Raw genomic sequence first — 111,027 nt, forward strand, 5'->3', positions numbered from 1 at the left:
CGCCCGGTTACATTCCGAACCCGGAAGCTAAGCCTTACAGCGCCGATGGTACTGCAGGGGGGACCCTGTGGGAGAGTAGGACGCCGCCGAACAATTATCGAGGGGGAGGCCCCGCACCACAGGTGCGGGGCCTTTCCGCGTTGTAGGCGAGTTCGCATTCCCGGACCATTCACTCCGCGCGGATCCTGTTGTGCGCCGGCCTTGTCGGGCACCTGGAGGAGTCGGGCACCTGGAGGATGGGAAGAGGCTCGCGCCCGACCTAGTGCTGTGAGATGGGGAGATCCGCTCCGGGCCAGCGGGCGCGGGCCTGTTCGGCGGAGCGGAGGAGGGCCAGGGTGGGCAGCCCTTGATCCTGGCCCGTCGCCAGCAGCTCCGGGAGGCTGGGGAGCGGGGCCACGGCCGCCACATCGTCCAGGACGAGAGTGAATGGTGGGTCGAGCCGACCGGCGGATGACCGTGCGGCCATGCGGCGGCCGTGCTCGACCACGTCTGACGCCAGCGCTGTGAGCAGTGGCATCGCTCCGGGGTGGGCCTTGGGATCCTCTATGGGTTCACCCACCAGATAAAGGCTTCCCCCTTCGTTTATGAATGATTCCAAGGTGAGGGCATCATTTCGGTTGGGGGTGCAAGCCTCGCGGATATGGATCGAGGAGAGGGACGACAGAGCGCGGGCCACCAGTTGCTGGGCGATCTCGCGGCGCTCCGGGTGGGCGGTGAGGGCGGATTCGAGCAGGCCGGCGAGGCCGGACGCGGCCTTGGGGTGCGTACGGAGAATCCGTACGGCCTCCGGGACGCCGATGCCCTGGGCCCAGCGGTGGACTTGCTTGAACGGGCGGCCGTCCACCGCCGCCGCGTGGAGCCAGCAGCGCAGAAGCGTGTCGGCGGTGTCGGCCATGGCCGCGTCGAGGAGTGCGCGGGGGCGTACGGGCGCGAGAAGGGAGCCCGCACGGGCCGTGGCGGTCTCCGTGTTCTCGCAGCCGGCCGTGGGGGACCAGTGGAGGCGGCCGGGTGTGTCGCACAGGTGGCCCGGATCGTAGACGAGTACGGGGCCCAGTTTGGCGCGGGCGTCCTTGGTCTCCGCCCACACCGTGGGGTCGGAGGTCACGATGAGCGCGGGGCCGGCGGCGTCCCGTACGGCCTGGAGCGTGGTGGGGCGGCGGGTGGCCGGGTCACCGAAGAGGAGACGGGGTGCGTGGGGGGACGGAACGGGGGCGTCCCATCCGGTGGCCCCCTGCCGCGCCGGAGGCCGGGAGCGCTGCGGAGGCGCGGACCCAGGACGTGCGGCGCCAGGACGTGCGGCGCCGGGGCCCGCGGATCCGGGAACCGGCTGGGGCGGCGGCGAGTCGTCGGCCGGATCCGGGGCGGAACTCGCGCTTCCTGCGGGGGGCTGTGCCGCCCGGCCGGTACGGGAGAAGGCTCCCGAGTGCGGTGACGGCCGGTGCGGGGAAGACGGATGGTCGGATTCCCAGGGGGCGCCGTGGAGAGGCCGGCGCCACTCGGTGGCTTGTGCGTCCTCGTCCTCGGCCGTGTCCGCCCTGTTCCACTCGTGCGTCCCGGCGTCTTTCCGGGGGGCGGCCGGTCTCCGTCTGCCGGGCTCTCTCCCGTACTCCCTGATCTGTTCTCTGCGCGCCGCGCGGACCGCCTTCCAGCGGGCCAGGGTGCCCAGAAGGAAGACCGCCAGGACGGCCAGGACGAGCAGCATGCCGATGGCGAGGCCCCAGAACAGTCCGTAGCCCGAGAGTTCGGCCGCCGGTGTCGTCGGCCAGGCCGCGGGGAGGTCCTGGGGGGAGCCGGCGAGGGAGCGCACGGCCTGGGGGGCGTTTCCCAGGGTGACGTCCCTCGGCCAGGAGCCGTGGGCGAGGAGGCCCGCCAGTCCCGTGGCGGCCCACGCCAGCAGCAGCAGGCTCAGAAAGAAGCCGAGCAGACCCACCAGCAGGCCGTCCGGGACGCCTCCGCCTCCCGTTCTCTCCTGATGCCGCTCGCGCATGTCATGCCACCGTCGACTCGGAGGAATCGTCGAATTGTTGCTGCTGCCGTTCCATCAGGGCGGCGCGCTGCTCGGCCTCCCACTCCGCCGCTTCGATGTCCTCCGGGAGTGCGGGGCGTGAGGATTCCGTCATGGCCCGGTCGGTGAAGACGAGTGGCCTCTCCGCCTCGGTGACCAGGTGTTTGACGACCTGGACATTGCCGTTGACGTCCCAGACGGCGATACCGGGGGTGAGGGTCGGGATGATCTCGACGGCCCAGCGCGGCAGTCCGAGCACCCGGCCGGTCGCCCGTGCCTCGTCGGCTTTCTGGGCGTAGATCGTCCGGGTGGAGGCCATCTTCAGGATGGCCGCCGCTTCCCGGGCCGCCGCGCCGTCCACGACGTCGGAGAGGTGGTGGACCACGGCGACGAAGGAGAGGCCGAGACGGCGGCCGAACTTGAGCAGGCGCTGGAACAGCTGGGCGACGAAGGGGCTGTTGATGATGTGCCATGCCTCCTCGACCAGGAAGATGCGTTTCTTCCGGTCGGGGCGGATCCAGGTGTGCTCCAGCCAGACGCCGACGATCGCCATCAGGATCGGCATCGCGATCGAGTTGCGGTCGATGTGGGAGAGGTCGAAGACGATCAGCGGCGCGTCGAGGTCGATGCCGACGGTCGTCGGGCCGTCGAACATGCCGCGGAGGTCGCCGTCGACCAGCCGGTCCAGTACGAGGGCGACGTCCAGGCCCCAGGCCCGTACGTCCTCTATGTCGACGTTCATCGCCTGAGCGGACTCGGCCTCGGGGTGGCGCAGTTGCTCGACGATGTCGGTGAGGACGGGCTGGCGGTCGGTGATGGTCTCGTTGACGTAGGCGTGGGCGACCTTGAGGGCGAAGCCGGAGCGTTCGTCGAGGCCGTGGCCCATCGCGACCTCGATGATCGTGCGGAGCAGGGCCAGCTGGCCCGTCGAGGTGATCGAGGGGTCGAGCGGGTTGAGGCGGATGCCGACGTCGAGCGCGGTCATCGGGTCGAGCCGGATGGGAGTTATTCCCAGTTCCTGCGCGATGAGGTTCCATTCGCCGACGCCGTCCTCGCCCTGGGCGTCGAGGACGACGACCTGACGGTCGCGGAAGCGGAGCTGGCGCAGGACGTAGGTCTTCTCCAGCGCCGACTTGCCGTTGCCGGATTCGCCGAGGACGAGCCAGTGGGGGGCCGGGAGCTGCTGGCCGTACAGCTGGAACGGGTCGTAGATATAGCCCTTTCCGCTGTAGACCTCACGGCCGATGATCACGCCCGAATCGCCGAGGCCGGGTGCCGCGGTGGGCAGATAGACGGCCTGTGCCTGTCCGGTGGAGGTGCGGACCGGCAGGCGGGTCGTCTCCACCTTGCCGAAGAGGAAGGACGTGAACGCCTCGGTGAGGACGGACAGCGGATCTCGCATCAGGGCCCCTAACGGCGGATGCCGGTCGCGAACGGCAAGGTGTTCACAAAGGCCCGGTGGTGCTCGCGGTCGCACCACTCCAGCTTCAGATACGACTTGCCGGCCGAGGCGCGGATCGTCCGCTTGTCCCTGGCCAGTGCTTCGGGCGAACGGGATGACACAGTGATGTACCCGACGAGATTGACGCCCGCCGCACCGCTGGCGAGATCTTCACCCCTCTGGTCGAGCCGTCCGTGGGCGGCGATGTCGCGGGGGTCGACCGTGCGGTTCATCTTGGCGGCGCGGCTCGCGTCGGCGTCGTCGTTGGTCTTCTCGGTGAGCATGCGCTCGATGGCGACTTCGGTGGGTTCGAGGTCCATGGTGACCGCGACCGTACGGATCACATCGGGCGTGTGGACGAGCAGCGGGGCGAGGAAGTTGACGCCGACGGGGGTCATCGGCCACTCCTTCACCCAGGCCGTGGAGTGGCACCACGGGGCGCGGGTGGAGGATTCGCGGGTCTTGGCCTGGAGGTAGGTGGGCTCTATGGCGTCGAGTTCGGCGGGCCAGGCGTTGCGCTTGGTCATCGCCTGGATGTGGTCGATGGGGTGGTCGGGGTCGTACATGGAGTGCACGAGGGAGGCGAGCCGGCCCTGGCCGAGGGGCTGGCGGACCCGGATGTCGGCCTCCGCGAGACGGGCGCAGATGTCGGTGAGCTCGCGGGCCATGACGACGGCGAGGCCGGCGTCCTTGTCGAGTCTGCGGGACTTCGCACCGGAGCCGCCGGTGTGGCGGGTGGCGCGGGCCATGGCGTTGGCCTCGGCCGCCAGTTCGCGGGTGTAGTGCATACAGGCCACGAGGTAGGCGCGGTGCTGCTCGCTGGAGGTGGAGACCATCGACTGGAGCTGGTCGTACGATTCCCGCAGCCAGTTCGGGGCCTGGTGGTCACCGCGCTGGGCGACGTCCTTGGCGTGGGCGTCGGGGTCGGCGGGGAGGGTACGGGCCAGGATCTGGAGGCGGGTCACGAAGCCGTCACCGTTGGCGACATGCTTGAGGAGGGTGCCGAAGCGCTCGACGAGGGCCTCCTGGTCCTCGCTGTCGCGCAGGCCGACGCCGGGGCCCTCGATCTCGATGGCGGCGGTGACGGTGCGCCGGTCGGCGTGCAGGAGTACGGCGATCTCGTCGGGGCCGAAGGGGGCGGCGAGCCAGTTGATCCGGCCGATGCCGGGGGGCGGTCCGATCTCGACCTCGCGGCCGTCGATGCGGGTGCCGGCCTCGGAGGCGGCGGAGCGGTAGACGGTGCCGCCGCGCAGGGTGCGCTTGAAACTGCGGTTGATCTCGAACCACTTGTAGAGGGTGCGGTGCTTGTACGGGACGTACACGGCGGCGAGCGCGAGCAGCGGGAAGCCCATCAGGAGCACGATCCGCGGGGCGAGGTAGGGGACGAGCAGTCCGCTCATCATGCCGAGGAACGCGCCGGCGATGATCAGGGCGATCTCGCCGGTCTCGCGGTTCTTGCCGACGATCGCGTTCGGCCGGGCCCGGCCGATGAGGTACGTACGGCGGGGCGCGATGGGATGGGACTGGGTCGTCAACGTCCTCCACCTCCTGTGCTCTTGCGGTTGCTGTGCGGGGTGCCGCCGGTTCCGCTGTTACGGGGCGGTGGGGCGGCGGACGAGGGGCCGGGCCCGGTGGGACGGCTGCTGTGGGCGGCCATGCCGCCGCCCAGGGAGTTGGCGGGGCGGGGGGCGGAGCCGCTGTTCCCGTCGCCGGAGTTGCCGCGGGCGCTGTGCGTCTTGATGCCCTGGGAGACGAGCGCGGCGGGGGAACTGATCACGGCGGCGGCGGCGTTCTCGGCCCCGCTCTGGAGGCGGTTGTTGCGGGAGTTGGCGATCTCGTCGCCGAAGCCGGGGACGAAGCGGTAGATCATCGCGGAGGCGAAGATGGCCAGGATGATGATCGCGAGTCCGGAGACGACGGCGGAGAAGGAGTCGGGGCCCTTGTCGGCGGAGAGGGCGCCCGCCAGGCCGAGGACGATGACGATGACGGGCTTGACGAGGATGATCGCGATCATGATGCCGGCCCAGCGGCGGACGTGGCCCCACATGTTCTTGTCGACCAGTCCGGCGTAGACGACGACGCCGAGGAGGGCGCCGACGTAGAGGAGCACGGCCCGGATGAACAGTTCGAGGTAGAGCACCCCGGCGGCCAGGATGGTGACGAGGGAGACGACGATCAGCATGATCGGGCCGCCGCCGATGTCCGTGCCCTTCTTGAGCGCCGCGGAGAAGTTCCCGAAGAACATGTCGGTCTGGCCGCTGGTGCCGCCCGAGATGACCTCGGTGACGCCGTCGGTCGCGGAGACGAGGGTGTAGAGGATGAGCGGGGTGAAGGCGGAGGCGAGGACCGTCAGCCAGAGGAAGCCGATGGCTTCGGAGACGGCGGTCATCAGCGGGACGCCGCGGATGGCTCGTTTGGCGACGGCGAGGAGCCAGAGGAGCAGGGTGAGGATGGTGGCCGCGGCGAAGACGATGGCGTACTGGGAGAGGAAGGTGGTGTTGGTGAAGTCGACGGTGGCCGTGGACTTCACGGCCTTGGAGAGGGTGTCGACGGTCCAGGACGCGGCGTCGGCGCAGCCGCGGGCGAGGGCGGCCAGCGGGTCGAGGCTGTCGGCGGGGGTGTTGCGGGTGGAGCCGCCGCCGGTGTCGCCGTTTTCGCACAAGTCCTGTGCTGGGCCGCGGATCAGGCCGCAGGAGCTGTTGCTCGGGCTCGGCGTGGGGGTCGGTGTGGGCGTCGGGGCCGCGGCGGCACGGGTCGCCGCGAGCACCGCCGTCGCCTGAAGTCCGGCGAGCACGGCGGTGAGGCTCAGCGCACGGCGTCGGCTGGTGCCGCGAGGCGTAGCGGGCCGGTGAACGTTTCCGGTTACAGCACTAGCGGGCATAGGTGAACCCTCCGAACTGCTGGACGGCATCGGCCATCTCCTTGGAGCCGGATGCGACCTGGTCGCGGCCGACCGGTACGGGGCCGTCCTTCTGGGTGAGGTCGGTGACCTTCCAGTCCCCGTCGATCCACGTCAGCTGGAAGGTGTTGGTGTACCAGCTCTCGGTGACCGGGTTCTTGGAGTCCTCTCCGGCCAGCCCGAAGAGCGCGGAGTACCAGACGGAGACGCTCGCGGTGTTCTCGTCGAAGCTCTCCACCTTCGCCCCCATGGGGTTGAAGCGCGAGACGAACATCGTGCCGTCCGGCGCCTTCCCGTCCGCGTCCAGCCCGATACCGGTCAGGACCTTCTCGTCGGAGTACGCCCTGTCCAGCTCGTCCCCGCGGGCCTGGGCCACGGCGGGCGCGTACACGGTGTTCACGATCCCGGGGCGGCGCTCCTCGTCGTACATGCCGTCGGATCCCAGGGCCACCGTGTAGTTCGCCGCCGCGCTCTGCGCTCCCTGCCGGTCCCTCGCGTACCCGGTCGGGATCCCGTCGTCGGACTTCCCCTTCACGGGCTTCACCCCCGTCGCCGCCGTCGCCTCCGGGCCCGCGCCCTTCGACGGGCCGTCCGCCGCGTCGCCGTCTCCGCCGCTCTGGTTCGCGAACGCGATGGCCGCGATGAGCAGGACGACGATGCCGACGACGGTGATGAGGGAGCGGGAGCCGCGGGCAGGGCGGCGGGCGCCGCCGTAGACGTCGGTGTCCAAGGAGCCGGGCAGCCGCGTGCGAGTCTGCCCGGTGCCGCCGAATCCCTCGTCCGCGCGCCCGCTGCCCGGGTCTCCGCGGTAGCCGTGTTCGTCACCGAGGCTCATGCGTGTACTTCCCCTCGCTCGAGTACGTCCCCTCGTTAGACGTCGTGCGGCACAAAACCGTGCCGCACGACGACGGTGGTCCCGCTGCTTTCCGCGCGGGCGCGGTGTGGTGACTCGACATCAGGGACATCAGGGAACGCAACCTCTGAGGGTGGACCGGCACGCGGGGGAAAGAGGAGAGCGAGAGCACGGAACGGGGGCCGGGACCGAACCGGGATGGGACCGGAACGAGGCCGTGGGAGCGCGGATGGTGCGGGGTCGTACGGGTGGGGTCAGACGGCCATCCCGTACACGATGGTGAACAGGGTCCCCAGTGACCCGATGATGAAGACTCCGGTCAGTCCGGCGACGATCAGTCCCTTGCCCTGTTCGGCGCTGAAGGTGTCGCGCAGTGCGGTCGCTCCGATGCGCTGCTTGGCAGCGCCCCAGATCGCGATGCCGAGGCAGAGCAGGATGGCGATCGCCATCACCACCTCGATCATCACCCGGGCCTCGTTGCCCAGGCTCCCGAAAGGCCCCCAGTTCGGGGCGATGCCGCCGATGATGGTGTTGATGTCGCCCTTTTCGGCTGCAAGGATCATGTGTAACTCACCGCCCCTGTCGGGTTGTTCGCCGCCCGTGCCCTCCGGCACGGGCCATCGCTCTATCTTCGCTGATGAAACCGCCCGCGGATGCCGACTTGGCGGGTCTCTTTACCCGATCTCCGCACGTATGACCGAGAGCCACCGCCCTGACCTGCGGAGAAGTGGATCAGAGCCACCATGAGGAGCCAGTACCGTCACTCTGTGTATCACGCTGCGTGACTTCGGGCAATGACTGTCGTTGTTCCACCTTTGGGGCGCACCTCACGTTTCGGGCGCGGCGTGACCGCTTTGCGCCCGGATGCGTCCCGCCCGCCGTGCCGCGCTCCCGCCGGGCGGCGCGCGAGCGGGCGCCGAAGAGCCGGAGGCCAGGGTGCGTACACGCGTACGGGCGTACGGACATGTATGCGTACGGCGTCGGGCCTCGGAGGCATGTACGGCGCAGAGTCGCGGTGCCGGGGCACGTCCGGACCGGCCGGGGCACGAAGGGCGCACGGGCTGCCGCGGCCGGGGCACGCCGAGGCGCCCGCCGCCCCGGCGGGCACCTCCTGAATCGTCCCGGCCCCACCTACACTGACGCAGTGGCGGACTTCCAGGGGGTGGAGGGGGGTTGACGGTGCGTAAGGCGTGGCTGATCGCCGGCGTGTCCATCGGGGGCTGCCTGGCGTTCGTCGCCCTGCTCGTCGTGGGGACCTACTCGGCCGCCTCCGGGCTCTTCGGGGCCGGCGCCTCCGGCCGGAGTGGGCCCGTGGCGCTCGCCAAGGGGGCCGTGCCCGCGAAGTATCAGGCGCTGGTGCAGAAATGGGGCAACCTCTGTCCGGCGATCAATCCGGCGCTGCTCGCGGCCCAGCTCTACCAGGAGAGCGGCTGGAACCCCAGGGCGCAGAGCCACGCCGCCGCGCAGGGCATCGCCCAGTTCATTCCGGGGACCTGGGCCGCGCACGGAATCGACGGGGACAACGACGGGGACCGGGACGTCTGGGATCCGGTCGACGCCATTCCGTCGGCCGCCACCTACGACTGCAAGCTGGCCGGATATGTGAAGAAGGCCCCCGGCGACCCGACGAACAACATGCTCGCCGCGTACAACGCGGGCGCGTACGCGGTGATCAAGTACGGCGGGGTGCCCCCGTACAACGAGACGCAGAACTATGTGAAGGTCATCCGGACCCTGGAGAAGAGCTTCGCGCGGCCTGTCGGGCGGGTGGATCCCTCGCGTCAGGCGGCGGGGGCGATCAACTTCGCGCAGGAGCAACTCGGGACGAAGTATCTGTGGGGCGGGAACGGCACACCGGAGCAGAACGGCCGGTTCGACTGCTCGGGACTGACCCAGGCCGCGTTCCGGACGGTCGGGATCGAGCTGCCGCGCGTGGCGAACGACCAGTACAACGCCGGACCGCATCCCCCGCGGGAGGAACTGCTGCCGGGCGATCTCGTCTTCTTCTCGGACGACCTCACCAATTCACGGGCCATCAGACACGTCGGCATCTATGTCGGTGGCGGGTACATGATCAACGCGCCGAAGCCCGGTGCGGTGATCCGGTTCGACAAGATCGACACCGCGGACTACTTCGGGGCGACCCGGGTCACGGCGGATGGCGCGAAATCGCTTCCCACTCCGCCGCCCAGTGCCTGATGGGGCGTCGGGTGTGGCCGGAAACACTGCTTGCGCCACGGCTCTGAGCTGCGGTTCTCGGCCGCGGTGATGTGTTTCTCTTCGATAACGTACTGGTGATCGTTCGGTAGAGAGTGGAACGTACACGGCATGCAGGCCGTTCCCTGGACAGTGCAGCCAGGATGACCATGCAGACCTCACGATGACCATGCAGCAGTCGCCGAACGCTGACCACGGGGGTTGGTAGAGGGCGGTGCGTGCGGATGCGCCGCTCATGGACTCAGGGCAAATCAAGGCAAGGGGCCGTATCAGATGGCTGGACTCACGACGGGGTTCTCCCCGGGGGAGTCAGAGGTGGAGTTCTCCCTGGCGGATTCGAGAGGGGCGGCGGGTCCCGACCTCGGCCTGCTCCAAGACATCAACGGCCTCGCCAAGGCCGCCCCGCCCTGGTTCGACCGGATCATGGGGTTCGTCGGCGAGTACGGGATCATGCTCGGGCTCGTCGGCGTCGCGCTGTGGTGCTGGTGGGGTGTGCGGCGGCGGGAGAGCCTCGACGAGTCGGTCGCGGGCCTCGCCGGGCTCGTCTGGGCCCCGCTCGCCGCGGCCGTCGCCCTGCTGATCAACATACCCATCCGCGGGTTCGTCGAGAGACCTCGGCCGTTCGTGGACCACAAGGACCTCGAAGTCCTCGTCTCCGGCAAGACCGATTACTCCTTCGTCAGCGACCATTCCACGATGGCGATGGCGATAGCCGTCGGGATCTTCCTCGTCCACCGGAAGTTCGGGTTCGCCGCGCTCGGGCTCGCCTTCGCCGAGGGCTTCCTCCGCGTCTACATGGGCGTGCACTATCCGACCGATGTGATCGGAGGATTCGCGCTCGGTACCGCCGTCACCCTGCTGCTCGCGCCGCTCGCCCTGACGCTGCTGACGCCGCTGGTGTCGGCGGTCGCCGGATCCGCGCGGGCCGGCCGGCTCGTACGGTCGAAGCGAACGGACGCCGGGCCGGGCGGCGGCAGGCCGGAGCCGCTCGGCATTCCCGAGCCGAAGTCGGACGGTACGGGGGAGAAGGACCTCGCGGCCTGAGTCGGCCCGTCCGGCCGGTCGGGGTCGTCCGGACGGCCGTGGGGGTCTCAGCGGCGCTTCCGGTTGCGGCGCTGATGGCGGCGCACGATCAGTACGGTGCTGACCGCGGCCACCAGGCCGGTCCCGGCGACGGAGAGCGAACTCTCGATCGGGCCGTCGGGCTTGGCCGCGCTGGGGGCCGGGGCGGGGACGGCGACGGGCCCTTCGCCGCCACCGCCACCGCCACCGCCAGCACCGGCACCGGCACGGGAATCGCTCACAGGATCTGAACCGGAACCGGAACCGGAACCTTCGATCGAGCCGGAGACGGCCCCGGACGGCGAACGGGAGAGCGAAGCGGAAGCGGTGCTGCTCAGCGGGAGCGTCAGGGCGAGCGCCGTGGTCGCCGTCAGGGCGGCTATGCGTCCGCGCTTGCCCATGGACCGTGCGATGGACCAGTCCGGGGTGCGGACCTCGGCACGGACTTCGGTACGGACCTCGTCACGGCTCGCGCCGCCGGCACGGGTGACGGACAGGTCGGCGGTACGGACGCGAACGGGGGAGGGTGTCTTCGTGCACGGGGATCGGGTCATGGGGGGCTTCCTCGGAACGGAGGGGCAGGGGTCTCTGCATCAAGGGCACCCGTCCTGCCCCGTACCGGCCATTCAGACGCCTCCGTCGGAGCTACCGGCCGACCCCGGTCCGGGCCACCCGGCCGGCCGCGCCGCCGCCTACTGAGCTGGGGAAACGTCTCAGGCGGCCGGGATCCCGCTCTCGGCGACCGCCGCGGAGGCGGAGGCATGGGACGCGGCGTCCTGGCGCGCCCGTTCGCGGGAGCGCCGGGCGGGGCCGGTCCAGCCGCAGGCGCAGCGGGCCAGGGCGAAGGAGCCGCGTTCGACGGTGGTGGTGTGGTGCGTGGGGGGAGGCGCGGGGCTGTCGTCCGTGGAGGCTTGCGAAGGCACGTCTCCACGGTACTGGGGCCGCCCGCCTGTGTTGACCCCGCGTGACGACGGACACCGGTGGTCGTTATGCGGAACGGGTGGGGTTCTCTGACGGATCAGCGGTTCCGGTGTTGGGGGTTGGCAGGCGATGGTGGTGCAGCGGCATCGGCGCGGAGGCGGGACGTCAGCCGTCACCGCCGCCGTACTCCTGGGGACGATGACGATCGGCGCCTGCTTCGGTGGCGCGGTCCCCGACGGTCTGGGCGGCGGTGCGGTGACCGACGGGCGGCCGGGGGCCGCGTCCGTGCGGGAGGACGCCGTGCACTCGGCGGCGGACGGGCTGATCGAGGCGGGCACCGCGAGTGCGCGCACCTGGATGGAGACGGTCACCGGTGGTACGAGGGTGACGATCCAGGGGGAGGGCGGCTATGACTTCGAGCGCGGGATGGGCTGGTTAACCGTCGTACTGCCGACGGACGCCACCGGGGTGGACGAGCGCAGTCCCGTCACCGAACTGATGACGCCCGGTGCCCTGTACATGAAGAACCGGGGTGCGGGGGTGCCCGCCGACAAGTGGGTGCGGGTGGACACCACCACGCTGGAGGACGGGAATCTGGTCACCGGGGGCGCGACCGATCCGCTCGCCGCGGCGGAACTGCTGCGCGGCGCGAGGGCGGTGACCTATGTCGGGGACGGACGGGTCCTCGGTGCGAAGGTGCGCCATTTCCGGGGCGAGACGGACATCGCGCTTGCGGCGCGGTTGGCCCGGCCGTACGCGCGCGCGTCACTGGCCGCGGCGGCGAAGGGGTTTGCCGAGGACACCGTGCCGTTCGACGCGTATCTCGACGAGGAGGGGCGGCTGCGGAAGGTGCGGCACCGCTTCAGCTTCACCCATGGGAGCGGGACGGTGGCGGTGATCTCGACCACGGTGCTGTACGACTTCGGGGCCTCCGTGGCCGTACGGCTGCCCGATCGGCGCGACATTTACACCGGAAGGATCAGGGCCTAAATGGTCCGGACGTGCCATGTGCTGTCCGTGTGTCACTGCCTACGCTAGGAAATCGACACCGGAGGAAGAGGTGAATGCACGTGGCTCCGCCCAGTATGACGTTGGTCCAGGACCACGTGGCCCTCGCCGAGATCGAACTGTGTGGTGAGTTGATCATCGCGGCGTCGGCCGCGGACGGGGAGAGGCTGAGCCCGGCCCGTATCGACGAGGTGCTGAAGGTGGCGGCGGAGCGGTCCGTGCTCGCGCCGCAGGACTGACGGAGAAATCGTCAGGGCAGGGGCAACGGCGCCCCTGCCTTGTTCGCACGTGCCTGCCCGGTTCGTACGCCCGCGGGCGCACGCCCTTGTCCGCACCACTGTGGTCCCGCACCACTGTGGTCCGTACCGCCCTGGCCCCGCGCCCGAGCCCGCCGCTCCGGGGCCGCGCGTACGGTACGGCAGCGCGCCGCCTGCGGGGCTCGGGCCGCCGGGGCGGATGATCAGGTGCGCATCATGCGGGCGATCGCCTTGGTCGCTTCCTCGACCTTCGCGTCGATCTCGTCGCCGCCCTTGACGGCCGCGTCGGCGACACAGTGGCGCAGATGCTCTTCCAGGAGCTGGAGGGCGAAGGACTGGAGCGCCTTGGTGGACGCCGAGACCTGCGTGAGTATGTCGATGCAGTAGACGTCCTCGTCGACCATCCGCTGAAGGCCGCGGATCTGGCCCTCGATCCGGCGCAGCCGCTTGAGGTGCTCGTCCTTCTGCTTGTGGTAGCCGTGGATGCCGTGGTCGTGGTCGGCGACGGCAACGTCCGCGATCGGGTTGTCGGTGACCGGGGGGCCGGCCGCCTCGGTGGTCGTCATCGGGTCCTCCCGTTGTCCTGGCAACTGTCTGGCTGGCGGTCTGTCTGTCCTGCTGCCGGGTCCGCTGTGCTGACCGGCTCTGTTCTGTGTGGCGTTCTGTGCGGTGTTCTGTGCGGCGTGGAAACCGGGGCGACAGCCCCGGTCGTATACCCCTCCTGGGTATATGGTACCGAATCGCGTCGGCCAACGGGGGACAGAGCGGTGCGGAACGGGAGCCGGGGTCCCATGATGATCGCACTGCTCCATGGGCGACACTGAGGAAGGCCGGTTGGTCTTGGCCGGAAGAATGTGCCTAGCATCGGCCTGTCCGCATCCAAGCACTCTGAGGACCCCACGTGCGATTTCGTCTGACCCCCAGGGAGACGAGCTTCTACGACATGTTCGCCGCGTCCGCGGACAACATTGTCACCGGCTCCAAGCTCCTGATGGAACTGCTCGGGGCCGATGCTTCTTCCCGGGGCGAGATCGCGGAGCGGATGCGGGCCGCGGAGCACGCGGGCGACGACGCCACCCATGCCATCTTCCACCAGCTGAACTCCTCGTTCATCACGCCGTTCGACCGTGAGGACATCTACAAGCTCGCGTCGTCCCTCGACGACATCATGGACTTCATGGAGGAGGCCGTCGACCTGGTCGTCCTCTACAAGGTCGAACGGCTGCCCAAGGGAGTCGAGCAGCAGATCGAGGTCCTCGCGCGGGCGGCGGAGCTGACGGCGGAGGCCATGCCGAATCTGCGGACCCTGGACCATCTCACCGAGTACTGGATCGAGGTGAACCGCCTGGAGAACCAGGCGGACCAGATCCACCGCAAGCTTCTGGCCACCCTCTTCAACGGCAAGTACGACGCCATCGAAGTCCTCAAGCTCAAGCAGATCGTGGATGTGCTGGAAGAGGCCGCCGACGCGTTCGAGCATGTCGCGAACACCGTGGAGACCATCGCGGTCAAGGAGTCCTGAAGCTCGTGGACACGTTCGCCCTGGTCGTGACCATCGGTGTCGCGCTCGGATTCACGTACACCAATGGCTTCCACGACTCCGCGAACGCGATCGCGACCTCCGTCTCCACCCGTGCGCTGACCCCGCGGGTGGCGCTGGCGATGGCCGCGGTGATGAACCTCGCGGGCGCGTTCCTCGGACAGGGCGTCGCGAAGACCGTCAGCGAAGGGCTCATCGAGACGCCGCACGGCAGCAAGGGGATGGGCATCCTCTTCGCCGCGCTGCTCGGCGCGATCGTCTGGAACCTCGTCACCTGGTATTTCGGCCTGCCGTCCTCCTCGTCCCACGCGCTCTTCGGCGGCATGGTGGGCGCGGCGCTCGCGGGCGGCACGGAGGTCATCTGGTCCGGGGTCCTGGAGAAGGTCATCGTCCCGATGTTCGTGTCGCCCCTGGTCGGGCTGGTGGCGGGCTATCTGGTGATGGTCGCGATCATGTGGATTTTCCGCAGGGCCAACCCGCACAAGGCGAAGCGCGGCTTCCGCATAGCCCAGACCGTCTCGGCCGCGGCCATGGCACTCGGCCACGGCCTCCAGGACGCCCAGAAGACCATGGGCATCGTGGTCATGGCCCTCGTCATCGCCGACGTCGAGCAGCAGGGCGACGCCATCCCCATCTGGGTCAAGATCGTCTGCGCGGTCATGCTCTCCCTCGGCACGTACGCCGGCGGCTGGCGGATCATGCGCACCCTCGGCCGTAAGATCATCGAACTCGACCCGCCCCAGGGCTTCGCCGCCGAGACGACCGGCGCCTCGATCATGTTCGGCTCCGCCTTCCTCTTCCACGCGCCGATCTCGACGACCCATGTGATCACCTCGGCGATCATGGGCGCCGGCGCGACGAAGCGGGTGAACGCGGTCCGCTGGGGTGTCGCCAAGAACATCATCCTCGGCTGGTTCATCACGATGCCCGCGGCGGCGGCGGTGGCGGCGATGAGCTACGGAATCGTTTACCTGGCCTTCGGCTGACCGCCCTCTTCGCCCTTCGGCCGTCCCCTTCGGTTGACCGCCCCCGCGAAACCGCCCCCGCGCTCCCTTCGGCCGGGGCCGCTACCCGGCCCTCGCGCCAGGGCTGCCAGGGCCGCCAGCGCTGCCGCGGACCGGCCGACACCGGCCGGGGCTCCGCGGCGGCACGCCGTTCCGCGGTGAAACGCGAGTGGGCCCGCCCCCGGATCGGGGGCGGGCCCTTCGTCTCGCGGTGGCACCGCCATGCAGCACCGCAGGACGTCTTGGGGCGCGGGCCGTACGCGGGCCGTACGCGGGACGGCGCTCAGCCGAAGCGGCCCGAGATGTAGTCCTCGGTCGCCTGGACGGACGGGTTGGCGAAGATGCGCTCCGTGTCGTCTATCTCGATCAGCTTGCCGGGCTGGCCGACCGCCGCCAGATTGAAGAAGGCGGTGCGGTCGGAGACCCGGGCCGCCTGCTGCATGTTGTGGGTGACGATGACGATCGTGAAGCGCTCCTTCAGCTCCCCGATCAGGTCCTCGATCGCGAGGGTGGAGATCGGGTCCAGCGCCGAGCAGGGCTCGTCCATCAGCAGGACGTCCGGCTCGACCGCGATCGCGCGGGCGATGCACAGGCGCTGCTGCTGACCGCCGGAGAGGCCGGAACCGGGCTTGTTGAGGCGGTCCTTGACCTCGTTCCAGAGGTTCGCGCCCCTGAGTGACTTCTCCACCACGTCGGCGAGCTGGTTCTTCTTGTACGAGCCGTTCAGCCGCAGGCCCGCCGCGACGTTGTCGAAGATCGACATGGTCGGGAACGGGTTGGGGCGCTGGAAGACCATGCCGACCGTACGGCGTACGGCGACGGGGTCGATGTTGGAGGCGTACAGATTCTCGTCGTCCAGCAGCACCTTGCCCTCGACGCGGCCACCGGGGGTGACCTCGTGCATTCGGTTCAGGGTGCGCAGGAAGGTGGACTTGCCGCAGCCGGACGGGCCGATGAAGGCGGTCACGGAGCGGGGCTCCACGGTCATCGAGATGTCCTCGATGGCCTTGTGGGAGCCGTAGTAGGCGGTCAGGCCGCTGACGTCGATTCGCTTGGCCATGGTTCGGATCACTTCCCGGTCGCCGCGCGTCAGCGGCTGGTCTTCGGGGCCTTCCAGCGGGCGATGCCGCGGGCCACCAGATTGAGGATCATGACGAAGGCGATCAGAACCAGGGCGGCGGCCCAGGCGCGGTCGTACGACGCCTCGCTGCCGACCCGGTACTGCTCCCAGATGTAGAACGGGAGCGAGGACTGGGCGCCTTCGAACGGGTTGGTGTTGATGAGCTGGCTGCCGAAGACCAGCAGCATGATCGGCGCGGTCTCACCGGCGATCCGCGCGATCGCGAGCATCACACCCGTGGTGATGCCACCGAGCGCGGTCGGGATGACCACCTTCAGGATCGTGCGCCACTTCGGTACGCCCAGGGCGAGGGAAGCCTCCCGCAGCTCGTTCGGGACGAGCTTGAGCATCTCCTCCGTGGAGCGCACCACGACCGGCAGCATCAGGATCGCCAGCGCCAGCGCGCCCATCAGCCCGGACGGGCTCAGCTCGAACATCAGCATGATCGAGAGAAGGAAGAGGCCCGCGACGATCGACGGGATGCCGGTCATGACGTCGACGAAGAAGGTCACGGCCTTGGCGAGCGCGCCCTTGCCGTACTCGACGAGATAGACCGCGGTCAGCAGGCCGATCGGCACCGAGACCAGTGTGGCGAGACCGACCTGCTCCAGCGTGCCGATGATCGCGTGGTAGACGCCGCCGCCCTGCTCGAAGCCGGGGACGCCCGCCATCGAGTGGGTCAGGAAGTAGCCGTCGAGGACCTTCACACCGCGGCTGACGGTCACCCAGATGAGGGAGAGCAGAGGGATGACGGCGAGGATGAAGCAGACCCAGACGATGCTGGTGGCCAGCCGGTCCTTCGCCTGCCGCTGGTTCTCGACCACCGTGGTCGCGACGTACGAGATCACCATGAAGAACAGGGCCGAGAGCAGGCCCCATTGCGTCCTGCTCTCCCAGCCGGCGATCGCGCCGAGGCCGCAGCCCAGCGCGATTCCGCCGACGGCGAAGGCCGCGGGGGCCCAGCGGGGGAGGGACCGGCCGCTGAGCCGGCTCCGCGGGCCCGGCCGGGCCGGGGCGGGCTTGTCCTGTACTGCCGACTGGATCATGCGTTGGCCCCCGAGTACTCCTTGCGGCGGGCGATGATCAGGCGGGCCGCGCCGTTGACCAGCAGGGTGAGGATGAACAGCACGAGTCCGGAGGCGATCAGGGCGTCGCGCCCCAGCTCATTGGCCTCGTCGAACTTCGCGGCGATGTTCTGGGCGAAGGTGCCGCCGCCCGGATTGAGCAGATGCGCGGAGATGAGGAAGCTCGGGGAGAGCACCGTGGCGACGGCCATCGTCTCGCCGAGCGCGCGGCCGAGGCCCAGCATCGAGGCGGAGATGACACCCGAACGGCCGAAGGGGAGCACCGACATGCGGATGACCTCCCACCGGGTCGCGCCGAGCGCCAGGGCGGCTTCTTCATTCATACGGGGGACCTGGAGGAACACCTCGCGGCTGACGCTCGTCACGATCGGCAGGATCATGATCGCCAGCAGGATGCCCACGGTGAACAGTGAACGGGCGACGCCGACTTCGGTCTTCTCGAAGATGTACGTCCAGGCGAAGGCGTCGTCCAGCCAGAGGTTGAGGCCCTCCAGATACGGGACGAGGAAGAGCGCGCCCCAGATGCCGTAGATGATCGACGGCACGGCGGCCAGCAGATCGACGACGTACGCGATGGGGGCGGCGAGCCTGCGCGGCGCGTAGTGCGAGATGAAGAGCGCGATGCCGACCGCGATCGGGACCGCGATGACCATCGCGATCACCGAGCTGACGATCGTGCCGAAGAGAAGGACCGCGATGCCGAACACGGGCGGATCGCCCGCGGGGTTCCAGTCGAAGGTGGTGAGGAAGTTGCCCTCGTCCTTCGAGATGGCGATCGCGGCCCGGTAGGTGAGGAAGGCGGCGATCGACGCCATGATCACCAGGAGCAGAATGCCCGAGCCGCGGGACAGACCAAGAAAGATCTTGTCGCCCGCGCGGCCGGTGGAACCACTCTTCCTGGCGACCGGCGGACCCGCCGTCGCTGGGGGAGGGGAATCTATGGGTGTCGTGGAAGCCATCGTCTTTCCGGTCTGTGTGGGGGAGCGGTGGGCTCCCCTGGCGGCGGTGCACCGGATGGGGGTGGGCGGGAGACGGGCGGAGCGCGGTGGGGGCCCGGCCGTGGGGGGTGGGCCGGGAGGGGCCGTGCGGACTCGGACTCGGACCGGTGGTCGGTGGCCGGTGGCCGTTGGTCGAACCGGTGGCCCGCGGGCCGACGGCCCGGACCGTCGGTCCCCGGCCTTCGGCTCGCGGCCGGGTACGGAGGGCATGACGCGCTCCGCCCGTCTCCCCGTTTCTTCTGCTGCTACTTCTTCTACCGCTTCTTCACGGCCGCTTCTGTTGGGGCTGCGGCGGCCGTGTTGTCGCGGTGCGTCAGCTCAGACCCGCGACCGTCTCGCGGACCTTCGCGTTGATCTCGGCCGGGATCGGGGCGTAGCCGGCGTCCGAGAGAACCTTCTGGCCCTCGTCGCTCGCGGTGTAGGTCAGGAAGGACTTGACCGTGCCCAGCGTGTCGGCCTTGTTGCCGGTATCGCAGACGACCTCGTACGTCACCAGGACGATCGGGTACGCGCCGTCGGCCTTGGTGGCGTAGTCCAGCTCAAGGGCGAGGTCCTTGCCGGTGCCCTTGACCTTGGCGGCGGCGATCGCCTTGGAGGCGTTCTCCGAGGTCGCCTTCACCGGAGCGGCGGCGCCGGTGTTGATGGCGACGGTGGGGATGGACTGCGAGGTCGCGTAGGACAGCTCGAAGTAGCCGATCGCACCGTCGACCTGCTTGACCTGCGCGGCGACACCGGAGGAGCCGGAGGCGGCCTGGCCGCCGGGGGCGGGCCACTTCTTCTCGGCCTCGTACGGCCAGTCGGCGGCGGCGGTCTTGCCGAGGTACTTGCCGAGGTTCTGCGTGGTGCCCGAGTCCTCGGAGCGGTGGAACGCCTGGATCGCCTTGTCCGGGAGCGACTTGCCCTCGTTCAGCTTGGCGATCGCCGGGTCGTTCCACTTGGTGATCTTGCTGTTGAAGATCTTGGCGATCGTCGGCGCGTCCAGGGTCAGGTCGTCGACGCCGGCGAGGTTGTAGCCGATCGCGACCGGGCCGCCGACCATGGGCAGGTTGATGCCCTGGCCGGTCTTGCAGATCTTCTTGGACTCGGCGACCTCGTCCTCCTTGAGCGCGGAGTCGGAACCCGCGAAGCCCACGGTGCCCTGGTTGAAGGCGACGATGCCCTCGCCGGAGGAGGAGGACTTGTAGTTGATCTCCACGCCGGAGCAGGCGGCCATGTAGTTCTTGACCCACAGGTCCATGGCGTTCTTCTGAGCGCTGGAACCCGAGGCGAGGAGCTTGCCCTGGGCGCCGTCGCACTTGATGTTCGACGCGGCGCTGGTCTTGTCGCTGGTGCTGTCCGTGCCGCCGGCGTTGTCGTCCGAACCACACGCCGTGAGGACCAGGGCGCCGGTGACAGCGAGGGCGCCGAGCGCGGTGGCGCGAAGCCCGTTCTTGCGCTGAAGCTTCACTTTCGGGTGTTCCTTCCAGGAGCCGCCTGGACGCTGACCGTTGTCGGAGACGTTGGTGGCGGCATACGTCGGTGGTGAGGTGCCGGCCCGTTGCCGGTTACCGCGTAAGGCTGAAATTAGGCAGATGAGATGAAGTGGCCCGAGGGGGAGAGTGAACGGAAGGTGAACCGTGTCGGGCGGCTGGGTGCTTGACTGCATGTACCACCTGATGATCCGGCTCCACCCCTGTGGCCTGGGATGTTCCCTGGACCGAGAGAGAGCTGCGGTAGAGCTGCGGTCGGATTGTCGGGGTTCTGTACGGGCTCCTTGCCGCAGGGCTGTGCGGGGCTGCGGTGAGCGGCGGGCGGGGTGGTCGACGGTCGGTCCTGCGGGGGCACGGTCCGCGCATGGTGGGCGGGGTGGGGCGGGCGGGGCAGGGGCACGCGGTGGTGTGGTGGTCCGTGCGTTCCGGCCGTGTCCCGTGCGTCCGCGCTCGCCCGGAGCGGCGGCCCCGGACCGTCCCGTACAACCCCACGGGCTTGGGAAGCCCTCACCGTACCGCCGTCGGCGCACCCGGCCGGACGCCGTGCGCCTCCGGCGGGGAGAGCGGGTGGGGGGTTGCCTTCGGGGTGGGAGTGCCCGTCGCCTGGCGGTACGCGCTCAGTCCCTCGCGCGGCCGGAGTCCGTCGGGTGGAGCGTGCTGAGGAACGCGGTGACCAGGTCCCGGTCGCGGGGCTGGGTCAGCCGGTTGCGGGCCGCCGTCGGCGGGAGCCAGAGGACGCGGTCGACCTCGTGGTTGGCCGCGAAGACCCCGGACGTCGCCTCGGCGGCCCAGTAGCGGACCTCCTTGGGGCGGCCCTCCACGGGATAGCGGACCGTGGGCAGGGCCGGGCCGAGGGCGCAGGCCATGCCCGTCTCCTCGAGGACCTCGCGGAGAGCGCCGTCGCGCGGGTCCTCGTCCCGCTTGAGCTTGCCTTTGGGGTGCGAGAAATCGTCGTACTTAGGACGGTGTACGAGGCAGATCTCCAGGCCCTCGTCCCCGTACGGCGAGCGCCGCCACAGGACACAGCCCGCGGCCAGGATCGCGGCCTCGCTCATCACACCCTCGCCTTCACCGCGATGGAACCGGGCCAGATCTCCTGGAAGGCGAACCGGGCGGCCTCGACCTCGTGCCGCTGGTCGGCGTGGAGCACTCCGAGGGCGTACGCGGTCGCCGGGGCGATCCTCGGGGTACGGGCGGCGGCAGCGGCGGCCTCCGCCGCCTCGGCCGCGTCGCGGTGACGGTCGAGCAGGCCGCCCGCGCGGGCGAGGACCGCCGTCGAGGCGTTCGGCCGGAGGAGCTCCAGTACCTCCAGGGCGTACCGGTGCAGCCGCAGCAGCTGCCGGACCTGGTGCCAGGGCGCGTCCTGGGACTCCTCCGCGTGCGCGGGAGCGAGGCCGTGGACGAGCGCCTCCGCGTTGTAGGGGTGGCCCGCCCTGCTCAGGGGCAGCGCGGTCACCGCCTCCAGCAGCCGCCTCTCCGCCACCTCGGCGGACGGGAACAGCACATCGCGGGCGGGCGAGGCCGCCACCGGCCCGAGCGGCAGATCGGACGCGAGTACGGCGACGGCGTCCGCGACCGCGTGGAAGCGGGAGGAGCCGAGCGCCTGGAGCGCGGCGGAGTGCGCGCGGGTGCGGGCGAGCGTCAGCTGCCGCTCCAGCAGGGCGCCGGCGCGCGCGGCCCCGACCGTGACCGTGCCGGCCGGGGCGTTCGCCGTCGCAACCGGCGCAACCGGTCCCGCGGGCTCCCGTTCCGCCGGGGCCTCGCCCCGTACCACCGGCGGCGGAGACGACCCCGACAGCCGGGACAGCGCCTCCAGCAGCCGGTTCAGCCGGGACGTACAGGCGTGCTCCTGCGCCAGGGTCGTGGTGAGCCAGGCCAGTTCCGCCCGTAGTCCGTCCGACCACACCGGGTCGAGCAGCGGGCGGAAGGTGTGCAGCGTCCCGCCGATGCGCCGGGAGGCCATCCGCAGGGAGCGGGCGGCCTCCGCCACGGCCACCGTGTCCGCCCCGCTCCCGCCGTGCAGCCGCAGACTCCGCAGGAAGTCGCCCGCGCGCGCGTGGAGGTACGCGGCGAGGGCCTCCCCGGCACTGCCCGCGGCGTCCGCGTCCACGTCTGCACCGGCGTCCGCGTCTGCACTGGCGTCCGCGTCTGCACCGGCGTCTGCGTCGGTGCCGGGACCGGCACCGGCCATGACCGCGCCGGAAACCGCAGCCGGCGCCGACACTGATACCGACGTTGATACCGACACCGGCGACGGCGACCGCACAGGCACAGGCACGGGCACAGGCGCCGGAATCGGGTTCGGAACCGGAGCCTCTGCGCTCTGCTGCGGGACGAGGGACGACAGATCAGGGTTGGGCACGCCTGCGCCTCCGGGCGTCGATGAGCATCTCCTGGACATTCCGCAGCGGCTGGCCGTCCGCGTCCGTCGAATGCCGGGTCCAGGCCCCGTCCGGACCCAGATGCCAGGACGACGTGGTGTCGGACATGCCCGTCTCCAGCAGACGGGTGAGCGCCGCGCGGTGGGCCGGGTCGGTGACCCGTACCAGCGCCTCGATACGGCGGTCGAGGTTCCGGTGCATCATGTCGGCGCTGCCGAACCACACCTCGGGCTCGCCGCCGTTGCCGAAGGCGAAGACCCGCGAGTGCTCAAGGAAGCGGCCGAGGACCGACCGTACCCGGATGTTCTCGGAGAGACCGGTGACTCCGGGCCGGATCGCGCAGATCCCGCGCACCCAGATGTCCACCGGCACACCGGTCATCGCCGCCCGGTAGCACGCGTCGATGATCGCCTCGTCCACCATCGAGTTGACCTTGATGCGGACATAGGCGGGCCGCCCGGCGCGGTGGTGCGCGGCCTCCTTGTTTATCCGCGAGATCAGGCCGTCGCGCAGCGACTTGGGCGCGACGAGCAGCCGCCGGTAGGTCTCCCGCCGCGAGTAGCCGGAGAGCCGGTTGAACAGGTCGGACAGATCCGCGCCCACCTGCGGGTCGGTGGTCAGCAGCCCCAGGTCCTCGTACAGCCGCGCGGTCTTCGGGTGGTAGTTGCCCGTGCCGACGTGCGAGTAGCGGCGGAGGATCTCGCCCTCCTGCCGTACCACCAGGGAGAGCTTGCAGTGGGTCTTCAGGCCGACCAGCCCGTAGACGACATGGCAGCCCGCCTCCTCCAGCTTCCGCGCCCACTTGATGTTGGCCTGCTCGTCGAAACGGGCCTTGATCTCGACCAGGACGAGCACCTGCTTGCCCGACTCGGCCGCGTCGATGAGCGCGTCCACTATCGGCGAGTCGCCGGAGGTCCGGTACAGCGTCTGCTTGATCGCCAGGACGTCCGGGTCGGCCGCGGCCTGTTCGAGGAACGCCTGCACGGAGGTGGAGAAGCTGTCGTACGGGTGGTGCAGCAGCACGTCCCGCTCGCGCATCGCCATGAAGATGTCCGGCGCGGACGCCGACTCGACCTCCGAGAGGTCCCGGTGCGTGCCCGCGATGAACTTCTGGTACTTCAGCTCGGGCCGGTCCAGCCCCGCTATGCCGAAGAGGCCGGTGAGGTCGAGAGGGCCGGGCAGCGGATAGACCTCGGCGTCGGAGACCTTCAGCTCGCGCACCAGCAGATCGAGGACGTACGGGTCGATCGACTCCTCGACCTCCAGCCGGACGGGGGGCCCGAAGCGCCGCCGCATCAGCTCCTTCTCCAGCGCCTGGAGCAGATTCTCGGCGTCGTCCTCCTCGACCTCCAGATCCTCGTTCCTGGTCACCCGGAACATGTGGTGCGCCAGCACTTCCATACCGGGGAACAGCTCCTCGAGGTGCGCCGCGATGACGTCCTCCAGCGGTACGTACCGCTGCGGCGACGCTTCGAGGAACCGGGAGAGCAGCGGCGGGACCTTGACGCGGGCGAAGTGACGGTGGCCGCTGACCGGGTTGCGCACGACGACCGCGAGGTTCAGGGAGAGCCCGGAGATGTACGGGAACGGATGCGCCGGGTCCACGGCCAGCGGTGTCAGGACGGGGAAGATCTGCTGCCGGAACAGCGTGAACAGCCGCGCCTGCTCCTTCTCCGTGAGATCCGGCCAGCGGATGAGATGGATGCCCTCCTCGGCGAGCGCGGGGGACACGTCCTGCTGGAAGCAGGCGGCGTGCCGGGCCATGAGTTCGCGCGAGCGCGTCCAGATCAGGTCCAGTACCTCGCGCGGCTGGAGACCGGACGCGGACCGGGTGGCGACGCCGGTGGCTATACGGCGCTTGAGACCGGCGACGCGGACCATGAAGAACTCGTCCAGGTTCGACGCGAAGATCGCGAGGAAGTTGGCCCGTTCGAGTAGCGGGGTCGCGGGGTCCTCGGCCAGCTCCAGCACTCGCTCGTTGAACGCGAGCCAGCTGCGCTCCCTGTCCAGGAAACGCCCCTGGGGCAGCTCGGTGCCGGCGCCGCTGCGGTCGTCCTCTTCATACGCGTCGAGATCCCCGTCGAGATCCGGCTCCAGGTCCGACACCGTGGCGGCGACGGTGTGCGGCCGGTGCGCGGCTATGGAACCGACGGACGGCTGGGGGTGCTGGACCGATGCCTCGGCAGGCTGCTGACTCATGAACCCATTCTTCCGCGTGGAGGGGGTGACAGGCGCGTCGGAGAGGGCCGGGAGGAGAGGAAATTTCCCGTTTGGAGCCTCGTTCCGGAGCAGGGGTACGGAGTCGGGCAGAGCTGGCTGCATTGAGTGAGGGTCGCAAAGCCGTCTGAATGGCCGGTGACGACGACATGACGTACGGGGGCTGGACGGAGCACGGGCAGCGCGGGGCAGCACGCGGGAGCGCTGGGGAGCGTGACCGGTGGTGCGGCGGAATCCTCTCACTCACCGTGCGTGAGGGGAAAGATCACCTGTGCGATGCACGCGGGGAGGAGACGTCCGGGGCCGTTTCCGGCGCGCGCCGGAGACGCCTCTTCTGGGGTTGCTCGCCTTTTCGGGGTCGCTCTCTCCGGCCCTCGCCCTCGCCCTCCCGCTTCCGTCTCCTTCCGCTTCTGTGTCCTTCCGTTTCCGTGTTCTTCCGGCGCGTCTCTCAGGACTCGGTGCGGTACATCAGATCCACCTCGTGCGTGGTGAAGCCCAGCCGCTCGTACACCGTGACGGCGGCGGTGTTGTCGGCGTCGACGTAGAGCATCGCCGTCGGCAGCCCCTGTGCGGCCAGATGGCGCAGTCCGGTCGCGGTGAGCGCCTTGCCGAGTCCGCCGCCCTGGGCGTCGGGCCGGATGCCGACGACGTACACCTCGCCGAGCTGCTCGGCGGCGTGCTCCTTCGTCCAGTGGAAGCCGATGATCTCCCCGGCGCGCTCGGCGAGGAAGAACCCCTTGGGGTCGAACCACGGCTCGCCCTTGCGGTCGTCCAGATCCCGCTGGGTGAGCGAGCCCTGCTCCGGGTGGTGGGCGAAGGCGGCGGCGTTCACCGCGAGCCACGCGGCGTCGTCCTGGCCGGGGACGAAGGTGCGTACGGTGACGCCGGGCGGGTACACCGGCTCCGCGATGTCCAGCGGGCTCAGGGGGCGACGGAGCTGCCGCAGCTCACGGAAGAGGGTCAGCCCGAGCACCTGCGCCAGATGCCGGGCGGCCGACTTGCCGCCGTGCGCCCACACCCGCAGCCGCTTTCCGGAGGCGGCGAGCAGGGCGCTCCCGAGCGCCCGGCCGTGGCCGCGCCCCCGGTGCGAGGGGTGCACGACCAGCTCGGCGGCCGGGGCCTCCACCGGATCGGTGTCCTCCAGCTGCGCGTATCCGATCAGCTCACCGCCGACGGTGAGCAGGAGGTGGCGTACGCCTTCCCGCCTGCCGCCGCGCAACTGGAGCCTGCCCTGTTCGGAGACCGCCTGCGTCCCGTCCGCCGCGGCGGCGTCGGCGAGCACGGCGAGAACGTCCTCCGCCTGCTCGGGAGTCAGCTCGTCGAGGCTCTCGATCTGCCGGCCGGGCTCCGGGAACACTGCGTCAGTCGTCATGAGAAGAGCGTACGGCGGCGGCCTCGCGGACCGGGCGTACGGGTCAGCGCGGCGGGACGACACGGGTGACGACGCTCTCCACGAGCTGGTCGAGTCCGGTGTCGGCGAGCATCTCGGGCAGGGTGAAGTGCTCCAGCAGGAGCCCGGTCATGGCGAGATAGAGGACGCGCACAGTGTCTTCGTCGCCGGGCAGGCCGGAGTCCAGGTGGAAGCGGACGCTTTCGTCGAACGATGTGCGTACGGCACGGTTCAGCTCGGCCTGGAGCGCGGGGCGGCGGGTGGCCTCCAGCCGGAGTTCCAGCAGGGCCAGATAGCCGGTGCGCTCATCGGTCATCCGGCGCATCAGCCAGTGCATCAGCTCCGTGACCAGCTCACGGGTGGGCTCCGCGCGCATGGCCTCCCCGACCTGGAGGGGGTCGGGAGTCATCCGTACATGGATGCGGCTGCCCACCTGGGTGAACAGGTCGTCCCTGTCGGCGAAGTAGTTGGACGCGGTGCCGACCGGGACTCCGGCCCGGGCGTCGACCGCGCGGAAGGTGAGGCCGCGTGCTCCCTCGTGCGCCAGCACCTCGATGGCGGCGTCGATGAGGGCGGTCCTGCGCTCGGGGTTTCTGACCATGCGTACTGCCTCCTGTTCGGGCCGGCGGCCCAGCGGCTCGCCGGTGGGCGGCGCGTCGGCCAGCATGTCTTGCTTTAACCACTACATGTGAAGCACTATAAATGAAGTGGTTGACCTTCCGGTGCGCGCCGGGAGCCTTCCAGGAGAAAAGGGGAACGCCTTGCGCAAGCTCACCTACTTCATCGCCTGCTCCATCGACGGCTTCATCGGCGACCCGGCCGGTGACGCGTCATCCATGTTCAAGTACGTGAACGAGGAGTTCCTCGACTTTCTCAAGACGGAGTACCCGGAGACGATCTCGGCCGAGGGGCGCGCGGTCCTCGGCCTCCCCGACGCCCCGAACCAGCGGTTCGACACGGTCGTCCAGGGCCGGGGCAGCTACCGGATCGCGCTGGACGCGGGTATCACCAGCCCGTACGGGCATCTGCGCGAGTACGTGGCCTCCCGGACGCTCGGCGAGTCGCCGGATCCGAACGTGGAGCTGATCTCCGGCGATCTCGTCGGCCGGATCCGCGAGCTGAAGGCGGAGGACGGCGGGCTGGGGATCTGGCTCTGCGGCGGCTCGCAGCTCGCGGGTGAACTGCTCGACGAGATCGACGAACTGGTCATCAAGACGTATCCGGAGGTCTACGGCTCCGGAATGCCGATGTTCGGCTCGGGTTTCGCGGTCACCAGGTTCGCGCTGGAGGCGGTCCGCGCGTTCGAGAACGGCGTGCTGGTGCGGACGTACAGCCGCTGCGGCTGATGGCGCGGGGGGCGGGGGTGCGGGTTGCCTGCGGGCGCGGGTGGTGCGGGCGCTTGTCGGGTGCGGGTTGCCTGCCGCTGTGGGTGGTGCGGGGCTTGTTGGGTGCGGGTCGCTTGCTGCCGCGAGGGGTGTGGGGGCTTGTTCGGTTCGGGATCGGGGGTCCTCCGGGCTCGACTCCTCGGGGTCGGCGGCATACAGGCGCTTTGATCAGGAACCCCGGACTTGCCGCCGATCCCCTGCGGGGACGACCCTGCACACCCCCTCCCAGAGGCGGACAAGAACGGCCCGCTCTCGCGGTTTTGCCGGAAACGCGAAACTCGGGCCCTCGGGGTGAGTGGCGTCACGGGTGGTGCGGGGGCTTTCTGATCATCTGATTGATCAGATGTGTTTCAGCCCGGCCGACCTGCGAAAAGATGTCGCCATATGGTGATCATCAAGGGCAGGATGAACCGCATGGTCGACTGCTACGAGTATCGAATCGTGACCAGCCGCGGCGATCTGACGCTGATCTGGCGGCGCGGCGAGGACGACGCACTCGACCGGCTCGCGCTCGACGACCGCGGGCGGCTGCTGACCTTCCCGGACCGGGAGAGTGCGCGGAGGTACTGCGAAGACCAGGGCAGGCGGCTCGTACGGGACGACGAGCCGCCTCTCGATCTGGTCGCCGTGGGCCGCTGGGCCGAACAGTCCGGCCCCGGCCCGTACGCGGGTCCGGACGCCGGTCCGGTGTCGGCGGGGCTGGTTCTGGACGCGTGGAACTTCTTCGAGGACCTCGCCCGCAGTCTGAAGGCCGATCCGCCCCTGCCTCCTCGCGGCCCCCTGTCGGAGAGCGCCTACGAGAAGATCTTCGGCGGCTCGGCCCTCGATCCGGACGGCGGAGCCGGAGCCTGGACGGCCGACGAGACCGAAGCCGTACGCGTGCTCCTGCGGGCGGGACTGGAACTCTGGCGACAGGCGGTGCCGGACGCGCCCCTCACCGGCCCGGCCTCCCCGTAAACCCCGGTCGGGGTGTTTCCACGATCAGCGGCAGACCCTCACGAGGTACGGCCTTGCCGATACCGCATGGGTGAACATACGTACGGTAACCGGTGCGTGGTGGTACGTGAGTGGTGCCCTGTGCCCAATGTGGTGCTGGTGGGGGACAGTTCGCCTGGTCAGCGACTCGTACGCTGGGTCAGCGTAGGGGTGCGAGGGGTGGACAGTATGGATAACTGTCCGTGACGATCAGTGTGTTGGGAGTGTGAGCCGAGGCGGATGCGCGGGGGTGTCCTGGCATGACGGACGGTACGAACGGGATCGGCGACGCGAGCCCCTGCCCCAGCGGCGGTGGCGGGGGCAGTGAACCGGAGGTCTCGGACAGCCTCAAGGCGTTCGGCGAGGTCCTCAAGGCGTTCCGGAAGCGGGCGCGTCTGACGCAGGAGCAGTTCGCCCCGCTGGTGCGGTACTCGGTTCCCACGGTTGCCTCGATCGAGCAGGGCCGCCGCTTCCCCACGACGGAGTTCGTCGAGCGCGCGGAGGAGGTCCTGGACGCGTTCGGCGCGATTCGGGGCGCGGCCCGTCATCTGTCGCGCCAGCCAGGGCTCGCAAGCTGGTTCCGGCAGTGGGGCAAGCTGGAGGAAGAGGCGGTCACTCTGTGGACGTACGAGTGCCGGGTGATCCCTGGCCTCCTGCAAACGGAGTCGTACGCACGGGCGGTGACCGAGAGCGTCCCGCCGGTCAAGGACGAGGATCAGGTGAACCAGCAGGTAGCGGCCCGCTTGGATCGCCAGCAACTCTTCCGGCGCAGGCCGCCGATCGCGTTCAGCTTCATCATCGAGCAGGCGCTGATCGAACGAGGCACCGGTGGACCGGAGGTGACACGGGAGCTGATCGACCATCTCCTGGAGCGGGCATCACAGTTCAACGTAGAGCTGCAGATCATGCCACTGCGGCAACCGGATCACGCGGGGTTCGACGGGTCTCTTCAGTTACTGGAGACACCGCAGAACCGGTGGCTCGGATACGCCGAGGGGCAGCGCGGCGGGCTGCTGATCGGCGACCCCAAGGAAGTCAGCATCACACTCCAACGCTATGCGAAACTGCGCTCACAGGCTCTTAGCCACGAGGACTCCGTGGGCCTGTTGAAGCGAATGCGAGGAGCGCTATGAGTATGTCCGAACTGGCATGGTTCAAAAGCAGCTACAGCGGCTCCGACGGCGACGACTGCGTTGAGGTGGCTCTCTGCTGGCACAAGTCCAGTTACAGCAGCGGTAGTGACGGCGATTGTGTCGAGGTCGCGTCCTGCCCTGGCGTGGTCCATGTCCGGGACTCGAAGGTGCAGGAGGGTCCGCAACTGGCCCTCGCGCCGGGGGCCTGGACCGGTTTCCTGCCGTACGCGATCCGGCTCTGATCCCGCTGAAGCGAATGCGAGGAGCGCTATGAGCACGTCCGATCTGGTCTGGTTCAAGAGCAGCTACAGCGGCTCGCAGGGCGATGACTGCGTCGAGGTGGCTCTGTTCTGGCACAAGTCGAGCTACAGCAGCGGTAGTCAAGGTGATTGTGTCGAGATCGCGTCCTGCCCCGACAGGATCCACGTTCGGGACTCGAAGGTGCAGGAGGGTCCGCAACTGGCTCTCGCGCCGGGGGCCTGGACCGGTTTCCTGTCGTACGTGGCCCAGATCTGATCCCGCTGTACGCACGCGCGCCCCGCACCGGAACCCATCCGGCGCGGGGCGCACCCGCTTGAGGGATCTTCGGCCCGCTGGGCGACGACGCCTGACGATCTATAGGTGCCTGCGGACGGCAGCGGCCCCGACGGCCGCGCCCGGGGGTTCGGCTCCCGCCCCGACCGACAGGGGGTCAGTTCCCGCCCGTGCCGCAGAACTCCGCGTTCATCACCTCGCCCATGCCCTCTCCGGTCCAGTCTCCGTTGAGGTTGTACGCGAGTGAGTGCCGGCCGTCCTCCGTCGTCACGGCGAGCGAGAGGGAGCCGATCCAGCCGCCGCTGTGGCCCCATACCTTGACGCCGCAACTGGTGTTGAAGGTCCCGATCCCCAGTCCGTAGCCCGAGGTGGGGTCGTCGGGGTCGGGGATCAGTGTCTTCATCGCCTTGAGCTGCTTCTTCGGCAGCACCTTGCCGCTCAGCAGCGCGCTGAAGAACCGGTTCAGATCGGAGGCGCTGGAGATTATGTCGCCTTCCGCCCACGTCTGGGACGCGTTCTGGAGCGTGACGTCGTAGACCTTCGTCGCGTTCGGGTCCTCGGACAGCTTCGAGTACGCCCGGCTGCTCGGTTTCGGCATGTGCGAGGTGTTCTCGGGCATCGTGGTCGCGCGCAGGCCGAGTGGCTTGATGATCCGCTGCCGGACCTCTTCCTCGTACGACCGGCCGCCGGCCTTCTCCATGATCAGCGCGGCCAGTACGTAGTTGGTGTTGGAGTAGCTGTAGCCGGTGCCGGGCGCGAACTTCGGCTGGTGGCCCAGGGCGACCTCGACGGCCGTCTGCGGGGTCCGCGTCTCGAAGCGGTGCTTCAGGAAGCCCGGCGCGAAGAGGTACTTCTGCTGGTAGTCGGGGTCGGCGAGGAAGTCGTAGACCCCGCTGCTGTGGTTGAGCAACTGCCGGACGGTGATCTTCCGGCCGTCGTTTCCGTTGCCGCGCACCAGGCCGGGCAGCCAGCGGTCCACCGTGTCGTCGAGGTCAAGCTTGCCCTCGGCCTCCATCTGGAGCAGGACGGTCGCCACGAACGTCTTGGTGATGCTGGCGATACGGAAGCGGTCGTCGCCGCCGCGCGGTGCGCCCGTCTTCCGGTTGCCGACACCCGAAGTGCCCTTCCAGACACCGTGCTTGTCGCGCACCTGGCCTATGACGCCGGGTATGCCGGCCTTCACCACGGCGTCCATCGCGCGCTGGGTCGCCTGGTGCGCGCCGCCGCTCGTATGCGCCTGGGCCGGGGCGGCGAACGCCGTCGAGGCCACCGCCGCGGCGACGAGGCCCACCGCACCCGTACGTGCCCATCGCGCCGCATTCGCACCCGCACTCGCGTCCGTACGCGCCGGTCGTCGTGCTGCCATGCACCCGCTCCTCGCTCTGTGGGGATTCATCGGGGGAAATGACCGCACACGGGGGCGTGCCGGTTGATTCCCCTACCGGCGATGGCCGAAAAGTATGCGTGACGGCAACCAGGTCTTCACGCTTGCCCCCTGTCGCGCTACGCGCGTTGACTCTAGGCTGCGGGGCGCAGCTCCCACACCGCGCCGAGCCCCGAGGGGAAAGATGGCAGCCAGCCCGCATACGACGAGACCTCACAGAAACCGACGCATTCTCGCCACGGTCGCCGGACTGGCCACAGTCGGCGCGCTGGTCGCGGCGATGCCCGCGACCACGGCGGGAGCCCAGGAGAAGGGAGGTGGCCACGGCCGGACCGTGGACGTCCAGTTGCTCTCCCTCAACGACTTCCACGGCAACCTCCAGCCGCCCTCCGGCTCGGGCGGGCGTGTCACGCACACCAACCCCGACGGCACGACCAGGACCATCGACGCGGGCGGCGTCGAGTATCTGGCGACCCATCTGCGCCAGGCCCGTGAGGGGAACCGCTACTCCATCACCGCCGCCGCCGGTGACATGATCGGCGCGACGCCGATGCTCTCCGGTCTCTTCCACGACGAGCCGACGATCGAGGCGCTGAACAAGCTCAAGCTCGATGTCTCCTCCGTCGGGAACCATGAGTTCGACGAGGGTGCCGCGGAACTCGCCCGGATCCAGAGCGGCGGCTGTCACCCCACCGAGGGCTGCTTCGAGCGCGGCAAGAAGTTCGAGGGCGCCGACTTCCCGTATCTGACCGCCAACGTCACGTACGAGAGGAGCGGACGGCCGCTGCTCGACCCGTACTTCATCTGGGAGAAGAACGGGGTCAGGATCGGTTTCATCGGGGTGACCCTGGAGGGCACACCGGACATCGTCAACGCGGCGGGCATCAAGGGCCTGAAGTTCGGCGACGAGATCGAGGCGATCAACAAGTACACGAGGATCCTGGAGCGCAAGGGCGTCAAGTCGATCGTCGCCCTGCTGCACGAAGGCGGAGCCCCGGCCTCCGCCTCGTACAACTACGACTGCGACAGCCCCGGCCCCGGCGACGGCATCTCCGGCCCGATCGTCGACATCGCGAAGAAGGTCAGCCCGCAGGTCGACGCGCTGGTCACCGGCCACACCCACCAGGCGTACGCGTGCACCATCCCCGACCCCGCGGGCAAGCCACGCACGGTCACCTCGGCGGCCTCCGCCGGACGGCTCTACACGGACACGACGCTGACGTACGACCGCCGTACGAAGGACATCGTCCGCACCTCCGTCGCGGCCGCGAACCACGTCGTCACCCGCGATGTGCCGAAGGCCACCGACATGACCCGGCTCATCGACCGCTGGAACACGCTGGCCGCGCCCGTCGCGAACCGTCCCGTCGGCCATATCTCCGCCGACATCGACAACCCGCCGGCCGAGGAACGCCCGCTGGGCAATCTGATCGCCGACGCGCAGCTCGAAGCGTTCGCACCCGCCGACAAGGGCGGAGCGCAGCTCGCGCTGATGAACCCCGGCGGGATCCGGGCACCCATGGTGCACGCGGCGTCGGGCGGTGAGGGCGATGGTGTGGTGACCTACGGCGAGGCGTTCACCGTGCAGCCGTTCACCAACATGATGAACGTCGTCGATCTGACCGGCGCTCAGTTGATCACCGCGCTCCAACAGCAGGTCAGCGGCCCGAACCAGGCGTCACCGAAGATCCTTCAGGTGTCGAAGGGCTTCACCTACACCCTGGATCTGACGAAGACGGGCGCGGACCGGATCGTGACCGGATCGGTCAGGCTCAACGGTGAGGCGATCGATCCGGCGAAGACGTACCGGGTCGCGATCAACGAGTTCCTGTCGGGCGGCGGCGACGGGTTCGCCGTACTGAAGGAGCACACGAACAAGCTCGTCGGAGCGTCCGACCTGGATGTGCTGATTGCCTACCTGGGCGCGCACTCCAGCGCGGCCTCTCCGCTCGCGCCGCCGGCCACCGGCCGGATCACGGTCGTCAGGTAGCGTTCGCCGCCCCACCCGTACGGCCGCGTGGGGCGGCGGGCTTTCGGGCCCGCCGCCCCACTGCCGTATCCGGCCGCCATCCCCGGCCGTCGTATCCGGACGCCATGCCCGGCCGGTCTTCCGGTCGCCGCTCCTGCCCGCCTCCCTGCCCGCCTCCCTGCCCGCCTCACATGTGCGCCGGGGGCGGATCGGAGGCCCCCGGCAGACGGATGACCGCCACCGTGCCGCCGCCCGCCGCGGGTTCGAGACGGATCTCGCCGCCCGCCTGCTGGAGCGTGCGCGCCACGATGGAGAGCCCGAGCCCCGAGCCCGGCAGGGCGCGGGCCGACGGCGAGCGCCAGAACCGCTCGAAGACATGAGGGAGTTCATCGGCGGGGATGCCGGGCCCGTGGTCCCGTACCGTCAGCTCGCCGCCCTTCAGGCGTACCTCGACCGCTCCGCCCGGCGGCGAGAACTTCACCGCGTTGTCCATGACGTTGACCAGCGCCCGCTCCAGCGCGGCGGGCTCGGCCCGTACGAACCAGGGTTCGAGATCGTCCACGAAGACCAGCTCGGGGCCCCGCAGCCGGGCCCGTGCCAACGCGGTCCCCACGGTGTCGTGCAGCCCGACCACCATCAGCGGCCCGCCCTGCGTGGCGTCCGGCCGGGACAGCTCCTGCAAGTCGCCGATCAGCGCGGCCAGTTCCGCCATCTGCGCCTTCACCGAGGTCATCAGGGCCAGCCGGTCGGCGGGCGGGATCGGCCGACCGGTCTGGTCGCTGCGGGCGAGGAGGTCGATGTTCGTACGCAGCGAGGTCAGCGGCGTACGCAGCTCATGACCCGCGTCCGCGATCAGCCGCGCCTGCCGGTCCCGTGAGGACGCCAGCGCCGCGGTCATCGAGTTGAACGAGCGGGAGAGCCGGGCGATCTCGTCCTCGCCGTCGGCCGGAATGCGGACGGTCAGATCCTCCGTACGCGCCACATGCTCCACGGCCTCCGTGAGCCGGTCCACCGGCGCCAGCCCGGCCCGCGCCACCCACAGCCCGGCCACGCCCGCGCCCAGCACCCCGACGCCCGCGAGCCCCATGAGCAGCAGCGCCAGCCGGTTCAGCGACGAGGAGATCTCCTCCAGCGGCCGGGACACCGACACGGCCACCGGGGTTCCCCCCTTGATGACCATCTGGGTGGTGTGGACCCGCACGGGTTCGCCGCTGTCGGTGACACTGTCGTGCAGCGTGCTCTCCAGTTTCCCGGTCGCGACGCCGATGTCGGACGGCCGCACCTTCACCGGCAGGCTGTACGGATCGACACAGCGGGTGCCGTCCACGCCGATGACCTGTGTATACGCGAACGACGAGGACTCCTGCGAGGCGCTCTGGACACCGTCGCCGCACAGCGTCACGGCGTCCTCCACGACCTTCCCCGGCGCGCGGGTGTTCTCCAGCGAGGTGTCCAGCTCCTGATTGAGCTGCGCCCGCGCCAGCAGCCAGCAGGCGGCGGCCACGGCGGCCACGGCGGCGGCCACGGCGACCGCGACCAGCAGCGCGAGCCGTGACCGCAGGGGGAGCGTACGGAACCGGCCGACCAGGCTCTTCACCCCTCACCGCCGCCCGTCCGCAGGACATACCCCACCCCGCGGACCGTGTGCACCAGCCGGGGCTCGCCGCCCGCCTCGGTCTTCCGCCGCAGATACATGACATAGACATCCAGCGAATTGGAGCTGGGCTCGAAGTCGAAGCCCCAGACCGACTTGAGGATCTGCTCGCGGGTGAGGACCTGACGGGGGTGGGTCAGCAGGAGTTCGAGCAGGGTGAACTCGGTACGGGTCAGCTCGACGGCCCGCGTACCGCGGTGGACTTCTCGGGTGGCGAGGTTCATCGCCAGATCGCCGAAGCTCAGGACGTCGTGACGGCTGTCCGCGGCCGTGCCGCCGCCCGTGGCGTACGAGCGCCGCCGCAGCAGGGCCCGTATCCGGGCGAACAGCTCGTCCAGCTCGAACGGCTTGACCAGATAGTCGTCCGCGCCCGCGTCCAGCCCGGTGACGCGGTCGCCGACGGTGTCGCGCGCGGTCAGCATCAGAATCGGCACGGTCGATCCGGAGCCGCGGAGGCGGCGGGCCGCGGTCAGCCCGTCCATGCGCGGCATCTGGATGTCGAGCACGACGAGGTCCGGGCCGTACGCCTCCGCCTTCGCGAGCGCGTCCACTCCGTCGACGGCGACCTCGGTTCCGTATCCCTCGAAGGCGAGACTCCGCTGCAGCGCCTCTCGGACGGCAGGCTCGTCGTCGACGATGAGAATGCGGTCGCCCCCATGGGAATCAGTCATGCTCTCAGCCTCGCACGCGCCGTGTCGTCTCAGGCTCCGCTTGAGGTTCCGCTGCCGGAGCGGAGATCAGCGAGCACATCCTTCACGGTGTCGATCGGGATCGCGAAGCCGAGACCGACACTGCCCGCCGCGGAGCCGCCGGCGGCGCTCGGCGAGTACATGGCGGAGTTGATCCCCACGATCTGCCCGCGCATGTTGATCAGCGCGCCGCCGGAGTTGCCGGGGTTGAGGGAGGCGTCCGTCTGGATGGCCTTGTACGTGGTCTTCGAGTCGCCCGGGTCCCCGTTGAACTGCCGCCCGCCGAACTCGAACGGCCACTGGTCGCCCTGCTGCGCCCGATCCCGGTCCGGCTCCTTCGCGACCGTGACATCCCGGTTGAGCGCGGACACGATCCCGCTGGTGACCGTGCCGGTCAGCCCCTCGGGCGACCCGATGGCGACGACTTCCTCGCCGACCTTCAGCTCGCTGGAGTTCCCGAGCGCCGCCGTTTTCAGACCGCTCGCGCCCCGGAGCTTGATCAGCGCGAGATCCTTGTCCGCCGCCGTGCCGACGACATCGGCGGTGTACGTCTTCCCGTCGCTGAGCCGCACCTTCACGGTGTCCGCGCCCGAGACGACGTGGTTGTTCGTGATGATCTCGCCGTCGGACGTGATGACCACGCCCGATCCGGTCGACTGCCCCGCGCTGATCTCCACGATGCTCGGCGACACGGCCTGCGCGACCCCGGCGACGGTTCCGTTGCTGCTCTGCGCCACATTGGTCCCGCTGATCCCACGGCTGCCACTGTTGCCGCCGTCACCCCCGCTGAACCGTTCCACGAGCGCGGAAGCCCCACCGCCGACGGCCGCGGCGGCGATCGCCACGGCCACCAGGAGCGCGACGGGCCGCTTGGCCCGCGCCCTGGGCGGCGGAGGGGGCGCGGGTTCCGCGGGCCACACGGGAGGAGGCGGGACGCTGGTGCCGTAAGGCGCCGGGGGCGGCTGGTGGCGTTCGTAGTCGGTCATGTAACGACTGTCCGCTCCGTAGATGAGAACAGTCTGAGGCCCCACTGAGAAGGCACGCAGAACCGCGTAGGAGCAACTTAAGCACCCCCCTGCGGCCCCCTCGACAAGCCCCCGCGCCCCTCGCGGCAGCGGGCACCCCGCACCGAACGCGCCCCTGCGCCCTTTACGGCAGCAGGCATCCCGCACTGAACGCGCCTCCGCGCCCTTTACGGCAGCAGGCATCCCGCACGGTACGAGCCCCCGCGCCCCTTGCGACGGCGGGCAACCCGCACTGGATCAAGTGCCCGCACCACCCGTGACGCCACTCACCCCGAGGGCCCGAGTTTCGTGTTTCCGGCAAAACCGCGAGAGCGGGCCGTTCTTGTCTCCCTGTGGGAGGGGGTGTGCAGGGTCGTCCCCGCAGGGGATCGGCGGCAAGTCCGGGGTTCCTGACCAAAGCGCCTGTATGCCGCCGACCCCGAGGAGTCGAGCCCGGAGGACCCCCGGACCCGCACCAAACAAGCGCCCGCGCCCCTTGCGGCAGCGGGCACCCCGAACCGAACGAGCCCCCGCACAACTTGCGGCGGCAGGCATCCCGCACTGTACGAGCGCCCGCACGAGGTGGGCCTGTCTCACCCCAGGGGCCCGAGTTTCGTGTTTCCGGCGAACTCCGGAGGTGGGCCGTTCTTGTCCGCCTCTGGGAGGGGGTGTGCAGGGTCGTCCCCGCAGGGGATCGGCGGCAAGTCCGGGGTTTCTGACTGTTGTGCCTGTATGCCGCCGACCCCGAGGAGTCGAGCCCGGAGGACCCCCGGACCCGAACGGGACAAGCGCCCGCGCCCCTTGCGGCAGCAGGCAACCCGCACCCCCGCCCGCAGGCAACCCGCACCCGCTCCCGTAAAACCTATCCGCACCCACAGGACCGGCGGATCACCAACCCCGACGGGAACTGCTTCACCCGCTCCCGCCGCGACCCCGCGACCCTCAGACTGTCGTCGAGGACCAGGTCCACCGCCGCGCGGGCCATCGCGGGGCGGTCGGAGGAGACGGTCGTCAGGGGCGGGTCGGTCAGATGCGCTTCCTTGACGTCGTCGAAGCCGACGACGGCCAGCTCCCCCGGCACACTGATGCGCAGCTCCCGCGCCGCGCGGAGCACCCCGATCGCCTGGTCGTCGGTGGAACAGAAGATCGCGGGCGGCCGGTCGGGTCCGGCGAGCAGCTTGAGGGCCACCTGATACGCGTCGTACCGGTTGAAGGGGGCCTGAAAGAGCCGGCCGTCCACTCCGCGCCCGGATTCGATCATCGCGCGCCGCCAGCCTTCGACATGGTCGGTCACGGGGTCGCCCACCGGCGGTGTGTCATCGGGGCCGCCCAGACAGGCGACGTACTCGTACCCGTGCTCCAGAAGATGCCGTACCGCGAGCTGCGCACCGCCGATGTCGTCGAGCACGACGGCGACGTCGTCGATCGCCTCGGGCCGCTCGTGCAGCAGCACCACGCGCGCGTCCCACGCCTCTATCTCCTGGGCCGCCTGCTCGGTGAGGCCCTGGCTGACGAGGATCAGCCCGGAGACCCGCATCCCGAGGAACGCCCGCAGATAGTGCACCTCGCGCTCGCGGCGGTAGTCGGAGTTGCCGACGAGGACCATTTTCCCGCGCTCGGCGGCGGCCTGCTCCACCGCGTGTGCCATCTCCGCGAAGAACGGCTGCCGCGCGTCCGGCACGATCATGCCTATGAGGTCGGTGCGCCGGGAGGCCATGGCCTGGGCGACCCGGTCCGGCCGGTACCCCAGTTCCTTGATCGCGGCGAGTACCCGCTCGCGTGTGGCCGGGGCGACCGGCCGGGGTCCGTTGTTGATGACATAGCTCACGACGGCGGTCGAAGTCCCCGCCAGTCGCGCCACATCGTCCCGCGTCACCTTGGCCACGCGCGGCAGTCTACGCGTGGTGACCTACCTCTGGGCAGGGCGTACGGCGGATTCCCGCAGCTCGTCCGCGCCTTCCGTTCGGGTGACGGAAGCACTCGTACGGGTGACGGCGGCCGGTTTGGCGGCCGGGCCGACGGCAGAGGCGGCCTCTCGCTCCACCTTCTCCGGCGCGACGAACCTGTAGCCGACGTTCCGTACGGTTCCGATGAGCGACTCGTGTTCCGGGCCGAGTTTCGCGCGCAGCCGCCGCACATGGACGTCGACCGTGCGCGTACCGCCGAAGTAGTCGTAGCCCCAGACCTCCTGGAGGAGCTGCGCGCGCGTGAAGACCCGTCCGGGGTGCTGCGCGAGGTACTTCAGCAGCTCGAATTCCTTGAAGGTCAGATCGAGGACCCGCCCCTTCAGCTTGGCGCTGTAGGTCGCCTCGTCCACCGACAGATCGCCGTTGCGGATCTCCATGGGGGAGTCGTCCGTGCCCAGCTGCCGACGGCCCATGGCCAGCCGCAGCCGCGCCTCCACCTCGGCGGGGCCGGCCGTGTCGAGCAGGACGTCGTCGATGCCCCAGTCCGCGGTGACGGCGGCGAGGCCGCCCTCGGTGACCACGAGGATCAGCGGAGAGCCGGGCCCGGTGGATCGCAGCAGCTGGCACAGCGACCGGACCTGCGGCAGATCCCTGCGGCCGTCGATCAGGATCACGTCGGCGCCGGGGGTGTCGACGAGAGCGGGACCCTCGGCGGGGGCCACCCGCACGTTGTGCAGCAGCAGTCCGAGGGCGGGGAGCACCTCCGTCGACGGCTGGAGTGCGTTGGTGAGGAGCAGCAGAGAGCTCATCGCGCTCCACCTGCCCGGATCATCCGGATCATTCTGCGTTCGTGCACGGTTCGCTCGCCCATAACGTCGGTTCCTCCTCGGTCCCTGCGAGGACGTTCAGCTGCGGCCCTGCTCTGTCCGATTGTGCTCTGTTCAGTGCTGCTCTGTTCGGATCGGTTCACCTGCCTGTAACAACGGACAGGAAACGCAAAAGGACCCGGGGGCTGCGTTGCCCGGATCCTCTTCCCAGCACAATAGCTCAGTTGCGTTCCGGGCCAGAGGGCCGATTTCACACTCGGGGTGTTCTCCAGATCACGTCCGGCTCTCGGCGCACGACGCTCCGGATATCCGATGGTGTCCGTATTGCGGCGATTTATCAAACCGGTGCGAACGGCCTCATGGATGGGTCCTACGGATGTGTGACCGCCCTTCGCTCATGGCTTCACCGGCGCGTTCGGCGGCGGCCGGCCTCTCGGCCCGTCCGTCCGGGGACGCTCCGCCATCCGGCTCCCGGAGCCCTGCTGGGCACAGGGGGCGCATGGAGGCACAATCGGGCGCATCGGCTGCTGTGAGTGCTCCCGAGCGCTGGTTCCACTGGCCTACGGCTCCCGCGTGCCGCCTTCGCCGAGGGGTGCTCGGCGGTGAGGGGGCGGTGGGCGGCGACCGGCCGCCCGCTCGCGTCGCGGACCGGGTCGCGCACCGGTTCAGGGATCGGACGGTCGCTGAGCATGGCCCATGATGGAGGCCGACGAGAGGAGTGGCGCCATGGCGGCGGGCACGATCCGCTACTGGGCCGCGGCCAAGGCGGCGGCCGGAGTGGAGGAGGAGCCGTATGCGGCGGGGACGCTCGCCGAGGCGCTCGACGGCGTCCGTGAACGGCACCCCGGAGAGCTGACGCGTGTGCTGAAGCGCTGCTCGTTCCTCATCGACGGCGATCCCGTCGGGACGCGTGACCATGAGACCGTACGGCTTGCGGAGGGCGGCACGGTCGAGGTCCTGCCGCCGTTCGCAGGAGGGTGAACCGGACAGCATGAGCAGCGACCAGCAGTTTCCGTACGACCTGTACGCGGAGCCGTACCAAAGACCCCAGGCACCCCAGGGACACCAGGGACACCGGGGTTCCCCTGGTGAGCCGGGCCACCAGGGGCCCCAGGGTCACGTGGGGCACCAGGGCCGGTACGACGCCCAGCAGCCGGCGTCGGCCCACCCGCAGGCACAGGCTTATCCGCCGTCGTACCAGCAGCAGTCGTACCCGCAGCCGTCGCCGGCGCATCAGGAGCGGCCCGCCCAGACGTGGGACGGGGAGACCTGGGACACCCACTACCAGCCCTCGGTCCCGCCGCTCGGGCCGTCGCCCTCCGCGCCGGGCCCGGCGGAGGAGACCGCGTACCTCCCGCCCGTACCGCCGGTGACCTCGGCTCCGGCCGGCTATGGCCCCGGTTCCGGTCCTGCCGTCGGTCCCGGTCCCGGTGCCGGTCCCGCGGAGGAGACCGCGTACCTCCCGCCCGTACCGCCGGTGTACGCGGCTCACGCCGAGGAGACCGCGTATCTGCCGCCGGTCGCCTCGGCTCCCGGTGGCCCCGGTGCGGGTGTCGGCTCCGGCCCCGGTCCTGGCCCCGGCTCTGGCCCCGGCTTCGGTTCCGGGTCCGGGACCGGTTTCGGATCCGCGGAGGAGACGGCGTACCTCCCGCCGGTTCCGCCGACCCACGACGCCTACGCGTCGACCCCGCAGGGTTCCTATCCGCTGCCGCCCGAGGTGCCTCACACGCCCGCCGCCTCCACCGAGGGCTACAGCCAGGCCACCGTCGGCGGCAACGCCCGGATCACGGACGCCCAGCGCGCCCGCGCCGAGGGCCGTTCGCCGATCATCGCGCCGGGGATTCAGCCCGCCGGGCTCACCGCCGCGCTCGGGCTGCTGCTCGCGGCCGGTGCGGCCATCGGCTCGTACGCCCTGCTCGTACCGCTGGTCCTGCTCCAGGCGGTCACTGCGGCCGGGTGGTTCCGGCTGAACGGCATGTGGCCCGCCCGGCAGGGCATCGTGCTGGCCTTCGCGGGCGGGCTGGTCGCCGACGTCGTACTGCTCGCGGTGGGCCGGGAGAACGGGCCCGCCGCGATCATCGGCACGCTCGGCGTGTGGGTGCTGATCACCCTCGTACTCCAGCTCCGCAGCCACGCGGGCGCGGACGAGAGGATGCAGGGCCTGATGGCGACGGTCGCCTCGGCCGCGCTGACGATCCTCGCGGCCGGGCATCTCGCGGCTCCGGACGATGCCGTGGTGATCGGCGGTATCGCGGTCGCGGTGGCCGTCGTGGCCCGCGCGCTGCCCGTGCCGCCCATCGGCTCCGTCGCGCTGTCGCTGCTGGCTGCCGCGGGCGCGGGTGCCGCGGCGGGCGGTATGACCGGCATCGGGGCGAAGGGCGCGCTGCTCGGCCTCGCGGCCGGGGTCCTCGCGCTGGTCGGACTGCGGGTGGCCAGTTACGACTACCCGTCGCGGTTCGTCCACTTCACGGCGGGCGTCGCCCTGCCGCTCACCGCCGCCGCACCCGCGGTGTATCTGATCGGCCGGGTCCTGGTCTGACCGACCGAGGGAGCGTGAGCCTCGCCACCTCACCGAGGCCGCGGAACCATACCCACCGTTCGTACGTCGATCAGTTCGAGGCGGTGTCGTCCCGACCGGCTCAGGCCGAGGGCGTCAAGCGACCGGACCAGCGGTCCGGCCGGCAGCCGGACCGATCAGCCGGCCATACCGGTACCGCCGGCCATACCGGTACCGGAGGCACCGGTACCGGAGGCGCCAGTACCGGGCGCGTCGGCGACCGGGCGTATCCGTGCCGGACGTGACGAACCAGACGTGACGAACCAGTGGGGGACACCGAGCAATGCGCGCGCTGCGAATATCTCTGATCATCGTCGTGGTCCTCGGCGGTCTCTTCATAGGCGCCGACCGGATAGCGGTGAACATGGCCGAGTCGGAGACCGCCGACCGGATCAGAAGCAGTCAGGGGCTGTCGTCCACACCCGACGTCTCCATCAAGGGCTTCCCCTTCCTCACCCAGGTCGCGGGCAAGCAGCTCGACGAGGTCGAGGTCAGCCTCGCGGGCATCACCGCCACCGCCGGCGGCCATACGGTCAATGTCACCGAGGTCAGGGCCGAACTGCGCGATGTGAAGGTCAACAGCAGCTACTCGTCCGCCGTCGCGGGCAGTGCCGACGGCTCGGCCCGTATCTCGTACGCGGATCTGACGCAGGCCGCCCCCGAGGGCGCGACCGTCGGTTACGCGGGCCCGGAGCGCGCGGCCAAGGGCCAGGTCAAGGTCACCGGTCCGCTGCTCGATCTGCTGAAGGGCGCGGGGGTGGACGTCCCCAGTCGGTTCGAGTCGATGCTGAAGGGCGATGTCACCACCTACAGCACGGTGGAGCTGACGGACGGCACCACGGTCCGGCTGAAGGCGGAGGCCCTGCCGAGCGTCCCGGTGCCGGGCTTCGACCGGAAGCTGCGGGAGATCGTCGACTACGACCTCAAGATCGAGGGGCTGCCCTCCAGCCTCAAGCTCGACCGTGTGACGACGACCGCGGACGGGCTGGAGTTCGTGGGCAAGGGCGCGAATGTGGCGCTGGTCGGCTGATCCCCGCCGCCGGCTCCTGCGGGGGATCAGAACCGGGCAGCGGGACCGGGCTAGATCTGGACCGGGCAGATCTGGACCGGGCAGATCAGGACCGGGGCAGGGGAGAGCGGACCTCGTAGAGCGAGATCAGCCGGGCGAGATGCCGCCCCGCGATCCGTAGCGGCTTGTCGTCGCGGAAGACCTGGGCGGCCAGTTCGGCGCCCTCCAGGGTGCTGACCACCGTGCAGGCCAGATCGGCCGCGTCCTCGTCGGGGATGCCCGCGGCGCGCAGCTTCTCGTGGACCTGGGACTGCCAGCGCTCGAAAGCAGCGGCCGCGGCCTGCTGGATGTCGGGGAAGCGTCCGGCCGTGCCGAGCGCGGTGGCCGTGACCGGGCATCCGTCGGTCCAGTCGGAGTCGCGCAGCCCGTCGGCGAGGCTCCGCGCGCAGGCCACGACGGCCTCGGCCGGATCCGGCACGCTGTCGAGGATCTCCCGCAGGATCTCGCTGAACTCCTGGTCGCCGTGGCGCACCGCCGCCGTGGCCAGCTCCCGCTTGCCGCCGGGAAAGAAGTGGTAGACGGAGCCGAGCGTGGCCCCGGACTCCTGGGAGATCTGCTTGATCCCGGTGCCGTCGTACCCTTGGCGCTGCATCAGTACGGAGGCCGCCCGGACGATCCGGTCCCGGGTGCCGGGGGTGCCGCCCCTCAGGGCGCTGTGTTGGTCCCTCGTTCTCACGCGCGCCAACCTACTGGCCGACCTAGGGGAGGGAACGTTCACTCTGGGTAGTGCGTCCACTGCAAGAGTGATGTGGGCCGGAAACCGCCCTTCCCCGATGGGCCGGATGGTGAGACGGCCCTGTCCGCAGGACAGAAGACCGACAGCGCCGGAGGCCGCCGGAGGCCGTGCGGACATCCGGAATCCCCATGCCGTATCGAATAGCGGACGATCGCGTCTCAATATATGACACAGCGGTGACATTGCGGCCGTCTCGTCCCTACGATCGGACGCATGAAGCGGCGACAGGCGGACCTCACGAAGCGGCGGGCAGTAGACCTGTGCCGCGTCGCCGCCATGCTCTGTCGCGCCGTCTGAGCGGGAGCGCGCTCCCGTATTCCCTGGCCCTTCGACCACTGATCAGGGCCGCCCCGTCCGGTGCCACGTTCTTCCGGTCTCCGGTCTCGCAGCAACAGCGCATCACCGAGTGACCGCCGCGCACCGAACCGAACCGGACTGCACCGACCCGCACCGCACCGCTCTCTCGCAGCAACCGCAGCAAACCGCCGCACACTGCCCCGGAGGAGAAAGAAATGAGCCGCAGCGACGTCCTGGTTGACGCCGACTGGGTGGAGTCCCGCATCGACGACCCGAAGGTCGCGATCGTCGAGGTCGACGAGGACACGTCCGCCTACGACAAGAACCACATCAAGAACGCGATCCGGATCGACTGGACCAAGGACCTCCAGGACCCGGTGCGCCGCGACTTCATCGACCAGGAGGGCTTCGAGAAGCTCCTGTCGGCCAAGGGCATCGCGAACGACACCACCGTCGTCCTCTACGGCGGCAACAACAACTGGTTCGCGTCGTACGCCTACTGGTACTTCAAGCTGTACGGCCACGAGAGCGTCAAGCTCCTCGACGGCGGACGCAAGAAGTGGGAGCTGGACTCCCGCGACCTGGTCGACGGCGCGCAGGTCCCCGAGCGCCCGGCCACCGAGTACAAGGCCAAGCCGCAGGACTCCTCGATCCGCGCCTTCCGCGACGAGGTCGTGGCCTCGATCGGCGCGCAGAACCTGGTCGACGTGCGTTCCCCCGACGAGTTCAGCGGCAAGCTGCTCGCCCCGGCGCACCTGCCGCAGGAGCAGTCGCAGCGCCCCGGCCACATCCCGACCTCCCGCAACATCCCGTGGTCGAAGAACGCCAACGACGACGGCACCTTCAAGTCGGACGACGACCTCAAGGCGCTCTACGCCGACGAGCAGGTCGACCTGGCGAAGGACACCATCGTCCTGTGCCGCATCGGTGAGCGCTCGGCCCTGACCTGGTTCGTCCTGCACGAGCTGCTCGGCGTCGAGAACGTCAAGAACTACGACGGCTCCTGGACCGAGTACGGCTCCCTCGTCGGCGTGCCGATCGAGCTGGGCGCCCCCAAGTAACCCCGACCCCCAGGACCGGGTCCCAGGACCGGATCTCAGTACCGGATTCCCGGAACTGATCTCCGGAACTGGTCCCGGACCGGATCCTCGTACTTTTGGAGTGACAGCATGTGTGGAGCGCAGGTCGGGGGCCCCGACGCCTCGACGATCAAGCCCGGTGAGACGACCATCCAGGGCCAGGTGACCCGCGACGGCGAGCCCGTCACCGGTTACGTCCGGCTGCTGGACTCGACCGGCGAGTTCACCGCCGAGGTCCCGACCTCGGCGACGGGACAGTTCCGTTTCTACGCGGCCGAGGGCACCTGGACCGTACGCGCGCTGGTGCCGGGCGGCACCGCGGACCGTACGGTCGTCGCGCAGACGGGCGGCCTCGCCGAGGTCGCGATCGCGGTCTGAGGACCCGTTCGAACTGGCCGAAGGGCCGCACCTCCGGGGGTTGGACGCCACTGGAACCGAGGTGCGGCCCTTCGGTCGTCCCCAGGCCCGACGACGGCCCGACGACGCCATGACTGCTTGACTGCTTGACTGCTTTACGTCTGATTCACGTCTGAGGGCGGGGCGGATTCCGCCGTACGCTGGATGTATGTACGCACGGCGTCGGCGTATCTATTTCCTGCTGATGGGCGGGTGCATCTTTCTCTTCGTCTCCGCCTGGGCGGTCGTGCGCCTTTGGTCGGTTCCCGCGGCCATCGCGATGTGCGTGGTCGCCATGATCATCCCGCCGATCGCGGCGATGGTGGCGAACCGCAGGGGCCCGGAGGACCGCTGGTGGGACGATCCTTCCGGGGACCCCGAGTCCGACAAATGGTGGGACGAACTCGACGGCAAGCGCCGGCGGTAGCGGGTCGCCGCAGGTGGGCGGTGCCAGAGCCTCAGCCTCGGTAGTACGCGAGCGAGTCCCAGCCCCAGTCCCAGCCCCAGTCCCCGAGCCTCGGCCTCAGTACACGAGCGCCTGGACGCCGTCCGCCATGGCCTCGCTGACGAAGACCTGCGCCCCCGCGATCCGTACGCCGTCGAGCACGTCCTTCTCCGTGATGTCCCGGCGCTTGGCGCACTGGGTGCAGAGCGTGATCTGCCCGGACGCGCGGATCGACTCGATGAGATCGGGCAGTGGCGCGGCGTGCGGCAGCTCGAACTCCGCCGCGCGCCCCGGCAGCGCGAACCACGCGGACTCACCGGTCAGCCACAGCGACACCTCGACTCCACTGGCGGCGGCGACGGCCGCCACGGTGAACGCCTGCGAGCACCGCTCGGGCGCGTCTGCCCCGGCGGTCACCTTGATCACGAGCTTCTTGGCCATGGCTGAACTGTAATGCGCGGCGCTACAACCCCATCCGCCCCCTGAGTGTCTGCCGTGTACAGATGAAATGACGGACCGTATACGTCAGGTCTCGTGGGGGGACCCTTGAGGAAGCAAGAAGGACAGCCGGACCCTTCGGCTGAGCAAGCGCAAGAGCAAGAACCACAGCAGGAGCGGCAAGAGCAGCAGGAACAAGAGCAACAGGAACAAGAGCAGCGGGAGCCGCAGGAGCCGCAGCAAGAGCAAGGACAACCGGAACAAGGGCATCCGGCCGGGCCTGAGCCCGGCACCGCGTCCGGGCTCGTCCCCGGCCCTCGTCCCGAACCCGCTGCCGGGCAGCCACCCGTACCCGTGCCTGTACTCGAACCCGTGCCTGCGCCCGTACCCGCACGTCGGCGCGGCGCGACGACGCTGCTCATCGCCGTCGCCGCGGTCATCGGGATCGTCGCCGGGGCCGCCGTCGGCTACGGCGTACAGGCCGAGCGCGCACCGACGCCGCTGCCCGCCCTGAGCCAGCCGGACCTCGCCTACCCGGCGAAGCCGCTCGCCGCGGACGCCCGCCCGGCTCCGCTCTCCGCCGCGGAGGACCGCCAGGTCAAGAGGAACGGCGATCTCCGCAAACTGCTGCTACCCACGCCGGCCGGCTCGCGTGTTGTCGAGGCGCCGTGGCTGAACGACGGCTGGTGCGACCTCGACACCTTTTTCAACCATGCTCTGAATGACGACATCGGATTCGAAGGCTTGATGGCGGAGGACATCCGCCGGGTCGCGTGCGCCTTCTGGGAGGGGGGTGACCGGAGGACGGATCTCAGGCTCGTCCAGTTCCGGACGGCCTCAGGGGCCCAGACGTACGCCGGAAGCCAGCGGGGCGATTCGGGGTACGACGCCATCGAAAGTGAGGGCAAGTCGCTGAAGGGCAGTGGAAACGGTCGCTACTACCTCTACCGGCCCGCTGAAGTCCAAGGAGTGGGCCGGTTCCACGGGGCACGGGCCGTCGTCCAGAGCGGCGACATCGTGATCAGCATCATGATGTTCGACCGTAAGCCCATCAGCGAGAACGACATCCGCACCATGGCCGAACGACAGTTGGAGCGCTTGTGAAGCCCGCCCTGGTCCGTACGGTGCTGCCGACCGTGCTGGTGCTCGGTGTCATCGGCAGCGGGCTGACGTACATCACCACCACCGTCGGTGACGCCGATCGCACGGTTCCGACCGTGACGTGGAGCAAGCAGGAAGGCGACGGCCCGGCCGGTGATCCCGCCGCGGATCCCAGCAAGGGCCGGGCCTCCACACCGCTCAGCAAACTGCTGCTGCCCGTCCCGGACGACTACCGTCTCGGCCCCGACCTGGAGGAGTACGGCAACGACAGCGAGCTGACCGGCAGGCAGGCCGCCGACCTGATCAAGGAGTCGGGCCGCGGTGCGCCCGGGAAGAAGCGGCGCGAGTTCGAGCGGAATGTCGACGCACTCGGTGTACGGGGAATCGCCATGCGCTCCTTTGCCTCGGCTGACAACGACCTGGTCGCCAAGATGGAGATCATCCAGATGAAGGACCGGAAGCACGTGCGGAAGATGTACGGGCTCGTGAACGAGATGTTCACCTTCATGGATATGCCCAAAGGGCCGAAGATCGAGGACCACAAGCAGTCCTCGTGTTACCTCCAGCCCTCGGACGACGCGGACGACTCGGATGCCAGCGACGTGGACGAGCCGGAGCTGAACAGGATGGTGTGTGCGGCATACGACTCCGAGCTGTTCCTGATGTTCACTGCCGTGGGGACGCAGTTCGACGAGTCGGCCGCCGCCGATCTGCTGAAGCGGCAGCTCGACCACATCGCGTCCCCGGGGGAGTACGTATGACCGAGCCCGTGACTCAGCCCGTGCCGGAGCCCGAGGCCGAGCCTGCGCCGACTCAGCCTGCACCGGAGGCCGTGCCCGCACCGGATCCCGCACCGGATCCCGCACCGGATCCTGTGCCGGAGGCCGTACCCGAGCCCGAGCCCGCCGAGCCCGAGCCCGTGGCTCAGCCCGAGCCGGAGCCCGTGCCCGTCCTCCTGGCGGACCCCGCGCCCGCACCGGACCGGCGGGTCCTGCGTGCGGTGGCCCGCTGGACGGCCGCGCTGCTGGTCTGTGCCGGGCTCGGCACGGCCACGGCCTACGGCCTCACCTCCATGGAGCGCACCGACGTGCCGGGCCTCGCCACGGAGAGCGACGGTCGCTGGGAGTACCCGCGGCTCTCGCTCCCCGCGCTCCCCGAGGGCAGCCCCCGCCCGTTCAGTGAGGGGAACACGCACGAGATCCACCATGCCGACCTGCGGAAACTCCTGCTTCCCGCACCCGAGGGAGCCAAGCCGGACAAGGAGTTGACGGGCGGCTGGACCACGGCGAAGCAGTTCGCGTCCGAGTTCTCGGAGGACGAACGGGCCGAACTGGAGCAGGCGCTCGACGACGTCGCCGTCCGGCACATCGCCGCCCGCGGCTGGACCATGCCGGACGGCACGGCCTCCCGCGTCTATCTGCTGCGCTTCGACTCGGGGACCACGGCGCACTGGTTCAGCAAGGACGACATCGGCGTGGGCGCCGACGCCGGAGCCATGCTGAAGGGCATGACGGGGTCCGAGATCGACTCGGAGTGGGACGACACGGTCGGTGGCAACGGGCCCATCAGGTACGTCTACCAGGAGACCCAGCCCATCGAGTCCGAGGCGCAGCGCCAGGCGTATGTCATCGCGGGCGACACCATCGCTCTGGTCGTCCACTCCAGAAAGGACCAAGCCGCCGTCGTCCCCTTCCACCAGACGGTCGCGCTCCAGGCCCAGCTCCTCGGCTGACCGCGACCGGCCAGGGAATCGCGACGAAAGGCCACGGGAGGCGGCGGGGACGAACCCGCGACAGCCGGCGACGGCGACCGCGGCCGACCTCACAGCGGAGTCCGGGCCCCAACCCATTAGGCTGGGGTCCGGCCCGTCTCCGTCCGCGCGCTCATCCGAGGAGCACCCCGTGCTTGAAGTATTCTTCGAGGCCCTGCTGGTTCTGGTCTGCATCGGCGTCGGCGCCTTCGCCTTCCTGACCGTGAAGAAGCTGTACCAGGGTCAGCGCTGACCGTCCTGATCCCCGCGGCCCTCCCCACAGATCGTCAGAGCTGATCATGATCGAGATTCCGTCCGACCTGAACCCGGACCTCGTCCCCCTCGCGTTCCTCCTCGGTACCTGGGAGGGAGCGGGCGTCTCGGACTTCCCCGGAGCCGAGAAGTGCAACTTCGGGCAGTCGGCCACCTTCAGCCACGACGGCCGGGACTTCGTCGAGTACGTCTCACACACCTGGGTTCTCGACGCCGAGGGCAACAAGGTCAGGCCGCTGGAGAGCGAGCACGGCTACTGGCGGATCGACAAGGACCGCAAGGTCGAGGTCGTCATGGTCCGTGACCAGGGCATCGTGGAGGTCTGGTACGGCGAACTGGCCGACCAGAAGCCGCAGATCGACCTGGTGACGGACGCGGTCGCCCGTACCGCCGCCTCCGGGCCGTACAGCGGCGGCAAGCGGCTCTACGGCTATGTGAAGAGCGATCTGATGTGGGTGGGCGAGAAGTCCACCCCGGATGTGCCCCTGCGGCCGTATATGTCGGCGCATTTGAAGAAGGTCGTCACGCCGGAGCAGGTGGCGGAGTGGGCCAAGGACCTCGGGGATCTCCCGGACGACGGAATCGCCTTCTTCAAATAGCCCGTACGGCCCGACCGGCTCAGGCGGCTCGACCAGCTCAGCCGACTCAACCACCCCGGCTCGTCATCAGACCCACGGCCGACCCGGCGAAGAGCCCGGTGGACGGTTCGGCGAAGAGCCCGGTGGACGACCCCGTGGCCGGCCCGACGGGTTCGAGCCGTTCCCGCGCTCCGAGCGGTGAAGTCGCCCCGCCTGCCTACACTGGGGTCGTGGTGAGCACCGACTGGAAGAGCGATCTGCGGCAGCGCGGCTACCGGCTGACCCCGCAGCGCCAGCTTGTCCTCGAAGCCGTCGACACGTTGGAGCACGCGACACCCGACGGCATCCTCACCGAGGTACGGAAGACCGCCTCGGGCGTGAACATCTCCACCGTCTACCGGACGCTGGAACTGCTCGAAGAGCTGGGGCTCGTCTCCCACGCCCATCTGGGGCACGGCGCGCCCACCTACCATCTCGCCGACCGGCACCACCACATCCATCTGGTCTGCCGGGACTGCGCGGACGTGATCGAGGCGGACGCCGAGGTCGCGGCCGGGTTCACCGCGCAACTGCGGGAGACCTTCGGTTTTGACACGGACATGAAGCACTTCGCGATCTTCGGCCGTTGCGAGAACTGCACGGACGGGGAGTCCGGGCCGGCCGGTGGCACGACCGGTGGCACGGTCGGCGGTGCCCGCTCAGGGGAGCCTTCCGCCGGGGCTTCGGCTACCGAGTCGTAGGCTTTTCCCATGGCCACTGTGAAGAGCCCTCTGCTGTCCCTGCCCGGCGCCGTCCCCGCCGAGGGAGCCGATGAAGGCGTCGCCGCCCACTACGGCGACATCTTCCGCGAACAGCGAGCCCTCGCGGACGGGACCGGTCTCGTCGACCTCTCGCACCGGGGCGTCGTCACCGTCACCGGCGAGGACCGGCTGAGCTGGCTGCATCTCCTGATCACGCAGCATGTGAGCGAGCTTCCGGCAGGACAGGCGACCGACGCGCTGATCCTCTCCTCCCACGGTCATATCGAGCACGCCCTCTATCTCGTCGACGACGGCGAGACCGTCTGGGCCCATGTCGAGCCGGGCACCCAGCAGTCGCTCATCGACTATCTGGAGTCGATGAAGTTCTTCTACCGGGTGGAGGTCGCCGACCGCACCGAGGACTTCGCCGTGGTCTATCTGCCCGCCGGCTCCATCGCCGAAGTGCCGGAGGGCGTGGCCGTACGGGAGACCCCGTACGGCCGGGATCTGTTCCTGCCGCGCGCCGATCTGGAGTCGTACGCGGGCGCGAACGGGCCGGTCGCCGGAGTCCTGGCGTACGAGGCCCTGCGCGTCGAGGGCCACCGTCCCCGCGTCGGCTTCGAGACCGATCACCGTACGATCCCGCACGAGCTGGGGCTGATCGGCTCGGCGGTCCACCTGCACAAGGGCTGCTACCGGGGGCAGGAGACCGTCGCGCGCGTCGAGAACCTGGGGAAGCCGCCGCGTCGGCTGGTCTTCCTCCACCTCGACGGCAGCGAGGTGCGTCTGCCGGGGCCCGGCACCCCCATCCGCCTGGCGTCGGACGGTGAGGACGGCCGCCAGCTGGGCTTCGTCACCACCTCCGCCCGCCACCACGAGCTGGGGCCGATCGCGCTGGCCCTGGTGAAGCGGAATGTGCCGGTGGACGCGGAGCTGATGGCGGGGGAGACGGCGGCGGCGCAGGAGACGGTCGTCGAGCCGTAGACGGCGGCCGTACGCCTTGTACGCGTCCGTCCGGAACCCCCGGCCAAGCTCGCCTCGTACATCTTGTGCGTTTCGTGCGCCTCGTACGCGTCCCGCCCGCCCCCGCCCGGAACATTCCGCGGGCCGCCCCGCTACACGTCGATCAGCACGGTGAACGGACCCTGGTTCGTCAGGGAGACGCGCATGCTCGCTCCGAAGCTGCCCGTCTCCACCTGTGCGCCCAGCGCCCGCAGCCGCGCCACCACCTCATCGACCAGCGGCTCGGCCACCGGCCCCGGAGCCGCCGCGTTCCAGGTGGGGCGGCGGCCCTTCCGGGCGTCCCCGTAGAGAGTGAACTGCGAAATCACCAACAAGGGCGCATTTACGTCAGAACAGGACTTTTCGCCCTCGAGGATCCTCAGAGACCAGAGCTTGCGGGCCAGCCGCTCCGCCTGCTCCGGTGTGTCCTCATGGGTCACTCCCACCAGCACACACAGCCCCTCACCGACGATCTCGCCGACGATCCGGGACCCCGACTCATCCGCCACGGCGACGCTCGCGCCGTCGACCCTCTGCACCACTGCACGCATATGGCCCAACCTATCCGGGGGCTGAACGGGTGCAGAGCGCCTGCGTCGAACCGTGCCGGAGTGGCACGATGCACAGGGGCCGTGCATCCCCTCGGTCCTCCGGACCCAGGGAGGCCCCGAGCACCGGTCGAGGGGACGGACACAGGCACATGAGCACATCTGGCAGCGGGCAGACGACCGGAAGCGCGCCGACCGGAACCGTGATGACCGGAACCGTGACGAAGGAAGCGATGGCCACCCCGGAGCAGCCCGGACGGAACGGGCAGCCGGGACCGGGCGAGGCGACCGTACAGACCGTACAGAACGGACCCGCCGCACAGAACGGACCCGCCGCCCAGCCGGAACCGTCCGGGCCGATGGGCCGGCCGGTCGCGCCGGGCCGGGCGGCGGCCGTGGGCGGCCACCCCACCCGTCCACCCCAGCAGCGCACCGCGGGCACCCCCCGTACGGCGGACTCCCTCCCCGATCACCCGCAGTACGATCTGCCCTCCCTGCGCCTGCCCGAGCTGCGCACCCTGCGCAAGGACTCGACGCGCGACGAAGCGGACCTCAGCTATCTGCGGCGGCTGCTCCAGGGCCGGATCGACATCCTGCGGGCGGAGCTGGAACGGCGTACGGACCCGGAGTCGCCGGTCGTGGACCGGCTGTCGGAGATCCTCATGGACGCGCCGTCCCGGCACCGCACCTCGGCCCGCCATGTGACCGTGTCCACACCACACGGCGAGGAGTACCGGAGGCTGGCCGACGGCATGCTCGCCGAGGTGGAGCTGTCCGATCTGGACGCCCGTACGGACGAGGAACTCCACGCGGCGATGGGGCGGCTGGTCCGCTATGAGCAGCACGTATCGCACCGCCGCCATGCGTTGCAGCGTACGGCCGACGATTGCAGCGCCGAGATCGCCCGCAGGTACCGTGAGGGCGAAGCGCAAGTAGACGACCTGCTCATCTGAGACGGCCCGAGGCGATCCTTCGCGGCCTCCCGGAGTGGGTTCCCGACCCTGGAAGCCCACACCCCGGAGGCCGCCCGCGATGAGCAGCACCCCTGCGCCCGCATCCACCGCACCTGCATCCCCCGCACCCTCGGCCCCGGCACCCTCAGCCCCCGTGCCCGAGCCCCCCGCCCCCTCGGCTTCCGAGCTGTCGGCTTCCGAGCCGTCGGCCCCTGTGCTTCCCGCCGCGCCGCCCGTTCTCGCGGAGATCGTCCGGTCCGGCTTCGTGGAGGGACATCACCGGGGCTCCCTCGTCGTCCTGGGCGCGGACGGCGGCGTCGAGCTGGCGCTCGGCGATGTGTCGGCGCCGGTCTTCCCCCGGTCCAGCAGCAAGCCTCTTCAGGCCGTCGCCGTACTGCGGGCCGGGCTGGACCTCTCCGGCGAACGGCTGGCGCTGGCCGCCGCGAGCCACTCCGGGGAGGACTTCCACCTCGATCTCGTACGGAAGATGCTCGCCGAGCACGGAGTGACCACCGCCGAGCTGCGGACCCCGCCGGATCTGCCGCTCGACCCGGTGGAGGCGGAGACGTACCTCGCGGCGGGCCGGGTCCGTGACCGGGTCACCATGAACTGCTCCGGCAAGCACGCGGCGATGCTCGCCGCCTGCGCGCTGAACGGCTGGGACCGTACGGCGTATCTCGACCCCGCCCACCCTCTTCAGCGCCTCGTCCGCGAGGTCGTCGAGGAGGCGTCGGGCGAACGGGTCGCGGCGGTCGGCACGGACGGCTGCGGCGCGCCCCTGATGGCGATCGGCCTGACCGGTCTCGCGCGGGCGTTCCGCTCCCTCGTACGCGCCGGGGCCGGGTCGCCGGAACGGCGGGTCGCGGACGCGATGCGCGCCCACCCCGCCTATGTGGCGGGCACCCGCCGAGCCGACACCTGGCTGATGAGCGAAGTGCCGGGCGCGCTCTCCAAGATGGGCGCGGAGGCGGTTCAGGCCGTCGCGCTCGCGGACGGCCGGGCGCTCGCCTTCAAGGTCGACGACGGCTCGGGCCGGGCGCTCGGGCCGGTCCTGGGGCGGGCGCTGGAACTGATGGGGGTGGACGCTCCGGTCGTGGCGAGGATCCGCCATTCGCCCCTGCTCGGAGGGGGTACGGCGGTCGGCGAAATTCGGGCGACTTTCTGACCGCGCTCTGCCTAGCTTGCTCCGTATGAGCCTCGAAACCCGCGTCATCACCGAGTCCGAGTACCCCGACTGGACGAGGGCGCTCTACGCCGGCTTTCTGCGTCCCCCGACCGTGTCGGCGGAGGAGGTGGCGGTGCGCCGGGAGGACGCCGACCTGGCCCGGGTCAGCGGGGCCTTCGACGGCGGGCGCTGTGTGGCGACGTACCGCACGTTCGCCCAGCGGCTCACGGTGGTCGGCGGCGCGGAGGTGGCGGCGAACGCCGTCACCAATGTCGCCGTCACCGCCACGCACCGCCGCCGCGGGCTGCTGAGCCGGCTGATCACCGCGGACCTGCGGGAGGCGAGGGAGCGCGGTGACGCGGTGGCGACGCTGATCGCCGCCGAGTACCCGATCTACGGGCGGTACGGATTCGGCGCGGCGACCTGGACCACCGAGTGGGCCGTCGACATCCCGCGCGCCGGTCTCGACCGCCGTCGCTCCGACCCGCTGGACGGCGGCCGTATCGATCTCGTCGACATCACGGACGTACGTGAACTGGGCCCCCGGCTGCATGCCCGGCTCGCCGCCCTCCAGCCGGGCACGGTGAGCCGGAACGACCGCTGGTGGGAGCTTCGCACGGGTGCCGTCCAGCTCGCCGGCGACCCGTGGAAGGAGCCGTTCCACGCGGTGTACCGCTCGGAGTCCGGGGAGGTCGAGGGCCTGGTCGCCTACGCGGCGGACGACAGCTGGGGCGATGCCAAGCAGCCGCAGAACACGGCGACCGTGAGCGAACTGCTGGCGCTGACGCCCGCGGCCGAGCGGGCGCTGTGGCGGTTCGTCTGCTCGATCGACTGGGTCACCACGGTCCGGTCCGGCCACCGCGCCCCGGACAGCCTCCTTCCGCTTCTCCTCCCGGACCCGCGCGCCGCGCGGGTGCTGACGCACGCGGACTTCCTGTGGGTGCGGATCCTGGACGTCGTACGCTCCCTGGAGGCCCGCGCCTACGGTGCGTCCGCCACCCTCGTCCTGGAACTCCACGACGCGCTGGGACTCTCGTCCGGCCGCTTCCGCCTGGACGCGACCCCGGACGGCGCGTCCTGCGCCCCGACCTCCGAGTCGCCTGATCTGACCCTGGACGTAAGGGAGTTGGGCTCGCTCTATCTGGGCGACGAGTCGGCCGTGCGGCTGGCCGCCCTGGGGGCGCTGGAGGAGAACCGGGCGGGGGCGGTGCTGGAGGCCGAGCGGGTGTTCCGTACGCCGCGGCGGCCCTGGTGCCCGGACATCTTCTGACCGGAGGCCGCCGGGAGGCCGCCGGTCAGCTGTCAGGGTCCGGCGGCCACGGCCGGGGCTATCAGCAGCGCGCCCCCGATGCCGGCGCAGGTGGCGTTCTCGGACTTGACTCCCAGGGCCAGCAGGGTGAAGCCCAGCGAGGCCACCACGCCGTACCGCCATTGCACGAGCTGCTCGAATCCGAGGGTCATCAGAGTCATGGTGGTTCACTCCTTCAAGGAGAAGGCGCCGGAGCTCGCACACCGTTGTGCTGCGGGGACTGCCTGCTTGACTGGGACTTTGCTCAGTTGTCCAACTGCCGTTCAAATTAGTCTGGTTGACTTGTTTGTTTACTGCCCGTTGAAGGTTGCCTGCCAAACTTGTCTGGTTGTACGGATTTCTATACGCCCTCTCCGGACCGATGTTGATGGGTTGTGCTGTTCATCTCTCCTTGGTTGACGGGTGGTTGTAGGGTTGTGGGGTGACGAGTCATGGGCCTGTCCCGAGGGAGGCCACCTACCGGTACCGGCGGGTGGCCGACAAGTTGCGCAAGGAGATCAACAGCAAGACGTACGCCCCCGGAGAGCGCCTGCCGACCCAGGAGGCCCTTGCCGGGAAGTACGAGGTCTCCCGGGCCACCGTGCTCCAGGCGCTCGATCTGCTCCGCGAGGAAGGTCTGATCGTCACCCGCCAGGGCAGCGGCACCTTCGTCTCGGGCGTTCCGGGCGCGACCCCGCAGAGCGCGGACACGGAAACGGACACGGACGATGTCTGGGCCTTCGTCTCCGAGCGGGTTCCGCCGGTCATCCTGGAGCCGTATCTGGAGGAGGCGTTCGAGGCCACGGAAGTGACGCTCGACGTCTTCTCGATGACCACCGAGTCCCTGGCCACGCGGGTGTCCGACCAGAAGGTGCGCATCATCGCCGGGAGGATCCGCCCACCGCGCAGCATCACGGCCCGGCTGATGCTCCCCGACACCTCGTCGCCCCATCTCGCGATACCGCGGCGGACGGACGGCACGGACGACCCACGGGTGGGCAGGCGGCTGCGGGGCATCCTCCAGAGCCATGCCACGCTGCTCCAGTCGTCGCTGTACGAACTGCGTGACCGCGGCTATGTGGAGGAGGTCTCGGTCCAGATCCGGCTGGTGCCCTTCTCGCCGCAGATCAAGCTCTACATCCTGAACCGCCGGCTGGCCCTCCAGGGCTTCTACCCTCCGGCCGAGGGGGCCGTCAGGCTCCCTCCGAACCATGAAATGGTGACGATCTTCGACTCCTACGGCACCGGGGCCACTCTTTTCCCCTACCGTGCCGCAGCCGACTCCACTCCGGAGCAGGCCGGAATCGTCCACGCGGCCCAGAAATTCTACGATCTGACTTGGGAGAACCTGGCCAAAGAGTCCGAAGATTAAAGCCCTGAAGGTGACGGCGTGGGGGCGGCACACCCGAGGGCGGAAATCCCGAATCCGAAAGACCGAGAAAACTCTCACATGCAACATAACTCAATCCCCCAGGCGGCTCCGGCCGCGATGCGCGCCCTGCTGTCCCGTGCCCGAGGTGTCGTCCTGGACCTCGACGGTCCCGTCGCCCGGGTCTTCGCCGGTGAACCCGCCCAGACCGCCGCACACCGCATGCTGGAGATCGCCGAGCAGGACGGCTGCGTGGTCGAGAGGCTGCGCGGCTGCACCGACCCGATCGCCGTGCTGTACGGATACACCGCGGAGATGGAGGAGCGGAACGGCCGCGACGGCTGGGACAAGGCGGTCGCGAAAATGCACGACGAACTCGACGCCTATGAGTGGCAGGCCGCCGCGTCGGCCGAGCCGACACCGGGTGCGGAGGAATTCATCAGGGCCTGCTGGGAATCGGGCAGATCCCTCTCGGTCGCGACCAACAACAATACGGACGCGGCCGTCCGTATTCTCGCGGGAATGAATGTCGTCGAACTCTTCGAAGGCCGTGTCGTCGGCCGTTCACGAGACGCCCTCCTCATGAAGCCGCATCCGTGGTCGCTGGAGCGGGCCATGGTGGAGGGGGTGCCCGCGGCCGGGCATCTGATGATCGGCGACACGGCCACGGACTACCGTGCCGCCATGACGGCGGAGATGGAGTTCTGCGGCTACCACCACGAGCGGTGGGGCCGGGAGCGGTTGGGGGCCGCGGGGGCGGAGTTGATCACCGACAGCATGCGGACTCTCGTCTCGTACGTGTGACTCGGTCTCGTGCGTGTGACTCACTCGTACCGGCGGTTCGAACTCACTCGTACCGGAGGTTCGTGTCGCCGGCCGTGCGGTCTGGTTCGCGGCAAGTGCCGTGAGCCGGACCGCGGTCGTGTCGGGGAGCTGTTCCGGGGTGCTCTGCCCGACACGTGCTTCCACGTGCGTCCGCGCCCTGATCGCCCGTCACCCCCGCGCGCCCTTCACCGTGTCCGTACCCGGAACAGCGCACCCGACAGCGCCACCGCCACCGCCAGGATGCCTCCGCACCACGCCAGCGCCGTCCAGGGCGAGGCGCCCACCGGCTCGGAGAGCAAGAGACCGCGCAGCGACTCGATCAGCGGGGTCACGGGCTGGTGGTCGGCGAAGGCGTGGAGCCAGCCGGGCATCGTGTCGATGGGGACGAACGCGCTGCTCGGGTAGGGCAGGAACGTCATGAAGAAGGTGAATCCGCCCGCCGCTTCGGGAGTACGGGCCAGCAGACCGACCGCGGCCGAGAGCCAGGAGATCGCCACCAGGAAGACGACCAGCAGGCCGAAGGCGGCGAGCCAGCCGGAGAGGGAGGCGCTCGGGCGGAAGCCGATGAGGAGGGCGACGGTGAGGACCAGGGCTGTGGAGGCGAGGTTGCGGAGGGTGCTGGCGGCGACATGGCCCGCGACGATCGCCGTGCCGCCCACGTCGAGGGAGCGGAAGCGGTCGATGATGCCGCCCTTCATGTCCTCGCTCACCCCCACCGCCGTGGTGGACGCGCCGAAGGAGGCGCAGAGGATCAGGATGCCGGGGACGACATAGGTCACGTACCGCGTGCCGGTGTCGATCGCGCCGCCGAAGAAGTAGACGAAGACCACCATCAGCATCAGCGGCAGCGCCATCGAGGTGATGAGAGCGTCGGTGTTGCGCCGGCTGACGCGGATGCCGCGGCCCGCCATCGTCGCCGTACTGCTCAGTGCGCTACGACGGAGCGCGTTCCGGCTGACTGCTCTGTGGCTCAGTGCGTTCTTCTTGCTCAGTGCGTTCCTACTCGGCGCGTTCTTGCTCAGCGCGTCAGACATGCGAGGGCTCCTTGCCGGTCAGGGCCTCCTTGCCGGTCAGGGCGAGGAAGACGTCGTCGAGCGTGGCCTGCTGGAGCGAGAAGGAGGCGATATCGCGGCGCTCCGGATCGGCGGCGTCCAGCAGGGCCCTGATCTCCGCGGCCGTGCCGTCCGTCGGAAGCCCGACCGTCAGGGTCTCGGGAGAGCGGTGGACGGCCTCCGGCAGGGACGGCAGGCGGGAGACGACCCGCAGATACGCCTCCGCGTCGGCGAGCACGAGATCGATCCGGTGGCCCGCGACCCTCGCCTTCAGCTCGGCCGCCGTGCCCTGGGCGACCAGCCGTCCGCCGTCGACCAGGGCGATCTCGTCCGCCAGCCGGTCGGCCTCCTCCAGATACTGGGTGGTGAGGAAGACGGAAGCGCCTCCCGTCGACAACTCTCGTACGACCTGCCACAACTCCGCCCGGCTGCGCGGATCGAGGCCCGTCGTCGGCTCGTCGAGGAAGACGACCTCCGGATCGCCGACCAGGCCGGCCGCGAGATCGAGACGTCGGCGCATACCGCCGGAGTAGGTGTCGGTACGGCGGCGGGCGGCCCCGGTGAGGTCGAAGCGTTCGAGGAGGTCGGCGGCGCGCCGGGCGGCGGCCTTCCGGGAGAGACCGGTCAGCCGGGCCATCATCCGCAGGTTCTCCTCCCCGGTCTGCTTCTCGTCGATGGCCGCGAACTGGCCGGTCAGGCTGATGGCCCGGCGTACGCGGGAGCGCTCGGCGACGACGTCGTGCCCGGCGACGCGGGCATGTCCGGCGTCCGCCGTGGTGAGCGTGGCGAGAATCCGGACGGTGGTCGTCTTGCCGGCGCCGTTCGGGCCGAGCAGTGCGAAGACGGCTCCCCGGTCGACGCGCAGATCGATCCCGTCGAGGACCCTGACCTCCCCGTACGCCTTGACGAGACCGGTGGCCTCGACGGCGGGTGACTGACTCATCTGGGACTCCCCCTTCTGCGTATGGCATACGCGTTATTGCGTAAGGGTTACGCATTACTAGGATGTGCGTCAAGGACCAGGTGAGGGCCGGAGGCGAAGAGGCCGGAGGTGAAGGGGCCGGAGGTCAGACGCGCGGGACGAAGAGTGAGAGGCGAAGGGTGAGAGGCGAGGGGCGAGGGGTGAACGAGGACCGCGGCCGTGACGGCAACGAGGACCGCGGCCGTGACGGCACGGGACTGCCCGCCAGCATCGAGGCGGCGTGGGGTCTGCGCGAACGCCCGTCCAAGGGGCCGAAACCCGGTCTCAGCCTGGACCGGATCGTCGGCGCGGCGGTCGCCGTGGCGGCAGCCGAGGGGCTCGGCGCGGTGTCGATGGGGCGGGTCGCCAAGGAGTTGGGCGTCTCGACGATGTCCCTCTACCGCTATGTCTCGGCCAAGGACGAGCTGTACATCCTGATGCAGGAGGCGGTCATGGGCCTGCCGCCCGCGCCGCCCCCGCCCGGAACGGGCTGGCGCGAGGCGATCACCGCCTGGGCGGCGGCGCAGCGCGCGATGATGCGCCGCAATCTCTGGTTCCTGCGCATCCCGATCTCGGGCCCGCCCGCGACCCCCAATTCGGTGGCCTGGTGGGAGCAGGGGCTGGCCGCCTTGGAGGACACCGGTCTCGGCGAAGGCGACAAGATCTCGGTCATCCTGCTGATCGGGGGTTTCGTGCGCAACGAATCGCTGCTGATGGCGGATCTGGCGCAGGCGGTCGAGTCCAGCGGGGTGGGCGCGGAGGAGGTCATGCGCCGGTACGCCACCACGCTCAGGCGGCTGGCCGACCCGGAGCGCTATCCGTCGGTGGCGCGGCTGCTGGAGTCCACGGTGATGTACGAGCCGGACGAGCCGGACGCCGAGTTCACGTTCGGGATGGACCGGATCCTGGACGGGATCGAGGCGCTGGTACAGAAGAGGCGGGCCGGTTCGTGAGCGGCGGTACGGGTACGGGTCCGGCGGGCGGCGCGGACGGCGCGGGCAGGGCGGGCGGCGTGGACAGGGCGGGCATTACGGGCGCGGACGGCGTCGAGTCCGGCGGGCTGCGCGAGCGCAAGAAGCGGCAGACCCGCCGCGCGATCTCGGACGCGGCGATCACGCTCTTCCTGCGTGAGGGATTCGACCGTGTCTCGGTCGCCGAGGTCGCCGCCGCCGCCGATGTGTCCAAGCCGACGCTCTTCCGGTACTTCCCCGCCAAGGAGGACCTGGTCCTGCACCGGTTCGGCGACCACGAGGACGAACCGGCCCGCGTCGTCGCGGGCCGGCCGCCGGGCGTCTCGCCTCTGGAGGCCCTGCGCCGGCACGTCCTCGACGGTCTGGAGCGGTCCGACCCCGTGACCGGGCTCAGCGACGCACCCGAGGTGCTCGCCTTTCACCGTCTGCTGTACGGGACGCCCGCACTGGTCGCACGGCTGTACGCGTACCAGGCGAGGTCCGAGGAGGTGCTGGCCGCGGCCCTGGGCGGCGGAGTCGGCGGGCGGCTGGCCGCCGGTCAGATCGTCGCCGTGCTGAGGATCCTCGCCGAGGAGAACTGGCGCCGGATCGCGGCCGGGGAGAGCGCCGACGAGGTACGGGAGGACGCGGTGGCCTCGGCCGGGCTGGCGTTCGACCAGCTCGGGGAGGGGCTCGGCGGGCTCGCGATGCCATGACCGGGACTCAATAGTTACTCGGTCAAGAAAATTACTCAGTTACGTTATTCTCGGTGGAATGACGGAGACCGACGCACCCGACCCTGCCTCGGCGCAGGCCCCGGCCCCACCCTCCTCAGCAGCTGATCCGGCTCTTGCCCTCGCACGGGAGCGCGCCTACCACGACCTCTGCCGCGCGGCTTTCGCCGGGATGGTCGACGACGCCACGGAACAGGTCGTCATCGGCGAGAACGCCTTCGCGTCCGGCGCGGACGCCGAAGTCCTCGGCTACCAACTCCGCAGTCGCGCCAAGGAGCTGAGAGAGGAACCGGACACCCCGCTGTTCTTCGGCCGGCTCGACTTCGCGGACGACGAGAGCGCCGGGGACCACCGGCTGCAGAGCTACCACATCGGCCGCCGCCGTATCACCGCGAGAGGTCCGGCCGCCGACCCTCTGAGCGTCGGCCATGAGACCGCTGGCACAGAGACCGCCGGTACAGGGACCGCCGGTGCAGAGACCGCCGGTACAGAGACCGCCGGTGCCGGGGTAGACGGTCCCGCCGCCGGCAGCCCCGCCGACGGGCGATCCCGGCACGGGACCGCACCGCCCCTGGTCATCGACTGGCGCGCTCCCGTCTCCCGCGCCTTCTACCAGGCGAGCCCACGCGATCCGCAGGGAGTGGCCGTACGCAGACGCTTCGGCTGGGCGCCCTTCAGCGAGGGGGACTCGGCCGATCTGACCGGTCTGGAGGACGAACACCTGGCGGGAGGGCGCGGGGACCGGGCGGAAGGGGACCCGGACCCGGCGGCGGGCCCGGACCCGGCGGCGGGCGGAGCGGGAACCAGCACGATCGTCGCCGACGAGATCGAGCGCCCGCGCGTGGGCCCGATGCGGGACATCGCGGCCACCATCCAGCCCGAGCAGGACGACCTCGTACGCGCCGGACCCGCCGAATCCCTCTGCGTCCAGGGCGCGCCCGGCACCGGCAAGACCGCCGTGGGCCTGCACCGGGCCGCTTATCTCCTCTACACCCACCCCCAGCGCGTCCAGCGCGGCGGACTGCTGGTCCTGGGGCCCAACCGCACGTTCCTCTCCTACATCTCCCGTGTGCTGCCCTCACTCGGCGAGACCGGGATCCGGCAGTCGACCGTCCACGAGGAGATCGCCCGCCACGAGGTGCGGGCCGTGGACAGTCCCGCGGCGGCGCTGGTCAAGCACGACGCCCGGATGGCCGCAGTGCTGCACCGGGCGCTGTACGCCGGGATCTCGCCGCCCGCCGAACCGGTCGCCGTGCCCGACGGTTCGTACCGCTGGCGCGTTCCGCTCGGCGAACTGGAGCGGATCGTCGACGAGGTGCGCGCGGAAGCACCCCCGTACGCCGTGGGACGCGAACGCGTCCGCACCCGCGCCGTCCGCGCGATCCAGCTCCTCGCGGAACGCCGGGCCGGACCCACAAGCAGCACCTGGGAGCAGCGGATCGGGCGGTCCCGGCCGGTGGCGGCCTTCGTGGACGCGGTGTGGCCGAAGGCGCGGCCCGAGGAGGTGCTGGCGGCGCTCCTGTGCGACCCGGCGGATCCAGGGCTCACCGCTGAGGAGCGGGACGCGATCCGCTGGCGGAATCCGCCGCGCTCGTACCGGTCCGCGCGGTGGACGGAGGCGGATCTCGTGCTTCTGGACGAACTCGCGGGCCTCGTGGAGCGTCCCGCCGGATACGGGCATGTCGTGGTCGACGAGGCCCAGGACCTCTCTCCGATGCAGTGCCGTGCGATCGCGCGCCGGGCGGGCTTCGGCTCGCTGACCGTGCTCGGCGACCTCGCGCAGGGCACCACTCCCTGGGCGGCCCGCGCCTGGCCCGCCCAACTGGCGCATCTCGGCAAGCCGGACGCGGCTGTGATCCCGCTGACGGCCGGCTTCCGTGTTCCCGCGGCGATCGTCTCCTTCGCCAATCGGCTGGTCGGCTCGCTCGGCGTCGATGTGCCGGTCGCGCGGTCCCTGCGCGGGGACGGTGAGCTGACGGTCCGCCGGGTCGGCGATCTGAGCGCGGCCACGGTCGATGCCGTACGGGCGGCGCTGACCCGCGAGGGCTCGATCGGGGTCATCGCGGCGGAGCAGGACGTCCGTCGGCTGCGTACGGCACTCGCGGACGCGGGCATCGGCACGGAAGCAGGTGCGGGAACAAGTGCGGGAACAAGCGCGGGAGCAAGCGCAGGCACAGGCCCGGACCTGGGCCCGGACGTCGGCCAAGGGGCGGAGGCGCGGGTGACCGTACTGCCCGCGACCGTCGCCAAGGGCCTGGAGTACGACCATGTCGTGGTCGTCGAACCGGCCGCCATCGTGGCGGCGGAGCCGCGCGGACTGCACCGGCTGTACGTCGTTCTCACCCGCGCCGTCTCCCGGCTGGACGTCCTCCACGAGCGCCCGCTGCCGTACGAGCTGCGGGAGGTGTGAACGCCCGGAGGCTTCAGGCGGATCCGATGAGGTGAGGGGCGAGGGGGTGAGGGGGTGAGGAGGCGTGGGGTGTGATCAGGAGCATCCGGGGCGCGCGGAAACCGACCGTGCCGTACCGGTTCGTTCCGTGGCCGACCCGGTTCTGCCGCCGTCACGACCATGACGGCGGCAGAAATCCGGGCGGAGCCGCGCTGCCGCCGTACACGGAACAGCCGGAAACGGTCCAGCGGGAAACGGTCCAGCGGTACGGAACAGCCGGATACGGGCCAGCGGGTACGGTTCAGCCGGCGACGGCGGCGGTCTGGAGGACCTGGGGCTCCCTGGCCGGCAGAAGGTTCCACCACCAGCTGATGACGGGGATGTCCAGGGGCGCGTCACTGTCGTCGGTGGGTGTGGCGCGGAAGGTGCTGGGCAGGTCGGCCGGGTTGTGCGGCGTGGTGTAGCGCAGCGAGGTGATGCCCCAGTCCTGGGCGCCGCGGATGAAGTGGGACAGGCTCGTCAGATACCGGCGCAACTGCGGGCTGGCGGTGAGCGACAGGGTCTCCTGTAGCCGCAGGAAGAGGCACATCACCCGGTCGCGCTGGGCGATGACGCTGGCCAGGGCTTCGTCGGTGGTGAGGCCCTCGTGGTGTTCGAGCACCCGCAGGGCGTTGAGGTAGTAGCCGCTGCCCGCCTTCTCCTTGTGGTGGGAGAAGATGTCGTTGTCCCACACGATGATGAAGGAGGCCATCTCACCCGCGGCGCGGGTGGCCGGATGGTCGCGCTCATGGGGCTGGAGTTCGTAGTCGTGCGCCATCTCCAGCATGGGGAGCACCACGGTGCACGCGCCGTCGTAGATGCGCATGAGGGTGTAGTCATTGAGGCTGGGAACGGTCCCCGCGCGGCGGTGGTCGGCCTCCCAGGCGACGGAGAAGAAGTACTCGCGCAGTGCGTCGACCCAGCGCGCGGACTGTCCATGAGTGCCGTACTGGGAGACACGGGCCCGCAGATCGCGCAGTCCGTTGGCCAGCGGGTCGGCCAGCAGGAACGGGCTGTCAGGGTTCTGGGCGATCCGAAGCAGGCGGTGGAGCACCCCGACGAGGTCGCCGGGACGGTAGCCCAGGTCGCTCTCCTCGCAGTAGCCGTCATCGACACCGAAGAGCCAGAGGATGAAATCGGAGAGGAGGGAGACGACCTCCTCACGGCCTTCCGGAAGGATCCTGGCCGAGAATGTACCGATGTCGTGCCGGACGAGCCGGCTGCGCAGTTCCGGGGAGCCGATGCCGAAAGCCTCCGCCCAGACCGCGGTCTGGGTGTCGATATCGGCGTGGCTCGGGTGGATCGCCGGGGATATCGGGGAGTAGATCGGGGGAACGGTCAGCTTTGGACCCACCCTTGATCACCTCTCTGCGGGAATTGACCACTATGCGTACGGACATGCGCGGGGGGTGTCTTGTGTTGATCAACTACGGCGCATAGTACTCATGGGTCACAAGCCGTCCAACAGGGGCTTCTCGCCACACCTGCGCTCGTCACCCTGCCGGACGCTCGCGGCGGCGTTGCCTTCGATGGCCGGAACCCGCCGTCGGGGTCAACGTATTACGCAGGGGTCCTGCGGCAGAAAGCCCTGATGAAACGCTACGGCTGGGGTTGGCCGGAAGGTGACACGCCAGGCCCTCAGGATGTCTGCGGGAGGGACCTGCGGGAAGGGTGCGACGACGTTACGGGGGGTGAGACTTCCGACACACTCAGCAGATGTTCGTCCTGGCCAATGGGGTAAATGCGGGCAGTTATAGTGAAAATGCACGTCCGGTCCGGTGTCGATCGAGAGAGTCGGTCGGTGTGTCGATATGACGATCCTTTGTAATGACGACATGCATTGGCCAGAAAGGGACGTTTAGTTCTCGCCGGTTCAAGGCTGCCTTTCCGGTCGAGCCGAACCGGCGTCGAGCCGCCATCACGGACCGTCAGACTCCGGCCGGTCTCCGCCGCCGTCCATGCCCGTGCCCGATCCCCGCACGCGATCCCCGCACGCGATTCCCGCGCCCGCTCCCCGCGCGCGATTCCCGCGCCCGCTCCCCGCGCTCCCTGTGCGCTGGTCGGCTCCGGTGGTCCACTCCCGCCGGTCGGATCTCACCCTCGCCGCCGTGGCCGTACGGACGCGATCGCACCGTGCCCCCTCGCTCCGCCGCCGCCCGAACCCGACTCTTCGGCGGTGCGCGGGTCTTGGGCGGGGTGCCGGGCCGGTCGCGTGACCTGGGCGAACGCGGGCGAGCCGGGAGCCGGACGCTCTCGCCCCGCCGTTCGGGCCGCGTCCGCGCCGAGTCCGGCGCGCGGCCCGACGAGACGTGCTCCCCGGTGCCTTCCGAGGGCCCGCCAACGCCCCCGACACCGCGAGCAACCGGACAACAAATCTTCCTTGACAATAAAATTTGTCGGTCATAGTCTGCGGTCATGCAGGACATCGCAGTGATCGAGGACCCGGCCGCGGCCGAGGTCTCGCTGGACCCCATCCGGGCCCGGCTGCTGGCCGAGCTGAGCGAGCCCGGCTCGGCGACCATGCTGGCCGCGAAGGTCGGCCTGCCCCGGCAGAAGGTCAACTACCACCTGAAGACGCTGGAGGCCCACGGACTCGTCGAGATGATCGAGGAGCGTCGCAAGGGCAATGTCAACGAGCGCATCATGCGGGCGACCGCGGCCTCCTATGTGATCTCCCCGACCGCGCTCGCGTCGGTCGAGCCCGACCCGGCCCGTTCCCCCGACCAGTTGTCGGCGAACTGGCTGCTGGCCGTCGCGGCCCGGCTGGTCCGCGACGTCGGCGCGCTCCTCACCGGCGCCGCCCGAGCGCGCAAGCGCGTCGCGACCTTCGCGATCGACGGCGAGGTGCGCTTCGCCTCGGCCGCCGACCGGGCCGCGTTCGCCGAGGAACTGGCCGGGGCCGTCACGACCCTGGTCGCCAAATACCACGATGAATCCGCCGAGCGCGGCCGCGACCACCGGATCGTCGTCGCCGTCCACCCGAGCATGAAGGAAGTCCGATGACGCACCCGTTCGAGCTGAGCCAGGAGATCGAGTTCGCCGCCACACCGGAGCAGGTCTGGGCCGCGATCGCGACCGGGCCGGGAGTCGACTCCTGGTTCATGGGACGCAGCGAATTCGGCACCGCCGAGGGCGAGACCACCGAGTTCACCATGATGGGCCACACCTCGCAGGGCACGATCACCGCGTACGAGCCGGGTACCCGCTTCGCGACCCGCGAGGCGGAGGCCCCCGACGGCCAGTTCATGGCGATGGAGTACCTCATCGAGGGGCGCGGCGGCGGCTCGACCGCGCTGCGGATCGTGCAGAGCGGAATGCTCGGCGACGACTGGGAGACCGAGTTCGAGGCGATGAAGACCGGCTGGCCCATCTATCTGGAGACGCTGAGGCAGTACCTCACGTACTTCACCGGCCGCACCCCGACGGTCACCACACTCTTCCGGCCCGGAGCGGGCGACCCGGAGGCCGTCTGGAAGATCGTCACCGAGTCCCTGGGTGTCACGCCCGACGTCGCGGAGGGCAGCGAGGTCCGGCTCCCGGACGGCTCCGCCGGGGTCGTGTTCCACGTGAATCCGCTCGGCAACCTGGGCGTCCGGACTGACGAGGGTCTCTACCGGTTCATCCACTCCGGCACCGAACGCGGCAACGCTCTGGTGCTGGGCCACCAGAACTTCGCGGGCCGCGAGGAGCAGGCCACCTGGGACGCCTGGGCGGCCGAGTGCTTCGGCTGACCGACCGGCCGGCCACAGCATCAGCCAGTCGGCCGTGACCACAGGCGTGACCCACCGGGTGAGCCCGACCTCAACGGCCGCAACGGGGCTCACCCGGCCCCACCCGGCCTCTTCAGCTCTCACCATCAACCCAACCCCGGAAAGGCGCTCCGACACGGCGAGCGGAGCGCCCGGAGGCTCTCCGCGAGGCCCTGCGCCCGACCACCGCGAGCGGAGGGCCCGTGTGGATCGGGCCCTCCGCCGTGGTGCGTGTACGAGATCGGCCGAGGCCGAAGGACGTGCTCTCAGCGCTTGGTGGTGCTGTTGAAGAGGGAGCGCGACCAGACGTAGCCGACCAGGGCGATACCGGCGCACCAGGCGAGCGAGATCCAGCCCGCGTCGCCGATCTCCGAGCCGGTGAGCAGGCCGCGCAGCGTCTCGGTCATCGGCGTGAACGGCTGGTGCTCGGCGAACCAGCGCAGGCCCGGGGCCATCGAGTCGGCCGGCACGAAGGCGGAGCCGAGGAACGGCAGGAACTGGACCAGCAGCGGCTTGTTGCTCGCGGACTCGACCGTCTTGGAGATCAGGCCGAGCGCCGCCGACAGCCAGGTCACCGCGAACGCGATGGCCACCAGCAGGCCGACCGCCGCCAGCCACTCGACCGCGCCGGCGTCCGGACGGAAGCCGAGTGCGAGCGCCACGGCCACGACCAGGACCAGGCTCACCATCGTCTGGATGACGCTGCCGATGACATGTCCGGTCATGAACGATGAACGCGTGATGTTCATGGTGCGGAAGCGGTTGATGATGCCCTCGGTCATGTCGGAGCAGACCGCGATCGAGGTCGACATGGCCCCGGCCGCCACCCCCATGATGATGACGCCGGGCGTCAGATACTCCAGGTAGGCGTCCCGGCCGCCGCCCATTCCGGCGCCGATCGAGTCCCCGAAGGCGTACACGAAGAGCAGCAGCATCAGGATGGGCATCATGGAGGCGCCGAGCGACACGGCCGGATAGCGGATCGCGTGCTTGAGGTTGCGCCGCAGCATCGTCATCGAGTCGTGCATGGCATAGCCGAGGGTGCTCATCGCAGGGTCTCCTTGACGTGAAGCGGGGTGCTGGTGCCGGTGCTGGTTTCGGTGCCGTTGCCGGTCAGGGCGAGGAATACGTCGTCGAGGTCGGGGGTGTGCACGGAGAAGTCGGCGGCCCGGATGCCGGCGGCGTCGAGCCGGTCGAGCAGGGCGCGCAGCGCGTCGAGGCCGCCGTCGCCCGCCACGCGCAGGGCGAGGCTCTCGTCGTCGCGGGCCGCGCCGGGGAAGGCGTCGGCCGCGCGCTCGTACTCGGCGGGTTCGGTGAACCGAAGCCGTACGTGGCTGCCGGGGATCTGCGCTTTGAGCTCGTCGGCTGTGCCCTCGGCGACGATCCGGCCGCCGTCGAGGACGGCGATCCGGTCGGCCAACTGGTCGGCCTCTTCCAGGTACTGGGTGGTGAGGAAGACGGTGGTGCCGCCCGCGACCAGCGAGCGCACCATGTCCCACATGGTGCGTCGGCTCCGTGGATCGAGCCCGGTCGTCGGCTCGTCCAGGAAGATCACCTGGGGGTTGCCGACCAGCGTCATGGCGAGGTCGAGCCGGCGTCGCATGCCACCCGAGAAGGTCGCGGCCCGTTTGTCCGCGACGTCCGCGATGTCGAACCGTCGCAGCAACTCCCTGACACGGGACCGCCCTTCACGCTTGCCGAGGCGCAGCAGGTCGGCCATGAGGAGCATGTTCTCCTCGGCGGTGAGCAGGTCGTCGAGCGCGGCGAACTGCCCGGTGACGCCGATCGCGGCGCGCACTCCGTCCGGTGACGTGGCGACGTCGTGGCCCGCGACCTGGGCCTGTCCGCCGTCGGCCGCGATGAGTGTGGACAGGATCTGGACGGTGGTGGTCTTGCCGGCGCCGTTGGGTCCGAGCAGGGCGAAGACGGAGCCGGCCGGGATGTGCAGGTCGATGCCGTCGAGCACGGTCTTGTCGCCGTACGACTTGCGCAGACCGATGGCGGAGACGGCGGCGGGCGACGGGGAACCGCCGTTCCTCCTGGGCGTGGGCATGACAGATGAAGGCATGGAGCCCTCCCGTTCGAAGGCTGAAGTGACTGGGGGAGTGGGCGAGTCGGCGGGGCCGGTGCTCAGGACCGGGCGCGGAGTACGTCGATGTTGCCGTTGCGGGTCCGGGCGCGGACCTCGACGGTGTCCTCCGTCTTGTCCGGGGCCTCGGAGGCGGTGAGCGTGTTGCGTACCTGCCCGGAGCCGGAGCTGGCGTCGATCCAGGCGGCGGTGCCCTCGCGGACGCCGACTTCGATGGAGCCGTAGGAGGTCTCCAACTGAACGGTGCCGCGGGCGACGTCGGCGACGCGCAGGGTGCCGTGGGCGGTGGTGGCGGCGACCGAGCCCTCGGCGCGCGCGATGTCGATGTCGCCGTGGGCGCCGCGCACCCGCACGTCGCCGGTAGCGGCGCCGAGGGTCGTGGTGCCATGCGAGTTCTTGAGGACGGCGAGGCCGTCGACGACGCCGACGCGCAGGCTGCCGGAGCTGGTGGAGATCTCGGCCGTGCCCTCGACCCGCTCCACGGTGATCGAGCCGTGGGACGCGGTCAGATTCAGCGGACCGGTCGTGTCGAGGCGGACGTCACCGGACGAGGTCTTCACATGGACCTGGCCGAGCCGCCCCTCGCCGAGCACCTGGGCCCAGGCGCCGGTCATGTCGACGCGCGAGCCCGTGGGCAGTTCGACCGTCACGTCGACGATGCCGGTGCGCCCGAGGAGACGCGGCTTGGGCGTCCTGACCGTCAGAACGCCGCTCCCGTACGTGACCTCGGTCTGCTCGGTCGCGCGCACGTCGTGGTCCCGCTTCGGGTCGCGGGGCCGTACCTCGACGACCGTGTCGAGACGGTCGCTTGCGGCGAAGCGGATGGAACCGGCCTCCACGTGGGCGGTGGCCTGAATCGGTTCGGGAGTGTCGAAAGAAGGCATGGCAGTACCGTCCTCATGAGTCCTGGGGGCGTCCCCGCTGGTGGGACGTGATGTGGGTGAAGCGGTGCGGGTGAAGCGGTGCGGGCGCGGGCGCGGCGTACGGCTAGCGCACCCAGCCCGTGAAGCTCTGTCCGATCGAGTGGGTCCTCTCCGTCGTACGCGGCCGGGCGCCGCCGTCGACCGCGGCCGACACGGCCCGCACCAGCCACGCGTTGACCGACAGGCCCTCGCGGCTCGCGGCCTCTTCGGCGCGCGCCTTGAGGTGGGCCGGCAGACGCAGATTGACGCGGGCGGTGCCGCCCTCGTCGCCGTCGGCGGGCGCGTGCGCCTTGAGCGGTTCGACGGGCGCGGTGGGCGCGGCGGGCGCTTCCGCGGGGCCGCCGTAGGCGGGCGGTGGCGTCACCACGAAGTCCGGGTCGAGCCCGCGCAGCCGTACGTCGACCGAGCCGGGGGCGAGTTCACGGGTGATCTCGTCCATCGCGGCGGAGAGCACGTTGAGCATGGTCAGACGGGTCGCCGACTCCAGAGGAGCGGTGAGCCGCTCGGCCAGCTCGCGAGCATCCTCCCCACCGGCTTCGGCGGCCACCGCGAGTTCGCGGCGGAGGGTGTCGACATACGGGGTGAGGTCCATAGCGCCATGATGGCATCACTCTGGCACCTCATGCAAGCCCGAGTGGTGTCTCATGGGGGACTCGCTTGGGGTCGACGCCTCTGACCTGCGTAAATGCGAAGTGAATGGCCTGGATCCTGATGGTGCCATGCACGCTCAAGCGCCCTGTTGCACGTGGAATGGCATCGGATGGCACTGGCTGGCACCACTAGCTGCGCCACCCGGTGCCATGTGATGCCATGTGATGCCGCAAGGGGACGGCATCCCCCCGCCTCGCGGTCCGAGGTCTGTCGAGGACGCCGACCCTCGTCATGCCGTGGTTCTCACCCGGCTTCCGGCGCGGCGGGCGAGAAGTCGTACACGGCCCAGTCGGTGAGCGTGCGGTAGCCGAGGCGCTGGTAGAGGGCGTTGCTGGTGGGGTTGGCCAAGTCGGCGAAGAGGACGACCTCCTTCGCGCCCGTGGCCAGCGCCGCCCGGCTCACCTCCGCCGTCACGGAGGCCGCGTAGCCGCGACCGCGCAGATGGGCGGGGGTGTAGACGACGTCCACCTGGATCTGGCCGCCGATCAGCGGGTTCATGCCCGCGACGGATACGGGGGTGCCGTCCGGGGTCTCCCAGAGCGTGTAGCGCTTGTCGGCGTAGCGGGTGTCGGCCCAGGAGTCGGCGTCGATGGAGACGTCTTCCCCGACGGCCTTGGCGAACTCGCCGCACCAGAACATGACTTGATCGAGATCCTCCTCGCCCAGAACGCGGCCCCGGCCCGCCGGCGGCGGCTCCGGCGGGGTGAGGGCGCCGAGGCGGTACAGACGGAGCCGAGTGTCGCGGAGTTCCGGCGTCGCGCCGGTGTGCCGCTGCCAGGCCGCGGCGAAAGCGGTGGCGGTGTCGTGGTCCGCGCTGACAGTCGGAATGGAGTGCCCGAGGGCGGCCAGACGGGCGGCGAGGGAGTCGGCCTGCTCGGGCGTGAGCGGGGAGAGGCCGAAACCGCGGGGCGGGAGGCGGTAGAAGGTGGCGTGGACCTCGCCCGCTCGCTCCAGCACGCCGAAGCCGGGGGCCTCGGCGCCGAACGCCTCCGCCCCACGCGCTCGCACTCTCTCGGCCCAGGTCAGCTGCATGACGTGCGGGCCGGGCCGCGAGCGCAGGAAGTCCCCGGCTCGGGCGAGGAAGTCGTCGACGTCTTCGGTGAGGTGCCAGTCATCGGGTCGCATGCTTCATGATTTCCCACGCGGTAGGTGCGCACCGTGGTTTTCCGCCGGGGCGAGGCCGCGGGGGACCGGCCGGTGATCGGCGTCCTCCCGACCGGCCGTTTCCGACTGAGTGGCGGGGCCCGTCGGTGATGTCGTGACCGGGTAGGCGGCCGGCCACTGTCCTGTTCCACGGGGAGAAATCAACTCGCGTCCGAGCGAGCCCGCGCCCTAGCCTTGCGCGCCATGGCAAAGGCACGCGTTCTCACGCCCCGGGCGGACGACTTTCCGCGCTGGTATCAGGACCTGATCGGCAAGGCCGAACTGGCCGACAACGGGCCTGTTCGCGGCACCATGGTCATCCGGCCGTACGGGTACGGCCTGTGGGAGCGGATGCAGCAGGAGATGGACGCCCGCATCAAGGAGGCGGGCGCCCAGAACGCGTACTTCCCGCTCTTCATTCCGCAGTCGTACCTGACGAAGGAGGCCGAGCACGTCGAGGGCTTCGCGCCCGAGCTGGCCGTCGTCACGCATGGTGGCGGCAGAGAGCTGGAGGAGCCCGTCGTCGTCCGGCCCACCTCCGAGACGATCGTCAACGACTACTTCTCCAAGTGGGTGCAGAGCTACCGCGATCTGCCCCTGCTGATCAATCAGTGGGCGAACGTGGTGCGTTGGGAGCTGCGCCCCCGCGTGTTCCTCCGTACGACGGAGTTCCTGTGGCAGGAGGGCCACACCGCGCACGCCACCTACGCGGACGCCCGTGACTACGCCGCGCGCATCCACCGGAACGTGTACGCCGACTTCATGGAGAACATCCTCGCCATGGACGTCGTGCCGGGACGCAAGACTGCCAGGGAACGGTTTGCCGGCGCGATCAACACGCTCACCCTGGAGGGCATGATGGGCGACGGCAAAGCCCTCCAGCTGGGCACCAGCCACGAGCTCGGCCAGAACTTCGCCAGGGCCTTCGACACGCGGTATCTGTCGAAGGACGGCCGCCAGGAGTACGTGTGGCAGACCTCCTGGGGTTCTACCACGCGTATGGTCGGCGCACTGGTGATGATGCACGGAGACGACAACGGTCTCCGCGTCCCGCCACGCCTGGCCCCGGTCCAGGTGGTCGTCGTCGCTGTCAAGGGCGACGAAGCGGTACTGGCCAAGGTCCGTGAGATCGGTGACCGCTTGAAGGCGGCGGATATCCGCATCCACGTCGATGACCGCGTCGACATGCCGTTCGGCCGTCGCGCGGTCGACTGGGAGCTCAAGGGTGTGCCTGTACGGATCGAGGTCGGACCGCGCGACGTGGAGAACGGCACCGCCGTGCTGGTCCGCCGCATCGTGGGGAGCAAGGAGTCGACGGCGGTCGAGGCACTGTCCGAGATCCTGCCCGAGGTGCTGGAGGACGACCAGGCGCTGCTGCTGGCGCAGTCCCGCAAGCGCCGCAAGGACCGCACTGTCGAGGTGACCACGATCGAGGAGGCCGCGGAAGCCGCGAGTACCGGCTGGGCACGCATCCCCTGGGCCACGCTGGGCCCGGCGGGCGAGGCGCGACTCGCCGAGCAGGGAGTGTCAGTGAGGTGCCTGGTCGCCGCGGATGGCTCGGTCCCCGAGAGCGACGACCAGCCGGGCAACGTCGCCGTCGTGGCGCGCGCTTACTGACTCTGTCGAAACGCACTGCGACAGAACGTGCTGCCTTCGACGGCGAGAGCGATGTGTGGTCGTACTTCGAGCTCGACGACGAGGAGTGGGCGCAGCCATGGCCTCCTGCGCGCGGCGGTACGGCGTCCTCGCGGAAGGCACCCTGCACGGCTGGCAAGAAGCAGACGGCGCTGTCGAAATCACTCGCCAAGAGATCGAGTCGACGTGGGCCGCCGCGCCGGAGATCCTCGACAAGGATCGCACCGAGGAGACGAGTTGATCACGGAGTACCAGCAGCGGCTGCGCGAGCGCTACATCGCCGCCGCTGTCATGCCGGCTCCCGAGCCATGGCGGCCGGTGTGGGACCGCAGAACTCCCGTCGGGGACCTTCTCGGTATCGGATTCGCCGTCCATCCGGACAGCGGCCACGACCTCGTCATGGTCGTGTCCAGCGACGGCCATGGACTCTTCGACGCGGTCACCGGCGAGAAGATCGCCCGCGACCGGGATCCTGACCTCGAAACGAGCACCCCTGACACCCACCCGGACCTTGCCTGCCCGGGGCTCGGCCCGATCGCAGGCGTCCCCGTGCGCATCGCCGGACTCTTCGGCGGCGGCCTGCACAGCACCACGCCGGACGGCTGGACCCTGGACGTCGTCAACCCGGAGTGGCCGTACGACCGCGTCATCCTCTCCGCCGACAGCGGGTCCCACAAGGGACCGGCGGGAGGGACGTGGTGGCACATCTTCCACTCCGACTACTCGGAACTCCGCGCAGCCGGGTTCTCTCCCTCCGGCCTGACCCTCGCGGTCGCCACCAGCAGCGACCTCACTCTCTGGACCCGCCCCGAACTCGGCTTCGACGACTGAGCGAACAGCGGGCCACCACGCGCGAGGAGAACAGTCGGACCGGGCGGAACCCGCCGGGTTGCCGGGCGACCAGACCACGGCCTGCGAACCCGCCAGGGCGGTGCTTCTCGACGGAGGCGACTTCGTCGTAGGGGACGGCAGTGTTCCCGGCCGGCAGCTCGCCGGCATCTCCGGGGCTCGCCTCCGACGGGCGAGGAGGCGAGGTACTGCACGGCCCGTGGAGACCGACCCCGACCTCGCTCGCATTCGGCAGGAGTTGAGCGTCACGTCGACGGCCCGGGGAGTTTGGCGGCCACGGCGTCGAGGACCCAGTCCAGGCCGGTCGCGAAGGATGTCTCGGCGTCCACGTCCGTGCCGTCGTACACGGCCTTGGCCAGCGCTGGGAAGCGGCCCGTGGCCAGCATTCTCGTCACATGCGGGCCGGAGGCGCGCTGCCAGTCGGGCTTGGACAGGCCCGTGGCCCGCTCGGCCCGCAGGTTCGTGATCTCGCGCCTGATCGCGCCGGTGTAGTAGGCGCTGACAGTCTCCACGGCGCGCATGACGGTGTCGATGTCGGCGAGGCCGTCGAGGGCGGCCAGCGTGGCCTCGGCCACGTCGAGGCCGTTCGGGCCCAGGGCTGGGCGGCGGCCGAGCAGGTCGGCCAGCCATTCGTGGCGGAGAGCGGCCTGCCGGGTGCGGTGGGCGAGGACGCGCAGTGCCTCCCGCCAGTCACCGGGCTGCTCCTCGGGGAGAATCTCGGCCTGGACCTCGTCCACCATGAGGTCGAACAGCTCCTCCTTGGTGGAGATGTATCCGTACAGCCGCATCGGGCCGGCGTTCAGCCGGGCGGCGACCTTGCGCAACGACACCGCCTCCAACCCGCCCTCGTCGGCCAGCGCGATGGCGGCGGCGACGATCCGCTCCCGGTCGAGCGGCACGGGGCGAGTCGGCGGCTCCGGGCGGTCCCACACAGTCATGGCCACATCGTACTGTTGCGATGCAGCATATCGGATGAATACAGTGTATCGACATGAGACATCGTATCGCCGTGATCGGAAGCGGTCCTGCCGGCCTCACCTTCGCCCGTGTCCTGCACCGCCATGGCCACCCTGTCACCGTCCTCGAACGCGATCCCGCCCCCGACGCCCGCCCCCCGGGCGGCACGCTGGACCTGCACGAAGGGCTAGGCCAGCTCGCGCTGGACAAGGCGGGGCTACTGGCGGAGTTCCAGGCGCTGTCCCGTCCCGAGGGGCAGGCCATGCGCATCCTGGACACGGCCGGGACCGTCCTGCGTGACTGGCGACCCCGTCCGGATGACCGGGCCAATCCCGAGATCGACCGCGGGCACCTCCGTGACCTGCTGCTCGGCCCTCTCGACGTCCAGTGGGGACGGGGCGTGACGCAGGTGGCGCCGGGGACCCGGGACGGCGTACTGGTCCATTTCGCGGACGGGCGACAGGAAACGTTCGACTTCGTGGTCGGTGCGGACGGCGCCTGGTCCCGGGTCCGCCCGGCAGTCTCGTCGGCGGCGCCGCACTACACCGGCGTCACCTCGGTCGAGACCTCCCTCGACGACGTCGACACCCGCCACCCTGACCTCGCCCGGTTAGTAGGCGACGGTTCCGTGGCTGTGTACGGCGTGAACCGAGCTCTCGTCGCCCAGCGCAACAGCGGTGGCCACGTCAAGGTGTACGCCCAGTTCCGCGCCCCGCTGGACTGGCACGCGAACCTGGACCCGCCCGACGTCGAGGCCGTGCGATCGGGTCTGCTGGCTCTGTTCGACGGCTGGGCCGCTCCCGCCCTCGACCTCCTCCGCCACGGCACCGCTTTCGTCCACCGCCCCCTCTACGTTCTGCCCGTATCCCACACCTGGACCCACGTCCCCGGGGTGACGCTCCTGGGCGACGCCGCCCATCTGATGCCTCCGTTGGGGGCGGGCGCGAACCTCGCGATGCTGGAGGGCGCCGAACTCGCCGAGTCCATCGCCACCGCCGCCGGCCCTGGGGATCTGGACGAGGCCGTCCGCGCCTTCGAGGAACAGATGTGGGCACGGGCCGGCGAGTGGGCGAAGATCACGACGGCCGGTCTGGAACGCCTCGTGAGCCCGAACCCCGCCGAAGCCCTCTCCCTCTTCGACGAAGTGCAGCCATCCTGACCGCCGAGCGCGAGGGCACCGGCACCAACAGCTCGCCACGGTTCCATGAGGTAGTACGGCACCGCCGCGGCCCCTTCCGGCACAACGGATTCGATGCTCCTCACGGGCCGGTGGGGCAGCTCGCCGCGCAGGTTGTCCGGGACTCGTTCACTTCACACCGCAAACCCGGCGGGAATCCGCAGATAGACCGGGAACGGACACCTATCGTGCTCAGGCTCAACCGGCCGGCACGTGTCGCGTGGCGCACTATTGCAAGCATCTGCTTGCAATAGTTAGCGAGAGTGGGCACCATCGAGACATGGCATCACTCAACGTCGGCAATCTCGGTGAGTACCTCCGCGAGCAGCGGCGCAGCGCGCAGCTGTCGTTGCGGCAGCTCGCCGATGCCGCCGGGGTGTCCAATCCGTATCTGAGCCAGATCGAGCGCGGGCTGCGCAAGCCGAGCGCGGAGGTGCTGCAGCAGGTCGCGAAGGCGCTGAGGATCTCCGCCGAGACGCTGTATGTGCGGGCCGGGATTCTTGACGAGCGGGGCCGGGACGAGCTGGAGACGCGTGCCGTCATCACCGCCGACCCTTCCATAAACGAGCGGCAGAAGGCCGTACTGCTCCAGATCTACGAGTCGTTCCGCAAGGAGAACGGATTCGAGGTCTCGGAGGGCCCGGATGCCGCCGCCCCCGCCGCGAAGGAGTGGGACACCACTGTTGAAGGCATCCGTACGGCCGACGGCAGTGCTGCCGGACCACCCTCGAACCAACCCTCACCCTGAATCAGCGTCCCAGGAGGATCAGCCTCATGGCCATCACCGATGACCTGCGCAAGACATTCAGCGACCCGACGCCCCTCTACTTCGCGGCCGGTACGGCCGACCTCGCCGTCCAGCAGGCCAGGAAGGTCCCAGCGCTGCTGGAGCAGCTCGCGGCCGAGGCGCCCGGCCGGATCGAGGAGCTGCGCAACGCCGACCCCAAGGTCGTGCAGGAGAAGATGACCGTCCAGGCCAGGGAGGCCCAGGCCACCGTTCAGGCCAAGGTCACCGAGGTGATCGGCGGCTTCGACGCCGATCTGAAGAAGCTGGGCGAGAGCGCCCAGGACCTGGCCCTGCGCAGTGTCGGCATGGCCGCCGAGTACGCCGTCAAGGCCCGTGAGACATACGAGCGGGTCGCGGAGCACGGCGAGCAGGCCGTGAAGCAGTGGCGTGGCGAGACCGCGGAGGAGATCGCCGAGATCGCCGTCGCCGTCGAGCCCAAGACAGAGCCCAAGACGGAGCCGAAGACCCAGCCCAGGACCCAGCCGAAGGCCACGGAGGCGAGTGCTCAGCCCAAGCCGCAGCCCAAGCCCCAGCCCAAGCCGCAGCCCAAGGCCGCCCAGTCGAAGGCTGCCCAGCCCAAGGCCGCCGAGGCGAAGAAGACCGCCCCCGCCCCCCGCCGGGCCCCCGCCGCCCGCAAGGCGGCCGCGAAGAAGACCGCCCCGCCGGCGAAGTAGGCACGCACGGCACGCACGGCGGGTGTGTGGAAACGGCGCGTACGAGGAAGAGGAAGGGGACCGGGCACCTTTGAGGGGTCCGGTCCGTTTTCCCGGTAGCCCAGGTACCTTGGCTGGCGGAGGCGCTACTCATCACTCACCTAGGCGGTGCTCATTATGTTGCGCACAGGTTTCGACCTCACGCTCATGCTGGTTGTCGAGCTGGTCTTCCTGGTCACCTCGGTGACTGCGCTGATCATGGCCGCGCTCGCCCGTGAGGACGCCTACCGCGCCGCGGACAAGAAGACGAAGAGCTTCTGGCTGATCATCCTCGGCCTCTCCGTCCTGGTGAATCTGGTCCCTCTGAATCTGCTGTTCCTGTCGATCGCCGGGCTGATCGCCTCCATCGTCTTCTTCGTCGATGTACGGCCCGCGCTCAAGCAGGTCACGGGAGGCGGCGGCCGACGCGGCGGTTCCAGCAGCGACGGCCCGTACGGCCCGTACAACGGCGGCAGGTAGAGCACGGCGCGGGCCCGCCGCTTCCCGGCCCGCCGCTTCGCCTTCACCGGTCCCGCGCCCGAGTGGGCTCGCGTGGCCGGATCTTCTCGCCCCGCCGAAAGGCTTGCGCGCCCGCCAGGGCTTCCGAGCCCGGAAGGTTCCCCTGAACCGCGCTGCGGCCCGGCCGCCGCACCGGCCCCTGCGCCGCGTCAACCCCTGCTCAGCAGCAGTACCGCCACATCGTCGGTCAGCTCTCCGCCGTTCAGCTCCCGCACCTCCGCGACCGCCGCTTCCAGCAGCGCCTCCCCGTCGAGCCCGCCCGCCAGCTGCCGGTTGATCATGTCGAGCATGCCGTCCTGGCCCAGGCGCTGCTTCTCGCCCGGCCCGATGCGCCCCTCGATCAGCCCATCGGTGTACATCATCACGCTCCACGCGCCGCCCAGCTCCACCTGGCGGCGCGGCCAGCGGGCGCGCGGCAGCACACCGAGCGCCGGGCCGCCGCTCTCGTACGGGAGGAGCTGCGCGGCCCGCCCCTTGTGGGCGATCAGCGGGGACGGGTGCCCCGCCAGGCAGAGGCCCGCCCGCCGCCCGTCCGGCGCGATGTCGACCATGCACAGGGTCGCGAAGATCTCGTCGCTCTCCCGTTCGTGCTCCAGCACCTTCTGGAGCGTGGAGAGCAGCTCGTCCCCGCACAGGCCCGCGAAGATCAGTGCCCGCCACGCTATCCGCAGCTCCACGCCGAGCGCCGCCTCGTCCGGGCCGTGGCCGCACACGTCGCCGATCATCGCGTGGACCGTGCCGTCCGGGGTGCGGACGGTGTCGTAGAAGTCCCCGCCGAGCAGTGCCCGCGAACGGCCGGGCCGGTAGCGCGCCGCGAACCGCAGATTCGAGCCCTGGAGCAGGGGCGTGGGCAGCAGCCCGCGCTCCAGCCTGGCGTTCTCCTGCGCGCGGAGCCGCGACTCGGCGAGCTTCATCTGCGCGGTGTCCGCGCGCTTGCGCTCCACCGCGTACCGGACGGTACGGCTGAGCAGCCGTTCGTCCAGCTCGTCGCGGAAGAGATGGTCCTGCGCCCCTACCCGTACGGCCTCGGCCGCGCGCTCCTGGTCGCCCGATGTGGTCAGGGCGAGTACCGCGTGCCGGGGCGCGAGACGCAGTACGTGTCTGAGGGTGGCCAGCTCGTCGTCGCCCGCGCCGGGCAGCGCGAGGTCGACGAGTATGCAGTGGACGTCGTCGGTGAGCAGCCGCTCGGCCTCGGTGAGATTGCGGGCGGTGCGGATGCGGACCCGGCTGCCGGCCGTGGCGCCGGAGGCGGACGGCTCGGGAACCGAGAACATGCCCGCCGGGTCGTCCTCGATCACCAGAAGGGTCAGATCACCGAGGGCGTCGGCACCGCCGGTCGCACCGGGTACGCCTGACATTCCGGACGTGGTTCCGGCGCCGGCCTGGGCGGTCTCCGTGATGGAGGCACTCCTCTGTCGCGGTACGGGTACGGGCATCGATCCGGTTTCCTTTCCCTCCCCCAGAGGGCGCGGCGGGACGACGAACGACATCTCGCCAGACGGGGACCATAGCGCTAGGCCCGGCCGGAGCGGAATGGCGTTTGGTGCGGGGCCGACTGCATATGCCGGTCATGGGCGGGCAGTTACGGCCGTGCCCATGACGAACATCACGCCGGAACGCACGGTCGCCCGAAGGCCCGGGGGCGGCCTTTCTGTCACCTATATGCGGAATATCGGGATGGGTGGGGTATCCGCGTCCGGCCGGTACGGCGACCGCGGCGACCGCTGGTCGGGCCCGTATCGGCGCACCGGCTGCCACAGGGTCGGCGGCTCGGGAGCCACCCGGCCGCCGCCATCGCCCCCATCGCATCGCCCCCACCGCACCGCCGTCATCGCCGTCATCGCGCCGCCGTCACTGCGCCGGCTGCCGGTCCGCCGCTGCACGCGGCCTTCGGGAGTCGCCGGGCCGCCGGTCGGCACTGTCGCCACGACCGCTCGGCCCGACGCCCGGCCGAGGGGCCCCGCGCCATCCGCCCCGACCCGCCGTGGCAACGGTGCCGCGCCGACCCGGCATGGCGATCGGGGTGCCGACCCCCATGGTGGCCGCGGTGCCGCCGATATCGCCCCCGTCGCTCGTGCCGTCCGGGTCGCCTCTGCGCCCGCCCGTCACCTGCCCGTCACCCGCCCGGTCGTACGACCCCGAGAATCTTCATCGAGCCCGCACCCGCGAGGGACACCGTCCGCCCCGGTCGCGGGGCGTGCACGATCGCGCCTTCCCCGATGTACATCCCGATATGGCTCGCGTCCGCGTTGTAGACGATCAGGTCACCGGGGCGCATGTCCTTGACCTCGACCCTCGGCAGTCGCCTCCACTGCTCCTGCGAGGTGCGCGGGATGCTCACGCCCGCCGCGCCCCACGCCTGTGAGGTCAGCCCCGAGCAGTCGTATGAACCAGGGCCTTCCGCACCCCACTCATACGGCTTGCCCACCTGCGCCGTCGCGAACTTGACCGCCTTGTCGCCCTGTTCGGTCGACGTGCCGCTGATGGCCTTCATCACGCCGGATTTGAGCCACTCCGTCTGCGCCTTGCTCGCCGCCTGCTGTTCGAGGAGAAGGAGCCGCTCCCGCTCCTCCTTCTCCAACCGGTCCTCTATGGCCTTCGCCGCCGCGATCTTGGCGGAGATCTTCTTCCTGGCCTCGGCCTGCTTGACCCGGTTGGCCTCCAGCTTCTTCCACTGGACGCCCGCGTCCTCGGCGTACGCCTTCAATTCGGCCTGGGCGGTCCGCAGCTCGCGCAGCAGGTCCCTGGTCGCCTTCTGGCCCTGCTGTACCCGGCCGGTGCCGTCGAGGAAGAGCTGAGGGTCGCTCGTCAGCATCAACTGTGCCTCGGGCGGCAGCCCACCGCCCCGGTACTGGGCGCGGGCGGAGGCTCCCGCGCGGTCCTTGAGGTCGTCGATCCGGTCCTGCGCCTTCGTCGCCTCCCGCGCCAGCTTGCCGATCTCCGCCGACTGGCGCTCCACTTCCTCCTCGGCGAGGTTGTACGCGTCGGTCGCGGACACCGCCTGGTGGTAGAGGTCCTCCAGCTCGATCCGCACCTCTTCCAGGGACTTGTCCTGGGTGGGGGAGGCGCTGCCCGGCGGAACGGGCGGTCTGGGGGCGAGGGGCGCGCCCGCGGCGCTGGGGCCATGAGGGGCGTCGGGGGCCGCGAAGGCCGTTCCCGGTGACGCCAGTACGGTGAGCGCGCAGACCAGAGCGATCGCGGCAGTGGCACAGTGGCGTCGGTTCACGACTCCCCCTCCAGTGACTCCTGTAGCTATATGATTAACCGTCAGTAACATGTGGATGCTGCGGTGATGGTGCCACGGCGTACGTCAAAGCGACAGAGTCCGTACGGCAGATCGCACCACCCCGAGTTGATCAGTCCTCACCTGTCTGTGACGAACAGCCCACGCCGTGTGTTCCCCAAAGGCCCGCGTGTCCGCGGGATCGGGGAGCACGCAGGGAGCATGAAGGGGGCGCGCTCAGCTCGACACGCGCCCACCCCCGTCCCCGTGCCCGTGCCCGTGCCCTTGTCGCGCCCGCGCCCCGCCTGAACGCCGCCCGCCTCCGGAGACGCCTGAACTCACGCCCCCGCCTCCCAAGGTCCCGATAGGTCCCGATAGGTCCCGATCTACGCTCCCCCGGAACGCGGCGCGACCGCCGCCCACTCCACCGTGACCTCGCCCTGCCGCCACCGCCGGCTGTCGTCCGCCAGAGGCCAGTCCGCGCCCAGTTCCCGTACGGCCCTGATCCAGCGCTGCCGCGCGCCCAGCGAGGCGTAGGGAGCCGCCGACGCCCACGCCCGGTCGAAGTCCCGCAGGAAGGCGTGCACCGGCTCGCCCGGCACATTGCGGTGGATCAGTGCCTTGGGGAGCCGTTCCGCCAGATCGGACGGGCGGTCGAGGGAGCCCAGCCGGGTCGCGAAGGTGACCGTCCGCGGCCCCTCGGGCCCGAGCGCGACCCAGACATGCCGCCGCCCGATCTCGTCGCAGGTCCCCTCCACCAGCAGCCCGCCCGGCGCGAGCCGCCCGCACAGCCGCGCCCATACGGCCGCGACCTCGCCCTCGTCGTACTGCCGCAGCACATTCGCCGCCCGGATCAGCTCGGGCCGGTCCGGCAGGGGGATCTCGAAGCCGCCGTGGCGGAAGCTCAGCCCCTCCTCCCCGTACGGCTTCGCCGCCGCGACCCGCTCCGGGTCGATCTCTATCCCGACGACGCGGCAGCGCGGGTCCACGGTGCGCCGCAGCCGCCGCAGCAGTTCGAGGGCGGTCCAGGGGGCGGCCCCGTACCCGAGGTCGACGGCCACCGGCGGGTCGCCGCGCCGGAGCGCGGGGCCGTGGGCGGCGGCGATCCAGCGGTCCATCCGGCGGAGCCGGTTCGGGTTGGTCGTCCCGCGCGTGACGGTGCCGACGGGGCGGGTTTTCATACAGGCGAGGGTATGCGTCACCGGCGGGGCCGCCATGGCCGCGGGCGGCCAGGACCTGTGGCCGCCGCAAGCCGGGGCCCGGGGCCGCCGTCGGCCGGGGCCTGGGGTCGAAGCCGGCCAGGCCCCCCTGCTTCGGCGAACCCGGCCCCGTTCGATCGCGGGAGCCCAGCGCCTGTGGCCGCCGACGGCGCAGCCCCCGAAGCCGCCGACGGTTCGCTCCCCGGCCACCGGAGGACCGCCCCCCTCGCCAGCCCCTGAGCCGTCAATGGTAATGATTTGGCAAAGCGCCGAGGTCCCGGAAATGGACGATGAGAATCCGCTGTTGTGCCCATTCGGAGGGCTGCCAGTGCCCGCAGTTTGCCCTGCCCGGAGCAAGGAGGACCCTCGCGTGAGCCAGTACGTCTCCCGCATCTCCAGTGGCTTCATGGGCCCCCGTCTGCGGTTTCCCGGCGGCCACCGCAAGCCGCGCAGGATCGCCATGCTCAGCGTCCACACCTCCCCCCTCCACCAGCCGGGCACAGGCGACGCGGGCGGGATGAACGTCTACATCGTCGAACTGGCCAAGCGGCTCGCCGTCCTCAACATCGAGGTCGAGATCTTCACCAGGGCGACCGCGGGCGGTCTGCCGCCGCACGTGGAACTCGCGCCCGGAGTCCTCGTACGCCATGTGGACGCGGGCCCCTACGAGGGCCTCGCCAAGGAGGACCTGCCCGGCCAGCTCTGCGCCTTCACCCATGGCGTGATGCAGGCGTGGGCGCGGCAGCGGCCGGGCCACTACGACCTCGTCCACTCCCACTACTGGCTCTCCGGCCATGTCGGCTGGCTCGCCGCCGAGCGCTGGGGCGTACCGCTCGTCCACGCCATGCACACCATGGCCAAGGTCAAGAACGCCGCGCTCGCCGACGGCGACACCCCCGAGCCGTCCTCCCGCGTCATCGGCGAGACCCAGATCGTGAACGCCGCCGACCGGCTCATCGCGAACACCGCCGAGGAAGCGGACGAACTGGTCCGCTTCTACCGCGCCGACCCCGCGAAGGTCGCCGTCGTCCACCCCGGCGTGAACCTCGAACGCTTCCGCCCCGCCGACGGCCGCTATGCCGCCCGTGCCCGGCTCGGAGTCCCGCAGGACGCGTTCGTCCCCCTCTTCGCCGGCCGCATTCAGCCCCTGAAGGCCCCTGACATCCTGCTGCGCGCGGTCGCGCGACTGCTGGAGCGCAATCCGTCCCTCCGCTCCCGGCTGTACGTGCCGGTCGTCGGCGGCCCCAGCGGCAGCGGCCTCGCCAAGCCCGAGGGGCTGCACAAGCTGGCCGCGCGCCTCGGGATCGCGGACGTCGTCCACTTCCACCCGCCGGTCGGCCAGGACCTGCTCGCGGACTGGTTCCGCGCCGCGTCCGCGTTGGTGATGCCCTCGTACAGCGAGTCCTTCGGCCTGGTCGCGATCGAGGCGCAGGCGGCGGGCACCCCGGTGGTGGCGGCGGCCGTCGGCGGCCTCCCGGTCGCGGTACGGGACGGGCTCACCGGCTTCCTCGTCTCCGGTCACGACCCGGCCGACTACGCCGACGCACTGAACCGGCTGGAAGCGGCCCCGGCCCTCGCCGCCCGAATGGGTGTGGCGGCGGCCCGGCACGCCCAGTCCTTCGGCTGGGACACGGCGGCTTCCGCGACGGCGGACGTCTACACGGCCGCCGTGCACGAACACCGGCGGCGGGTACGCTCGCACCATGTCTGAGGTACGCGAGCCCGCGAAGCGCGCCGAGCACGGCGGGACCACCGGGTCCGATGAGATCACCGGGACCCCCGGGACCACCGGGCCTGACGAGACCACCGCGATCACCGCGATCACCGGGATCATCGAGCAGACGCTGACCGACGCCGACCTCACCTGGGAGAGCCCCGCTCCCGGTTCGTACGTCGTCACGCTCCCCGGCACCCGTAAGCTGACCACGACCTGCTCCCTGCGCGTCGGCCAGCACTCCCTCTCGGTCAACGCCTTCGTCATCCGTCACCCGGACGAGAACGACGCGGGGGTGCACCGCTGGCTGCTGGAGCGGAATCTGCGCCTGTACGGGGTGGCGTACGCGATCGACCCCCTCGGCGACATCTATCTGACCGGCAGACTTCCCCTCTCCGTGGTCACTCCGGACGGGCTGGACCGCCTGCTGGGGTCGGTGCTCGAAGCGTCGGACGGCGCTTTCAACATGCTGCTGGAGCTGGGTTTCGCGAGCGCGATCCGCAAGGAGTACGCATGGCGGGTGGCGCGCGGCGAGTCGACGCGCAATCTGGACGCGTTCACGAATCTGACCGGGGGCTGAGGGGCCGTACACCGCCGTCCGCCGGATAGGTCCGTCCGATACGGGCGAGGCGCGAGCACGTGCACGAGACCCCCGCACATGCGCTCAGACGGGTGCCTTGGCCGGAGTCCCTGAAGTCCCTGGTGCCTCTGGAGCCTCACCGCCGGCCTCCACGGCCCCCGGCACGTCCACGGCCCCCGGCACGTCCGCGGGACCGGCCACCTCCGAGGGATCCTCCGCCCCCGCCGGATCCACCCCCGCCGGATTCGCCTCCTCCACCGGCAGATTCCGCATCAGCAGCCAGTACCCGAGCCCCGCCACCGTCCCCAGCAGCGCGCACAGCCCCCACAGCCACTCCGCCCCGTACCTGTCGATCACCCCACCGGCGACCAGTGGCGCGATCAGCGTCGCCACCGACCAGGTCATGGTGTACATGCCCTGGTAGCGACCGCGGCCGTGCACGGGGGAGAGCCGTACCACCAGGCCCGTCTGCGTCGGCGCGTTGACGATCTCGGCCAGCGTCCAGACGACGACGGTCAGCGCGTACATCCCGAGCGACCCGGCGAAAGCGGTCAGGCCGAAGCCGTACCCGACCAGCAGCGAGGAGAGGATCAGCAGCCGACGTGGATCGCGGTGCTCGATGTAGCGGGTGACGGGGATCTGGAGGACCACGATCAGTACGCCGTTGAGCGCCATGACCGTGCCGAACTGGGAGGGGGACAGGCCGTCCTCGCCCATCGCCAGCGGCACTCCGGTGTGGCCCTGCATAAAGATCAGCGAGATCAGGAACGACAGTCCGACGACGCCCATGAACCGTCCGTCGCGCAGCACGGTCACCATGCTGACGTCCGGCTCCGCCTCCCCCGGCACGGCGGCCGACCGCTCCGGGCGCGACTCGGGCAGCTTGATGAAGACGAGGATCGCGCAGGCCATCGTCATCACGGCCTCGCCGAGGAACCCCGCGAGATAGCTGTACTCGGCGATGAAGCCCGCCGCCATCGCGGAGATCGCGAACCCCAGGTTGATCGCCCAGTAGTTGAGCGCGAAGGCCCGCACCCGGTCCTCGGGCCGCACGATGTCCGCCATCATCGCCTGGACGGCCGGGCGGGACGCGCTGGTCGCCATGCCGACCAGACAGGCCACGGCCGCGATCGCCGCCGGGTGCTGGACGAAGCCCAGCAAGGCGACGGAGACGGCCGTCCCCGCCTGTGCGATCAGCAGGGTGGGCCGCCGCCCGAGCCGGTCCGTCAGCACGCCGGCGCCGATGGACGCGATGACGCCGCCGAGCCCGTACAGGGAGACGACGAGTCCGGCGTACGCGGCCGAGTACCCCTTCTCGGACGTCAGATAGAGCACCAGAAAGGTCGCGACGAACCCGCCGAGCCGGTTGACGAGTGTGCTCGTCCACAGCCACCAGAACGCGCGTGGGAGACCCGAGACGCTCTCCCGGACAGCGCGGCGCAGACCGGCCGCGCGCGGCCCGGCTATGGACATGCATCCCCCCGGGGACCTCGGCAGATGATCGGTACAGCGGTACGGGCGGCTTCGCCGACGCCCCGGCGATGTAAGTGGCCCTGATGGAAAACGAACGTTACATAGATCGAGGGGCGGGTGGCCAGCCGATTGACGGCGACCGTCAATCGAGACGGCTGCGAGGCCCTGGGGACCCGTCCACTAGGCTCGTACGCATGGCCGACGCACCGTACAAGCTGATCCTCCTCCGCCACGGCGAGAGCGAGTGGAACGCGAAGAATCTGTTCACCGGCTGGGTGGACGTCAACCTCACCGAGAAGGGCGAGAAGGAGGCGGTCCGCGGCGGTGAGCTGCTCAAGGACGCCGGTCTGCTCCCCGACGTGCTCCACACCTCCCTCCAGCGACGCGCCATCCGCACGGCCCAGCTCGCGCTGGACTCCGCGGACCGCCACTGGATCCCCGTCCACCGCTCCTGGCGGCTGAACGAACGGCACTACGGCGCGCTCCAGGGCAAGGACAAGGCCCAGACGCTCGCCGAGTTCGGCGAGGAGCAGTTCATGCTCTGGCGCCGCTCGTACGACACCCCGCCGCCGGCCCTTGAGGACGGCACGGAGTTCTCCCAGAGCGACGACCCCCGCTACGCCACCATCCCGCCGGAGCTGCGCCCGCGCACCGAGTGCCTGAAGGACGTCGTCGTCCGGATGCTGCCGTACTGGTACGACGGCATCGTCCCGGACCTCCTCGCGGGCCGCACGGTCCTCGTCGCCGCCCACGGCAACTCCCTGCGCGCGCTGGTCAAGCACCTCGACGGAGTCTCCGACGAGGCCATCGCGGGCCTGAACATCCCCACCGGCATCCCGCTCTTCTACGAGCTCGACGCCGACTTCAAGCCGCTCAAGCCGGGCGGCACCTACCTCGACCCCGACGCGGCGGCTGCGGCGATCGAGGCCGTGAAGAACCAGGGCAAGAAGAAGTAGTCACCGACACAGTGGGGCCCGTCCGGTCTTTCCCGGACGGGCCCCACTGTGTATATGCGGCGCCGTGAGACGGCCGAGGCGGGCATGGGACGGCCAAGGCGGACACGGCCCGCCGCGCACGCCCAGCGTGGCGGACCGGCTCAGCCCGCTCCGCCCTGCGCGGTGTCAGCCGCAGCAGCCGCCGCACTGGCACGGGGCGCCCGACTGGCAGCCGCAGCCGCAGCCCGAGCCGCAGCCGCAGGCGCCGAGGACGGGCAGGTGCACCACTTCGACGGGGGCGTCCTGCTGTGTTTCCGGGGTGGGGGAATCGGCCATGGGGTTCCTCCTGATAGGCACGAGGCACACGAGCACGAACGACGTGCGGGACATGCCGCCTCTGGCCATTTCATTCCCGGCGCGGCAGGCGCATCAACAGCGCGTGGAGGCACGGCCGACCCCCAAGGGGAGTGTGCCGACCCCCAGGAGGAGCGTTACGCGCTCTCCACCGGCGTCACGGGCTGGAGCTCGTCCGCGTGCTCGCCCGTCACCAGGTACACCACCCGCTTGGCCACCGACACCGCGTGGTCGGCGAAACGCTCGTAGTAACGGCCGAGCAGCGTCACATCGACCGCCGTCTCGATGCCGTGCTTCCAGCGGTCGTCCATCAGGTGCTGGAACAGCGTCCGGTGCAGCAGATCCATCTCGTCGTCGTCCGTCTCCAACTGGAGCGCCAGATCGACGTCCTTGGTGACGATCACCTCCGCGGCCTTCGCCATCAGCCGCTGCGCCAGCTGGCCCATCTCCAGAATCGTCGCCTGCAGATCCCGCGGCACCGGGGACTGGGGGAAGCGGAGGCGGGCCAGCTTGGCCACATGCTGGGCCAGGTCGCCCGAGCGCTCCAGATCCGCGCTCATCCGCAGCGAGGTCACCACGATCCGCAGATCCGTGGCGACCGGCTGCTGCCGGGCCAGCAGGGCGATCGCCCGTGCCTCCAGATCGTGCTGGAGATCGTCGACCTTCTGGTCTGCGGCGATAACACTTTCGGCCAGTTTCAGATCGGCGTCGAGCATGGCCGTCGTGGCGCGCCCGATCGCCGACCCGACCAGCCGGGCCATCTCGACCAGGCCCTCGCCGATCGAGTCCAGTTCCTCGTGGTACGCGTCCCGCATGGAGTTCCCTCTCTCAGTGACCGGGGTCCGGGGTGGGGCTCTCGGACCTCCACGTTCCCACGTTCTTTCGCCAAGGAGTCGCACCCCTCCTTACCAAGTGAACCGGCACTATCCCCTCGGTGAACTCTGAGCGACGAGTCGCCGGGCCGAACCCGTTGGGCCGATACCACCACCTTGACCACGCATAACCTGGATGCATGGACGTGAACGCGGCGGTCGCCGCAGCGGCAGCGATCGCCGGTCTTCTGACCGGGGTCTTCGCCGTGCTGGCGTTCCGCTGGAGCGAGCGGGAACAGCGCAGGCCAACCCGCTCCTCCCTGCACACGGACGCCGCGCTGCCACCCGGCGTCGACACGGTGCTCTCCGTGCTCCGCTCCTCCGCCGTCGTACTCGACGAGAGCGACTCCGTCGTCAAGGCCAGCTCGGCGGCGTATGCGCTCGGTCTGGTACGTGGCGGAAAACTGACGGTTGAACCCATGCTGCACATGGCTCGGGTCACTCGCCGTGACGGCGAGATCCGGCAGGTCGAGCTGGATCTGCCCCGCCGGGGCTCCGGCCGCGGCGAAGCCCTCGCCGTCTCCGCCCGCGCGGCGCCCCTCGGCTCCCGGCTCGTACTCCTGCTCGTCGAGGACCTCACCGAGGCCCGGCGCATCGAGGCGGTACGGCGCGACTTCGTCGCGAACGTCAGCCATGAGCTGAAGACCCCCGTCGGTGCGCTCTCCCTGCTCTCCGAAGCGGTCATGGACGCCTCCGACGACCCCGAGGCGGTCTCCCGCTTCGCCGGTCGCATGCAGATCGAGGCGACCCGGCTCACCAACCTCGTACAGGAGCTGATCGACCTCTCCCGGGTTCAGAACGATCATCCGCTGGCGTACGCCGAGCCGGTGCGCGTGGACGAACTCGTCGCCGAGGCCATCGACCGCTCCCGGCACCCGGCCTCCACCAAGCAGATCACCATGGCCGCCGGGGGCACCGCCGATCTGCACATCTGGGGCAACCGCGGCCAGCTCGCCGCCGCCCTCGGCAATCTCGTCGAGAACGCCGTCAACTACTCCCCGGCCCGTACGCGCGTCGGCATCTCCGCCCGCCGCGTCCCGGCGTCCGGAGGCGGGGGAACCGGAACCCCCGGCCCGTCCGCCGGCTCCGGGGGACTGATCGAGATCGCCGTCACCGACCAGGGGATAGGCATCTCGGAGAAGGACCGCGAGCGGGTCTTCGAACGGTTCTACCGGGTCGACCCCGCCCGCTCCCGCGCCACCGGAGGCACCGGCCTCGGGCTGGCGATCGTCAAGCACGTGGCCGCCTCGCACGGCGGGGAGGTCACGGTGTGGAGCTCCGAGGGTCAGGGCTCCACTTTCACCCTGCGGCTTCCCGAAGCGGGTGCCGTGCGGGACCGTTCCATCACCGGCCCGGAATCAACCACCGGCCTGCTCATCTCCCCGGATCACGCCGACGAGGCCGAAGACCGGCCCTGTGACACCGACCGGCCCGACCACACCGATCCGCACACCGACATCCCAGCCCCGGAGGTCCTTCCGTGACCCGCGTGCTCGTCGTCGAGGATGAGGAATCATTCAGCGACGCCCTGTCCTACATGCTCCGCAAGGAGGGCTTCGAGGTCGCCGTCGCGGCCACGGGGCCCGAGGGGCTCGACGAGTTCGAGCGCAATGGCGCCGACCTCGTCCTCCTCGATCTGATGCTGCCCGGTCTGCCGGGCACCGAGGTCTGCCGCCAGTTGCGCGGCCGGTCGAACGTCCCGGTCATCATGGTGACCGCCAAGGACAGCGAGATCGACAAGGTCGTCGGCCTGGAGATAGGGGCCGACGACTATGTGACCAAGCCCTTCTCCTCCCGTGAGCTGGTCGCCCGCATACGCGCGGTCCTGCGCAGGCGCGGCGAGCCCGAGGAGATCACCCCCGCGGCCCTGGAGGCCGGCCCCGTCCGTATGGACGTGGACCGCCATGTCGTCACCGTCTCGGGCGGCAAGGTCGACCTCCCCCTCAAGGAGTTCGACCTGCTGGAGATGCTGCTGCGCAACGCGGGCCGCGTGCTCACCCGTATGCAACTCATCGACCGGGTCTGGGGCGCGGACTACGTCGGCGACACCAAGACCCTGGACGTCCACGTCAAGCGACTCCGCGCCAAGATCGAGCCGGACCCGGGCGTGCCCCGCTACCTGGTCACGGTCCGCGGCCTGGGCTACAAGTTCGAGCCCTGAGCGGGCCCGGTGAGGCGCGCCTCCGTTCCGACGCCGACGCCGACGCCGACGCTGACGGCGCCTGCCGCGTGCCTCGTCTTCCGGCGGCCGGATCGGCGGCTGGATTCGCCGTAACCGCTTGAGCGGGCCCGGCCGCGCGGGCCCCTGCGCCACGCCGGCACCTGGTACGAGCGGCGGTCCGTAGGGGCTGTACGCACGAGGGCGCCCCACCGGTCTCCGGTGGGGCGCCCTCGTGCGTACAGAAGCGGGTCAGCCGTTGGCCGATGCCGACGACGAGCCCTCGGGGGCGTCGCTGCCGGGGTCGGCCGACTCGCCCTGCTCACCCGGCTGCCCCGAGGGGGAGCCGGACGGGCTCGTCGACGGGCTCGGAGTCGCGGTGGGCGGCGGCGAGGGGATGCTGCTCGGGCCGAAGCCCACGAAGTCGCGGGTCGCGGGAACGATGAACGACTTGATCTTCACATCGCCCGTGTCGCTCAGCCGGAAGACCACTTCCTGCACACCGCCGAGGTTCCTCGTCAGCGCCTCGCCGTTGTCGATCACCGCGGACGCGTTGCCCTTGCCGCCGATCACGATCGAGCCCTCGGCGGGCACGGTGACCGCGCCCGAGCCGCTCGCCGGGCTCAGCTTCACCGTGCCGGCATTGCCGGGCAGCGTGATCGAGGTGAGCGTCTGATCCGTGCGGGCCGCGTTGAAGATCGTCGCGGAGACTACGGCGGGGCCCTTGGCGCCGGTCGTGGGCTGGGTGATCACATTCGAGTTCTGGATGCTGATCGAGTCGACCGTCACCGCCGCGGTGTCCGGCTTGATGCCGAGGGACTGCGCGTTGTTGCCCGCGCCGCACGCGGTGAGGGCGGTGAACGACAGGGCGACGGCGGTCACGGCGAGGGCGCCGCGCCGAAGGCGAGGGGCGCCCCCGGACGGAGTAAGGGGGAGGCTCACGGCGGCGGCATCTCCTTGCACATACGGATCTGGCTGTTGGGCGGTTCTGCTGTTCTGCTGACGTCCCGAGGGCTCTGCCGAGTCCCGCCGGATTCTGCTGTGAGTGGCGCAATAGCGGCCGGGACCGCGTCAGTTCGCGATACCGGCCGGGACAAGCGTCAGTTCTCATCCACAGATTACAGAGCCCCTGCTGAGGGGTCGCACCCGACCCGCCCTTGGATGGGAGGGCTCTCATCCGGCCTCTGTCACGGAGTCGATCCCGCCCCGGTGCGGGTTTTCCGCCCGGCCGCCCGCGCGCCTCTGTTCCGGCCGCCCTTCCCTCGGCTCCTCGCCGGGCCCGGGCCCGATCACCCCCTGCCCTTGAGGGGCCCGAGAGCGCAGGGTGCACCGATGATGGGCCCGAGAGTGCACCGAGTGCACCGAGAGCACCGTGGGAGTCCCGAGTAGGACTTCGGCTCCTCTCCGGCACTCTCTTCCCCGACCGCCCGCCCGCTTCCCCGCGGAGTTTCGAACACGCCGATTCGCACGCCGTTCACATTCCCCGGTGATCAATTCTCCGGGCCGCCTCGCATTCATTGACGGAATGCTTACGGCGCCCGCCGATGATCAATTCGGATTCATCGGAGCCATCCATCCGTACGGGTGACCGACATCCGAACGGAGTAGGGGAAGTTCACCGCCAAGAACCAGGCAAACCGGGACGTTCGGTCACCTCGGAGCGGGTCTTCCGAGGTGTGACGTGTGCGTTTCTGTGCGTCCGCACAGCCGCTCCGACCTGCGAATACCTCGTTCCGCAAGTCGTCCGCAGCACGTCCGTGGCGCTGTTGTCAAGCCCCGAGATATGCCCTGACCTGCGAAAACGCCATTCAGAAGAAGCCGTATCCGTGTTACTCTGGATAGCCACGGAAGGGGTACCTGTCACATGACGTTCAAGGTTGGCGACACCGTGGTCTATCCCCATCACGGGGCCGCGCTGATCGAGGCCATCGAAACTCGCCAGATCAAAGGCGTGGACAAGACCTACTTGGTGCTCAAGGTCGCTCAGGGCGACCTGACGGTTCGTGTGCCGGCGGACAATGCGGAGTTCGTGGGTGTACGCGACGTGGTCGGTCAGGACGGGCTGGACCGGGTCTTCGAGGTGCTCCGCGCACCGTATGCCGAAGAGCCGACGAACTGGTCCCGTCGCTACAAGGCAAATCTCGAAAAGCTCGCCTCCGGCGATGTCATCAAGGTCGCCGAAGTGGTGCGTGACCTGTGGCGTCGTGAGCGGGAGCGTGGGCTCTCCGCAGGTGAGAAGCGGATGCTCGCCAAGGCTCGCCAGATCCTGGTGAGCGAGCTCGCTCTCGCGGAGAACACCAACGAAGACAAGGCCGAGGCTCTGCTCGACGAGGTCCTCGCGTCCTGACACACGAATGCCGCGGTGCCCGCTGGCACGACAGCTGATCGCCTTTGATCGCCGTCCTGTCGCCGGGCGCTGCGGCATGTCCGGCTCTGGCTTGTTTCCCTCCCCGCCGCAGCCTTCCCGCAGAACCACGTAAAATCACTTTTTCTGTTGTCTTTCTGGCAGCCACAGAAATAACGGACACTCCGAGACGCCCGCGTCAGCCGTGTGCATCATGTACGGACAACAGCGCGTCTGAAGCCTGTGGCGTGCCGGGCCCGGGGCGGCTGGCGCAGACCGATAGTCACGGAAGGGTCCGTCAAGGCGTCGCGCCCGGCACGCTGTGGCCATACCCATGTCGGCCGAGGAAACAAACCTGCCGGAGTGCAACCGATGTCAGACGAATCGCTCACGCCCCGCACCGCAGCGGTGATCCCGGCGGCCGGCCGGGGCGTAAGGCTCGGCCCCGGCGCCCCCAAAGCGCTCCGTACGCTGAACGGCACGCCGATGCTCGTCCATGCCGTACGGGCCATGGCCGCCTCCCGCGCGGTCTCCCTCGTCGTGGTGGTCGCCCCGCCCGATGACGCCCCCGGAGTGAAGTCCCTCCTCGCCGATCTGGTGCTGCCGGACCGGACCGATGTCGTAGTCGTCCCCGGCGGCGAGACCCGCCAGGAGTCCGTACGCCTCGGCCTGGACGCGCTCCCCGACGACATCGCCGTCGTCCTCGTCCACGACGCCGCCCGGCCGCTCGTCCCCGTCGACACCGTCGACTCGGTCATCGAGGCGGTATGGGACGGGGCGCCGGCCGTCGTGCCGGCGCTGCCGCTCGCGGACACCGTCAAGGAGGTCGAGCCGGGCGTCAAGGGCGAACCCGAGCCGGTCCTCTCCACCCCGGAGCGCGCCCGGCTGCGCGCCGTGCAGACCCCGCAGGGCTTCGACCGGGCCACCCTGATCCGCGCCCATGACACGATCGCGGCCGACGGCGAGGGCGCGACCGACTGCGCCGGTATGGTCGAGCGGCTCGGAGAACCCGTCGTCGTCGTACCGGGCCACGAAGAGGCGTTCAAGGTGACCCGACCGCTCGACCTCGTACTCGCCGAGGCCGTACTCGCCCGTAGGAGGGCCAACGATGGTTTCTGAGGCCCCCCGGACCGAATCCCCTCGGAGCGACGCTTTCCGGACCGGCATCCCCCGGATCGGCGTCGGGACCGATGTCCACGCCTTCGAGGCGGGCCGCGAGCTGTGGTGCGCGGGCCTGCTGTGGGACGGCGACGGCGACGGCGACGGGCTCGCCGGGCACTCCGACGGCGATGTCGCCGCGCACGCCGCCTGCGACGCGCTCTTCTCCGCCGCGGGCGTCGGCGACCTCGGCGCGCACTTCGGCACCTCCCGGCCCGAGTGGTCCGGCGCGTCCGGCGTCACCCTCCTCGCCGAGGCCGCGCGGATCGTGCGCGCGGAGGGCTTCGAGATCGGGAATGTCGCGATCCAGGTCATCGGCGTACGCCCGAAGATCGGCAAGCGGCGCGACGAGGCCCAGAAGACCCTGGGCGAGGCGGTCGGAGCGCCCGTCTCCGTATCGGGCACGACGACGGACGGGCTCGGGCTGACGGGCCGCGCCGAGGGCCTCGCGGCGATCGCGACGGCCCTCGTGTTCCCCCGGCACGGCTGAAGGCACGGTCGACCGGCCGCCGCGGCCCGGCCGCCGCGACCCGTCCGGCGCGGTGCGCGGCGACCGTCGCGCGCCCGCGCGAGAAATAATCCGCGGGCGTGGCACGGTTCACCGGGCGGGTGCTCGTAACATCCGAAGACCGACCGTTCACTCACCGTGACCCCAGAAAGGCGACACCATGTCTGTCCCGCTCTCGGACGCGCTCAAGGAAGTCCTCGACACCCCCGTCTTCGTGAACATCGCCACCATCCAGCCCGACGGCAGCCCCCAGGTTTCGCCGGTGTGGGTGAAGCGGGACGGCGACGACCTTCTCGTCTCGACCACGGTCGGCCGCCGCAAGGAGCTGAACCTGCGCCGCGACCCGCGGGTGACGGTCCTCGTACAGCCCTTCGACGCCCCGTACACGTACGCCGAGATCCGCGGCGTGGCCGAACTGACCACCGAGGGCGGCCAGGAGCTCATCGACGAACTGTCGCTGAAGTACTCCGGCAAGAAGTACGCCGAGTTCAACCCGGCTGCCGGAGACGACGCCGAGCGCGTGGTCGTCCGGGTCGTCCCGCGCAAGGTCGTCGGCCGCCTCTGAGCACGCCCGCCTCTGAGCACGCCGCGGGACCCCACCGGACCTCGTCCGCACCCGCGTCCCGCGCCCCAAGGGCCGCGCCCGCCTCTCGTACGGGTGCACAAAATCGCGCCCGCGGCCCGCAAGGGTCGCGGGGCAGTGCCACAGGCCCACTACCCTGGTGCCGTGACCATTCGCCTGTACGACACCAGCGCCCGGCAGATCCGTGACTTCGCCCCCCTCACACCGGGCTGCGTCTCGATCTACCTGTGCGGCGCCACCGTGCAGGCCCCCCCGCACATCGGGCACATCAGGTCGGGGCTCAACTTCGACATCATGCGCCGCTGGTTCGAGTACCGCGGCTACGACGTCACGTTCATCCGCAATGTGACCGACATCGACGACAAGATCATCCACAAGTCGGCGGAGCAGAACCGCCCGTGGTGGTCCATCGGTTACGAGAACGAGCGCGCGTTCAACGACGGTTACGAGGCGCTGGGCTGCCTGCCGCCCAGCTATGAACCGCGCGCCACCGGCCACGTCACCGAGATGATCGAGATGATGCGCGGCCTCATCGAGCGCGGCCACGCCTACGCGGCCGACGGGAACGTCTACTTCGACGTCAGGTCCTTCCCCGGCTATCTCCAGCTCTCCAACCAGGACCTGGACGAGCTGCGCCAGCCGTCCGGCGACGGCGAGACCGGCAAGCGCGACCCCCGCGACTTCGCCATGTGGAAGGCGGCCAAGCCCGGCGAGCCCGACTGGGAGACCCCGTGGGGCCGCGGGCGTCCGGGCTGGCACCTGGAGTGCTCGGCCATGGCGCACAAGTACCTGGGCTCCGAGTTCGACATCCACGGCGGCGGCCTCGACCTCGTCTTCCCGCACCACGAGAACGAGATCGCGCAGGCCAAGGCGTACGGCGACGAGTTCGCCCGCTACTGGGTGCACAACGCCTGGGTCACCCTGAGCGGCGAGAAGATGTCCAAGTCGCTCGGCAACTCCGTCCTCGTCTCGGTGATGGTCAAGCACTGGCGTCCCATCGTCCTCCGCTACTACCTCGGCACGCCCCACTACCGTTCGATGATCGAGTACAGCGACGAGGCCCTGCGCGAGGCCGAGTCCGCGTTCGCGCGCATCGAGGGCTTCATGCAGCGCGTCTGCGAGAAGGCCGGGGGACAGGTCGAGGCGTCGCCCGACGTGCCGCCCGCGTTCGCGGAGGCCATGGACGACGATCTCGGCGTGCCCCAGGCGCTCGCGGTCATCCACACCACGGTCCGCCAGGGCAACTCCGCCCTGGCCGCCGACGACAAGGAAGCCGCCGTCGCCCGCCTCGCCGAGGTGCGTGCGATGCTCGGTGTGCTGGGGCTCGACCCGTACGACCCGCACTGGGCCGGCGGCGCCGACCGGCCCGACGATCTGCACGGCGCCGTCGACACCCTCGTACGGCTGGTGCTCCAGCAGCGCGAGGCGGCCCGCGGCCGCAAGGACTGGGCCACGGCGGACGCGATCCGTGACCAGCTCCAGCAGTCCGGCCTCGTCGTCGAGGACGGCCCGGACGGCCCGCGGTGGGCGATCGGTCCCCGCTGACAGACCAGGTGAGTGTGGCGCCCGACCCCTCGGGCGGCACACTTGTGCACAGACGCGCACCACTTGTGCACTACGCATACGAGGATTCAGGAAGTAGTCATGGCCGGGAACAGCCAGCGCAGAAACCGCCGCACGTCCAACAAGAAGGGCGCGCAGATGGGCAGCGGTGGCCAGCGACGCCGCGGTCTCGAGGGCAAGGGCCCGACCCCGCCCGCGTCCGCTCGTAAGGGACACGTCAAGAACCGCATCGCCAACGCCAAGGCCAAGCAGTCCGCCCGCCGCCCGGTCGCCCGGCGCGGCGGCAAGGGCACGTCCGAGATGGTCGTCGGCCGCAACCCGGTCTTCGAGGCGCTGCGCGACGGAGTGCCCGCCACCACGCTCTACGTCCAGCAGTTCATCGACAACGACGAGCGCGTCCGCGAGGCGATCCAGCTCGCGACCGGCCGCGGCGGCCTCCACATCATGGAGGCCCCGCGCCCCGAGCTGGACCGGATGACGAACGGGCTCAACCACCAGGGGCTCGTCCTCCAGGTCCCGCCGTACGAGTACGCGCACCCCGACGACCTCACGGCGACCGCCCTCGACCACGGCGAGGACCCCCTGATCGTCGCCCTCGACGGTGTGACCGACCCCCGTAACCTGGGCGCGGTCGTCCGGTCCGTCTCCGCGTTCGGCGGCCACGGCGTCGTCGTCCCCGAGCGCCGGGCCGCCGGTATGACGGCGGGCGCGTGGAAGACCTCCGCGGGCACCGCGGCCCGTACGCCGGTGGCGCGCGCGACCAATCTGACCCGCGCGCTGGAGTCGTACCAGAAGGCCGGTCTGGCCGTCGTCGGACTCTCGGCGGACGGGGATCTGGAGGTCGGCGACCTCGAAGCGCTCGACGGTCCGGTCGTCATCGTGGTCGGCAGCGAGGGCAAGGGCCTGTCCCGGCTCGTCGGCGAGACCTGCGACTTCCTCGTACGCATTCCGATGCCGGGCGGCGCGGAGTCGCTGAACGCGGGGGTCGCGGCGGGCGTCGTGCTGTACGAGGCGGCCAGGCGGCGTTCCTGACCGTGGCAGGGCCAGGTGCCTCGCGGCGCTCGGCTGGTGTTCTGCGGCGCCCGGCCTTCGTCCCGGCGCTCTCCGATTGTCGTACGGTCGCTCGTCGGCCTTCGTGCCGTCGCCGGGCGCGGGGTCGCCCCGCTGCCCGGCGCGCCGTGCTTGCACTGATCGGAACAGTGACTTCCGGGCCTCTCACCAGGGCTTGACGGGTCTCGGACAGATAGGGCGCGTCAGGGCAGTGTCCTAACTCGATGTCACTCGGTTAGATGAGTGTGGACACCAGAACGCCCCGGTCCGGGTTCGATGATCAGCCTGCGCTGAGCATGGTCAAGGTGCACTGTGACCCCGCGCAGGTCATCGTGAACCACGCCAGCTTCCGGGTGCGGCTCGCGCCGAGCCCGAGCCCGCGCCCCGTACGAGCCGGGGCGGACACCGCCCGTGTTCCCGCCGCGGGCCGACGGCGCGCGCCCGTCGTCTGGACCGGCAGGTCCGCGCCCGGTGACGCCGGAGCGACCGGACTGCTCCAGGCCGTGCGCAACAACACCGCCCTCGCCACCGCCGAGCGGGAGTACGCCTCCGGCTACGGCGGCGGTTACGACGGCGCCGGTACGACCCAGGTCATCCCGCGTGTCGGGCTCTCCGACGACACCGAGCCGACGCCCGGTGTCACGACCGCGCCACCCGACGGCCATGACCGCCCGCTGCTGCCGCCGATAAGGCAGGCCGTCGGCGCGTACGACACCACGTACGACACCGCCGCGTACGACACCTCCTCGTACGGCCCCGGACACGACACCCTCGCGTCCGGCTCCGGGCACGGCTCCCGGAACAGCGGCTCCGGCCACGGCCCTTCGTACGGACCTTCGTACGGCCCTTCGTACGGACACGAGCCTTATGGGGACGAGCTGGAGGACACCGTCACCACGGCCGGCCGCCCCCAGCGGCACGGCAACGACGCCGTGCGGCACGCCTATTACCCCGGCCGCCGGATGAACCTGGGCGTGGTGCTGCTGCCGCTGCGGGTGTTCCTCGGCTTCATCTCGATCTACGCGGGCATGGGCAAGCTCTGCGACCCCGTCTACTTCGACGGCGGCGAGCGCGGCTCCATGGTGAAGTGGCTCAACTCCCTGAGCCCGTGGGCCCTCGCCGAGCCGCTGCGCGACTTCGCGCTCTCCCACCCGGTGGGCGCGGGCCTCACGGTCGCCTTCCTCCAGGTCGTCGTGGGCGTGCTGACCGTCCTCGGTCTGTGGCAGCGGGTCGCCGCGAGCATCGGCGCGCTGCTGTCGGCCGCGCTGATCGTCACGGTGAGCTGGCGGACGGTTCCCGCGTACGACGCGCCCGACATCATCTATCTGGCCGCCTGGTCACCGCTGATCATCGCGGGCGCTCCCGTCTACTCCGTCGACGGGCGCCTCGCGAGCGAGGCATGGCGCAAGCTCGGTCCGCGTTCGCAGCTCTGGCAGCTGCGGCAGCGGGTCCTGCGGCGCGGCGCCCTGGTCGCCACGGTCGTGGTCGGGATGACGCTGCTTCTCGGCTCGGTGCTCGGCGGGGCCGTACGCTCATCGGACATGGTCACCGTGCCCGGCCCGAACCAGGACCCGACCAACCACCTCCCCGGCTCGGCGCTGACACAGGACCGGCCGACCGGCGGCCGTACCTCCTCCGGCCCGAGCGGCGCCGAAGACCGGCCCACACCGTCCGCGAGCCGCACCGACACCCCCGAGAAGAAGAAGTCCACGCCGTCGGCGGGCACGGTCCGCGAGAGCGGCCGGATCGGCGACAGTCCGCGCGAGAGTCAGACGCGGGGCACGAACGGCGGCAGCACTCCGGACCGTTCCACCCCCGCGGGCCGGCCGTCCAGCAGCTCGGGCCCGTCGTCCAGCGGCGGCACCGGCGGCAGCGGCGCCGGCCCCTCGAACGCGAACAGCACGGGGACCGGCACCGGCAGCGGGGGCAGCGGCGGCTCCGACCAGGGCAACGGCACGAGCGGCGCGCGGGTGATCGGCGGCCTGCTGGGCTGACGCGGCCGACGCGGCCGAACGGAAGGGGCGGTCACAGCGGTGACCGCCCCTTTTCGTGTGCACGTTTTCGTATGCGCGCTCGGGGCGTTCCGCCCTGACCGCGCGTCCCGTTCCCGTACGGCCGCCTCGTTTCCGTAAGGCGACGACGCTAACCGGCCTGTGCGGCAAGCTCCTTCGCGGCCTCCGTCAGGTCCTTCGCGGTGTCGATGGCGCGCCAGTACGCGCCCTGCGGCAGCGGGAAGCCCGCCAGGCGGCGCTCACGCGCGAGACCGGGGAACGTGGTGCGCTCATGGTCGCCCTGGTCCGGCAGCAGGTCGCTGAAGGCCGCGGAGAAGACGTACACCCCGGCGTTGATGAGATACGGCGACGGCGGGGACTCGATGAAGTCCGTGATGTGGCCGAAGGCGTCCGTCTCGACGGCGCCCCAGGGAATCCGGGGCCGGGCCAGTGCGAGGGTGGCGGTGGCGGCGCGCTCGGTGTGGAAAGCGGCCATGTCGCGCAGCGAGAACCGGGTCCAGATGTCGCCGTTGGTGGCGTACCAGGGCTGGTCCGGGTGGGGCAGCCGGGCGGCGGCGTACTTGAGGCCCCCGCCCCGGCCGAGCGGCTCCGTCTCGACGACGGTGGTGATGCTCAGCGGCAGATCGGCGGTCTTCAGCCATGTCTGGAGGACTTCGGCGAGATGGCCGCAGGAGACGACGACATCGGTCACGCCCTCCGAGGCCAGCCAGGAAAGCTGATGGCCGATGATCGGGGTCCCGGTTCCCGGGATCTCGACCATCGGCTTCGGGCGGTCGTCGGTGTAGGGGCGCAGCCTCGACCCCTGGCCGCCGGCCAGGACCACGGCCTGCGTCGGATACGTGGGCGTTTGCATACCGTGAACGATATGCGGCACGGGGGCGGGCGGCGGAGAGCCGTCCAGGGGGTCCGCGTCAGCTCCCCTGGGCCCGCTGGGCGACCCCGGAGGCGAAGGAGGTGTCGCAGACGGGCTTGGAGTACGTCTGCGCGCGGGTGGGCCCGAGACGGTCGACGGCGGCGCGGCCGATGGCGCGGGCGATCGACATGCAGTGCTCCGCGAGCGACGGCCGCGCCTCCACCTCGCGCTGGAGGCTGGTGAGCACGGTGCCCGGGTCCTTCTCCTGGAGTTCGGCGACGAGCCGGTCGCGCAGGACGTCCTGCGGGGCGCGTGAGGCGGCGCGTACGGAGACGTTCTGGGACGAGGCGGAGAGCAGCTGCGACTCGGAGGTCTGTCCTGCCCACGGGACCGCGGTGACCGCGAGGGTTCCGGAGAGCACCAGGACGACGGGCAGAACGAGGGCGAGAGAGCGGCCGATTCGGCGGGCTGAGTGGGTCACGCGAGCGAGCGTAGCGGTCGGTGATGATTTGGAGACATTTAGTCACCCCGTCGGGGGATGGTTCTAAAAACCCTTTCGAATCGGGTGTTGACGAGGGGTGGCGAAATGCCGGATGTGTTGGGTTGTCCATCGACTTGTGCCGACCCGGCGCGGGGGTGGTGGTGAACGGGGTTCGGCGGTGACATGGGGGCGGCCGTGAACGGGGGCGGCGGTGAACGGGGGCGGCGGTGAACGGGGGCGGCGGTGAACGGGGGCGGCGGTGCGCGAGGGTGCCGGTGGCACGGGGTTCGGCGGTGCCACCGGGTTCTGCGTCGCGTGCGTGGGCCGGACGCGCAGTGGCCCCGCGATGTCGCTCGCGGGGCCACTTCTGTCGCGTACCGCTGCCGTACCGCCGTGACGTAGGGGCCGTGTCGAGGCGCGTGGCGTCCTGCGGCCCTGCTCTTCGTCGGTGTCGCGCGGCTCCGCGGCGGTGTGGGTCAGTCGGTGAGGCGCTCGCCCGTCGAGGTCGAGAACACGTGGATCTCACCCGGGCGCGGCACGACGTGCAGTTCGGCGCCCTTCTCCGGCACGGACCGGCCGCCGACCCGGACGACCAGGTCCTTGGCCTCGCCGCCGACGTGAGCGGTTCCGTACACGAAGCCGTCGGAGCCGAGCTCCTCCACCACGTTCACGGAGACGGCGAGCCCGGCGGGCGCGTCCTGGGTGTCCTTGCTCAGGGACTTGGCGACCGCGCCGCCCAGTTCGACTACGTCGAAGTGCTCGGGGCGGACGCCGACGGTGACGGTGGTGTCGCCCCGGTTGGCGGCGGCGGCCAGGGCGTCACGGGAGACCGGGACGACGCTGTTGCCGAACTTCACACCGCCGTCGGTGATCGGGACCTCCACGAGGTTCATCGCGGGGGAGCCGATGAAGCCGGCGACGAAGAGGTTCGCGGGCTGGTCGTACATGTTGCGCGGTGTGTCGACCTGCTGGAGCAGCCCATCCTTGAGCACGGCCACCCGGTCGCCCATGGTCAGGGCCTCGGTCTGGTCGTGGGTGACGTACACCGTGGTGATGCCGAGGCGGCGCTGGAGGGAGGCGATCTGCGTACGGGTGGAGACACGCAGCTTGGCATCCAGGTTCGACAGCGGCTCGTCCATCAGGAACACCTGCGGCTCCCGCACGATGGCCCGCCCCATCGCCACGCGCTGCCGCTGACCGCCGGAGAGTGCCTTGGGCTTGCGCCCCAGGTACTCGGTGAGGTCGAGGATCTTCGCGGCTTCCTCGACCTTTGCGCGGATCTCGCTCTTGTTGACCCCGGCGATCTTGAGCGCGAAGCCCATGTTGTCGGCGACGGTCATGTGCGGGTACAGCGCGTAGTTCTGGAACACCATCGCGATGTCCCGGTCCTTGGGCGGCAGATGGGTGACGTCGCGGTCGCCGATGCGGATGGCTCCGCCGTTGACGTCCTCAAGCCCCGCGAGCATGCGGAGCGAGGTGGACTTCCCGCATCCGGAGGGTCCGACGAGTACGAGGAACTCGCCGTCCTCGATGGCGATCTCCAGCTGGTCGACAGCGGGCTTGGTGGCGCCCGGATAGAGGCGCGTCGCCTTGTCGAACGTGACTGTGGCCATGGTGATGTGTCCCTTCACCGGCAGGAACGTGCCGGACGATCCGAGTAAAGGAGTGGTGTAGTCCACCTGAGTGAACCGTGGGTGACGTTACCTGGCGTTTTCGCTTCTGTCAGTATCCGGACGGGAACGAAAAATCTGGGCGGGGGCGGGGTGGGGGGTTGGTTACACTGCTACGGCTGCCTCCTTAGCTCAGCTGGCCAGAGCAACGCACTTGTAATGCGTAGGTCGTCGGTTCGAATCCGACAGGGGGCTCTAGCTTCTCCGCTGGTCACAGGCCAGTTGATCAGTGTCCGCCCGGGGGTGCTCGGGCGGGCGGTACGCATTTTGTACACACCACTTCGATCACTCTTCCTTGGTGAGTAGCGCACTCAGCTTGGCGAGTGCGGTCGATCGGCCGATGTCGAGCGCGTCCGCGACCTCATCGAGACGATCCGGGAACAGGTGGCCGTAGACGTCGAGGGTCATGGCCGCGGACTTGTGCCCAAGCATGAGCTGTACGACCTTCACGTCCGCGCCGGCCGCGATGGCGAGCGAGGCGGCCGTGTGCCGGAGCTTGTGCGGAGTGATGCCCAGCTCCGCCAGACCGGCCGCCTTGACCGCCTTGTCGAAGTACCGGGTCCGGAAGTTCGCGTACCGCAGCGGTCCGCCCTCGGGCGCGGTGAACACCAGTGCATCCGGCTTCCTGCCGGTCGTCAGCTCCCGCAGATCCTCCGCGAACGACCGGGGGAGCGGCACGGAGCGCTTCTCGTGGTTCTTCACCGGACCGAGGGCGAGCACCCCCTTGACGTCCGTGTAGTTCTGGACGATCCGGATGCGGCGGGTGTCGACGCTCAGTCGGCCGGCCTTGATGGCGGACGCCTCAGCCCAGCGGATGCCGCAGTACCCGAGGACGAGCACCAGGCGCCGGTAGTCCCCCGCCGCATCGGCGAGGCGCTCCAGCTGCTCGTGCGTGAGATACACGTGCTCGTCATCGTCCGTCGACCGGGGCAGATCATGACCGCGCGCGGGACTGGCCGCTATCCGGTTGGACTGCACCGCCCGCTTCATGACCATCGAGAACACCCGGTACGTCTTGGTGATCCGCGCCGGTCCGAGGGGCTTCCCGCGCTTCCCCGGCTTCACCACGAGGTCATCGACCCAGTCCGAGACGTCCTGCCACTGGATCGCCCCGACCGGCCAGTCACCCCATCGCGGGATGACGTAGTTGTCGAGCAGCTCCCGGTAGTCGTGCCGGGTGGTCCGGCCCTGCTTCCGCAGCGACTTGAACCACTCCTCGGCGACCACCTTGAACGCGGCCTTGGCCGACTGCGGATCGCGGTACGAGCCCTTGTCGAACCGCGCGGTGATCGCGTCCTTCTCCGCCTCGGCCTGGGGAAGCTTCTGGAACGTCGCGGCCTTGCCCTTGTTGTCCGGGCCGTACCAGCGCACCCGCCAACGGCCCGGGGGCTGGCGCTTGCTGCCCTTCCGCTTCGCTTCCTGCCACTTCTCCATCGCGGCCTGATAGTCCGCGTGAGTGGCCCGGTCCTCGATCCAGACGCGCGCCATCAGTCGTCTTCCTTCGGTTTCGGGCGTACGAGGATCGAGCCGTCTTCCTGCTGCTCCGCGTCGTAGCCAGCCGCTTCGAGCAGGGGTCCCATCGGGACGGACCGGGTGAACGGTCCAGGCTCGCCACCCTCGCGCTCGTACTGCTCTGCGATCAGGTCTTGGACCTTCGCACGGTCCTCGTCTTCCCACTCGACGAGCCAGTGCGGGCGGCCGTAGAGGCGGTACTCCATCGTCGCCTGATAGAGCCTCCTGCCCGAGGAAATGCCGCTCTCACCCTCCTGCCTGGTCGGCAGTTTGAGGGGGCCGCCGCCCTCCATCCAGTGCCATGCGCTGGATGCCGAAACCGGGGTACTGCCGGTGATCTCGACCTGAGCGTCCGGCTCCACGTCTACGGGGAGCAGAAGCGCGGAAGGGCTGACTCCGAGCGCCACGGCCAAGGCCACGAGGTCATCAGAGTTCACCATCCGCTCGCCTTTCTCCATCCGTGTGATTCCGGATGCCGGAATCGGGCGACCGGCGCGCTCAAGGGCTGCTGAGAGCTGCCGAGTCGTGAGTTCCTGCCGCCTGCGCAGGCGGGCGATATTGCGGGCAACGGTCATTCCGGTGGGGCCCGCAGCGATCGCGCGGCGACCCTTCTGCTCTGTCATGGGGATCAGCGTACGCAACAAGGATCTCCTTGTTGTTCGACTGAGTTCGTCTAGTATCGGGGTCATGGGTGCAGCATAGGACCATGTGGTGCTAACGTGCAACGTATGTTCCGAGAAAGGTTGGCCAGGATGGAAGCCAGTAAGGCAAAGGGCGTGCGCGAGGAACTGCTATCGCCTGCACGAGTCTGTGAGGAATACCCGATCTTCACCCCGGCCGCTCTGGCGGACCGGCGTTGGCGCGGTGACGGGCCGGACTACATCAAGACCGCGCCCGGTCGGTCCGGACGCGTCTACTACCGGCGCAGTGCGATCGAGAAGTGGCTCGACGCCCGCACCGTGCAGACCGGGGCCGCTGCGTGATGACCGACAACGAAAGCGCCCCCGGCCTGCTGGCACAGGCTCCGGGGGCAAACGACCAGCTAGCGGGCGGGTCACCCGACATCGTGCCACACGGCGCCCGCTGGGGGAACGCGCTCCGCGACGCGACCGAGGCCGTACGCCGAGGGCTTCCCGTCTTCCCGATCGGGCGGACGAAGATGCCGGCCATCCGCTCGCCGCACCGGGACGACCCTCGGGGCACCCCGAAGTGCCGCGGCGAGTGCGGTCGTCCCGGGCACGGCGTCCATGACGCCACCCTCGACTCGGCTCGGCTCGCTGAGCTGTTCGCCGCTGCTCCCCACGCGACCGGGTACGGCATCGCGTGCGGTCGCGGTGACCGGCCGCTCCTCGGGGTCGACCTGGACCGGAAGAACGGCGTCGACGGCGTCGAGTCGCTGGCTCGGCTCGCTGCCGAGAACGGGTTCACCGTGCCCGAGACCGTGGTCATCGCGACCCCGTCGGGGGGCCTGCACCTGTGGCTCACCGGCCCGGCCGCCGCCGCTGTGCAGAACAGCGCGGGCAAGCTCGGGCCTGGGATCGACGTCCGCGGCTACGGCGGATATCTCGTGGGTCCGGGGTCGTGGACGGCGAAGGGCGTGTACGCGGTCGCGGAGATGCGACCGGTCGCGGCAGCTCCCCAGGGCCTCATCAACCTGATGATCAACAAGCCCAGGCCCGTACCCGAGCGCAGACCCGTACAGATGCCCGTACGACGGCGGTCCGCAGTCCTCACCGGGCTGATCAAGTGCGTCCTCACGTCCTCCGAGGGCGAGCTGAACAACCGCCTCTACTGGGCTGCCTGCCGGGCCTTTGAGACCGGAGTCGACCCGCTCGCCGTGACCAACGCCCTGGTCGATGCCGCTGTTGCGGCCGGCCATCCGGAGTCCTCGGCCGCGCGCACGGTCGCCAGCGCCCGCAACGCACCCTCAAGGAACCGCTCGTGACCGAACGCGATGACGAGATCAACAAGAAGGCCAAGGAAATCCTCGAAGCGAACGGGATGAGCGACGAGAGCAAGGGCCGCGGCCCGTCGCAGGCATCGCAGCTCGTTGCCATCGCCCGGGAGCGGTACGACCTGTTCATGTCCGAGGACGGGCGCCCGTACGGCGTCAAACACGACGGGCCGAACATCGCCCGTCCGCTCAAGGGTGAGTCCGGGCTGCGCTCCGAGCTGTCTCTCCTCTACACCGACGCGAACGGCGGCAACGCTCCGTCTCAGTCGGCCCTCACAGACGCCGTGTTGGTCCTTCGGGGCGTGGCGATGACCGCGGAGCAGCGTGTGCCGCAGCTACGCGTAGCGCGCCACGGCGAGTCCATCGTGATTGACCTCGGAACGTCAGACGGCCGCTGCGTCATCGTCGGTCCGGACGGATGGCATCGAGCTGCACGCTCGCCGGTCCTCTTCCGCCGGTCCGGCGCGATGAAGCCGCTGCCCGAACCGCTCGCTGACGGCGATGGTCTGGCCAAGCTGCGGGACCTGGTCAACACCACCGACGAGGGGTTCCGGCTGCTCGTTGCGTGGCTGGTCTCGACGTTCATCCCGGATCTGCCACACCCGATCCTCACGTTCCGGGGCGAGCAGGGCACCGGGAAGTCGTACGCGGCGAAGATGGTGATCGGGATCATCGACCCGTCCGGCGCGCCGAAGCGGACCGCGCCCCGCGACATCAAGTCGTGGTCGGTGCAGGCGTTCAACTCCTGGGCCTTGTGCCTGGACAACGTGTCGATCATTCCGGACTGGCTGTCGGATGCTCTGTGCCGGGCGGTGACCGGTGACGGCATCGTCGACCGGGCTCTCTACAGCGATGACGATGTCGTCGTTCTGGAGTTCCGGCGTGTGCTCGCCATGACGACGATCGACGCGGGCGCGCTCGCTGGTGACCTTGCCGAGCGGCTGCTGACGATCGAGCTGAACCTGATCCCGGACCACAAGCGGCGCGAGGAAGCCGAACTCGACGCGGCCTATGCCGAGGCACACGCGTCGGTCCTGGCCTCTCTCTTCGAGTTGCTCGCCCAGGTCCTCAAGGTTCTGCCCGACATCGTCCTGACGGAGCGGCCGAGGATGGCGGACTTCGCCCGGGTCCTGGCCGCGGTCGACCAGGTGCAGGGCTGGGACACCCTCGACTCGTACAAGGCGTCCGCGCGCGATGCCGTTGCCGATGTCCTCGACGGCGAGCCGTTCGCGCAAGCCGTCGTCGCCCTGGTCGACGCGGCCGGGCCGGACGGCGTCACGGTGACCGCGCAAGAACTTCTTGACGCGGTGGCCGCGCCCGAGCGGCTGCCGAAGAAGTGGCCGAAGGATTCGACCCGGGCGGGCGGGGCGTTGAAGCGGCTCGCCCCGGCGCTGCGGACGATCGGGATCAACGTCGATGACACCCAGCGGCAGCCCAAGGGCAACCGGTCGCGCCTCTACCAACTCACGACATCCGAGAGTAGGCGCAAAACAGCACCCGCAGCCCCCACAGCACCCGCTACCGGGTCTGACCTGCAACAACGTGCGGGTGCTGTGACAAACGCCAGCACCCGCAACGGCGGTCCCAGCACCCGCAGAGCGCCCGGCGCGGGTGCTGCGGGTGCTAGGGCGGGTGCTGAGAATTCCACAGCACCCGCAGCGGACACTCTGCCTGACCTGGGAGAACACACCCCTGCGGGCGCTACGGGCGGTGCGGGTGCTGATTCGCACCAACTCTCGGATCCGGCTACCCCCTTGTGCGCTGTCTGCGGCTTCCCGATGGCGCTCATCGAGCCCGGACAGACCACCCACCCCACCTGTTGATCACATCCATGGAAAGGAAGAACATGGCACGCATCTCCGCTTCCCAAAGCGGCATCCTCGGCAAAGCACTCGACCAGATCCCCAAGTTCCGAGCACTCGAAAAAGCCGAGACGGCGATCAAGCAGCGGCAGAGTGAACTGAGGTCTCCCACTGCGCCGGCCCCAGACCTAGGAATGGATGCCCTCACTGCCCTTCTGGACGGCTCCCCTATCCCGACCGACCTTGGTCGACGCGCGTGGGAAGACACGCAGCGATCCGAGTTCGTCAAAGCCGAGCTCCAGATCTTGATCGGTATGGAGAACCGCTTGCCGAACCTGAAGGAGAACGCCCTCTACGAGGGCGCCCCGCGGACTTTCCCCGTGCTACGGGCAGCACTGGACGAACTGGTCGCCGAGGCGCGACCCATGGCGGAAATCCTCCGCAGCGTCCACGACGCGGACAGCGCCATCGAAGCAGGCCCCAAAGGTGTGGCCGCTTGGTCAGGGTTCGGCAAGCTCGTACAGCGCTACCGCGAACTGCGCCTTGCCCAAGACGTGATGACCCGCGCGGCGGCCGGCCGCGACACCATCGACTCGCGAGACGGAGGCACCGGCGGAATCCTGCTGAGCGGAGTGATTCCCGTCTGGTCGGAGATCGCCAACGTCACCGAAGTGTGGCCCGAGTACTGGCCCGCACGTCGAGACGGCGAGAACGTCCCGCCTCCCTGGCCAATCAAGTACGCCCACCGGCCGTTCGAGATCGAGCACAACCGCGAATGGCTTCTCTGGCTTCTGAACGCCCCTGGCGTCCGCCTCTGGGTACCCACCGTCAACGAACTTGCGGACGCGTTCCACCAGCAGCGTGCGGACGCTGCGGACCGGCGCGGGAAAGCGCCGAAAGACCGCAAGCGCGAGCCGCTGCGGAGCAAGCCCGAGTTCCTGGTCTCGCACGAAGGAACCGTGCGGGAGCCCGGACAGGGGACGGCGCTCCTCACTGCGCTCAGCGACCTGAACGCCAACCAGAACGGAGAGGACTAGATCATGAGCAGCCGCGAGAAGAACACCGGTCTCCAAAAAGGAGCCGCGCTGTACCACCAACTGTTCGGGAAGCCGGTCGACGCCTCGGTAGCAGCCGAGTTCGAGGCCATGAAGGACACCCCGATGAACAGGAGCAGGCTCGCGTACATCGTGAACGGCGGCGGCGACCGCGGCCGGGCCGCGGCGGAAAAGCTGGGGGAGTGGGAGGGGAACGGCCGGCCGCCCGCGGCCTGAACTACGGCTCCATAGACCACTGCGCCCCACCATCCTCCGGGAAGGCGGGGCGCAGTGCTGTAACGCTTTTACGTCTCTGACCTGCAATGACGCGAGTCCCGGCGACACGCCGAAGCGACAGACGCCCATCTCCCCGAACCAGGGTCAAAACACCCCGGAACAGGCACGAAAAGGCCCCTGCGGGCGCTCCACAAGCCCCAGAGCCCAGATTCCCCAGACCCGTACAAAGCCAGAGCCGCAGCTCCTCCCGGGGCTCGGACGGGTACCCGGGGGGAGACCCGGGCCACCCCTGGGAGAACGCTGAACAGGTCGTCCTCCTGGGAAGACGACCTGTTCGGGCGGGGGCCGGGCGGAGATCGAAACCTGAAATCAGTGCTGGTCACAGACAGGTTGGCCCGGTGTCGGTGCCGAAACCGGTTTCGGTCCGGCCCGATACCGCGCCCCCGTGCCGATACCGGCCCTCGGGCTACTGCTCGATGTCGTCCTTGGCCTCGGGGATGTCGGCGAGGCGTACGCCCTTGGCTC

The 111,027-nt window shown here is 70.1% G+C and carries 109 protein-coding genes, 1 tRNA gene and 1 rRNA gene (1 of these 111 only partly in view); 61 read left to right on the forward strand and 50 right to left on the reverse strand.

Annotation, left to right across the window (positions count from 1 at the left end; translation table 11 throughout):
* Nucleotides 1-92 (forward strand): 5S ribosomal RNA (gene rrf / locus ACWEFL_RS27495); the annotation flags it as partial.
* Between the two features lie 167 nt (nt 93-259).
* Here the strand turns inward: rrf and ACWEFL_RS27500 are convergent.
* The 6 genes from ACWEFL_RS27500 to ACWEFL_RS27525 form a co-directional block, all read right to left on the reverse strand.
* Nucleotides 260-1,987 (reverse strand): type VI secretion protein, encoded by a 1,728-nt coding sequence (locus ACWEFL_RS27500; protein ID WP_451717360.1) that lies wholly within the window; start codon nt 1,985-1,987, stop codon nt 260-262.
* 1 nt (nt 1,988) lies between these two features.
* Complete coding sequence (locus tag ACWEFL_RS27505; RefSeq protein ID WP_451717362.1) at nt 1,989-3,407, reverse strand: ATP-binding protein; 1,419 nt, start codon at nt 3,405-3,407, stop codon at nt 1,989-1,991.
* 8 nt (nt 3,408-3,415) lie between these two features.
* Nucleotides 3,416-4,981, reverse strand: a complete 1,566-nt coding sequence (locus ACWEFL_RS27510) for an SCO6880 family protein (RefSeq protein ID WP_451717363.1) — start codon at nt 4,979-4,981, stop codon at nt 3,416-3,418.
* Nucleotides 4,978-6,327 carry a hypothetical protein gene (locus ACWEFL_RS27515; RefSeq protein ID WP_451717365.1) on the reverse strand — a complete coding sequence of 450 codons (1,350 nt, stop codon included), beginning with the start codon at nt 6,325-6,327 and terminating at the stop codon, nt 4,978-4,980. The genes ACWEFL_RS27510 and ACWEFL_RS27515 overlap by 4 nt, the downstream gene beginning before the upstream one ends.
* Nucleotides 6,317-7,180 carry a hypothetical protein gene (locus ACWEFL_RS27520; protein WP_451717367.1) on the reverse strand — a complete coding sequence of 288 codons (864 nt, stop codon included), beginning with the start codon at nt 7,178-7,180 and terminating at the stop codon, nt 6,317-6,319. The genes ACWEFL_RS27515 and ACWEFL_RS27520 overlap by 11 nt, the downstream gene beginning before the upstream one ends.
* Before the next feature lie 272 nt (nt 7,181-7,452).
* A complete protein-coding gene (locus ACWEFL_RS27525; RefSeq protein ID WP_451717369.1) occupies nt 7,453-7,761 on the reverse strand; it encodes a hypothetical protein in 309 nt (102 codons plus the stop codon).
* A gap of 616 nt (nt 7,762-8,377) precedes the next feature.
* Here ACWEFL_RS27525 and ACWEFL_RS27530 point away from each other — a divergent pair.
* The gene (locus ACWEFL_RS27530) at nt 8,378-9,397 is read left to right on the forward strand and encodes a C40 family peptidase (protein ID WP_451717542.1); all 1,020 of its coding nucleotides are present in this window, start codon (nt 8,378-8,380) and stop codon (nt 9,395-9,397) included.
* 291 nt (nt 9,398-9,688) lie between these two features.
* Nucleotides 9,689-10,459: a phosphatase PAP2 family protein gene (locus ACWEFL_RS27535; RefSeq protein ID WP_451717371.1), complete on the forward strand. Its 771-nt coding sequence runs from the start codon at nt 9,689-9,691 to the stop codon at nt 10,457-10,459.
* A gap of 47 nt (nt 10,460-10,506) precedes the next feature.
* Here the strand turns inward: ACWEFL_RS27535 and ACWEFL_RS27540 are convergent, their stop codons facing one another.
* Nucleotides 10,507-11,031: a hypothetical protein gene (locus ACWEFL_RS27540; RefSeq protein ID WP_451717373.1), complete on the reverse strand. Its 525-nt coding sequence runs from the start codon at nt 11,029-11,031 to the stop codon at nt 10,507-10,509.
* Nucleotides 11,032-11,190: 159 nt separating this feature from the next.
* The gene (locus ACWEFL_RS27545; RefSeq protein WP_451717375.1) at nt 11,191-11,400 is read right to left on the reverse strand and encodes a hypothetical protein; all 210 of its coding nucleotides are present in this window, start codon (nt 11,398-11,400) and stop codon (nt 11,191-11,193) included.
* A 127-nt stretch (nt 11,401-11,527) separates the two neighbouring features.
* On the opposite strand from ACWEFL_RS27545, the gene ACWEFL_RS27550 reads away from it, so the two are divergent.
* Together ACWEFL_RS27550 and ACWEFL_RS27555 are read left to right on the forward strand one after the other, a co-directional pair.
* Nucleotides 11,528-12,388, forward strand: a complete 861-nt coding sequence (locus ACWEFL_RS27550; protein WP_451717377.1) for a hypothetical protein — start codon at nt 11,528-11,530, stop codon at nt 12,386-12,388.
* Between the two features lie 74 nt (nt 12,389-12,462).
* The gene (locus ACWEFL_RS27555) at nt 12,463-12,645 is read left to right on the forward strand and encodes a hypothetical protein (RefSeq protein WP_451717379.1); all 183 of its coding nucleotides are present in this window, start codon (nt 12,463-12,465) and stop codon (nt 12,643-12,645) included.
* Nucleotides 12,646-12,866: 221 nt separating this feature from the next.
* On the opposite strand, the gene ACWEFL_RS27560 is transcribed toward ACWEFL_RS27555, so the two are convergent.
* Nucleotides 12,867-13,229, reverse strand: coding sequence for a metal-sensitive transcriptional regulator (locus ACWEFL_RS27560; protein ID WP_451717381.1), 363 nt, complete (start codon nt 13,227-13,229; stop codon nt 12,867-12,869).
* A gap of 335 nt (nt 13,230-13,564) precedes the next feature.
* Between ACWEFL_RS27560 and ACWEFL_RS27565 the strand changes: the two genes are divergently transcribed.
* Both ACWEFL_RS27565 and ACWEFL_RS27570 read left to right on the forward strand, forming a co-directional pair.
* Entirely contained in the window at nt 13,565-14,185 is a 621-nt protein-coding gene (locus ACWEFL_RS27565) for a DUF47 domain-containing protein (RefSeq protein ID WP_451717383.1), read from the forward strand.
* A gap of 5 nt (nt 14,186-14,190) precedes the next feature.
* Nucleotides 14,191-15,189, forward strand: coding sequence for an anion permease (locus ACWEFL_RS27570; protein ID WP_451717385.1), 999 nt, complete (start codon nt 14,191-14,193; stop codon nt 15,187-15,189).
* A 301-nt stretch (nt 15,190-15,490) separates the two neighbouring features.
* Here the strand turns inward: ACWEFL_RS27570 and pstB are convergent, their stop codons facing one another.
* From pstB to ACWEFL_RS27615, 9 genes are all read right to left on the reverse strand, one after another.
* Nucleotides 15,491-16,267: a phosphate ABC transporter ATP-binding protein PstB gene (pstB, locus tag ACWEFL_RS27575; RefSeq protein ID WP_451717387.1), complete on the reverse strand. Its 777-nt coding sequence runs from the start codon at nt 16,265-16,267 to the stop codon at nt 15,491-15,493.
* Between the two features lie 29 nt (nt 16,268-16,296).
* Complete coding sequence (gene pstA / locus ACWEFL_RS27580) at nt 16,297-17,373, reverse strand: phosphate ABC transporter permease PstA (protein ID WP_451717389.1); 1,077 nt, start codon at nt 17,371-17,373, stop codon at nt 16,297-16,299.
* Nucleotides 17,370-18,371: a phosphate ABC transporter permease subunit PstC gene (pstC, locus tag ACWEFL_RS27585; RefSeq protein WP_451717393.1), complete on the reverse strand. Its 1,002-nt coding sequence runs from the start codon at nt 18,369-18,371 to the stop codon at nt 17,370-17,372. Before pstC ends, pstA begins: the two co-directional genes overlap by 4 nt.
* Nucleotides 18,372-18,723: 352 nt before the next feature.
* Entirely contained in the window at nt 18,724-19,857 is a 1,134-nt protein-coding gene (pstS, locus tag ACWEFL_RS27590; protein WP_451717394.1) for a phosphate ABC transporter substrate-binding protein PstS, read from the reverse strand.
* 639 nt (nt 19,858-20,496) lie between these two features.
* Nucleotides 20,497-20,934 (reverse strand): NUDIX hydrolase, encoded by a 438-nt coding sequence (locus ACWEFL_RS27595; RefSeq protein ID WP_451717395.1) that lies wholly within the window; start codon nt 20,932-20,934, stop codon nt 20,497-20,499.
* Nucleotides 20,934-22,070, reverse strand: coding sequence for a CHAD domain-containing protein (locus ACWEFL_RS27600; protein ID WP_451717396.1), 1,137 nt, complete (start codon nt 22,068-22,070; stop codon nt 20,934-20,936). The genes ACWEFL_RS27595 and ACWEFL_RS27600 overlap by 1 nt, the downstream gene beginning before the upstream one ends.
* 157 nt (nt 22,071-22,227) lie before the next feature.
* Nucleotides 22,228-24,459, reverse strand: a complete 2,232-nt coding sequence (locus ACWEFL_RS27605; protein ID WP_451717397.1) for an RNA degradosome polyphosphate kinase — start codon at nt 24,457-24,459, stop codon at nt 22,228-22,230.
* A gap of 466 nt (nt 24,460-24,925) precedes the next feature.
* On the reverse strand, nt 24,926-25,849 hold the full coding sequence (gene mshD / locus ACWEFL_RS27610) for a mycothiol synthase (RefSeq protein WP_451717398.1): 924 nt from the start codon (nt 25,847-25,849) through the stop codon (nt 24,926-24,928).
* A gap of 43 nt (nt 25,850-25,892) precedes the next feature.
* Entirely contained in the window at nt 25,893-26,468 is a 576-nt protein-coding gene (locus ACWEFL_RS27615; protein ID WP_451717400.1) for a TetR/AcrR family transcriptional regulator, read from the reverse strand.
* 160 nt (nt 26,469-26,628) lie between these two features.
* On the opposite strand from ACWEFL_RS27615, the gene ACWEFL_RS27620 reads away from it, so the two are divergent.
* From ACWEFL_RS27620 to ACWEFL_RS27640, 5 genes are all read left to right on the forward strand, one after another.
* A complete protein-coding gene (locus ACWEFL_RS27620; protein WP_451717402.1) occupies nt 26,629-27,213 on the forward strand; it encodes a dihydrofolate reductase family protein in 585 nt (194 codons plus the stop codon).
* A gap of 423 nt (nt 27,214-27,636) precedes the next feature.
* Nucleotides 27,637-28,209 carry a hypothetical protein gene (locus ACWEFL_RS27625; RefSeq protein ID WP_451717404.1) on the forward strand — a complete coding sequence of 191 codons (573 nt, stop codon included), beginning with the start codon at nt 27,637-27,639 and terminating at the stop codon, nt 28,207-28,209.
* A 278-nt stretch (nt 28,210-28,487) separates the two neighbouring features.
* A complete protein-coding gene (locus ACWEFL_RS27630; RefSeq protein ID WP_451717406.1) occupies nt 28,488-29,360 on the forward strand; it encodes a helix-turn-helix domain-containing protein in 873 nt (290 codons plus the stop codon).
* Nucleotides 29,357-29,602 (forward strand): DUF397 domain-containing protein, encoded by a 246-nt coding sequence (locus ACWEFL_RS27635; RefSeq protein ID WP_451717407.1) that lies wholly within the window; start codon nt 29,357-29,359, stop codon nt 29,600-29,602. The genes ACWEFL_RS27630 and ACWEFL_RS27635 overlap by 4 nt, the downstream gene beginning before the upstream one ends.
* Nucleotides 29,603-29,630: 28 nt before the next feature.
* Complete coding sequence (locus ACWEFL_RS27640; RefSeq protein ID WP_451717409.1) at nt 29,631-29,876, forward strand: DUF397 domain-containing protein; 246 nt, start codon at nt 29,631-29,633, stop codon at nt 29,874-29,876.
* Between the two features lie 175 nt (nt 29,877-30,051).
* On the opposite strand, the gene ACWEFL_RS27645 is transcribed toward ACWEFL_RS27640, so the two are convergent.
* Nucleotides 30,052-31,260, reverse strand: coding sequence for a serine hydrolase domain-containing protein (locus ACWEFL_RS27645; RefSeq protein ID WP_451717411.1), 1,209 nt, complete (start codon nt 31,258-31,260; stop codon nt 30,052-30,054).
* Between the two features lie 202 nt (nt 31,261-31,462).
* Here ACWEFL_RS27645 and ACWEFL_RS27650 point away from each other — a divergent pair, with 202 nt between their 5' ends.
* Entirely contained in the window at nt 31,463-33,268 is a 1,806-nt protein-coding gene (locus tag ACWEFL_RS27650; RefSeq protein WP_451717413.1) for a bifunctional metallophosphatase/5'-nucleotidase, read from the forward strand.
* Nucleotides 33,269-33,434: 166 nt separating this feature from the next.
* On the opposite strand, the gene ACWEFL_RS27655 is transcribed toward ACWEFL_RS27650, so the two are convergent.
* The 5 genes from ACWEFL_RS27655 to ACWEFL_RS27675 form a co-directional block, all read right to left on the reverse strand.
* Nucleotides 33,435-34,835 (reverse strand): sensor histidine kinase, encoded by a 1,401-nt coding sequence (locus ACWEFL_RS27655; protein WP_451717543.1) that lies wholly within the window; start codon nt 34,833-34,835, stop codon nt 33,435-33,437.
* A 5-nt stretch (nt 34,836-34,840) separates the two neighbouring features.
* Nucleotides 34,841-35,572, reverse strand: coding sequence for a response regulator transcription factor (locus ACWEFL_RS27660; protein ID WP_451717415.1), 732 nt, complete (start codon nt 35,570-35,572; stop codon nt 34,841-34,843).
* 29 nt (nt 35,573-35,601) lie between these two features.
* On the reverse strand, nt 35,602-36,576 hold the full coding sequence (locus ACWEFL_RS27665; protein ID WP_451717417.1) for a S1C family serine protease: 975 nt from the start codon (nt 36,574-36,576) through the stop codon (nt 35,602-35,604).
* An 880-nt stretch (nt 36,577-37,456) separates the two neighbouring features.
* Nucleotides 37,457-38,479: a LacI family DNA-binding transcriptional regulator gene (locus ACWEFL_RS27670; protein WP_451717418.1), complete on the reverse strand. Its 1,023-nt coding sequence runs from the start codon at nt 38,477-38,479 to the stop codon at nt 37,457-37,459.
* A 24-nt stretch (nt 38,480-38,503) separates the two neighbouring features.
* Nucleotides 38,504-39,310, reverse strand: a complete 807-nt coding sequence (locus ACWEFL_RS27675; protein WP_451717419.1) for a response regulator transcription factor — start codon at nt 39,308-39,310, stop codon at nt 38,504-38,506.
* A 744-nt stretch (nt 39,311-40,054) separates the two neighbouring features.
* Between ACWEFL_RS27675 and ACWEFL_RS27680 the strand changes: the two genes are divergently transcribed.
* From ACWEFL_RS27680 to ACWEFL_RS27690, 3 genes are all read left to right on the forward strand, one after another.
* The gene (locus ACWEFL_RS27680) at nt 40,055-40,309 is read left to right on the forward strand and encodes a MoaD/ThiS family protein (protein ID WP_451717420.1); all 255 of its coding nucleotides are present in this window, start codon (nt 40,055-40,057) and stop codon (nt 40,307-40,309) included.
* A 10-nt stretch (nt 40,310-40,319) separates the two neighbouring features.
* Nucleotides 40,320-41,867, forward strand: coding sequence for a hypothetical protein (locus ACWEFL_RS27685; protein ID WP_451717422.1), 1,548 nt, complete (start codon nt 40,320-40,322; stop codon nt 41,865-41,867).
* A gap of 301 nt (nt 41,868-42,168) precedes the next feature.
* The gene (locus tag ACWEFL_RS27690) at nt 42,169-42,915 is read left to right on the forward strand and encodes an LmeA family phospholipid-binding protein (RefSeq protein ID WP_451717423.1); all 747 of its coding nucleotides are present in this window, start codon (nt 42,169-42,171) and stop codon (nt 42,913-42,915) included.
* Between the two features lie 85 nt (nt 42,916-43,000).
* On the opposite strand, the gene ACWEFL_RS27695 is transcribed toward ACWEFL_RS27690, so the two are convergent.
* The gene (locus tag ACWEFL_RS27695) at nt 43,001-43,630 is read right to left on the reverse strand and encodes a TetR/AcrR family transcriptional regulator (protein WP_451717424.1); all 630 of its coding nucleotides are present in this window, start codon (nt 43,628-43,630) and stop codon (nt 43,001-43,003) included.
* A gap of 273 nt (nt 43,631-43,903) precedes the next feature.
* Between ACWEFL_RS27695 and ACWEFL_RS27700 the strand changes: the two genes are divergently transcribed.
* The 4 genes from ACWEFL_RS27700 (at nt 43,904) to ACWEFL_RS27715 (ending at nt 45,889) form a co-directional block, all read left to right on the forward strand.
* Nucleotides 43,904-43,987 carry a putative leader peptide gene (locus ACWEFL_RS27700; protein ID WP_451717545.1) on the forward strand — a complete coding sequence of 28 codons (84 nt, stop codon included), beginning with the start codon at nt 43,904-43,906 and terminating at the stop codon, nt 43,985-43,987.
* A gap of 215 nt (nt 43,988-44,202) precedes the next feature.
* Nucleotides 44,203-45,048 carry a sulfurtransferase gene (locus tag ACWEFL_RS27705; RefSeq protein ID WP_451717425.1) on the forward strand — a complete coding sequence of 282 codons (846 nt, stop codon included), beginning with the start codon at nt 44,203-44,205 and terminating at the stop codon, nt 45,046-45,048.
* 108 nt (nt 45,049-45,156) lie between these two features.
* Nucleotides 45,157-45,444 (forward strand): DUF1416 domain-containing protein, encoded by a 288-nt coding sequence (locus ACWEFL_RS27710; protein ID WP_338671897.1) that lies wholly within the window; start codon nt 45,157-45,159, stop codon nt 45,442-45,444.
* A 187-nt stretch (nt 45,445-45,631) separates the two neighbouring features.
* Nucleotides 45,632-45,889: a DUF3099 domain-containing protein gene (locus tag ACWEFL_RS27715; RefSeq protein WP_451717427.1), complete on the forward strand. Its 258-nt coding sequence runs from the start codon at nt 45,632-45,634 to the stop codon at nt 45,887-45,889.
* Between the two features lie 96 nt (nt 45,890-45,985).
* Here the strand turns inward: ACWEFL_RS27715 and ACWEFL_RS27720 are convergent, their stop codons facing one another.
* Nucleotides 45,986-46,348: a DsrE family protein gene (locus tag ACWEFL_RS27720; protein ID WP_451717428.1), complete on the reverse strand. Its 363-nt coding sequence runs from the start codon at nt 46,346-46,348 to the stop codon at nt 45,986-45,988.
* Nucleotides 46,349-46,717: 369 nt separating this feature from the next.
* Between ACWEFL_RS27720 and ACWEFL_RS27725 the strand changes: the two genes are divergently transcribed.
* From ACWEFL_RS27725 to ygfZ, 6 genes are all read left to right on the forward strand, one after another.
* Nucleotides 46,718-47,449 carry a hypothetical protein gene (locus ACWEFL_RS27725; RefSeq protein ID WP_451717429.1) on the forward strand — a complete coding sequence of 244 codons (732 nt, stop codon included), beginning with the start codon at nt 46,718-46,720 and terminating at the stop codon, nt 47,447-47,449.
* Nucleotides 47,446-48,207, forward strand: a complete 762-nt coding sequence (locus ACWEFL_RS27730) for a hypothetical protein (RefSeq protein WP_451717431.1) — start codon at nt 47,446-47,448, stop codon at nt 48,205-48,207. The genes ACWEFL_RS27725 and ACWEFL_RS27730 overlap by 4 nt, the downstream gene beginning before the upstream one ends.
* Nucleotides 48,204-49,178 carry a hypothetical protein gene (locus ACWEFL_RS27735; protein WP_451717432.1) on the forward strand — a complete coding sequence of 325 codons (975 nt, stop codon included), beginning with the start codon at nt 48,204-48,206 and terminating at the stop codon, nt 49,176-49,178. The genes ACWEFL_RS27730 and ACWEFL_RS27735 overlap by 4 nt, the downstream gene beginning before the upstream one ends.
* A gap of 317 nt (nt 49,179-49,495) precedes the next feature.
* The gene (locus ACWEFL_RS27740; protein ID WP_451717434.1) at nt 49,496-50,068 is read left to right on the forward strand and encodes an FABP family protein; all 573 of its coding nucleotides are present in this window, start codon (nt 49,496-49,498) and stop codon (nt 50,066-50,068) included.
* A 209-nt stretch (nt 50,069-50,277) separates the two neighbouring features.
* On the forward strand, nt 50,278-50,787 hold the full coding sequence (locus ACWEFL_RS27745; RefSeq protein ID WP_451717436.1) for a Fur family transcriptional regulator: 510 nt from the start codon (nt 50,278-50,280) through the stop codon (nt 50,785-50,787).
* Nucleotides 50,788-50,805: 18 nt separating this feature from the next.
* Nucleotides 50,806-51,771, forward strand: coding sequence for a CAF17-like 4Fe-4S cluster assembly/insertion protein YgfZ (ygfZ, locus tag ACWEFL_RS27750; RefSeq protein ID WP_451717547.1), 966 nt, complete (start codon nt 50,806-50,808; stop codon nt 51,769-51,771).
* Between the two features lie 131 nt (nt 51,772-51,902).
* Here ygfZ and dtd read toward each other — a convergent pair whose 3' ends face one another.
* Complete coding sequence (dtd, locus tag ACWEFL_RS27755) at nt 51,903-52,340, reverse strand: D-aminoacyl-tRNA deacylase (RefSeq protein WP_451717438.1); 438 nt, start codon at nt 52,338-52,340, stop codon at nt 51,903-51,905.
* 356 nt (nt 52,341-52,696) lie between these two features.
* On the opposite strand from dtd, the gene ACWEFL_RS27760 reads away from it, so the two are divergent.
* From ACWEFL_RS27760 to ACWEFL_RS27770, 3 genes are all read left to right on the forward strand, one after another.
* Nucleotides 52,697-53,290 carry an RsiG family protein gene (locus ACWEFL_RS27760; RefSeq protein WP_451717549.1) on the forward strand — a complete coding sequence of 198 codons (594 nt, stop codon included), beginning with the start codon at nt 52,697-52,699 and terminating at the stop codon, nt 53,288-53,290.
* Nucleotides 53,291-53,369: 79 nt separating this feature from the next.
* Entirely contained in the window at nt 53,370-54,455 is a 1,086-nt protein-coding gene (locus ACWEFL_RS27765) for an asparaginase (protein WP_451717439.1), read from the forward strand.
* Between the two features lie 25 nt (nt 54,456-54,480).
* On the forward strand, nt 54,481-55,725 hold the full coding sequence (locus ACWEFL_RS27770) for a GNAT family N-acetyltransferase (protein WP_451717441.1): 1,245 nt from the start codon (nt 54,481-54,483) through the stop codon (nt 55,723-55,725).
* A 32-nt stretch (nt 55,726-55,757) separates the two neighbouring features.
* Here ACWEFL_RS27770 and ACWEFL_RS27775 read toward each other — a convergent pair whose 3' ends face one another.
* Nucleotides 55,758-55,925 (reverse strand): hypothetical protein, encoded by a 168-nt coding sequence (locus ACWEFL_RS27775; RefSeq protein WP_451717442.1) that lies wholly within the window; start codon nt 55,923-55,925, stop codon nt 55,758-55,760.
* A gap of 260 nt (nt 55,926-56,185) precedes the next feature.
* On the opposite strand from ACWEFL_RS27775, the gene ACWEFL_RS27780 reads away from it, so the two are divergent.
* The gene (locus ACWEFL_RS27780) at nt 56,186-57,115 is read left to right on the forward strand and encodes a GntR family transcriptional regulator (protein WP_451717444.1); all 930 of its coding nucleotides are present in this window, start codon (nt 56,186-56,188) and stop codon (nt 57,113-57,115) included.
* A 78-nt stretch (nt 57,116-57,193) separates the two neighbouring features.
* Complete coding sequence (locus ACWEFL_RS27785) at nt 57,194-57,916, forward strand: HAD family hydrolase (RefSeq protein ID WP_451717446.1); 723 nt, start codon at nt 57,194-57,196, stop codon at nt 57,914-57,916.
* 206 nt (nt 57,917-58,122) lie between these two features.
* Here ACWEFL_RS27785 and ACWEFL_RS27790 read toward each other — a convergent pair whose 3' ends face one another.
* Together ACWEFL_RS27790 and ACWEFL_RS27795 are read right to left on the reverse strand one after the other, a co-directional pair.
* On the reverse strand, nt 58,123-58,848 hold the full coding sequence (locus ACWEFL_RS27790) for an ABC transporter permease (RefSeq protein WP_451717551.1): 726 nt from the start codon (nt 58,846-58,848) through the stop codon (nt 58,123-58,125).
* Nucleotides 58,849-58,963: 115 nt separating this feature from the next.
* Nucleotides 58,964-59,932: an ATP-binding cassette domain-containing protein gene (locus ACWEFL_RS27795; protein ID WP_451717448.1), complete on the reverse strand. Its 969-nt coding sequence runs from the start codon at nt 59,930-59,932 to the stop codon at nt 58,964-58,966.
* A gap of 179 nt (nt 59,933-60,111) precedes the next feature.
* Here ACWEFL_RS27795 and ACWEFL_RS27800 point away from each other — a divergent pair, with 179 nt between their 5' ends.
* The 3 genes from ACWEFL_RS27800 to ACWEFL_RS27810 are packed head-to-tail and all read left to right on the forward strand — an operon-like array spanning nt 60,112 to nt 64,044.
* Nucleotides 60,112-60,903, forward strand: coding sequence for a TetR/AcrR family transcriptional regulator (locus tag ACWEFL_RS27800; RefSeq protein ID WP_451717449.1), 792 nt, complete (start codon nt 60,112-60,114; stop codon nt 60,901-60,903).
* A 59-nt stretch (nt 60,904-60,962) separates the two neighbouring features.
* Nucleotides 60,963-61,616 (forward strand): TetR family transcriptional regulator, encoded by a 654-nt coding sequence (locus tag ACWEFL_RS27805; protein WP_451717553.1) that lies wholly within the window; start codon nt 60,963-60,965, stop codon nt 61,614-61,616.
* Nucleotides 61,617-61,674: 58 nt separating this feature from the next.
* Entirely contained in the window at nt 61,675-64,044 is a 2,370-nt protein-coding gene (locus ACWEFL_RS27810) for a HelD family protein (RefSeq protein ID WP_451717451.1), read from the forward strand.
* 280 nt (nt 64,045-64,324) lie between these two features.
* Here ACWEFL_RS27810 and ACWEFL_RS27815 read toward each other — a convergent pair whose 3' ends face one another.
* Nucleotides 64,325-65,416 (reverse strand): selina-4(15),7(11)-diene synthase, encoded by a 1,092-nt coding sequence (locus ACWEFL_RS27815; protein WP_451717452.1) that lies wholly within the window; start codon nt 65,414-65,416, stop codon nt 64,325-64,327.
* A 1,061-nt stretch (nt 65,417-66,477) separates the two neighbouring features.
* On the opposite strand from ACWEFL_RS27815, the gene ACWEFL_RS27820 reads away from it, so the two are divergent.
* Together ACWEFL_RS27820 and ACWEFL_RS27825 are read left to right on the forward strand one after the other, a co-directional pair.
* Nucleotides 66,478-67,065: an ArsR/SmtB family transcription factor gene (locus ACWEFL_RS27820; RefSeq protein WP_451717454.1), complete on the forward strand. Its 588-nt coding sequence runs from the start codon at nt 66,478-66,480 to the stop codon at nt 67,063-67,065.
* Nucleotides 67,062-67,793 carry an SRPBCC family protein gene (locus ACWEFL_RS27825; protein ID WP_451717456.1) on the forward strand — a complete coding sequence of 244 codons (732 nt, stop codon included), beginning with the start codon at nt 67,062-67,064 and terminating at the stop codon, nt 67,791-67,793. The genes ACWEFL_RS27820 and ACWEFL_RS27825 overlap by 4 nt, the downstream gene beginning before the upstream one ends.
* Nucleotides 67,794-68,077: 284 nt before the next feature.
* Here the strand turns inward: ACWEFL_RS27825 and ACWEFL_RS27830 are convergent, their stop codons facing one another.
* The 5 genes from ACWEFL_RS27830 to ACWEFL_RS27850 form a co-directional block, all read right to left on the reverse strand.
* A complete protein-coding gene (locus ACWEFL_RS27830) occupies nt 68,078-68,860 on the reverse strand; it encodes an ABC transporter permease (protein ID WP_451717458.1) in 783 nt (260 codons plus the stop codon).
* Nucleotides 68,857-69,864, reverse strand: a complete 1,008-nt coding sequence (locus ACWEFL_RS27835; protein WP_451717554.1) for an ATP-binding cassette domain-containing protein — start codon at nt 69,862-69,864, stop codon at nt 68,857-68,859. The genes ACWEFL_RS27830 and ACWEFL_RS27835 overlap by 4 nt, the downstream gene beginning before the upstream one ends.
* Nucleotides 69,865-69,941: 77 nt before the next feature.
* On the reverse strand, nt 69,942-70,784 hold the full coding sequence (locus tag ACWEFL_RS27840; RefSeq protein WP_451717460.1) for a DUF4097 family beta strand repeat-containing protein: 843 nt from the start codon (nt 70,782-70,784) through the stop codon (nt 69,942-69,944).
* Nucleotides 70,785-70,887: 103 nt separating this feature from the next.
* A complete protein-coding gene (locus tag ACWEFL_RS27845) occupies nt 70,888-71,415 on the reverse strand; it encodes a hypothetical protein (RefSeq protein WP_451717462.1) in 528 nt (175 codons plus the stop codon).
* 302 nt (nt 71,416-71,717) lie between these two features.
* Nucleotides 71,718-72,599: a GNAT family N-acetyltransferase gene (locus ACWEFL_RS27850; protein WP_451717464.1), complete on the reverse strand. Its 882-nt coding sequence runs from the start codon at nt 72,597-72,599 to the stop codon at nt 71,718-71,720.
* A gap of 222 nt (nt 72,600-72,821) precedes the next feature.
* Here ACWEFL_RS27850 and proS point away from each other — a divergent pair, with 222 nt between their 5' ends.
* The 3 genes from proS to ACWEFL_RS27865 all read left to right on the forward strand — a co-directional run bounded on the left by proS (nt 72,822) and on the right by ACWEFL_RS27865 (nt 75,083).
* Nucleotides 72,822-74,234: a proline--tRNA ligase gene (gene proS / locus ACWEFL_RS27855; protein ID WP_451717466.1), complete on the forward strand. Its 1,413-nt coding sequence runs from the start codon at nt 72,822-72,824 to the stop codon at nt 74,232-74,234.
* A gap of 97 nt (nt 74,235-74,331) precedes the next feature.
* Nucleotides 74,332-74,493 carry a hypothetical protein gene (locus ACWEFL_RS27860; RefSeq protein ID WP_451717468.1) on the forward strand — a complete coding sequence of 54 codons (162 nt, stop codon included), beginning with the start codon at nt 74,332-74,334 and terminating at the stop codon, nt 74,491-74,493.
* Nucleotides 74,490-75,083, forward strand: a complete 594-nt coding sequence (locus ACWEFL_RS27865) for a hypothetical protein (RefSeq protein WP_451717470.1) — start codon at nt 74,490-74,492, stop codon at nt 75,081-75,083. The genes ACWEFL_RS27860 and ACWEFL_RS27865 overlap by 4 nt, the downstream gene beginning before the upstream one ends.
* Nucleotides 75,084-75,346: 263 nt before the next feature.
* Here ACWEFL_RS27865 and ACWEFL_RS27870 read toward each other — a convergent pair whose 3' ends face one another.
* On the reverse strand, nt 75,347-76,039 hold the full coding sequence (locus ACWEFL_RS27870) for a TetR/AcrR family transcriptional regulator (protein ID WP_451717472.1): 693 nt from the start codon (nt 76,037-76,039) through the stop codon (nt 75,347-75,349).
* 53 nt (nt 76,040-76,092) lie between these two features.
* Between ACWEFL_RS27870 and ACWEFL_RS27875 the strand changes: the two genes are divergently transcribed.
* From ACWEFL_RS27875 to ACWEFL_RS27890, 4 genes are all read left to right on the forward strand, one after another.
* On the forward strand, nt 76,093-77,217 hold the full coding sequence (locus ACWEFL_RS27875; RefSeq protein WP_451717474.1) for an FAD-dependent oxidoreductase: 1,125 nt from the start codon (nt 76,093-76,095) through the stop codon (nt 77,215-77,217).
* Nucleotides 77,218-77,515: 298 nt separating this feature from the next.
* Nucleotides 77,516-77,983, forward strand: a complete 468-nt coding sequence (locus ACWEFL_RS27880; RefSeq protein WP_451717476.1) for a helix-turn-helix domain-containing protein — start codon at nt 77,516-77,518, stop codon at nt 77,981-77,983.
* A 26-nt stretch (nt 77,984-78,009) separates the two neighbouring features.
* Complete coding sequence (locus tag ACWEFL_RS27885; RefSeq protein ID WP_451717477.1) at nt 78,010-78,696, forward strand: hypothetical protein; 687 nt, start codon at nt 78,010-78,012, stop codon at nt 78,694-78,696.
* Between the two features lie 156 nt (nt 78,697-78,852).
* Nucleotides 78,853-79,194 carry a DUF2516 family protein gene (locus ACWEFL_RS27890; RefSeq protein WP_451717478.1) on the forward strand — a complete coding sequence of 114 codons (342 nt, stop codon included), beginning with the start codon at nt 78,853-78,855 and terminating at the stop codon, nt 79,192-79,194.
* A 188-nt stretch (nt 79,195-79,382) separates the two neighbouring features.
* Here ACWEFL_RS27890 and ACWEFL_RS27895 read toward each other — a convergent pair whose 3' ends face one another.
* The 3 genes from ACWEFL_RS27895 to ACWEFL_RS27905 all read right to left on the reverse strand — a co-directional run bounded on the left by ACWEFL_RS27895 (nt 79,383) and on the right by ACWEFL_RS27905 (nt 83,637).
* Nucleotides 79,383-80,669: a PP2C family protein-serine/threonine phosphatase gene (locus tag ACWEFL_RS27895; protein WP_451717480.1), complete on the reverse strand. Its 1,287-nt coding sequence runs from the start codon at nt 80,667-80,669 to the stop codon at nt 79,383-79,385.
* Nucleotides 80,670-81,349: 680 nt separating this feature from the next.
* Nucleotides 81,350-82,459 carry an NlpC/P60 family protein gene (locus tag ACWEFL_RS27900; protein ID WP_451717481.1) on the reverse strand — a complete coding sequence of 370 codons (1,110 nt, stop codon included), beginning with the start codon at nt 82,457-82,459 and terminating at the stop codon, nt 81,350-81,352.
* Nucleotides 82,460-82,842: 383 nt separating this feature from the next.
* Nucleotides 82,843-83,637, reverse strand: coding sequence for a class I SAM-dependent methyltransferase (locus ACWEFL_RS27905; RefSeq protein ID WP_451717483.1), 795 nt, complete (start codon nt 83,635-83,637; stop codon nt 82,843-82,845).
* Between the two features lie 388 nt (nt 83,638-84,025).
* On the opposite strand from ACWEFL_RS27905, the gene mshA reads away from it, so the two are divergent.
* Both mshA and ACWEFL_RS27915 read left to right on the forward strand, forming a co-directional pair.
* The gene (gene mshA / locus ACWEFL_RS27910) at nt 84,026-85,366 is read left to right on the forward strand and encodes a D-inositol-3-phosphate glycosyltransferase (RefSeq protein ID WP_451717484.1); all 1,341 of its coding nucleotides are present in this window, start codon (nt 84,026-84,028) and stop codon (nt 85,364-85,366) included.
* A complete protein-coding gene (locus tag ACWEFL_RS27915; protein WP_451717486.1) occupies nt 85,359-85,949 on the forward strand; it encodes a YbjN domain-containing protein in 591 nt (196 codons plus the stop codon). Before mshA ends, ACWEFL_RS27915 begins: the two co-directional genes overlap by 8 nt.
* Before the next feature lie 84 nt (nt 85,950-86,033).
* On the opposite strand, the gene ACWEFL_RS27920 is transcribed toward ACWEFL_RS27915, so the two are convergent.
* On the reverse strand, nt 86,034-87,422 hold the full coding sequence (locus ACWEFL_RS27920) for an MDR family MFS transporter (RefSeq protein ID WP_451717487.1): 1,389 nt from the start codon (nt 87,420-87,422) through the stop codon (nt 86,034-86,036).
* A 194-nt stretch (nt 87,423-87,616) separates the two neighbouring features.
* Here ACWEFL_RS27920 and ACWEFL_RS27925 point away from each other — a divergent pair, with 194 nt between their 5' ends.
* On the forward strand, nt 87,617-88,378 hold the full coding sequence (locus ACWEFL_RS27925; RefSeq protein WP_451717489.1) for a phosphoglyceromutase: 762 nt from the start codon (nt 87,617-87,619) through the stop codon (nt 88,376-88,378).
* 165 nt (nt 88,379-88,543) lie between these two features.
* Here ACWEFL_RS27925 and ACWEFL_RS27930 read toward each other — a convergent pair whose 3' ends face one another.
* Both ACWEFL_RS27930 and phoU read right to left on the reverse strand, forming a co-directional pair.
* Entirely contained in the window at nt 88,544-88,693 is a 150-nt protein-coding gene (locus tag ACWEFL_RS27930; protein ID WP_451717491.1) for a hypothetical protein, read from the reverse strand.
* Nucleotides 88,694-88,848: 155 nt separating this feature from the next.
* Nucleotides 88,849-89,526, reverse strand: a complete 678-nt coding sequence (gene phoU / locus ACWEFL_RS27935; RefSeq protein ID WP_451717493.1) for a phosphate signaling complex protein PhoU — start codon at nt 89,524-89,526, stop codon at nt 88,849-88,851.
* A gap of 197 nt (nt 89,527-89,723) precedes the next feature.
* Here phoU and ACWEFL_RS27940 point away from each other — a divergent pair, with 197 nt between their 5' ends.
* Entirely contained in the window at nt 89,724-91,067 is a 1,344-nt protein-coding gene (locus ACWEFL_RS27940; RefSeq protein WP_451717494.1) for a sensor histidine kinase, read from the forward strand.
* The gene (locus tag ACWEFL_RS27945; protein ID WP_451717496.1) at nt 91,064-91,744 is read left to right on the forward strand and encodes a response regulator; all 681 of its coding nucleotides are present in this window, start codon (nt 91,064-91,066) and stop codon (nt 91,742-91,744) included. Before ACWEFL_RS27940 ends, ACWEFL_RS27945 begins: the two co-directional genes overlap by 4 nt.
* A gap of 249 nt (nt 91,745-91,993) precedes the next feature.
* On the opposite strand, the gene ACWEFL_RS27950 is transcribed toward ACWEFL_RS27945, so the two are convergent.
* A complete protein-coding gene (locus ACWEFL_RS27950) occupies nt 91,994-92,683 on the reverse strand; it encodes a DUF461 domain-containing protein (protein WP_451717498.1) in 690 nt (229 codons plus the stop codon).
* A gap of 922 nt (nt 92,684-93,605) precedes the next feature.
* On the opposite strand from ACWEFL_RS27950, the gene ACWEFL_RS27955 reads away from it, so the two are divergent.
* The 7 genes from ACWEFL_RS27955 to ACWEFL_RS27985 all read left to right on the forward strand — a co-directional run bounded on the left by ACWEFL_RS27955 (nt 93,606) and on the right by ACWEFL_RS27985 (nt 100,941).
* Nucleotides 93,606-94,088: a CarD family transcriptional regulator gene (locus ACWEFL_RS27955; RefSeq protein WP_003953493.1), complete on the forward strand. Its 483-nt coding sequence runs from the start codon at nt 93,606-93,608 to the stop codon at nt 94,086-94,088.
* A 369-nt stretch (nt 94,089-94,457) separates the two neighbouring features.
* Entirely contained in the window at nt 94,458-95,204 is a 747-nt protein-coding gene (gene ispD / locus ACWEFL_RS27960; RefSeq protein WP_451717500.1) for a 2-C-methyl-D-erythritol 4-phosphate cytidylyltransferase, read from the forward strand.
* The gene (ispF, locus tag ACWEFL_RS27965) at nt 95,194-95,733 is read left to right on the forward strand and encodes a 2-C-methyl-D-erythritol 2,4-cyclodiphosphate synthase (protein ID WP_451717502.1); all 540 of its coding nucleotides are present in this window, start codon (nt 95,194-95,196) and stop codon (nt 95,731-95,733) included. The genes ispD and ispF overlap by 11 nt, the downstream gene beginning before the upstream one ends.
* 178 nt (nt 95,734-95,911) lie before the next feature.
* Nucleotides 95,912-96,316, forward strand: a complete 405-nt coding sequence (locus ACWEFL_RS27970; RefSeq protein WP_451717504.1) for a PPOX class F420-dependent oxidoreductase — start codon at nt 95,912-95,914, stop codon at nt 96,314-96,316.
* 162 nt (nt 96,317-96,478) lie between these two features.
* Entirely contained in the window at nt 96,479-97,879 is a 1,401-nt protein-coding gene (gene cysS, locus ACWEFL_RS27975) for a cysteine--tRNA ligase (RefSeq protein ID WP_451717506.1), read from the forward strand.
* A 99-nt stretch (nt 97,880-97,978) separates the two neighbouring features.
* Nucleotides 97,979-98,929 carry a 23S rRNA (guanosine(2251)-2'-O)-methyltransferase RlmB gene (gene rlmB, locus ACWEFL_RS27980; RefSeq protein ID WP_451717507.1) on the forward strand — a complete coding sequence of 317 codons (951 nt, stop codon included), beginning with the start codon at nt 97,979-97,981 and terminating at the stop codon, nt 98,927-98,929.
* A 257-nt stretch (nt 98,930-99,186) separates the two neighbouring features.
* Nucleotides 99,187-100,941 (forward strand): DoxX family membrane protein, encoded by a 1,755-nt coding sequence (locus tag ACWEFL_RS27985; RefSeq protein WP_451717509.1) that lies wholly within the window; start codon nt 99,187-99,189, stop codon nt 100,939-100,941.
* A 148-nt stretch (nt 100,942-101,089) separates the two neighbouring features.
* On the opposite strand, the gene ACWEFL_RS27990 is transcribed toward ACWEFL_RS27985, so the two are convergent.
* The 3 genes from ACWEFL_RS27990 to ACWEFL_RS28000 form a co-directional block, all read right to left on the reverse strand.
* Entirely contained in the window at nt 101,090-101,812 is a 723-nt protein-coding gene (locus ACWEFL_RS27990) for a nucleotidyltransferase family protein (protein ID WP_451717511.1), read from the reverse strand.
* 58 nt (nt 101,813-101,870) lie between these two features.
* Nucleotides 101,871-102,293: a hypothetical protein gene (locus ACWEFL_RS27995; RefSeq protein WP_451717512.1), complete on the reverse strand. Its 423-nt coding sequence runs from the start codon at nt 102,291-102,293 to the stop codon at nt 101,871-101,873.
* Between the two features lie 476 nt (nt 102,294-102,769).
* The gene (locus ACWEFL_RS28000; protein ID WP_451717514.1) at nt 102,770-103,906 is read right to left on the reverse strand and encodes an ABC transporter ATP-binding protein; all 1,137 of its coding nucleotides are present in this window, start codon (nt 103,904-103,906) and stop codon (nt 102,770-102,772) included.
* Between the two features lie 178 nt (nt 103,907-104,084).
* Here ACWEFL_RS28000 and ACWEFL_RS28005 point away from each other — a divergent pair.
* Nucleotides 104,085-104,158: transfer RNA gene (locus tag ACWEFL_RS28005), tRNA-Thr, on the forward strand.
* Nucleotides 104,159-104,248: 90 nt separating this feature from the next.
* Here the strand turns inward: ACWEFL_RS28005 and ACWEFL_RS28010 are convergent.
* A complete protein-coding gene (locus tag ACWEFL_RS28010; protein WP_451717516.1) occupies nt 104,249-105,451 on the reverse strand; it encodes a tyrosine-type recombinase/integrase in 1,203 nt (400 codons plus the stop codon).
* Entirely contained in the window at nt 105,451-106,098 is a 648-nt protein-coding gene (locus ACWEFL_RS28015) for a helix-turn-helix domain-containing protein (RefSeq protein WP_451717517.1), read from the reverse strand. Before ACWEFL_RS28015 ends, ACWEFL_RS28010 begins: the two co-directional genes overlap by 1 nt.
* 129 nt (nt 106,099-106,227) lie before the next feature.
* Here ACWEFL_RS28015 and ACWEFL_RS28020 point away from each other — a divergent pair, with 129 nt between their 5' ends.
* Genes ACWEFL_RS28020 through ACWEFL_RS28040 form a run of 5 tightly spaced genes read left to right on the forward strand, consistent with a single transcriptional unit; the run spans nt 106,228 to nt 110,502 of the window.
* Nucleotides 106,228-106,458, forward strand: a complete 231-nt coding sequence (locus tag ACWEFL_RS28020; protein WP_451717519.1) for a DNA-binding protein — start codon at nt 106,228-106,230, stop codon at nt 106,456-106,458.
* On the forward strand, nt 106,458-107,420 hold the full coding sequence (locus ACWEFL_RS28025; protein ID WP_451717521.1) for a bifunctional DNA primase/polymerase: 963 nt from the start codon (nt 106,458-106,460) through the stop codon (nt 107,418-107,420). The genes ACWEFL_RS28020 and ACWEFL_RS28025 overlap by 1 nt, the downstream gene beginning before the upstream one ends.
* Nucleotides 107,417-109,252 carry an ATP-binding protein gene (locus ACWEFL_RS28030; RefSeq protein WP_451717523.1) on the forward strand — a complete coding sequence of 612 codons (1,836 nt, stop codon included), beginning with the start codon at nt 107,417-107,419 and terminating at the stop codon, nt 109,250-109,252. The genes ACWEFL_RS28025 and ACWEFL_RS28030 overlap by 4 nt, the downstream gene beginning before the upstream one ends.
* Before the next feature lie 23 nt (nt 109,253-109,275).
* Entirely contained in the window at nt 109,276-110,268 is a 993-nt protein-coding gene (locus ACWEFL_RS28035) for a hypothetical protein (protein ID WP_451717524.1), read from the forward strand.
* Nucleotides 110,269-110,271: 3 nt separating this feature from the next.
* Complete coding sequence (locus ACWEFL_RS28040) at nt 110,272-110,502, forward strand: hypothetical protein (protein ID WP_451717526.1); 231 nt, start codon at nt 110,272-110,274, stop codon at nt 110,500-110,502.
* Between the two features lie 466 nt (nt 110,503-110,968).
* Here ACWEFL_RS28040 and ACWEFL_RS28045 read toward each other — a convergent pair whose 3' ends face one another.
* Nucleotides 110,969-111,027, reverse strand: partial view of an AAA family ATPase gene (locus ACWEFL_RS28045; RefSeq protein ID WP_451717528.1) — the final stretch only. The gene runs 2,098 nt beyond the window's last position; 59 of the gene's 2,157 nt are visible here — the last part of the coding sequence; its start codon lies off the right edge, out of view — the gene reads right to left on this strand; its stop codon occupies nt 110,969-110,971.

Source organism: Streptomyces sp. NPDC004838, assembly GCF_053600955.1.

Coding starts and splice junctions, on each gene's coding strand:
- ACWEFL_RS27500 (WP_451717360.1), bottom strand. CDS start 1,987: ATGCGCGAGCGGCATCAGGAGAGAACGGGAGGCGGAGGCGTCCCGGAC.
- ACWEFL_RS27505 (WP_451717362.1), bottom strand. CDS start 3,407: ATGCGAGATCCGCTGTCCGTCCTCACCGAGGCGTTCACGTCCTTCCTC.
- ACWEFL_RS27515 (WP_451717365.1), bottom strand. CDS start 6,327: ATGCCCGCTAGTGCTGTAACCGGAAACGTTCACCGGCCCGCTACGCCT.
- ACWEFL_RS27520 (WP_451717367.1), bottom strand. CDS start 7,180: ATGAGCCTCGGTGACGAACACGGCTACCGCGGAGACCCGGGCAGCGGG.
- ACWEFL_RS27525 (WP_451717369.1), bottom strand. CDS start 7,761: ATGATCCTTGCAGCCGAAAAGGGCGACATCAACACCATCATCGGCGGC.
- ACWEFL_RS27535 (WP_451717371.1), top strand. CDS start 9,689: ATGGCTGGACTCACGACGGGGTTCTCCCCGGGGGAGTCAGAGGTGGAG.
- ACWEFL_RS27540 (WP_451717373.1), bottom strand. CDS start 11,031: ATGACCCGATCCCCGTGCACGAAGACACCCTCCCCCGTTCGCGTCCGT.
- ACWEFL_RS27550 (WP_451717377.1), top strand. CDS start 11,528: ATGGTGGTGCAGCGGCATCGGCGCGGAGGCGGGACGTCAGCCGTCACC.
- ACWEFL_RS27555 (WP_451717379.1), top strand. CDS start 12,463: ATGCACGTGGCTCCGCCCAGTATGACGTTGGTCCAGGACCACGTGGCC.
- ACWEFL_RS27560 (WP_451717381.1), bottom strand. CDS start 13,229: ATGACGACCACCGAGGCGGCCGGCCCCCCGGTCACCGACAACCCGATC.
- pstB (WP_451717387.1), bottom strand. CDS start 16,267: ATGGCCAAGCGAATCGACGTCAGCGGCCTGACCGCCTACTACGGCTCC.
- pstA (WP_451717389.1), bottom strand. CDS start 17,373: ATGATCCAGTCGGCAGTACAGGACAAGCCCGCCCCGGCCCGGCCGGGC.
- pstC (WP_451717393.1), bottom strand. CDS start 18,371: ATGGCTTCCACGACACCCATAGATTCCCCTCCCCCAGCGACGGCGGGT.
- ACWEFL_RS27595 (WP_451717395.1), bottom strand. CDS start 20,934: ATGAGCGAGGCCGCGATCCTGGCCGCGGGCTGTGTCCTGTGGCGGCGC.
- ACWEFL_RS27600 (WP_451717396.1), bottom strand. CDS start 22,070: ATGGCCGGTGCCGGTCCCGGCACCGACGCAGACGCCGGTGCAGACGCG.
- ACWEFL_RS27605 (WP_451717397.1), bottom strand. CDS start 24,459: ATGAGTCAGCAGCCTGCCGAGGCATCGGTCCAGCACCCCCAGCCGTCC.
- mshD (WP_451717398.1), bottom strand. CDS start 25,849: ATGACGACTGACGCAGTGTTCCCGGAGCCCGGCCGGCAGATCGAGAGC.
- ACWEFL_RS27615 (WP_451717400.1), bottom strand. CDS start 26,468: ATGGTCAGAAACCCCGAGCGCAGGACCGCCCTCATCGACGCCGCCATC.
- ACWEFL_RS27625 (WP_451717404.1), top strand. CDS start 27,637: ATGGTGATCATCAAGGGCAGGATGAACCGCATGGTCGACTGCTACGAG.
- ACWEFL_RS27630 (WP_451717406.1), top strand. CDS start 28,488: ATGACGGACGGTACGAACGGGATCGGCGACGCGAGCCCCTGCCCCAGC.
- ACWEFL_RS27635 (WP_451717407.1), top strand. CDS start 29,357: ATGAGTATGTCCGAACTGGCATGGTTCAAAAGCAGCTACAGCGGCTCC.
- ACWEFL_RS27640 (WP_451717409.1), top strand. CDS start 29,631: ATGAGCACGTCCGATCTGGTCTGGTTCAAGAGCAGCTACAGCGGCTCG.
- ACWEFL_RS27645 (WP_451717411.1), bottom strand. CDS start 31,260: ATGGCAGCACGACGACCGGCGCGTACGGACGCGAGTGCGGGTGCGAAT.
- ACWEFL_RS27650 (WP_451717413.1), top strand. CDS start 31,463: ATGGCAGCCAGCCCGCATACGACGAGACCTCACAGAAACCGACGCATT.
- ACWEFL_RS27660 (WP_451717415.1), bottom strand. CDS start 35,572: ATGACTGATTCCCATGGGGGCGACCGCATTCTCATCGTCGACGACGAG.
- ACWEFL_RS27665 (WP_451717417.1), bottom strand. CDS start 36,576: ATGACCGACTACGAACGCCACCAGCCGCCCCCGGCGCCTTACGGCACC.
- ACWEFL_RS27675 (WP_451717419.1), bottom strand. CDS start 39,310: ATGAGCTCTCTGCTGCTCCTCACCAACGCACTCCAGCCGTCGACGGAG.
- ACWEFL_RS27680 (WP_451717420.1), top strand. CDS start 40,055: ATGGCGGCGGGCACGATCCGCTACTGGGCCGCGGCCAAGGCGGCGGCC.
- ACWEFL_RS27685 (WP_451717422.1), top strand. CDS start 40,320: ATGAGCAGCGACCAGCAGTTTCCGTACGACCTGTACGCGGAGCCGTAC.
- ACWEFL_RS27690 (WP_451717423.1), top strand. CDS start 42,169: ATGCGCGCGCTGCGAATATCTCTGATCATCGTCGTGGTCCTCGGCGGT.
- ACWEFL_RS27700 (WP_451717545.1), top strand. CDS start 43,904: ATGAAGCGGCGACAGGCGGACCTCACGAAGCGGCGGGCAGTAGACCTG.
- ACWEFL_RS27705 (WP_451717425.1), top strand. CDS start 44,203: ATGAGCCGCAGCGACGTCCTGGTTGACGCCGACTGGGTGGAGTCCCGC.
- ACWEFL_RS27710 (WP_338671897.1), top strand. CDS start 45,157: ATGTGTGGAGCGCAGGTCGGGGGCCCCGACGCCTCGACGATCAAGCCC.
- ACWEFL_RS27715 (WP_451717427.1), top strand. CDS start 45,632: ATGTACGCACGGCGTCGGCGTATCTATTTCCTGCTGATGGGCGGGTGC.
- ACWEFL_RS27720 (WP_451717428.1), bottom strand. CDS start 46,348: ATGGCCAAGAAGCTCGTGATCAAGGTGACCGCCGGGGCAGACGCGCCC.
- ACWEFL_RS27735 (WP_451717432.1), top strand. CDS start 48,204: ATGACCGAGCCCGTGACTCAGCCCGTGCCGGAGCCCGAGGCCGAGCCT.
- ACWEFL_RS27740 (WP_451717434.1), top strand. CDS start 49,496: ATGATCGAGATTCCGTCCGACCTGAACCCGGACCTCGTCCCCCTCGCG.
- dtd (WP_451717438.1), bottom strand. CDS start 52,340: ATGCGTGCAGTGGTGCAGAGGGTCGACGGCGCGAGCGTCGCCGTGGCG.
- ACWEFL_RS27760 (WP_451717549.1), top strand. CDS start 52,697: ATGGGCCGGCCGGTCGCGCCGGGCCGGGCGGCGGCCGTGGGCGGCCAC.
- ACWEFL_RS27765 (WP_451717439.1), top strand. CDS start 53,370: ATGAGCAGCACCCCTGCGCCCGCATCCACCGCACCTGCATCCCCCGCA.
- ACWEFL_RS27770 (WP_451717441.1), top strand. CDS start 54,481: ATGAGCCTCGAAACCCGCGTCATCACCGAGTCCGAGTACCCCGACTGG.
- ACWEFL_RS27775 (WP_451717442.1), bottom strand. CDS start 55,925: ATGACTCTGATGACCCTCGGATTCGAGCAGCTCGTGCAATGGCGGTAC.
- ACWEFL_RS27785 (WP_451717446.1), top strand. CDS start 57,194: ATGCAACATAACTCAATCCCCCAGGCGGCTCCGGCCGCGATGCGCGCC.
- ACWEFL_RS27790 (WP_451717551.1), bottom strand. CDS start 58,848: ATGGCGGGCCGCGGCATCCGCGTCAGCCGGCGCAACACCGACGCTCTC.
- ACWEFL_RS27795 (WP_451717448.1), bottom strand. CDS start 59,932: ATGAGTCAGTCACCCGCCGTCGAGGCCACCGGTCTCGTCAAGGCGTAC.
- ACWEFL_RS27810 (WP_451717451.1), top strand. CDS start 61,675: ATGACGGAGACCGACGCACCCGACCCTGCCTCGGCGCAGGCCCCGGCC.
- ACWEFL_RS27820 (WP_451717454.1), top strand. CDS start 66,478: ATGCAGGACATCGCAGTGATCGAGGACCCGGCCGCGGCCGAGGTCTCG.
- ACWEFL_RS27825 (WP_451717456.1), top strand. CDS start 67,062: ATGACGCACCCGTTCGAGCTGAGCCAGGAGATCGAGTTCGCCGCCACA.
- ACWEFL_RS27830 (WP_451717458.1), bottom strand. CDS start 68,860: ATGAGCACCCTCGGCTATGCCATGCACGACTCGATGACGATGCTGCGG.
- ACWEFL_RS27835 (WP_451717554.1), bottom strand. CDS start 69,864: ATGCCCACGCCCAGGAGGAACGGCGGTTCCCCGTCGCCCGCCGCCGTC.
- ACWEFL_RS27840 (WP_451717460.1), bottom strand. CDS start 70,784: ATGCCTTCTTTCGACACTCCCGAACCGATTCAGGCCACCGCCCACGTG.
- ACWEFL_RS27845 (WP_451717462.1), bottom strand. CDS start 71,415: ATGGACCTCACCCCGTATGTCGACACCCTCCGCCGCGAACTCGCGGTG.
- ACWEFL_RS27850 (WP_451717464.1), bottom strand. CDS start 72,599: ATGCGACCCGATGACTGGCACCTCACCGAAGACGTCGACGACTTCCTC.
- proS (WP_451717466.1), top strand. CDS start 72,822: ATGGCAAAGGCACGCGTTCTCACGCCCCGGGCGGACGACTTTCCGCGC.
- ACWEFL_RS27860 (WP_451717468.1), top strand. CDS start 74,332: ATGGCCTCCTGCGCGCGGCGGTACGGCGTCCTCGCGGAAGGCACCCTG.
- ACWEFL_RS27870 (WP_451717472.1), bottom strand. CDS start 76,039: ATGACTGTGTGGGACCGCCCGGAGCCGCCGACTCGCCCCGTGCCGCTC.
- ACWEFL_RS27875 (WP_451717474.1), top strand. CDS start 76,093: ATGAGACATCGTATCGCCGTGATCGGAAGCGGTCCTGCCGGCCTCACC.
- ACWEFL_RS27880 (WP_451717476.1), top strand. CDS start 77,516: ATGGCATCACTCAACGTCGGCAATCTCGGTGAGTACCTCCGCGAGCAG.
- ACWEFL_RS27885 (WP_451717477.1), top strand. CDS start 78,010: ATGGCCATCACCGATGACCTGCGCAAGACATTCAGCGACCCGACGCCC.
- ACWEFL_RS27890 (WP_451717478.1), top strand. CDS start 78,853: ATGTTGCGCACAGGTTTCGACCTCACGCTCATGCTGGTTGTCGAGCTG.
- ACWEFL_RS27895 (WP_451717480.1), bottom strand. CDS start 80,669: ATGCCCGTACCCGTACCGCGACAGAGGAGTGCCTCCATCACGGAGACC.
- ACWEFL_RS27905 (WP_451717483.1), bottom strand. CDS start 83,637: ATGAAAACCCGCCCCGTCGGCACCGTCACGCGCGGGACGACCAACCCG.
- ACWEFL_RS27915 (WP_451717486.1), top strand. CDS start 85,359: ATGTCTGAGGTACGCGAGCCCGCGAAGCGCGCCGAGCACGGCGGGACC.
- ACWEFL_RS27920 (WP_451717487.1), bottom strand. CDS start 87,422: ATGTCCATAGCCGGGCCGCGCGCGGCCGGTCTGCGCCGCGCTGTCCGG.
- ACWEFL_RS27925 (WP_451717489.1), top strand. CDS start 87,617: ATGGCCGACGCACCGTACAAGCTGATCCTCCTCCGCCACGGCGAGAGC.
- ACWEFL_RS27930 (WP_451717491.1), bottom strand. CDS start 88,693: ATGGCCGATTCCCCCACCCCGGAAACACAGCAGGACGCCCCCGTCGAA.
- phoU (WP_451717493.1), bottom strand. CDS start 89,526: ATGCGGGACGCGTACCACGAGGAACTGGACTCGATCGGCGAGGGCCTG.
- ACWEFL_RS27940 (WP_451717494.1), top strand. CDS start 89,724: ATGGACGTGAACGCGGCGGTCGCCGCAGCGGCAGCGATCGCCGGTCTT.
- ACWEFL_RS27955 (WP_003953493.1), top strand. CDS start 93,606: ATGACGTTCAAGGTTGGCGACACCGTGGTCTATCCCCATCACGGGGCC.
- ispD (WP_451717500.1), top strand. CDS start 94,458: ATGTCAGACGAATCGCTCACGCCCCGCACCGCAGCGGTGATCCCGGCG.
- ispF (WP_451717502.1), top strand. CDS start 95,194: ATGGTTTCTGAGGCCCCCCGGACCGAATCCCCTCGGAGCGACGCTTTC.
- ACWEFL_RS27970 (WP_451717504.1), top strand. CDS start 95,912: ATGTCTGTCCCGCTCTCGGACGCGCTCAAGGAAGTCCTCGACACCCCC.
- rlmB (WP_451717507.1), top strand. CDS start 97,979: ATGGCCGGGAACAGCCAGCGCAGAAACCGCCGCACGTCCAACAAGAAG.
- ACWEFL_RS27985 (WP_451717509.1), top strand. CDS start 99,187: ATGAGTGTGGACACCAGAACGCCCCGGTCCGGGTTCGATGATCAGCCT.
- ACWEFL_RS27990 (WP_451717511.1), bottom strand. CDS start 101,812: ATGCAAACGCCCACGTATCCGACGCAGGCCGTGGTCCTGGCCGGCGGC.
- ACWEFL_RS28000 (WP_451717514.1), bottom strand. CDS start 103,906: ATGGCCACAGTCACGTTCGACAAGGCGACGCGCCTCTATCCGGGCGCC.
- ACWEFL_RS28010 (WP_451717516.1), bottom strand. CDS start 105,451: ATGGCGCGCGTCTGGATCGAGGACCGGGCCACTCACGCGGACTATCAG.
- ACWEFL_RS28015 (WP_451717517.1), bottom strand. CDS start 106,098: ATGACAGAGCAGAAGGGTCGCCGCGCGATCGCTGCGGGCCCCACCGGA.
- ACWEFL_RS28020 (WP_451717519.1), top strand. CDS start 106,228: ATGGAAGCCAGTAAGGCAAAGGGCGTGCGCGAGGAACTGCTATCGCCT.
- ACWEFL_RS28025 (WP_451717521.1), top strand. CDS start 106,458: ATGACCGACAACGAAAGCGCCCCCGGCCTGCTGGCACAGGCTCCGGGG.
- ACWEFL_RS28035 (WP_451717524.1), top strand. CDS start 109,276: ATGGCACGCATCTCCGCTTCCCAAAGCGGCATCCTCGGCAAAGCACTC.
- ACWEFL_RS28040 (WP_451717526.1), top strand. CDS start 110,272: ATGAGCAGCCGCGAGAAGAACACCGGTCTCCAAAAAGGAGCCGCGCTG.